The 112,121-nt window shown below is 65.0% G+C and carries 108 protein-coding genes, 1 tRNA gene and 2 pseudogenes (1 of these 111 running past the window's edge); 53 read left to right on the plus strand and 58 right to left on the minus strand.

Features of this window, described 5'->3' with window-relative positions; genetic code table 11:
* Positions 1-132: pseudogene (locus tag I6F24_RS21760) on the minus strand (invasion associated locus B family protein); the annotation flags it as partial.
* A gap of 258 nt (positions 133-390) precedes the next feature.
* On the opposite strand from I6F24_RS21760, the gene I6F24_RS21765 reads away from it, so the two are divergent.
* The 3 genes from I6F24_RS21765 to I6F24_RS21775 all read left to right on the plus strand — a co-directional run bounded on the left by I6F24_RS21765 (position 391) and on the right by I6F24_RS21775 (position 5,065).
* On the plus strand, positions 391-2,247 hold the full coding sequence (locus I6F24_RS21765) for an extracellular solute-binding protein (protein ID WP_036028119.1): 1,857 nt from the start codon (positions 391-393) through the stop codon (positions 2,245-2,247).
* Between the two features lie 4 nt (positions 2,248-2,251).
* Complete coding sequence (locus I6F24_RS21770) at positions 2,252-3,754, plus strand: class I adenylate-forming enzyme family protein (protein WP_074447962.1); 1,503 nt, start codon at positions 2,252-2,254, stop codon at positions 3,752-3,754.
* 87 nt (positions 3,755-3,841) lie between these two features.
* Positions 3,842-5,065, plus strand: coding sequence for a hypothetical protein (locus tag I6F24_RS21775; RefSeq protein WP_036028112.1), 1,224 nt, complete (start codon positions 3,842-3,844; stop codon positions 5,063-5,065).
* A gap of 132 nt (positions 5,066-5,197) precedes the next feature.
* On the opposite strand, the gene mfd is transcribed toward I6F24_RS21775, so the two are convergent.
* The gene (gene mfd, locus I6F24_RS21780) at positions 5,198-8,716 is read right to left on the minus strand and encodes a transcription-repair coupling factor (protein ID WP_036028113.1); all 3,519 of its coding nucleotides are present in this window, start codon (positions 8,714-8,716) and stop codon (positions 5,198-5,200) included.
* On the minus strand, positions 8,713-9,003 hold the full coding sequence (locus I6F24_RS21785; RefSeq protein ID WP_036028114.1) for a succinate dehydrogenase assembly factor 2: 291 nt from the start codon (positions 9,001-9,003) through the stop codon (positions 8,713-8,715). Before I6F24_RS21785 ends, mfd begins: the two co-directional genes overlap by 4 nt.
* A 253-nt stretch (positions 9,004-9,256) precedes the next feature.
* Here I6F24_RS21785 and recG point away from each other — a divergent pair, with 253 nt between their 5' ends.
* A complete protein-coding gene (gene recG, locus I6F24_RS21790; RefSeq protein ID WP_036028115.1) occupies positions 9,257-11,365 on the plus strand; it encodes an ATP-dependent DNA helicase RecG in 2,109 nt (702 codons plus the stop codon).
* A gap of 160 nt (positions 11,366-11,525) precedes the next feature.
* Here recG and I6F24_RS21795 read toward each other — a convergent pair whose 3' ends face one another.
* The 3 genes from I6F24_RS21795 to glmS form a co-directional block, all read right to left on the minus strand.
* A complete protein-coding gene (locus I6F24_RS21795) occupies positions 11,526-12,383 on the minus strand; it encodes an NAD(P)-dependent oxidoreductase (RefSeq protein WP_036028116.1) in 858 nt (285 codons plus the stop codon).
* 103 nt (positions 12,384-12,486) lie between these two features.
* Complete coding sequence (locus I6F24_RS21800; RefSeq protein ID WP_036012517.1) at positions 12,487-13,257, minus strand: DUF502 domain-containing protein; 771 nt, start codon at positions 13,255-13,257, stop codon at positions 12,487-12,489.
* A gap of 83 nt (positions 13,258-13,340) precedes the next feature.
* Entirely contained in the window at positions 13,341-15,167 is a 1,827-nt protein-coding gene (glmS, locus tag I6F24_RS21805) for a glutamine--fructose-6-phosphate transaminase (isomerizing) (RefSeq protein ID WP_074447963.1), read from the minus strand.
* Between the two features lie 221 nt (positions 15,168-15,388).
* On the opposite strand from glmS, the gene I6F24_RS21810 reads away from it, so the two are divergent.
* Positions 15,389-15,607, plus strand: coding sequence for a hypothetical protein (locus I6F24_RS21810; protein ID WP_036012532.1), 219 nt, complete (start codon positions 15,389-15,391; stop codon positions 15,605-15,607).
* 6 nt (positions 15,608-15,613) lie between these two features.
* On the opposite strand, the gene glmU is transcribed toward I6F24_RS21810, so the two are convergent.
* The gene (gene glmU / locus I6F24_RS21815) at positions 15,614-16,969 is read right to left on the minus strand and encodes a bifunctional UDP-N-acetylglucosamine diphosphorylase/glucosamine-1-phosphate N-acetyltransferase GlmU (RefSeq protein ID WP_036028122.1); all 1,356 of its coding nucleotides are present in this window, start codon (positions 16,967-16,969) and stop codon (positions 15,614-15,616) included.
* Positions 16,970-17,143: 174 nt separating this feature from the next.
* Between glmU and I6F24_RS21820 the strand changes: the two genes are divergently transcribed.
* The 3 genes from I6F24_RS21820 to I6F24_RS21830 all read left to right on the plus strand — a co-directional run bounded on the left by I6F24_RS21820 (position 17,144) and on the right by I6F24_RS21830 (position 19,368).
* Positions 17,144-18,523 (plus strand): hypothetical protein, encoded by a 1,380-nt coding sequence (locus I6F24_RS21820; RefSeq protein ID WP_036028123.1) that lies wholly within the window; start codon positions 17,144-17,146, stop codon positions 18,521-18,523.
* Between the two features lie 131 nt (positions 18,524-18,654).
* A complete protein-coding gene (locus I6F24_RS21825; protein WP_036012541.1) occupies positions 18,655-19,095 on the plus strand; it encodes an MgtC/SapB family protein in 441 nt (146 codons plus the stop codon).
* Positions 19,096-19,212: 117 nt separating this feature from the next.
* A complete protein-coding gene (locus I6F24_RS21830; protein ID WP_157786023.1) occupies positions 19,213-19,368 on the plus strand; it encodes a hypothetical protein in 156 nt (51 codons plus the stop codon).
* Between the two features lie 33 nt (positions 19,369-19,401).
* On the opposite strand, the gene I6F24_RS21835 is transcribed toward I6F24_RS21830, so the two are convergent.
* Positions 19,402-19,548, minus strand: coding sequence for a hypothetical protein (locus I6F24_RS21835; protein ID WP_156447140.1), 147 nt, complete (start codon positions 19,546-19,548; stop codon positions 19,402-19,404).
* Positions 19,549-19,689: 141 nt separating this feature from the next.
* Here I6F24_RS21835 and I6F24_RS21840 point away from each other — a divergent pair, with 141 nt between their 5' ends.
* Positions 19,690-20,070, plus strand: a complete 381-nt coding sequence (locus tag I6F24_RS21840; RefSeq protein ID WP_036012544.1) for a hypothetical protein — start codon at positions 19,690-19,692, stop codon at positions 20,068-20,070.
* Here I6F24_RS21840 and I6F24_RS21845 read toward each other — a convergent pair.
* A complete protein-coding gene (locus I6F24_RS21845; RefSeq protein WP_036028124.1) occupies positions 20,030-21,589 on the minus strand; it encodes a beta-1,6-glucan synthase in 1,560 nt (519 codons plus the stop codon). The two genes, I6F24_RS21840 and I6F24_RS21845, sit on opposite strands and share 41 nt — an antisense overlap.
* Positions 21,590-21,916: 327 nt before the next feature.
* Here I6F24_RS21845 and I6F24_RS21850 point away from each other — a divergent pair, with 327 nt between their 5' ends.
* From I6F24_RS21850 to I6F24_RS21885, 8 genes and pseudogenes are all read left to right on the plus strand, one after another.
* Positions 21,917-22,504 (plus strand): hypothetical protein, encoded by a 588-nt coding sequence (locus I6F24_RS21850; RefSeq protein WP_036012549.1) that lies wholly within the window; start codon positions 21,917-21,919, stop codon positions 22,502-22,504.
* A 231-nt stretch (positions 22,505-22,735) separates the two neighbouring features.
* A complete protein-coding gene (locus I6F24_RS21855; RefSeq protein ID WP_036028126.1) occupies positions 22,736-25,399 on the plus strand; it encodes a glycosyltransferase in 2,664 nt (887 codons plus the stop codon).
* Positions 25,400-25,714: 315 nt separating this feature from the next.
* Positions 25,715-25,790 (plus strand) — tRNA-Lys (locus tag I6F24_RS21860).
* Positions 25,791-26,980: 1,190 nt separating this feature from the next.
* Complete coding sequence (locus tag I6F24_RS21865; protein ID WP_036012559.1) at positions 26,981-27,328, plus strand: response regulator; 348 nt, start codon at positions 26,981-26,983, stop codon at positions 27,326-27,328.
* 116 nt (positions 27,329-27,444) lie between these two features.
* On the plus strand, positions 27,445-27,636 hold the full coding sequence (locus I6F24_RS21870) for a hypothetical protein (protein WP_225156487.1): 192 nt from the start codon (positions 27,445-27,447) through the stop codon (positions 27,634-27,636).
* A 1,451-nt stretch (positions 27,637-29,087) separates the two neighbouring features.
* Positions 29,088-29,281, plus strand: a pseudogene (locus I6F24_RS21875) (hypothetical protein).
* Positions 29,282-29,488: 207 nt separating this feature from the next.
* Entirely contained in the window at positions 29,489-29,647 is a 159-nt protein-coding gene (locus I6F24_RS21880) for a hypothetical protein (RefSeq protein ID WP_164936882.1), read from the plus strand.
* Between the two features lie 324 nt (positions 29,648-29,971).
* On the plus strand, positions 29,972-30,142 hold the full coding sequence (locus I6F24_RS21885) for a hypothetical protein (protein ID WP_167361663.1): 171 nt from the start codon (positions 29,972-29,974) through the stop codon (positions 30,140-30,142).
* A gap of 13 nt (positions 30,143-30,155) precedes the next feature.
* Here the strand turns inward: I6F24_RS21885 and I6F24_RS21890 are convergent, their stop codons facing one another.
* A complete protein-coding gene (locus I6F24_RS21890; protein WP_036012564.1) occupies positions 30,156-30,827 on the minus strand; it encodes a hypothetical protein in 672 nt (223 codons plus the stop codon).
* A gap of 1,272 nt (positions 30,828-32,099) precedes the next feature.
* On the minus strand, positions 32,100-35,198 hold the full coding sequence (locus I6F24_RS21895; RefSeq protein WP_036028132.1) for a DEAD/DEAH box helicase: 3,099 nt from the start codon (positions 35,196-35,198) through the stop codon (positions 32,100-32,102).
* A 500-nt stretch (positions 35,199-35,698) separates the two neighbouring features.
* On the opposite strand from I6F24_RS21895, the gene I6F24_RS21900 reads away from it, so the two are divergent.
* Entirely contained in the window at positions 35,699-35,983 is a 285-nt protein-coding gene (locus tag I6F24_RS21900; protein WP_036028134.1) for a hypothetical protein, read from the plus strand.
* A gap of 4 nt (positions 35,984-35,987) precedes the next feature.
* On the opposite strand, the gene I6F24_RS21905 is transcribed toward I6F24_RS21900, so the two are convergent.
* A complete protein-coding gene (locus tag I6F24_RS21905) occupies positions 35,988-36,380 on the minus strand; it encodes an NUDIX hydrolase (RefSeq protein ID WP_157286040.1) in 393 nt (130 codons plus the stop codon).
* 134 nt (positions 36,381-36,514) lie between these two features.
* Positions 36,515-37,600, minus strand: a complete 1,086-nt coding sequence (locus I6F24_RS21910; protein WP_036012571.1) for an AI-2E family transporter — start codon at positions 37,598-37,600, stop codon at positions 36,515-36,517.
* A gap of 221 nt (positions 37,601-37,821) precedes the next feature.
* Between I6F24_RS21910 and I6F24_RS21915 the strand changes: the two genes are divergently transcribed.
* Both I6F24_RS21915 and I6F24_RS21920 read left to right on the plus strand, forming a co-directional pair.
* Positions 37,822-38,049: a hypothetical protein gene (locus tag I6F24_RS21915; RefSeq protein ID WP_036012574.1), complete on the plus strand. Its 228-nt coding sequence runs from the start codon at positions 37,822-37,824 to the stop codon at positions 38,047-38,049.
* A 102-nt stretch (positions 38,050-38,151) separates the two neighbouring features.
* The gene (locus I6F24_RS21920) at positions 38,152-38,454 is read left to right on the plus strand and encodes a hypothetical protein (RefSeq protein ID WP_027575377.1); all 303 of its coding nucleotides are present in this window, start codon (positions 38,152-38,154) and stop codon (positions 38,452-38,454) included.
* A 597-nt stretch (positions 38,455-39,051) separates the two neighbouring features.
* Here I6F24_RS21920 and I6F24_RS21925 read toward each other — a convergent pair.
* Positions 39,052-39,267, minus strand: a complete 216-nt coding sequence (locus I6F24_RS21925; RefSeq protein ID WP_036012594.1) for a hypothetical protein — start codon at positions 39,265-39,267, stop codon at positions 39,052-39,054.
* A 653-nt stretch (positions 39,268-39,920) separates the two neighbouring features.
* Between I6F24_RS21925 and I6F24_RS21930 the strand changes: the two genes are divergently transcribed.
* From I6F24_RS21930 to I6F24_RS21940, 3 genes are all read left to right on the plus strand, one after another.
* On the plus strand, positions 39,921-40,508 hold the full coding sequence (locus tag I6F24_RS21930) for a formyltransferase family protein (RefSeq protein WP_036012580.1): 588 nt from the start codon (positions 39,921-39,923) through the stop codon (positions 40,506-40,508).
* 240 nt (positions 40,509-40,748) lie between these two features.
* Positions 40,749-41,099 carry a hypothetical protein gene (locus I6F24_RS21935; protein ID WP_036012597.1) on the plus strand — a complete coding sequence of 117 codons (351 nt, stop codon included), beginning with the start codon at positions 40,749-40,751 and terminating at the stop codon, positions 41,097-41,099.
* Positions 41,044-41,589: a hypothetical protein gene (locus I6F24_RS21940; protein ID WP_074447965.1), complete on the plus strand. Its 546-nt coding sequence runs from the start codon at positions 41,044-41,046 to the stop codon at positions 41,587-41,589. Before I6F24_RS21935 ends, I6F24_RS21940 begins: the two co-directional genes overlap by 56 nt.
* Before the next feature lie 51 nt (positions 41,590-41,640).
* On the opposite strand, the gene I6F24_RS21945 is transcribed toward I6F24_RS21940, so the two are convergent.
* Positions 41,641-42,039: a RidA family protein gene (locus I6F24_RS21945; protein WP_036028139.1), complete on the minus strand. Its 399-nt coding sequence runs from the start codon at positions 42,037-42,039 to the stop codon at positions 41,641-41,643.
* 152 nt (positions 42,040-42,191) lie between these two features.
* Between I6F24_RS21945 and I6F24_RS21950 the strand changes: the two genes are divergently transcribed.
* Together I6F24_RS21950 and I6F24_RS21955 are read left to right on the plus strand one after the other, a co-directional pair.
* Complete coding sequence (locus I6F24_RS21950) at positions 42,192-43,067, plus strand: DMT family transporter (protein WP_225151691.1); 876 nt, start codon at positions 42,192-42,194, stop codon at positions 43,065-43,067.
* Between the two features lie 201 nt (positions 43,068-43,268).
* A complete protein-coding gene (locus tag I6F24_RS21955) occupies positions 43,269-44,702 on the plus strand; it encodes a caspase family protein (RefSeq protein ID WP_074447966.1) in 1,434 nt (477 codons plus the stop codon).
* A 191-nt stretch (positions 44,703-44,893) separates the two neighbouring features.
* Here the strand turns inward: I6F24_RS21955 and I6F24_RS21960 are convergent, their stop codons facing one another.
* Both I6F24_RS21960 and cysK read right to left on the minus strand, forming a co-directional pair.
* Entirely contained in the window at positions 44,894-45,133 is a 240-nt protein-coding gene (locus tag I6F24_RS21960) for a BrnA antitoxin family protein (RefSeq protein WP_036012607.1), read from the minus strand.
* 3 nt (positions 45,134-45,136) lie between these two features.
* Complete coding sequence (cysK, locus tag I6F24_RS21965) at positions 45,137-46,114, minus strand: cysteine synthase A (protein WP_036028142.1); 978 nt, start codon at positions 46,112-46,114, stop codon at positions 45,137-45,139.
* A 222-nt stretch (positions 46,115-46,336) separates the two neighbouring features.
* Here cysK and I6F24_RS21970 point away from each other — a divergent pair, with 222 nt between their 5' ends.
* A complete protein-coding gene (locus I6F24_RS21970) occupies positions 46,337-46,555 on the plus strand; it encodes a hypothetical protein (protein WP_036028144.1) in 219 nt (72 codons plus the stop codon).
* A gap of 15 nt (positions 46,556-46,570) precedes the next feature.
* On the opposite strand, the gene tgt is transcribed toward I6F24_RS21970, so the two are convergent.
* Positions 46,571-47,716: a tRNA guanosine(34) transglycosylase Tgt gene (gene tgt, locus I6F24_RS21975; protein WP_036028145.1), complete on the minus strand. Its 1,146-nt coding sequence runs from the start codon at positions 47,714-47,716 to the stop codon at positions 46,571-46,573.
* A 191-nt stretch (positions 47,717-47,907) separates the two neighbouring features.
* Here tgt and I6F24_RS21980 point away from each other — a divergent pair, with 191 nt between their 5' ends.
* From I6F24_RS21980 to I6F24_RS21995, 4 genes are all read left to right on the plus strand, one after another.
* Complete coding sequence (locus tag I6F24_RS21980; RefSeq protein WP_050996042.1) at positions 47,908-49,116, plus strand: patatin-like phospholipase family protein; 1,209 nt, start codon at positions 47,908-47,910, stop codon at positions 49,114-49,116.
* Positions 49,117-49,249: 133 nt separating this feature from the next.
* On the plus strand, positions 49,250-49,996 hold the full coding sequence (locus I6F24_RS21985) for a TetR/AcrR family transcriptional regulator (RefSeq protein WP_036012628.1): 747 nt from the start codon (positions 49,250-49,252) through the stop codon (positions 49,994-49,996).
* A gap of 253 nt (positions 49,997-50,249) precedes the next feature.
* On the plus strand, positions 50,250-50,852 hold the full coding sequence (locus tag I6F24_RS21990; RefSeq protein ID WP_036012631.1) for a PepSY domain-containing protein: 603 nt from the start codon (positions 50,250-50,252) through the stop codon (positions 50,850-50,852).
* 258 nt (positions 50,853-51,110) lie between these two features.
* Positions 51,111-52,136 (plus strand): aspartate-semialdehyde dehydrogenase, encoded by a 1,026-nt coding sequence (locus I6F24_RS21995; protein WP_036028147.1) that lies wholly within the window; start codon positions 51,111-51,113, stop codon positions 52,134-52,136.
* A gap of 121 nt (positions 52,137-52,257) precedes the next feature.
* On the opposite strand, the gene queA is transcribed toward I6F24_RS21995, so the two are convergent.
* The 5 genes from queA to coaD form a co-directional block, all read right to left on the minus strand.
* Positions 52,258-53,331, minus strand: a complete 1,074-nt coding sequence (queA, locus tag I6F24_RS22000; protein ID WP_074447967.1) for a tRNA preQ1(34) S-adenosylmethionine ribosyltransferase-isomerase QueA — start codon at positions 53,329-53,331, stop codon at positions 52,258-52,260.
* Positions 53,332-53,475: 144 nt separating this feature from the next.
* On the minus strand, positions 53,476-53,940 hold the full coding sequence (locus I6F24_RS22005) for a peptidylprolyl isomerase (RefSeq protein ID WP_018642141.1): 465 nt from the start codon (positions 53,938-53,940) through the stop codon (positions 53,476-53,478).
* Positions 53,937-54,362, minus strand: coding sequence for a hypothetical protein (locus I6F24_RS22010; RefSeq protein WP_036028153.1), 426 nt, complete (start codon positions 54,360-54,362; stop codon positions 53,937-53,939). The genes I6F24_RS22005 and I6F24_RS22010 overlap by 4 nt, the downstream gene beginning before the upstream one ends.
* Positions 54,363-54,370: 8 nt before the next feature.
* Positions 54,371-54,934: a peptidylprolyl isomerase gene (locus tag I6F24_RS22015; protein WP_036028154.1), complete on the minus strand. Its 564-nt coding sequence runs from the start codon at positions 54,932-54,934 to the stop codon at positions 54,371-54,373.
* Positions 54,935-54,973: 39 nt separating this feature from the next.
* Positions 54,974-55,468, minus strand: a complete 495-nt coding sequence (gene coaD / locus I6F24_RS22020) for a pantetheine-phosphate adenylyltransferase (RefSeq protein WP_036028155.1) — start codon at positions 55,466-55,468, stop codon at positions 54,974-54,976.
* 268 nt (positions 55,469-55,736) lie between these two features.
* Between coaD and I6F24_RS22025 the strand changes: the two genes are divergently transcribed.
* Positions 55,737-55,994 carry a hypothetical protein gene (locus I6F24_RS22025; protein ID WP_036012649.1) on the plus strand — a complete coding sequence of 86 codons (258 nt, stop codon included), beginning with the start codon at positions 55,737-55,739 and terminating at the stop codon, positions 55,992-55,994.
* Positions 55,995-56,174: 180 nt separating this feature from the next.
* Here the strand turns inward: I6F24_RS22025 and gyrA are convergent, their stop codons facing one another.
* Complete coding sequence (gene gyrA / locus I6F24_RS22030) at positions 56,175-58,907, minus strand: DNA gyrase subunit A (RefSeq protein ID WP_225151694.1); 2,733 nt, start codon at positions 58,905-58,907, stop codon at positions 56,175-56,177.
* 169 nt (positions 58,908-59,076) lie between these two features.
* A complete protein-coding gene (locus I6F24_RS22035) occupies positions 59,077-59,475 on the minus strand; it encodes a DUF2306 domain-containing protein (protein ID WP_036028159.1) in 399 nt (132 codons plus the stop codon).
* 229 nt (positions 59,476-59,704) lie between these two features.
* Here I6F24_RS22035 and I6F24_RS22040 point away from each other — a divergent pair, with 229 nt between their 5' ends.
* Positions 59,705-60,034: a low molecular weight protein tyrosine phosphatase family protein gene (locus I6F24_RS22040; protein WP_036012656.1), complete on the plus strand. Its 330-nt coding sequence runs from the start codon at positions 59,705-59,707 to the stop codon at positions 60,032-60,034.
* A 17-nt stretch (positions 60,035-60,051) separates the two neighbouring features.
* On the opposite strand, the gene I6F24_RS22045 is transcribed toward I6F24_RS22040, so the two are convergent.
* Positions 60,052-60,546, minus strand: coding sequence for a single-stranded DNA-binding protein (locus I6F24_RS22045; protein ID WP_025036423.1), 495 nt, complete (start codon positions 60,544-60,546; stop codon positions 60,052-60,054).
* A 438-nt stretch (positions 60,547-60,984) separates the two neighbouring features.
* On the opposite strand from I6F24_RS22045, the gene I6F24_RS22050 reads away from it, so the two are divergent.
* The 5 genes from I6F24_RS22050 to I6F24_RS22070 all read left to right on the plus strand — a co-directional run bounded on the left by I6F24_RS22050 (position 60,985) and on the right by I6F24_RS22070 (position 67,596).
* A complete protein-coding gene (locus tag I6F24_RS22050) occupies positions 60,985-61,767 on the plus strand; it encodes an outer membrane beta-barrel protein (protein ID WP_036028162.1) in 783 nt (260 codons plus the stop codon).
* A 239-nt stretch (positions 61,768-62,006) separates the two neighbouring features.
* Positions 62,007-62,705, plus strand: a complete 699-nt coding sequence (locus I6F24_RS22055; protein ID WP_157286061.1) for an outer membrane protein — start codon at positions 62,007-62,009, stop codon at positions 62,703-62,705.
* A 224-nt stretch (positions 62,706-62,929) separates the two neighbouring features.
* Positions 62,930-63,685, plus strand: coding sequence for an outer membrane beta-barrel protein (locus tag I6F24_RS22060; protein WP_036028173.1), 756 nt, complete (start codon positions 62,930-62,932; stop codon positions 63,683-63,685).
* Between the two features lie 277 nt (positions 63,686-63,962).
* Entirely contained in the window at positions 63,963-66,944 is a 2,982-nt protein-coding gene (gene uvrA / locus I6F24_RS22065) for an excinuclease ABC subunit UvrA (RefSeq protein WP_057029260.1), read from the plus strand.
* 82 nt (positions 66,945-67,026) lie between these two features.
* Positions 67,027-67,596: a DinB family protein gene (locus I6F24_RS22070; RefSeq protein WP_225125297.1), complete on the plus strand. Its 570-nt coding sequence runs from the start codon at positions 67,027-67,029 to the stop codon at positions 67,594-67,596.
* Position 67,597: 1 nt separating this feature from the next.
* On the opposite strand, the gene I6F24_RS22075 is transcribed toward I6F24_RS22070, so the two are convergent.
* Positions 67,598-68,134 (minus strand): RNA 2'-phosphotransferase, encoded by a 537-nt coding sequence (locus I6F24_RS22075; protein ID WP_036028168.1) that lies wholly within the window; start codon positions 68,132-68,134, stop codon positions 67,598-67,600.
* Positions 68,135-68,692: 558 nt separating this feature from the next.
* Between I6F24_RS22075 and I6F24_RS22080 the strand changes: the two genes are divergently transcribed.
* Entirely contained in the window at positions 68,693-69,340 is a 648-nt protein-coding gene (locus I6F24_RS22080) for an HAD-IA family hydrolase (RefSeq protein WP_036012680.1), read from the plus strand.
* Between the two features lie 53 nt (positions 69,341-69,393).
* Here the strand turns inward: I6F24_RS22080 and I6F24_RS22085 are convergent, their stop codons facing one another.
* The gene (locus tag I6F24_RS22085; RefSeq protein WP_036028176.1) at positions 69,394-70,038 is read right to left on the minus strand and encodes a TetR/AcrR family transcriptional regulator; all 645 of its coding nucleotides are present in this window, start codon (positions 70,036-70,038) and stop codon (positions 69,394-69,396) included.
* 105 nt (positions 70,039-70,143) lie between these two features.
* On the opposite strand from I6F24_RS22085, the gene I6F24_RS22090 reads away from it, so the two are divergent.
* Both I6F24_RS22090 and I6F24_RS22095 read left to right on the plus strand, forming a co-directional pair.
* Positions 70,144-71,250 (plus strand): acetylhydrolase, encoded by a 1,107-nt coding sequence (locus I6F24_RS22090; RefSeq protein WP_225151696.1) that lies wholly within the window; start codon positions 70,144-70,146, stop codon positions 71,248-71,250.
* Positions 71,247-72,095, plus strand: coding sequence for a DUF3313 domain-containing protein (locus I6F24_RS22095; protein WP_036028170.1), 849 nt, complete (start codon positions 71,247-71,249; stop codon positions 72,093-72,095). Before I6F24_RS22090 ends, I6F24_RS22095 begins: the two co-directional genes overlap by 4 nt.
* Positions 72,096-72,158: 63 nt before the next feature.
* Here the strand turns inward: I6F24_RS22095 and I6F24_RS22100 are convergent, their stop codons facing one another.
* The 6 genes from I6F24_RS22100 to I6F24_RS22125 all read right to left on the minus strand — a co-directional run bounded on the left by I6F24_RS22100 (position 72,159) and on the right by I6F24_RS22125 (position 78,520).
* On the minus strand, positions 72,159-73,112 hold the full coding sequence (locus tag I6F24_RS22100; protein ID WP_109143677.1) for a cytochrome D1 domain-containing protein: 954 nt from the start codon (positions 73,110-73,112) through the stop codon (positions 72,159-72,161).
* Positions 73,113-73,114: 2 nt separating this feature from the next.
* Positions 73,115-73,678, minus strand: coding sequence for an SRPBCC family protein (locus tag I6F24_RS22105; RefSeq protein ID WP_225151698.1), 564 nt, complete (start codon positions 73,676-73,678; stop codon positions 73,115-73,117).
* A gap of 906 nt (positions 73,679-74,584) precedes the next feature.
* Entirely contained in the window at positions 74,585-75,352 is a 768-nt protein-coding gene (locus I6F24_RS22110; RefSeq protein WP_225125292.1) for an AAA family ATPase, read from the minus strand.
* Positions 75,353-75,448: 96 nt separating this feature from the next.
* Positions 75,449-76,309 (minus strand): DUF296 domain-containing protein, encoded by an 861-nt coding sequence (locus I6F24_RS22115; protein ID WP_225151700.1) that lies wholly within the window; start codon positions 76,307-76,309, stop codon positions 75,449-75,451.
* 9 nt (positions 76,310-76,318) lie between these two features.
* Entirely contained in the window at positions 76,319-77,920 is a 1,602-nt protein-coding gene (locus I6F24_RS22120; RefSeq protein WP_225151701.1) for an acyl-CoA synthetase, read from the minus strand.
* Positions 77,921-78,025: 105 nt separating this feature from the next.
* Positions 78,026-78,520 carry a hypothetical protein gene (locus I6F24_RS22125; protein ID WP_036012718.1) on the minus strand — a complete coding sequence of 165 codons (495 nt, stop codon included), beginning with the start codon at positions 78,518-78,520 and terminating at the stop codon, positions 78,026-78,028.
* 94 nt (positions 78,521-78,614) lie between these two features.
* On the opposite strand from I6F24_RS22125, the gene I6F24_RS22130 reads away from it, so the two are divergent.
* Both I6F24_RS22130 and I6F24_RS22135 read left to right on the plus strand, forming a co-directional pair.
* Entirely contained in the window at positions 78,615-78,974 is a 360-nt protein-coding gene (locus I6F24_RS22130; protein ID WP_036012720.1) for a hypothetical protein, read from the plus strand.
* 83 nt (positions 78,975-79,057) lie between these two features.
* Positions 79,058-79,333, plus strand: coding sequence for a GNAT family N-acetyltransferase (locus I6F24_RS22135; RefSeq protein WP_036028195.1), 276 nt, complete (start codon positions 79,058-79,060; stop codon positions 79,331-79,333).
* Positions 79,334-79,381: 48 nt separating this feature from the next.
* Here the strand turns inward: I6F24_RS22135 and I6F24_RS22140 are convergent, their stop codons facing one another.
* Positions 79,382-79,777, minus strand: coding sequence for an SPW repeat protein (locus I6F24_RS22140; protein ID WP_057029358.1), 396 nt, complete (start codon positions 79,775-79,777; stop codon positions 79,382-79,384).
* Positions 79,778-80,098: 321 nt separating this feature from the next.
* Here I6F24_RS22140 and I6F24_RS22145 point away from each other — a divergent pair, with 321 nt between their 5' ends.
* Positions 80,099-80,374: a GNAT family N-acetyltransferase gene (locus I6F24_RS22145; RefSeq protein ID WP_036044205.1), complete on the plus strand. Its 276-nt coding sequence runs from the start codon at positions 80,099-80,101 to the stop codon at positions 80,372-80,374.
* Between the two features lie 54 nt (positions 80,375-80,428).
* Here the strand turns inward: I6F24_RS22145 and I6F24_RS22150 are convergent, their stop codons facing one another.
* Entirely contained in the window at positions 80,429-80,827 is a 399-nt protein-coding gene (locus tag I6F24_RS22150; protein ID WP_036028199.1) for a DUF3597 domain-containing protein, read from the minus strand.
* A 339-nt stretch (positions 80,828-81,166) separates the two neighbouring features.
* Between I6F24_RS22150 and I6F24_RS22155 the strand changes: the two genes are divergently transcribed.
* The 6 genes from I6F24_RS22155 to I6F24_RS22180 all read left to right on the plus strand — a co-directional run bounded on the left by I6F24_RS22155 (position 81,167) and on the right by I6F24_RS22180 (position 86,955).
* Positions 81,167-82,075, plus strand: coding sequence for a DUF2189 domain-containing protein (locus I6F24_RS22155; protein ID WP_225112474.1), 909 nt, complete (start codon positions 81,167-81,169; stop codon positions 82,073-82,075).
* Between the two features lie 119 nt (positions 82,076-82,194).
* Positions 82,195-83,019: a lytic murein transglycosylase gene (locus I6F24_RS22160; protein WP_036012731.1), complete on the plus strand. Its 825-nt coding sequence runs from the start codon at positions 82,195-82,197 to the stop codon at positions 83,017-83,019.
* A gap of 479 nt (positions 83,020-83,498) precedes the next feature.
* On the plus strand, positions 83,499-83,651 hold the full coding sequence (locus I6F24_RS22165; protein ID WP_007590701.1) for a DUF1127 domain-containing protein: 153 nt from the start codon (positions 83,499-83,501) through the stop codon (positions 83,649-83,651).
* A gap of 127 nt (positions 83,652-83,778) precedes the next feature.
* Positions 83,779-85,206 (plus strand): methylenetetrahydrofolate--tRNA-(uracil(54)-C(5))-methyltransferase (FADH(2)-oxidizing) TrmFO, encoded by a 1,428-nt coding sequence (gene trmFO, locus I6F24_RS22170; protein ID WP_225151703.1) that lies wholly within the window; start codon positions 83,779-83,781, stop codon positions 85,204-85,206.
* 7 nt (positions 85,207-85,213) lie between these two features.
* Positions 85,214-86,308: a serine/threonine protein kinase gene (locus I6F24_RS22175; protein WP_225151705.1), complete on the plus strand. Its 1,095-nt coding sequence runs from the start codon at positions 85,214-85,216 to the stop codon at positions 86,306-86,308.
* A 95-nt stretch (positions 86,309-86,403) separates the two neighbouring features.
* Positions 86,404-86,955, plus strand: coding sequence for a CAP domain-containing protein (locus I6F24_RS22180; RefSeq protein WP_036028219.1), 552 nt, complete (start codon positions 86,404-86,406; stop codon positions 86,953-86,955).
* Positions 86,956-86,967: 12 nt separating this feature from the next.
* Here the strand turns inward: I6F24_RS22180 and I6F24_RS22185 are convergent, their stop codons facing one another.
* Positions 86,968-87,441 (minus strand): VOC family protein, encoded by a 474-nt coding sequence (locus I6F24_RS22185; RefSeq protein WP_225112477.1) that lies wholly within the window; start codon positions 87,439-87,441, stop codon positions 86,968-86,970.
* Positions 87,442-87,589: 148 nt separating this feature from the next.
* Here I6F24_RS22185 and I6F24_RS22190 point away from each other — a divergent pair, with 148 nt between their 5' ends.
* Entirely contained in the window at positions 87,590-88,768 is a 1,179-nt protein-coding gene (locus tag I6F24_RS22190) for an aminotransferase class V-fold PLP-dependent enzyme (protein ID WP_225112478.1), read from the plus strand.
* Between the two features lie 7 nt (positions 88,769-88,775).
* Here I6F24_RS22190 and I6F24_RS22195 read toward each other — a convergent pair whose 3' ends face one another.
* Genes I6F24_RS22195 through yajC form a run of 6 tightly spaced genes read right to left on the minus strand, consistent with a single transcriptional unit; the run spans position 88,776 to position 94,411 of the window.
* The gene (locus tag I6F24_RS22195) at positions 88,776-90,017 is read right to left on the minus strand and encodes a threonine ammonia-lyase (RefSeq protein ID WP_036028215.1); all 1,242 of its coding nucleotides are present in this window, start codon (positions 90,015-90,017) and stop codon (positions 88,776-88,778) included.
* 45 nt (positions 90,018-90,062) lie between these two features.
* A complete protein-coding gene (locus tag I6F24_RS22200) occupies positions 90,063-90,920 on the minus strand; it encodes a phytoene/squalene synthase family protein (protein ID WP_225125281.1) in 858 nt (285 codons plus the stop codon).
* Entirely contained in the window at positions 90,917-91,300 is a 384-nt protein-coding gene (locus I6F24_RS22205) for an Mth938-like domain-containing protein (RefSeq protein WP_225151707.1), read from the minus strand. Before I6F24_RS22205 ends, I6F24_RS22200 begins: the two co-directional genes overlap by 4 nt.
* 60 nt (positions 91,301-91,360) lie before the next feature.
* Complete coding sequence (gene secF, locus I6F24_RS22210) at positions 91,361-92,380, minus strand: protein translocase subunit SecF (RefSeq protein WP_036012746.1); 1,020 nt, start codon at positions 92,378-92,380, stop codon at positions 91,361-91,363.
* 10 nt (positions 92,381-92,390) lie between these two features.
* Entirely contained in the window at positions 92,391-93,995 is a 1,605-nt protein-coding gene (secD, locus tag I6F24_RS22215; protein ID WP_036012748.1) for a protein translocase subunit SecD, read from the minus strand.
* A gap of 47 nt (positions 93,996-94,042) precedes the next feature.
* Positions 94,043-94,411, minus strand: coding sequence for a preprotein translocase subunit YajC (gene yajC / locus I6F24_RS22220; RefSeq protein WP_036012751.1), 369 nt, complete (start codon positions 94,409-94,411; stop codon positions 94,043-94,045).
* A 182-nt stretch (positions 94,412-94,593) separates the two neighbouring features.
* Between yajC and I6F24_RS22225 the strand changes: the two genes are divergently transcribed.
* Positions 94,594-95,574: an ATP-binding protein gene (locus I6F24_RS22225; RefSeq protein ID WP_036028226.1), complete on the plus strand. Its 981-nt coding sequence runs from the start codon at positions 94,594-94,596 to the stop codon at positions 95,572-95,574.
* Between the two features lie 176 nt (positions 95,575-95,750).
* On the opposite strand, the gene I6F24_RS22230 is transcribed toward I6F24_RS22225, so the two are convergent.
* Together I6F24_RS22230 and I6F24_RS22235 are read right to left on the minus strand one after the other, a co-directional pair.
* On the minus strand, positions 95,751-97,136 hold the full coding sequence (locus tag I6F24_RS22230; protein WP_036028228.1) for a LysM peptidoglycan-binding domain-containing M23 family metallopeptidase: 1,386 nt from the start codon (positions 97,134-97,136) through the stop codon (positions 95,751-95,753).
* A 108-nt stretch (positions 97,137-97,244) separates the two neighbouring features.
* Entirely contained in the window at positions 97,245-97,895 is a 651-nt protein-coding gene (locus I6F24_RS22235) for a protein-L-isoaspartate(D-aspartate) O-methyltransferase (protein ID WP_085969151.1), read from the minus strand.
* 229 nt (positions 97,896-98,124) lie between these two features.
* On the opposite strand from I6F24_RS22235, the gene I6F24_RS22240 reads away from it, so the two are divergent.
* Positions 98,125-98,496, plus strand: a complete 372-nt coding sequence (locus I6F24_RS22240) for a response regulator (protein ID WP_036012769.1) — start codon at positions 98,125-98,127, stop codon at positions 98,494-98,496.
* Between the two features lie 3 nt (positions 98,497-98,499).
* Here I6F24_RS22240 and surE read toward each other — a convergent pair whose 3' ends face one another.
* From surE to I6F24_RS22300, 12 genes are all read right to left on the minus strand, one after another.
* The gene (surE, locus tag I6F24_RS22245) at positions 98,500-99,267 is read right to left on the minus strand and encodes a 5'/3'-nucleotidase SurE (RefSeq protein WP_036012754.1); all 768 of its coding nucleotides are present in this window, start codon (positions 99,265-99,267) and stop codon (positions 98,500-98,502) included.
* 108 nt (positions 99,268-99,375) lie between these two features.
* On the minus strand, positions 99,376-99,738 hold the full coding sequence (locus I6F24_RS22250; RefSeq protein ID WP_036028229.1) for a hypothetical protein: 363 nt from the start codon (positions 99,736-99,738) through the stop codon (positions 99,376-99,378).
* Positions 99,739-99,857: 119 nt separating this feature from the next.
* Positions 99,858-101,189: a serine--tRNA ligase gene (gene serS, locus I6F24_RS22255; protein ID WP_036028231.1), complete on the minus strand. Its 1,332-nt coding sequence runs from the start codon at positions 101,187-101,189 to the stop codon at positions 99,858-99,860.
* A 218-nt stretch (positions 101,190-101,407) separates the two neighbouring features.
* Complete coding sequence (tatC, locus tag I6F24_RS22260) at positions 101,408-102,220, minus strand: twin-arginine translocase subunit TatC (protein ID WP_036012758.1); 813 nt, start codon at positions 102,218-102,220, stop codon at positions 101,408-101,410.
* Positions 102,217-102,711: a Sec-independent protein translocase protein TatB gene (gene tatB, locus I6F24_RS22265; protein ID WP_036028235.1), complete on the minus strand. Its 495-nt coding sequence runs from the start codon at positions 102,709-102,711 to the stop codon at positions 102,217-102,219. Before tatB ends, tatC begins: the two co-directional genes overlap by 4 nt.
* Positions 102,712-102,801: 90 nt before the next feature.
* Positions 102,802-103,035 (minus strand): twin-arginine translocase TatA/TatE family subunit, encoded by a 234-nt coding sequence (locus I6F24_RS22270; protein WP_036012762.1) that lies wholly within the window; start codon positions 103,033-103,035, stop codon positions 102,802-102,804.
* A gap of 165 nt (positions 103,036-103,200) precedes the next feature.
* On the minus strand, positions 103,201-103,956 hold the full coding sequence (gene scpB, locus I6F24_RS22275; RefSeq protein ID WP_036028237.1) for an SMC-Scp complex subunit ScpB: 756 nt from the start codon (positions 103,954-103,956) through the stop codon (positions 103,201-103,203).
* Between the two features lie 21 nt (positions 103,957-103,977).
* The gene (locus I6F24_RS22280) at positions 103,978-104,817 is read right to left on the minus strand and encodes a ScpA family protein (RefSeq protein ID WP_036012765.1); all 840 of its coding nucleotides are present in this window, start codon (positions 104,815-104,817) and stop codon (positions 103,978-103,980) included.
* Positions 104,814-105,842: a beta-N-acetylhexosaminidase gene (gene nagZ / locus I6F24_RS22285; RefSeq protein WP_036028239.1), complete on the minus strand. Its 1,029-nt coding sequence runs from the start codon at positions 105,840-105,842 to the stop codon at positions 104,814-104,816. Before nagZ ends, I6F24_RS22280 begins: the two co-directional genes overlap by 4 nt.
* Positions 105,843-105,888: 46 nt before the next feature.
* Positions 105,889-107,439 carry an SPOR domain-containing protein gene (locus I6F24_RS22290; RefSeq protein ID WP_074448025.1) on the minus strand — a complete coding sequence of 517 codons (1,551 nt, stop codon included), beginning with the start codon at positions 107,437-107,439 and terminating at the stop codon, positions 105,889-105,891.
* A gap of 140 nt (positions 107,440-107,579) precedes the next feature.
* Positions 107,580-109,370, minus strand: a complete 1,791-nt coding sequence (gene argS, locus I6F24_RS22295) for an arginine--tRNA ligase (protein ID WP_036028247.1) — start codon at positions 109,368-109,370, stop codon at positions 107,580-107,582.
* A 9-nt stretch (positions 109,371-109,379) separates the two neighbouring features.
* Positions 109,380-110,588 carry a deoxyguanosinetriphosphate triphosphohydrolase gene (locus tag I6F24_RS22300; protein ID WP_036028249.1) on the minus strand — a complete coding sequence of 403 codons (1,209 nt, stop codon included), beginning with the start codon at positions 110,586-110,588 and terminating at the stop codon, positions 109,380-109,382.
* 110 nt (positions 110,589-110,698) lie between these two features.
* Between I6F24_RS22300 and erpA the strand changes: the two genes are divergently transcribed.
* Positions 110,699-111,028, plus strand: coding sequence for an iron-sulfur cluster insertion protein ErpA (gene erpA / locus I6F24_RS22305; RefSeq protein ID WP_024342679.1), 330 nt, complete (start codon positions 110,699-110,701; stop codon positions 111,026-111,028).
* A 5-nt stretch (positions 111,029-111,033) separates the two neighbouring features.
* Here the strand turns inward: erpA and I6F24_RS22310 are convergent, their stop codons facing one another.
* Positions 111,034-112,121 carry the end of an ATP-binding protein gene (locus tag I6F24_RS22310; RefSeq protein WP_036028252.1) on the minus strand. The gene runs 1,222 nt beyond the window's last position, so only the last 1,088 of its 2,310 coding nucleotides appear in the window; its start codon lies beyond the right edge, outside the window — the gene reads right to left on this strand; it ends in the stop codon at positions 111,034-111,036.

Genomic DNA, 112,121 nt, shown 5'->3' on the forward strand with positions numbered 1-112,121 from the left:
GACCCCTGCGCCGGGGGCCGGCGCAGGGGTCTGGGCCTCGGCGGCAAACGGAACGGCCAACGCCGTCGCCGTCAACAGGGCGAGAAGTCGCCCGCGCGGCCGGACGGACGCGGCCAAGTAACGGAAATTCATTGCGGAAAACCCTTTCTGAACGGGAAGTGCCCGAACCGCTCCGAAGCGCCGAACCTGGCCGCCTTGGGCGCGGCTCTCTCCCCGTCAATTGAGGCGGATAAGTGACGGGCTCGACGCTCTTGCGCGATTGGGTGCCTTCTTAACGTGGCCGACGAAAAGATCAATGCCGACAAGCGTCTTTGGCCGGTCTGGCGCGAAAGCCCCATCAAATTCCCTGTGATAAGATTCGCCCGACGGTCCTCGAATCACCTTGTGCCGATGTTCATGTTCCAGCGCCTCTTCGAGGGCCCCGGCCTCCGCCCCTATACGCTTGCCCTTGCACTTGCCCTTGCGCTTGCCGGGATGCTGTCGGCAGGCACCGCCGCGGCCGAGGAGGCCCACGCGATCGCCATGCACGGCAAGCCGGCGATGCCCGCCGACTTCAGCCACATGCCCTACGCCGACCCCGATGCCCCCAAGGGCGGCCGTCTGACCTGGGGCATTCTCGGCACCTTCGACAGCCTCAATCCCTTCATCGTGAGGGGATTGGCGGTGCAGCCGGTCCGCAACTACGTGGTCGAGAGCCTGCTGGCGCGCGGGCAGGACGAGCCGTTCACGCTTTACGGCCTGCTCGCCAGGACCGTAGAAACCAATGACGAGCGAAGCTTCGTCACCTTCCGTCTCGATCCTCGCGCCCGCTTCTCCGACGGCAAGCCGGTCACGGCCGAGGACGTGCTGTTCTCCTGGCAGCTGCTACGCGACCGCGGCCGCCCCAATCACCGGCAATACTACGCCAAGGTCGCCAAGGCCGAAGCGCCCGACCCCCTCACCGTCCGATTCGACCTGACAGGCGCCAACGACCGCGAGCTGCCGCTGATTCTCGGCCTGATGCCGATCCTGCCGAAGCACGCCATCGACGTCGCGACCTTCGAGGAAACGACGCTGACCGCGCCGATTGGCTCGGGCCCCTATCGCGTCACCGCGGTGAAGCCCGGCGCCAGCGTGACGCTTGCGCGCAATCCCGATTATTGGGGCCGCGACCTCGCCATCAATCGCGGGCTCTACAATTTCGACGAGATCCGGCTCGACTATTTTCGCGAGGCCAACGGGCAGTTCGAGGCGTTCAAGCGCGGCCTCTACGATTTCCGCGTCGAGCACGAGCCGCTGCGCTGGCACGACGGCTATGACTTTCCGGCAGCCAAAAGCGGCGAGGTGATCCGCGACACCGTCAAGCCCGGCCTGCCGCAGCCGTCCGAATTCCTGGTGTTCAACACCCGCCGTCCTGTCTTCGCCGACATCCGTGTGCGGCAGGCCCTGACGCTGCTGCTCGATTTCGAGCTGGTGAACCGCAGCTATTTCTTCGGGCTCTATTCGCGCGTGGCCGGCTATTTCGCCGGCTCGGAACTGTCGGCCCATGGCAGGCCTGCGGATGCGCGCGAGCGCGAGCTGCTCAAACCGTTCGCCACACGGATGCCGCCCGACATCCTGGACGGCAGCTACCGCCTGCCGGTCACTGACGGATCAGGCCGCGACCGCACCACGCTGCGCGCCGCGCTGAAGCTGCTGTCGCAGGCCGGCTACGATCTCGACGGCACCGTGCTGCGCAATCGCGCGACCAAGAGCCCCTTCACCTTCGAGATCATGGTCACGACGCGCGACCAGGAGCGCATCGCGCTCGCCTTCCAGCGCGACCTCAGGCGCGCCGGCATCGAGGCCAGCGTGCGCTCGGTCGATCCCGTGCAATTCGACCAGCGCCGGCTCGCCTACGAGTTCGACATGATCCAGAACCGCTGGGACCAGTCGCTGTCGCCCGGCAACGAGCAGTATTTCTATTGGGGCAGCGCGGCCGCGGACAATCCGGGCACCCGCAACTACATGGGCGCCAGGGATCCCGCCGTCGATGCCATGATCGCCGCCCTGCTCGAGGCCCGTGAACATACGGATTTCGTTTCGGCAGTGCGCGCGCTCGACCGCGCTCTGATCGCGGGCTTCTACACAATCCCGCTGTTTAACGTATCGGAGCAATGGATCGCGCGCTGGAATCGGATAGAACGGCCCAAGACCACCTCGCTCTCGGGCTATTTGCCGGAGACCTGGTGGTCGAAGGGGCAGCCGCAAGCTCATCAAGCGAAGTGACGCCGTGAACCAGCCAGCAATATCGCCGACGCTCGACACATTGTTTCAGCGCACGCTGATGCGGCAGCCGCACGCGACCGCCCTGCTCGATCCGCTCAACAAGGCACGCATCACCGGGCACCAGCCGCGGCGGATGAGCTATACCGAGGCCGATACCGCCATCGAGGCGCTGTCGGCGCATTTCGTCGAATCCGGCCTGCCCGCCAATTCCGTGATCGCGATCCAGTTGCCCAACACGGTCGAGTTCGTGCTGACCGTGCTCGCCGCCCATCGCGCCGGCCTCGTCGTCGCCGTGCTGCCGCTGCTCTGGCGCCATGCGGAACTGACCGCAGCGCTCAACCGCACCGCCGCGCGCGCCATCGTTACCATGAGCACGGTCGACGGCGTCAGCTATGCTGATCTCGCCATGCACGCCGCGGCCGAGGCGTTCTCGATCCGGCACGTCTACGGCTTCGGAAGCGACCTGCCCGAAGGCATGGCTTCGCTCGACGACGTCCTGGCACGCCCGCCCGGCACCACGCGCGCCGTGATCCAGGACGGCCGCAAGGCGGCCATGATCTCCTTCGACGTCACGGCGGAGGGCTTCCGTCCGGTGCCGCGGCCGCATTTCAGCCTGATCGCGGGCGGCCTTGCGATGTCGCTCGAAGCCGACATCAAGCAGGGCGCGACCGTGATGGCGGCGTTCACGCCGATGTCGTTCGCAGGGCTCGCCTCCTCGCTCGCGGTGTGGCTGCTCTCGGGCGGCACGATGGCGCTGCATCATCCGTTCGAGAACGATGTGCTGGAGCAGCAGATCAACGAGCACGAATGCGAGGTGCTGATCGCGCCGGCGCAGCTCGCGCTGCGGCTCGGCGATGCCGACCTCGCGGCGCGGATGCCCACTTTGCGCAACGTCATCGGCCTGTGGCGCGCGCCCGAGCAGGTCGCGGCAAGCGATGCCTGGATCGCGCCGCATGCGCCGCTGACCGACGTCTACCTGTTCGGCGAGGCCGGATTGTTCGGCGCCCGCCGCGGCGAGGACGGCATGCCGGTGCCGGTGATGCCGGGGCCGCACGGCGCTCCGCGCGAGCAGTCCGGCTCCTCCATCGCCGGCGAGATCCTGCTGACGCCGAAGGGCACGCTTGGCCTGCGCGGCGCGATGGTGCCGATCGCGGCCTACGCCCCGCCGCAGCCGGTCGGCGAGACGCTGACGGCGCAGCCGCCGCGTGACTATGTCGACACCGGCTATGCCGCGCGGCTCGATCGCCCGAGCGGCGCGATCTGCATCACCGCGCCGCCCTCCGGCATCATGGCCGTCGGCGGCTATCGCTTCCTCTCAAACGACCTGCAGGAATGGGCGCGCCGGCTCGGCCAGGGCGCGCTGCTCACGGCGCTGCCCGACCGCCTCTCCGGCCACCGGCTCGCCGGGCGCGCCCAGGACAATGCCCGCGCCCGCGAGGCGCTCAGCGAGCTCGGGCTTAACCCCCTGATGGTCGAGGCTTTTCGCGACCGCTCTGGGCCGGTCTAGGCGCGGTTTCAGCGCCTGCGTTGACGCAGCATTAAGGCGGCCAACCTAGATTGCGGCGGCAAATTGTTGCGCGATCAGAGTTTTTACATGTCCCAGGCGGGCCCGATCCTGTTTGTGTCCGATGCCGAACGCCCCGCCTTCGTGGCGGCGCTGGACGAGGACCGGCTCTTTCCCGTTGTCGACACCGACTGGACCAGCGCGCCGCGCGCGGTCGAAGAGGTGCAGCCGGCCGCGGTTCTCGCTGCGGTCCATGCCGGGCACGAGCCGCATGTGACGCGGCTTGCTCAGAAGATCGCCGCTCAATCGCCTTACCTGCCCTTCGTGGCCCTGGATGCGGCGGGCACGCTGCCGCACAACGCCCTGCCCTTCTCCTCGCGCGGCGGCAATCCCGACCGGCTGATCGCGCGGCTCCGGGCGGCGCTGCGCGTGCGGACATTGCACGCAACGGTTCTGCGCCGGCTGCCCGAAGTGAAAGTCGCGCTGCCGCAGGGCGATCCCGCACGCGATGCCACCGTGCTCCTGATCGGCCGCGGCGCGGCTTACCCTGCGCTCTCCGTCGCGTTCGGCGAACGCGTCGGCGTGGTCGGTGCGCTCTCGATCGAGGCTGCCGCGAAACACCTCAACACCCGCGATCTCGACGGCGTCGTGCTCGCCGAAGGTTTTACCGCGCGCGTGACCGATGCGTTTCTGACCGTGCTCGCCGAAGACACCCGCTTCCGCAGCCTGCCCGTGGTTGTCACCGCCCACCAGCTCACCCAGAGCTACGACCTGCCCAATCTCGAGCTGATCACCGGCGAGCCGCCGAGGATCGCGGCCAACGCGCTACCCTTGATCCGCCAGCACGCCATGGAAGCGCAGCTGAGCCGCACGCTACGCTCGATCGATGCCGGCGGCTGGCTCGATCCGCGCAGCGGCCTGCTCACGGTGGAAGCCTTCGCCCGCGATTTCGCCAAGGCGGTCGAGCAGACGCTCGCCCGCGGCGGCGGCCTCTCGGTCGCGCGCTTCGCCTTCGATCCCAACAATCCCCGCGCCCAGCTCGACGCCGCCCGCATCCTCAGCCGCCTGATGCGGCAGATGGACTTTGGTGCCGCGCAGAAGGACGGCTCGGTCATTGTCGTGTTCGCCGAGACCGACTTCCGCACCGCGCACATGATCGCGCGTCGTCTCTCGGCAGTGATGCGGCACACGTCCAACGGCAAGCACGAGATGCGCAGCGATCCCGTGGTCAGCGTGGACTCGCTGTCGCCGTCGGATACGGCAAGGTCCTTGCTGGCGCGGCTGTCGGCGGACGCGTCAAGGGCGGCGTCTTAGCTTTCTCGCGGGCTGTCGCAATAACCACCGTCATTGCGAGCGCAGCGAAGCAATCCAGAATCCCTCCGCGGAAAGACTCTGGATTGCTTCGTCGCAAGGGCTCCTCGCAATGACGCGGTGAGGCCGGTGCCTCTACGCCGCCTTCTTGCTCTCGGCGAGCTGCGCCAGCTGCCGCATGATCTCCGTGGTGCCGGCAAGACGCTCTTCCGGGGTCTCCCAGTCCTGCAGGAACACAACCTTCATGTCGGGCCGCACCTTGGCGGCCTGGCCGTAGCTGCGGATGAAGCTCACGAGGCGCTCGGGATGGGCGAAGGAATTGTCGCGGAAGACGATGACGGCGCCCTTCGGGCCGGCGTCGATCTTCTCGACATTGGCCCGGCGGCAGAACGCCTTGATCGCGGCGACCTTGAACAGATAGCGCACCTCGTCCGGCAGCACGCCGAAGCGGTCGCGCATCTCGGCGCCGAAATTCTCGATCTCCTCCTCGGTGTCGAGATCGGCCAGGCGCCGGTACAGCGACAGCCGCACCGAGAGGTCGCTGACATAGTCCTCCGGAATCAGCACGGGCATGCCGATGGTGATCTGGGGCGACCAGCGATCGGCGGCGGGCTCGGAGACGCCGGCCTTGAGGTTGACGATCGCCTCCTCCAGCATCGACTGATAGAGCTCGAAGCCGACCTCCTTGATGTGGCCGGACTGCTCCTCGCCGAGCAAATTGCCGGCGCCGCGGATGTCGAGGTCGTGCGAGGCGAGCTGGAAGCCGGCGCCCAGCGTCTCCAGCGACTGCAGCACGGTGAGCCGGCGCTCGGCCTGCGCCGTGATCTTCTGCTGCGCCGGCAGCGTGAACAGCGCATAGGCCCGCAGCTTGGAGCGGCCGACGCGGCCGCGCAGCTGGTAGAGCTGGGCAAGGCCGAACATATCGGCGCGATGCACGATCAACGTGTTGGCGTTGGGGATGTCGAGGCCGGACTCGACTATGGTGGTCGACAACAGAACGTCGAACTTGCCGTCGTAGAACGCGGTCATGATGTCCTCGATCACGGCCGGCGGCATCTGGCCATGCGCGACCGCGACCTTCATCTCGGGCACGTTCTTGTCGAGGAAGTCCTTGACCTCGGCGAGATCGTCGATGCGCGGCACCACGTAGAACGCCTGGCCGCCACGATAGCGCTCGCGCAGGAGCGCTTCGCGGATCATCAGGGGATCGTGCGGGGCGACGAAGGTTCGCACCGCGAGACGGTCGACCGGGGGCGATGCGATGATCGAGAGCTCGCGGACGCCGGTCAGTGCCAATTGGAGCGTGCGCGGGATCGGGGTCGCCGACAGCGTCAGCACGTGCACCTCGGCGCGCAGCGCCTTCAACCGCTCCTTGTGGCTGACGCCGAAATGCTGCTCCTCGTCGACGATGAGCAGGCCAAGGTCGCGGAATTTGATCGCCTTGCCGAGCAACGCGTGGGTGCCGACGACGATGTCGACCGAGCCGTCGGCGATACCCTTCTTGACCTCGTTGAGCTGCTTGGTCGGGATCAGGCGCGAGGCCTGCGCGACGTTGACCGGGAAGCCTTTGAAGCGCTCGCTGAAGGTCCGGTAGTGCTGACGCGCCAGCAGCGTGGTCGGCACCACGACCGCGACCTGCTTGCCGTCGAGCGCCACGGCGAAGGCGGCGCGCAGCGCCACCTCGGTCTTGCCGAAGCCGACGTCGCCGCAGATCAGGCGATCCATCGGGCGGCCCTTTTCGAGATCCTTCAGCGTGGACTCGATCGCGCCCAGCTGGTCCTCGGTCTCGTCATAGGGGAAGCGTGCGCAGAACTCGTCGTAGACGCCCTGCTGCACCGGCAGCTTCGGCGCTTCGTGCAGCATGCGTTCGGCCGCGATCTTGATCAGCTCGCCCGCGATCTCGCGGATGCGGTTCTTCAGTTTTGCTTTTCGGGTCTGCCAGCCCGAGCCACCGAGCCGATCGAGCTCGACCGTGGTTTGATCAGAGCCGTAACGCGATAAGAGCTCGATGTTCTCGACCGGCAGGAACAGCTTGGTCTCGGCGGCATAATGCAGCTCGAGGCAGTCATGCGGCGCGCCGGCGACGTCCAGCGTCTGCAGGCCGATGAACCGGCCGATGCCGTGATCGACGTGGACGACGATGTCGCCGGCGGTGAGGCTCGTCACCTCCGAGATGAAATTGTCGAGCTTGCGACTGGCCTTGCGCGGCCGCACCAGGCGATCGCCAAGGATGTCCTGCTCGCTGATGACGGCGATCTCGTCGGTCTCGAAGCCGCTCTCGAGGCCGAGCACGGCGAGCATGGTCTCGTTGCGCGGCGTCGCCTGCACCGTCCGCCACGAATTGACGCTGGTGGTGTGGGCGAGCTTGTGGTCGCGCAGCATCGAGGTCATGCGGTCGCGCGAGCCCTCCGTCCACAGCGCGATCACGACCTTCTTGCGCTGCGCCTGCAGCGCCATGACGTGGCTGACCACGGACTCGAACACGTTGACATTGCTGTCGTTGCGCTCCGGCGCGAAATCGCGGCCCTTGCGCGCACCTGCATCGACTACGCCGGTGCCGTCGGTCGGCACCGAGAACGGCGTCAGCCGCGCCAGCGGGATCGCGCCGAGGCGCTTGGTCCATTCCTCCTCGGTCAGGTACAGCCGGTCGGGCGGCAGCGGCTTGTAGATCGCGCCGCCGCTGGGATGCTCCATCGCATCGCGCCGGGCCTCGTAATAGTCAAGGATCTGCTTGAAGCGCTCGCGCACGGCGTCCTCGGCCTGCGGCTCGATCGCGATCGCAGCGCCTTGCAGATAATCGAACAGCGTGTCCATCCGGTCCTGGAACAGCGGCAGCCAGTGCTCCATGCCGGGATGGCGGCGGCCTTCGCTGACCGCCTCGTACAGCGCATCGTCGCGCTCGGGCGCGCCGAACTCGGCGACATAGCCCATGCGGAAACGGCGGATGGTGTCGGTGACGAGCTGGAACTCGGAGACCGGTACGAGGTCGAGCGAGCGCATGTCGAGCAGCGTGCGCTGGGTCTCCGCGTCGAAGGAGCGGATCGATTCCAGGCTGTCCCCAAAGAAGTCGAACCGCACTGGCTGCTCGAGGCCGGCCGGAAACAGATCCAAAATGCCGCCGCGCACGGCATATTCGCCGGGCTCGCGCACGGTGGAGGAACGGTTGTAGCCGTTGTGCTCGAGCCAGGCGACAACGGTGTCCATCGGCACGACATTGCCCGGCGCGACCGACAGCGCCTGCGCCGCGACCAGCTCGCGCGCGGGCACGCGCTGCACCACCGCGTTCACCGTGGTCAGCACGATCAGCGGCTTGTCGCTGCCGGTGAGCGAGGCCAGCCGCGCCAGCGTGGTCAGGCGCTGGGCGAGCACGCCGCCATGCGGCGAGACGCGGTCATAGGGTTGGCAGTCCCAGGCCGGGAAGGTCAGCACCGGCAGATCGGGCGCGAAGAACCGCAAGCCGCGTTCGAGCGACTGCATGCGCCCGCCGTCGCGGCAGACCACGGCGAGGCTGACCGCCGGCTTCTTCGGCCGCGCCGCGATGGCACGGGCGAGATCGGAGACGACGAGGCCTTCGGCACCTTCCGCGACATTGGCGAGCGTCAGCGCGCGGCCGGGCGCGAGCAGCTCGGCCGGAGATTTCATTCCCTGCTTCATGCGTTGCCGTCCGCGATCGGGAACGCCTTGATGCGGGCAAACAGCGCGCCGGTGACGTCGGCCGGCAGCACCTTGTCACCGGTGATGGCGGCATAGAGATCGGGATCGTTGACCTCGAGCAAGGTCTCGAGCTGGCTCAGCTCGTCGTCGGACAGATTGCCGATCTCGGCATCCGCGAAGCGGCCGAGGATCAGGTCCATCTCGCGCGTGCCGCGGTGCCAGCAGCGGAACAGAAGCCGCTTGCGGCGGTCATCCAGCCCGCTGCTCGATCGTGTCGTTCCCGTCATGTCTCAAATCCAGTCAAACGCAGAAAGCCCGGACGTGCCGGGCGGGGGTGATATAGCCACTTGGACCCCCGGTGTCAGCCCTTTGTTGCGGGAGGTCGTCCCTCCAATCCGTCATGGCCGGGCATAGCCGTCTGAAGGACGGCGTCGCTTCCGCTCGCCTATGTCCCGGCCATCCACGTCGCGCGGAAAAAAAGCCGTGGATGCCCGGCATAAAGCCGGGCATGACGGCGAGGAACGATCTTAGATTCCCCGAATGCGCCCCAGCCTGCTCAATCCACTGTTTGCTCCCGTGACCAGCCTGTCCGGCGTCGGTCCGAAGCAGGACAAGCTGTTGCAGTACCTGCTCAGCCGCAGCGAGACGCCGCGGCTAGTCGATCTGCTCTTGCATCTGCCGAGCCAGGTGATCGACCGCCGGGCCCGGCCGAAGATCCGCGACGCGGCCGTTGGAACCATGGTGACGCTGGAGGTCACCGTCGATCGTCACCGCCCGCCGCCGCCGCGCAATTCGCGCGCGCCGTATCTGGTCTACGCCAGCGACGATACCGGCGACGTGGTGCTGACCTTCTTCCGCGCCAAGCCGGGCTTTGTCGAGAAGCTCTTGCCGGTCGGCGAGAAGCGCTTCGTCTCCGGCACGCTGCAAATGTACGACGGCATCCCGCAGATCGTGCATCCCGATCGCGTGCTCGACGAGGAGGCGATCTCGAAGCTGTCAGGGATCGACCCGGTCTATCCGCTGACGGAAGGGCTCGCGCTCGGCTCGCTCCGCCGCGCGATCGCGCAGGCGCTGCAAAAGCTTCCCGCGCTGCCGGAATGGATCAGCCCGGAGGTGCTGCGCCGATGTGACTTCCCGCCGATCGCGGAGGCGCTCAATCGCGTGCACCAGCCGGTCGAGCTGACCGACATCTTGCCCGACCGGCCGTTCTGGTCGCGCCTCGCCTTCGACGAGCTCTTGGCCGGCCAGCTCGCGCTCGCCCTGATCCGCGCGCAGCTGCGCCGTCCTGCGGGCGTGCGCAATGCCGGCGACGGGCATCTGCGCAACAAGATCATCGATGCCCTTCCTTACGCGCTCACACCGTCACAGCGCAACGCTGCGGCGGCGATTGCCGAAGACCTCAAGCAGCCGCTGCGCATGCTGCGCCTGCTGCAAGGTGACGTCGGCTCCGGCAAGACCGTGGTGGCGCTGCTCGCGGCCGCCGCGGTCGCCGAGGTCGGCAAGCAGGCCGCGTTGATGGCCCCGACCGAGATCCTGGCGCGCCAGCACATCAAGACCATCGCTCCGCTCGCCGAGCGCGCGGGATTGCGGGTCGCGATCCTCACCGGCCGCGAGAAGGGCAAGGAGCGGCGCGAGATCATCACTGAGCTCGCCGAGGGCGGGATCGACCTGCTCGTCGGCACCCATGCGCTGATCCAGGACGATGTCGTGTTCAGGGATCTCGCGCTCGCCATCGTCGACGAGCAGCACCGTTTCGGCGTGCGCGAGCGCCTCGCGCTGACGTCCAAGGGCGAGGCTGTCGACGTGCTGGTGCTGAGCGCAACGCCGATCCCGCGCACGCTGGTGCTGACCTATTTCGGCGATATGGACATCTCCGAGCTGCGCGAAAAGCCGGCCGGCCGCCAGCCCATCGATACCCGCGCCGTGCCGATGAGCCGCATCGGCGAGGTCATGGAAGGCGTCGGCCGTGCGCTCGAAGCCGGCAAGCTGGTCTACTGGATCTGCCCGCTGGTCGAGGAGTCCGAGGCTGAGGGCACCGAGCATCTCACCAACGCCACCAAGCGTTTCGAGACCCTGCAAAAGCGCTTCGGCGATCGCGTCGGCCTCGTCCACGGCCAGATGAAGGGCACCGAGAAGGACCGCGTCATGGCCCAGTTCGCCGCGCACGACATCGGCCTGCTGGTCGCGACCACCGTGGTCGAGGTCGGCGTCGACGTTCCGGCCGCCACCATCATGGTGATCGAGAACGCCGAGCGTTTCGGTCTTGCCCAGCTCCACCAGCTCCGCGGCCGCATCGGGCGCGGCTCCGAAGCATCGACCTGCATCCTGCTCTATGGCGAGCCGCTCGGCGAGATGTCGAAGGCGCGGCTGAAAGTGATCCGCGAGACCACCGACGGCTTCCGCATCGCCGAGGAAGACCTGAAGCTGCGCGGCGAAGGCGACGTGCTGGGCGTGCGCCAGAGCGGCCTGCCCGGCTACCGCATCGCGCGCCCGGAGGTGCATGGCCAGTTGATCGCCCAGGCAAGAGACGAGGCGCTGCGAATCCTCAAGGAGGATCCGAAGCTGAAGGGCGAACGCGGCGAAGCGCTGCGGTGCCTGCTGTATCTCTATGAGCGCGACGAGGCGATTCCGCTGATCGGAGCGGGCTAACTTTGAGGCAGTGCCGCAAGATTCGTGACAGACGCAAAGGCACCGGAACCTCCACGTCATTGCGAGCGCAGCGAAGCAATCCAGAATCTTCCCGCGGAGGCAGCCTGGATTGCTTCGCTGCGCTCGCAATGACGTGTTGAGAGAGCGAGAATGCGCGCGATCAGGCCTTCTTCCGCGCGATGCTCGCCGCGAAGGTCTTCATCAATCCCGCATCCACAGCCTCCCCCTTCGCATCCTCCGCCAGATGCTCGAACCACCGCGCAAAGCCCTCGTAGATCTGGCTGGCCGGATGATCGGGCCCGAGGAATCCTGAAATCTCCCGCATCTCGGCGACCCAGCGATAGGCCTTCGGGATCATGTCGGGCAGCGCGACTTCGAGCCGCGCCAAGATGGCGGGCTGGCTCAGCGCGAGCTCGTCGCGCAGTGCATCGGCCGCGCCCGCCTTCGTGGCTGCGATCACCATCGCCGATCCGATGCCGGCGAGGCCCTTGACGACGCCGGCATAGGACATTTTCAACGCCGAGGCCGCGCCGACCGGGCCTTCGACGATCCGCACGTCGAGGCCGAGATCCCCAAGCACGGCAACGTCCTTGGCGTGCTCGCCCGACATGTAGAAGGCCGGGCTCTTGCCACCTGGCTGCGGCGGAAAGCCGATGATGCCGGCATCGACGAACGGCGCCTGCACCGAGCCGATGATCTCCTCGATTCTTTGCACGGTATCGACATTGACGGCGTTGCAATCGACCACGACCGGCTTCTTCTCGCGCCTGACGATCAGCGCGGCCAGCCGTTCGGCCAGCGCGACGGCCTCGCCCGGCGGCACGATCGAGAGGATGATGTCGGCGTCCGCGATCGCATCGTCGTCGGCGCCGACCATGCCGGCGTCCGCCGCGCGTTTCAGCGTCGCCCCGCTCCGCCCCTTGAGCGACGTCAGCACGCGCGCACCGTTCTCGCTGAGGCGGCGGGCCACGGCGCTGCCCATGGCGCCGGGGGCGAGGATCGCAATGGTTTTGGACATCGTGCACTCCAGGTCGAATTCCGAGCGGCAGGTTCGGTCGACCTGAGCCTAGCAGAGGACGAATGCGCCCGCGTGAACGCGACCATCCCGCAACGGAATGGCCCTACTCCGCCTTCGCAGGCTCGGGCCGGAGCGTGGAGGCATTGGCGATACGCGCGGCATTCGCCATGCCCGCAAGCGCGGCCGCCTTCTTCGGATCGGGCGACGAGCCCGGCTGCACCACGCCGGCCGACATGATCAGCGTCGCGGCGTCCTCGGCGGTGAGATCGACCTCGATGATCTTGCTCTTGGGGACATAGAAGAAAAAGCCGGTTGTCGGGTTCGGCGAGCACGGCAGGAACACCGACACGTGCTCCTCCTGCCCCGGCAGGCTGCGCGAGATGTCCTCGTTCGGCGACTGCGAGATCAGCACGATCGACCACATGCCCGGCGAAGGAAACTCGACCAGGCCCACTTTCCGGAAGCTCGAGCCCTTGCCCGAGAACAGCGTCTCGAACACCTGCTTCAGGCCGCGATAGATCGCGCGCACCGCCGGGATCCGGCCGAGAAAGGTCTCGCCGACATCGACCAGCGTGCGGCCGATCAGATTGGCCGCGAGGAAGCCGACCAGCGTCAGCGTGAAGAATGCGACAATCAGTCCCCAGCCGGGAATGACGTAGGGAAGATAGGTTTCCGGCCGGTAGGCCAGCGGCACGAACGGCCGCACCACGCCGTCGACCCAGGTAACGAACCACCAGACCAGATAGAGGGTGATCGCAATCGGCCCCGTCACCACGAGGCCGGTCAGGAAATAATTGCGGAAACGGCCCATCAGGCCGGTATGCGGTTCCGGAACGGGATCAAGAGGCGCAGGCGCGTCGTCGCGGGGGGTCATTCGGGTTCCAGGTCGGTCGCTACCACAAGCTAGGGTCTTCTAGCAGGTTTTGGAAGAGAGCGGCCGATCGATATCCAGATTGCCTATTCCACGGTCACCGATTTTGCGAGGTTGCGCGGCTGGTCGACGTCGGTCCCCATCACGACGGCCGTGTGATAGGCGAGCAGCTGCACCGGGACGGCATAGACCATCGGCGTGAAGGCTGCTGCCATATCGGGCATGACGATGGTGATGAGGGACTCGACCGTCGCCTCCGCCGCGCCCTTGGCATCGGTCATGAGGATGATGTTGCCGCCGCGCGCGGCGACCTCCTGCATGTTGGAGACGGTCTTCTCGAACACGCGGTCGTGGGGTGCGATGACGACGACCGGCATGGTCTCGTCGATCAGCGCGATGGGGCCGTGCTTGAGCTCGCCGGCGGCATAGCCCTCGGCGTGGATGTAGGAGATCTCCTTCAGCTTGAGCGCACCTTCGAGCGCCAGCGGGAAGCTGGTGCCGCGGCCAAGATACAGCACGTCGCGCGACTTGGCGATCCGGTGCGCTAGCTTCTCGATCTGGAGCTCGCTCGTGAGCGCATCGGCCATCAGGCGCGGAACCTCGACGAGCCCGTGGACCAGCTTGGTCTCGTCCTCGTCCGACAATTCGCCGCGCGCCTTGCCGGCCGCGATCGCAAGGTTTGCCAGCACCATGAGCTGACAGGTGAACGCCTTGGTCGAGGCGACGCCGATCTCGGGTCCCGCCAGCGTCTGCAGCACCGTCTCGCTCTCGCGCGCGATCGTCGAGGTCGGCACGTTGACGACCGCGATCGTGTGCACGCCCTCGGCCTTGGCATAGCGCAGCGCCGCCAGCGTGTCGGCGGTCTCGCCCGACTGCGAGATGAAGATGGCGAGGTCGCCCTTGCGCAAGGGCGCCTCGCGGTAGCGGAATTCGGAGGCGACGTCGACCTCGACCGGCAGGCGCGCAAAGCGCTCGAACCAGTATTTGGCAACGAACCCGGCATAGCTCGCTGTGCCGCAGGCGGTGATGTTGATGCGCTGGATGTTCTTGAAATGGAACGGCAGCGCGACCGGCAGCGCGACGCGCTCGGTTGCCATGTCGACGTAGCGCGCCAGCGTGTGGCCGACCACCTCCGGCTGCTCGTGGATCTCCTTGGCCATGAAGTGACGGTAATTGGCCTTGTCGACCAGCGAGGTCGAGGCGGCGTGCCTGATCTTGTCGCGCTGGACGGCATGGCCGTCCTTGTCGAAGATCGCGGCGCTCTTGCGGGTCAGCACCACCCAGTCGCCGTCCTCGAGATAGCTGATCGTGTCGGTGAACGGGCCGAGCGCGATGGCGTCCGAGCCGAGATACATCTCGCCGTCGCCGTAGCCGATCGCCAGCGGCGGGCCGTTGCGGGCGCCGATCATGAGGTCGTTGTCGCCAGCGAAGATGAAGCCGAGCGCGAAGGCGCCGCGCAGGCGCGCCAGCGTCAGCTTCACCGCTTCCACGGGCTTATTGCCGCGCGTGAGCAAATCGTCGACAAGATGCAGCACGATCTCGGTGTCGGTCTCGGTGTGGAACACCGTGCCCTTCTTTTCGAGCTCCTCGCGCAGCTCGCGGAAATTCTCGATGATGCCGTTGTGGACCACGGCGACGCGCTCGGTCGCGTGCGGGTGGGCGTTGTTGACGGTCGGCTTGCCGTGGGTGGCCCAGCGCGTGTGACCGATCCCGGTGGTGCCCTTGAGCGGCTCGGCCTCCAGCCGCTTCTCCAGATTCTTCAGCTTGCCCTCGGCGCGGCGGCGCTCCAGGTGCTTGCCTTCGAGCGTGGCCACGCCCGCGGAATCGTAGCCGCGATATTCGAGGCGTTTGAGCGAATCCACCAATTGCTCTGCAACCGGCTCGCGCCCGAGAATGCCGACAATCCCGCACATGCGGATCACTATCCCCCAAATCGTCGAAAAAATCGCCTAAACGACGCGCCCGGTTTTTAGCGAAAATAGCAGGGAACCAGATACTCAATAATTATTGCTGATTGAGACAGCACGGGCCCGCGACCGCTGCGTCGTCTGCGTCGAATTGGCCGGCTTAAACCGCGCACGTTAACCGATTGTCAATACATTTGGCCAACGATTCCGGTCAGGAGAACCAGGCCATGAAAGGCTCATCCGACCGCAAGGGTCTGTCGTCGATGTATCTGCGCGCCAGCGAGACCACGGGCACGCACCTTGCGCATTGGCCGCCGCCGCTGCGCGGCAAAGAGAACAAGCCCCTCTTCATCAAGCATCCCGAAGGCGAGCCGGTGAAGCGCGCCAAGCCGCGCGGCTGGCGCCTGACCCGCGCGATCTTCTCCGAATTCGCCGACGAAGAATAGCGCCGCTCACGTCTCCGGCTTCTTGCCGCCGGTCTTCATCTCGCGATAGCGCGCCGCGCCGCCATCCCGGATCGTCTGCGGGCTCCGCTCCAGCGCCATCGCGTCGTCGGGGACGTCCTTCGTGATCACCGAGCCCGAGCCGATATAGGCACCATTGCCGATCGTCACCGGGGCGACCAGCGAGGAGTTGGTGCCGACGAAGGCGCCCTGCCCGATCACTGTCTTGTGCTTCTTGAAGCCATCGTAGTTGCAGGTGATGGTGCCGGCGCCGATGTTGGAATTGGCGCCGACGGTGGCATCGCCGATATAGGAGAGATGGTTGACCTTGACGCCGGCCTCCAGCGTCGCCGCCTTGGTCTCCACAAAATTGCCGATGCGCGCGCCGTCGCCGAGCGAGGTGCCGGGCCGCAGCCGCGCATAGGGTCCGATCGAGACCTTCCTGCCGAGCGTAGTCTCGACGATATGCGAGAACGAATGGATCACCGCGCCGTCCCCAATCGACACGCCGGGGCCGATCACCACGAACGGCTCGATCGTCACGTCCTTGCCGAACACGGTGTCAGCGGACAGATACACCGTCTCCGGCGCGATCAGCGTGACGCCGGCCTCCATCGCCGCCTTGCGCAAACGCGCCTGCATTACGGCTTCGGCCTCGGCGAGCTGCGCCTTGGTGTTGATGCCGCGCACCTCGTCCTCGCTGGTTTCGATCACCACCGACTCCCATCCCTGCCTGCGGACGATTTCGACCGCATCCGTCAGATAATATTCGCCCTTGGAATTGGCATTGCCGATCTGCCCGAGAATGTCGAGCGCACGGCGACCGTCGATCGCCATCACGCCGGCATTGCACAGATCGATCTTGCGCTCGTCCGCGCTGGCATCGGCCTGCTCGCGGATCGCAACCAGGCGGTCGCCCTCGACGATGAAGCGGCCGTAGCCGGTCGGGTCGGCGGCGCGAAAGCCGAGCGCGGCAATGGCTGCGCCGCGGGCGAGCGGCGCGCGCAGCCGCGCAAAGGTCTCGGCCGAGATCAGCGGCGTGTCGCCGAACGCGATGAGGAGATCGTCGGCGCCGCTCGCGATCGCCTCGCGCGCCGCCAGTACCGCATGCGCGGTGCCGAGCCGCTCGGCCTGCACGAAGGTCAGCGCGTCGGGACGGATGCGCTTGGCTTCGTCGGCGACCGCCTGATGATCGGGGCCGATCACCACCGCGAGCGAGGTGCCGGTTCCCTTGGGTGCGGCGGCGAGCACGTGCGCGAGCAGACTCCGGTGCGCGACCGGATGCAGCACCTTCGGCAGGCTCGATCGCATGCGCGTGCCTTCGCCGGCGGCGAGCACGATCGTGAGGCTGGAACGGGCGGTCATCGAAATCCTGACAGCTATGGCCGAATCAAATTGGCGCGGACGGGCGGCAACGCCCTCGGAAGCTATCGCCTTGCTACCCCCGCAAACGCCCGGAATTCAAGTGCGGCGCGCTTTTCCTGTTAATGTTCCCTGATTGATTCGGGGAAGCCGGACGGGGCTGGGCGCTTAACATTCATGGCAAAGGAATCCGACCCACTGGCGGACGCTTTCTCCACTAAGGAGACCGGCGGGCTGTTCTCCGGACTTTTGGCCGAGGAAAGTGCCTTCGACCGGCGCATGATGTGGCGGCTGGGCTCGTGGGGCGTGGCGGCCGTCGGCGCCGTCGTCATTGCCCTGATGGCCAACCAGGCCCAGCTCGGCTGGCGGCGCGACCAGGTTGCGTCCGCCGATCTCGTGCGCCAGGCCGACCGGCTGCAGCTGCTGACCAAGGAGAGCCAGAACGAAGCGCGCCGGCTCGCCGCCGCGATCGAGACGCTGAACAGCGACCGCGACCGGCTGTATTCGCGCGTCACCGTGCTGGAGCAAGGGCTCGATTCCGTCACCGGCGCCATAGCGAAGCAAGCGGCCGCGCCGCCGCCGGGCGCGAAGCCGCAGGACGCAGCACCCGCGGCTCCCAATGTCGCGCCGGTTGCTTCGACGCCGACGGCGACGAGCGAGAAGCCGCGCAGCGAAGCCGCCAAGGATGCTCAGAAGGATTCGCCAAAGGATGCTCAGAAGGAAACGTTGAAGGAGCCGCCGAGCCCGCCGCCGCAGACCGCGGCCGCCGCCTCGCTCGTGCAACAGAATCCGGCCATGACTTCGGCGCTGCCGACCATTCCGCTGGTGCCCGCCAAGTCGCTCATGGCGCCACCTGATCCGGCCGCATCGAAACTGATTCAACCTGAGACAGCCGAGCAGAAGGCCGAGCCGGCGCCCGCCGCAGCCGAAATCGTGGCGACAGCAACCAAGCCGCCAGAGCCAGCCGAGAGCGAATCCCCTGCCATCGCCGTTCAGCAGACGCGCTTTGCGATCGATCTCGGCGGCGCCAACTCGATCGACGGCCTGCGCGCGCTCTGGCGCGGCGTGACCAAGTCCAACCCGGAGATCGCAGCGCTGCGGCCGATCATCATGATCAAGGAAGGCAACACCGGCCTCGGCATGCAGCTCCGCCTGGGCGCCGGCCCCCTGGTCAATGCCGCCGCCGCCGCAAAATTCTGCGCGGGTCTCGCCGAGAGCAATCGTCACTGCGAGACCACCGTGTTCGATGGCCAGCGCCTGTCGATGCGTGGCGGTCCGGACAAGGTACAAGACAAGGCGCAAGAGAAGACTCAGGACAGAGTCCCGGACAAGGGTTCGGAGACGAGCCAGGACGCTGGCCCTCCAGCTGAAACGGCCCCTGTGTCGAGCGCGAAGCCCGAAAAGCCGCAACGCCGCCGCAGCTACTCCTCAAAACGCACCAAGCGCGACGAGCCCGCCCCCGCTCCCGCCGCGCAGCCGGCGCCAGCACCGGCGAAACCGGAGGCGGCAGCGTCGTCCGCGGGATCGACGCTGTCGTCGTTCTTCAGGCGACAATGACGCCTCGGTCCCGGCGCACGCAGCCAGCATGCGACCAACGGACGCTTGGACCTCGGCCGCGCTTGGCAGCAAGTTCGCAGGTCCATGTCCGACGTGCGCGAAGCGTCGCCCCTCCAGAAACGCGGGTCTTGATGAACGAACTGGATGATGTGCTGAGGCTACTCGTCGCGGCGGCTACGGGCCTCGTGATCGGCATCGACCGCGACATGAACGACAAGCCGGTGGGCATGCGCACCCTGGCGCTGGTGGCCTTGGGCTCTGCGCTGATCTCGATTTCCGTGATCGAGTTTCAGAATTTGCGCGACCACCCGGATGCGGTCTCGAGGGTGGTCCAAGGCATTGTTACCGGCGTGCTGAGCGGCGTCGGCTTCATCGGTGCGGGCGTCATCCTGCACGACGTCAAGGCCAAGACGGTTCATGGCCTCACTACGGCGGCGACTGTCTGGATCGCTGCCGGTCTTGGCATCGCCTGCGCGCTGGGCGCCTGGCTGCTGGTGGGCGCTGCCATCGCAGTCACGTTATTCGTGCTGTTCGCGCTCAGCTGGCTCGAACGTCGCCTGGGGTTGAAGTAAGTCTGGTAGTCGCACATGGCCGGTGAGCGGCTTCATGCCTCCGCCCAAGTACCAAATGATACGAACGAGACCAACCTGACACGGCACACTCCGCACCGGACTTGATTCGGAGCGGAGATGACGGACGCGAACTTTCTGCGTGAGCAACTCGCGTTGATCCGCGAACTGGCCGAGCTGGCCGATCCCCACATCAGGAAGCGACTGCTCGCCTTGGCGGAAAAATACGAGCGCCGGCTGGCGGAGCAGAGCCGGAACACGCAAGGTCGCAGCTGATCGTCCTTGATCGCCCTTGGCGCAGGCGATGACCTATTCCATGCGCGCCTTCTCCTTCAGATCGCGGATGCGCATCTCCGCCTCGTCCTTGGACTGGACGATGTCCGACCAATCCTCGACCCGCGCCTCCTTGCTCAGCCTCTTGAGCTCGCTCAGCTGCTCCTGCGTCGGCTTGTCCATGCCTCACTCCTAGGCGGTGTTGGCAACACAATGTTGAGAACCAGCGGGAGGCTCGCGTGTTCCTGGAGAGTGCCCGGGCGGATCAACAGAAACCTCGCCTGCCCTGTTGCCTGGCCGCGCCTTCCCGACCATATTGCCGCCATGACAAAGAAGCCCTTCCGCCTCACGCCCTACCAGGTGCAGTTCCTGCTCGTGGTCGGATTCGTCACCGTCGGCTGCGCGCTCTACGTGCGCTATCTCGCGATCGAGTTTTCGCAGGTCGCGCTCGCCTGCGACGCCGGGCTTCAGACCCTGGTCTGCAAGTCGCGCTCGGTCTCGACCGTGCTGTTCAAGAATTCGGTGTTCGGCATCGTGGCGCTGGTGGTTGCGACGCTGAACCTGATGCGGCCGTCGATCGTGCTGCTGACCGTCGGCCTCATCGCCGCCGGCCTCGGCATCGTGCTCTACAATGTCGTGCTGTCGGGCCTTGCGATCGGCCTGCTTATCCTTGGCTTTGCTCGGCCCGCGCCCGCCACAGCGTGAGCGCGAACAACAGATAGATCGCGCAGGTCCACAGCGACTGCCAATTGTCGCGACCTTCGTTGAACAGCACGTACACGGCGGACAGCGCCAGCACCCCCGCGAACACCGCTTCGGCGATCGGACGCTGGCCGATCTGCGGCCGGTTCAGCATCAGAAGCGCAAACGGCACCACAGCCATCGTCAGCGCGGCGTAAGGAAAATCCTTGTAGCGCGGATCGAACACGAAGCCGAGCGCGGTCGCGGAAGCGATCACCGCGGTCACCGCCAGCGTCAGGCCGAGCACCGCCGTGAGCTTCGACCATTTCCGGCCCTCGCGCGGGCCGAGCAGGTCGAGGAAGGTCGGCAGGCTGCGGCCGATCACCATCGCCTGCGCGCAGAAGATCGGCGACAGGATGCCGGCCAGCAGCAACGCGCCCCAGAGCAGCCAGCCGCCGATCCCGTAGCTCTCGTAGTACATCTTGTCGGCGCCGATCCCGAGCAGGATTCCGGCGGTCGTCGCCGAGATGCCGACGCCGAGCCAGGCCGGGAAACGCGGTGTCCACGGCCGGCGGCGCAGCGTGATCAGCGCGACAGCGAACACCAGGACGGAAAGCCCCATGCCGGCGCCCATGTACCATTTCCAGTACGGGAAATTGCTGATCGGCTGTCCCGGCGGATATTTCAGGCTCCTGCGCACCGAGTCGTAGAGGCCCCAATAGCCGCCGACGGTGCCTTCCAGCCTGCGCTTCCAGGGCTGGTCGTAGGACTCGATGAGATTGACGCGGAACTTCTGCGCCTTCGCAAGGCCGAGGATTTCCGAGACGACGCGCGCCTGATTGGTGCGCGAGGGCAGTGCGCCGTCGCGCATGCGGCCCGCGCTCGGCCAGCCGGTTTCGCCGATCAGGATCTCCTTGCCGGGAAACGCCACCGCCATGCGCTCGCGGATCTGTTCGACATGGGCGGCAGCGAACTTCGCCCTGATCGGGAAATCCTCCCAATAGGGCAGGATATGAATCGTGACGAAGTCGACGGCGTCATACACCTCGCGGTTCTTCAGCCAATATTCCCACACATCGGCATAGGTCACGGGCACGCCGACCTGGGTCTTAACCAGGCGGATGAGAGCGACGAGGTCCGCCGTCGTCATCTCACCGCGCAGCAGCACCTCGTTGCCGACGATGACGGAGGTGATGACGTCAGGGAATTGCTTGATGAGGCGAATGGCGAGCCCGGCCTGCTCGTAGTTCTTGGTGCGGTTGCTCGAGAGCCAGATGCCCTGCAGCACCTTCATCCCGCCGACCTTGGCGGCGACCGCCGGCACCTGGTCGAGCCCGTTCTCCAGCGAATAGGTGCGGACGCAGTCGGTGATCTCCTTGAGCTGGCGCAGGTCCTGTTCGATCTGGTCGGCATCGATATGGGTCCATGCGTCCAGCGGCGACTGCTCGCCGCGGAACGGCGCGTAGGAGACGCATTGAACCTTGTCGGCGGGATCGATCGGGGCGCGCGCGAGCGTGATCGGCGTGGCAAGCCACCACCACACGGCAGCGATCGCACCCAGTGAGACGAGCAGAAGCGCCAGTGGCGTACGAAGAGAAATCGGTTCCGTCCTCCGCGAAGGGCCGTCGATTACCTTCTCGCACGCCGTCTGCCAAGGGGGCACGTCCGGTGGATCCCTTGCGCCCCCAAGGAATTTACCTGCGCCGGTTCACCGTGATCTAGGATCGTGACTTTGCTGGACAAAATTCGAAATACAGGTCATGGACTCCGAAAGACTTTTCCGCCGCATTGGAGACCCATTTGGACGCCATCAGCTAGCGCGTCCGCGGGGCTCCTGACGCGGACGGCCAGCGCATACATTGGGGAATTCATGCGGCAACGGGTGTTCGAGTCACGAAATGCGGTCCTGCGGCAGTTCGCCGCCACCTTGGCCGTCTCCTGCCTGCTCGTTCTGACCGGTGCTGGCGGCGCTTCCGCCCAGAGCGGTCCGCCGGGCCCCGAACAGGGCAAGGCGGCCGCCCAGCCCGCCGACGCCGCCAAGGACGCCGCCCAGAATCAGCGCCGCACCGACGAGTTCGCAGAAGCCGCCCAGGTCATCAACGGCCCGGCCGGCAATCCCGAATGCGTCTGGCTCGGCCGGCGCGTGGTGCGGCTGATGTGGCGGGACGACCTCGATACCGCATTCCGTCATCTCGACCTCTACGACCGCTTCGGCTGTCCCGGCGGCCACATCCAGGCCGCGTTCCGCTGCCTGACCCGTTTCGGCGGCCAGATCGACCCCAAGGTGGCCGAAACTCTGGATAGCCGCGTGCACGCGTGCTGGATCAACCCGGCCGCCCAGCCGCAGCAGGCGGCGGCCGCGGCCGCCCAGCCGGCAGCGCCGGCCGCCAATGCGCAGCCGCAGCCGGCCGCGAGCCCCTCGCCTGCGGCAAGCCCGTCCCCCACGCCGGCGAAATAGCCCAAGCCAAAATAGCTCCGGTCGTTTCAGCTGCCGTTCAGGAACGACCGGCCATAGAGACGGTTGGCACTGCCGCGCGTCGTTCGAAAAGGCCATGCCCTCATAAGGACATGAGGCCATGACAGTTGTGAAACCGCGCGGCAGAGATATGCTCCCTTTGCCGCGGACTTGGTCGGATCTCGGGGTCGGATCCGCTTCCCTGCCACCTCAGCCCCTATTGGTTTAGCCGCGATGCGCGTTGTCGCCGCCGTTCTGTTGCTCGTGTCTGCGCTCCACGCAGGCAGTTGGGGAGTCCTGCGCGACAGGGAACCTGCGCCGGACTTCAAGGGCCTGGTGCCGAGCCTGTCCTATACGCCGTTCGAACCGGGCCATGTCGTCGACCTCAAGGTCGACCCTGACAAGATTCGCGCGGACTTGAAGAAGCTGTCGACCCTCACGCGAGCTATACGGTCCTACACCGCGACGGAAGGCAGCGAGCTGGTGCCGCCGATCGCGGCCGAGTTCGGCCTCAAGGTCACGGTCGGCGCGTGGATCGACAAGGACGAGGATCGCAACGAGCGGGAGATCAAGGCCGCCATCGAGCTCGCCCGCAAGAACAGCAACGTGATCGGCATCGTGGTCGGCAACGAGGTGATCTACCGCGGCGAGATGAAGGTCGAGGACCTCATCAGCAAGATCAAGAAGGTCAAGAGCGCGGTCCGTGTTCCCGTGACGACGGGCGAGATCTGGAACATCTGGCGCGATTTTCCGGACCTCGCCTCCAGCGTCGACTTCATCGCCGCGCACGTGCTGCCCTATTGGGAAAACTTCCGTTCGGATCAGGCCGTCGACCAGGCCGTGGACCGCTACGACCTCCTGCGCAATCAGTTCCCGGGCAAGCGCATCGTGATCGCCGAGTTCGGCTGGCCGAGCGCAGGCTATAATTTGCGCAACGCAGATCCAGGTCCGTTCCAGCAGGCGCTGACCTTGCGCAACTTCGTCACCCGCGCCGAAGCGCTCGGCATGGACTACAACATCGTCGAAGCCCTCGATCGGCCCTGGAAATTCTTCGAAGGCGGCGTCGGTCCGTATTGGGGCGTCCTCAATGCCAGCGGCGAGCCGAAATTCGCCTGGACCGGCCCGGTCGAGAACCCCGATTATTGGAAGCTGATGGGCATCGCGCTGCTGGTCGGCGTGCTGCTGTCGTTACCGATCCTGCGGATCGAGAAGGCGACCGCGAAGCAAGCCTTCCTGCTGTCGGCGACCGCCAACGGCGTCGGCGCCTGGGCCGCGACCGTGTTCGCCTATTGGAACGGCCACTACTTCCTGTTCGGCTCGGCTTTCGCGCTGACGCTCGGCATGATCCTCCTTGTTCCGCTGGTCCTCATCGCGATGGCGCGCATCGACGAGATCGCCGCGGTTGCCTTCGGCCGGCCGCCGCAGCGCCTGATCGCCAAGAACAAGCCGGTCGAGAACGTGCCCGAGGATTACTGCCCCAAGGTCTCGATCCATATCCCCGCTTATTTCGAGCCCGTCGAGATGCTGAAGCAGACGCTGGATGCGCTGTCGCGGCTGAACTACCCGAACTACGAATGCGTGGTCATCATCAACAACACGCCGGATCCCGCCTTCTGGCAGCCGATCCAGGACCATTGCCGCGCGCTCGGTGAACGCTTCAAGTTCATCAACGCCGAGAAGGTGCAGGGCTTCAAGGCCGGCGCGCTGCGGATCGCGATGGACCGCACCGCGGCGGATGCCGAGATCATCGGCATTCTCGATGCTGACTATGTCGTCGAGCCCGATTGGCTGAAGGACCTCGTGCCTGCTTTTGCCGACCCGCGCGTCGGCCTCGTGCAGGCGCCGCAGGAGCACCGCGACGGCGATCTGTCGATCATGCACTACATCATGAACGGCGAATATGCCGGCTTCTTCGACATCGGCATGGTCCAGCGCAACGAGGCCAACGCCATCATCGTGCACGGCACGATGTGCCTGATCCGCCGCGCCGCGATGGACATGGCCGGCGGCTGGTCGAGCGACACGATCTGCGAGGACTCAGATCTCGGCCTTGCCATCCAAGAGCTCGGCTGGACCACCCACTACACCAACACCCGCTACGGCGCAGGCCTACTGCCGGACACCTATGAAGCCTTCAAGAAGCAGCGGCACCGCTGGGCCTATGGCGGCCTGCAGATCGTGAAGAAGCATTGGCGCCGCTTCCTGCCCGGCGCGAGCCGGCTGACGCCCGACCAGAAGCGCGAATATGGCCTCGGCTGGCTGAACTGGCTGGGCGCCGAAAGCCTCGGCGTGGTCGTGGCGCTGCTCAACCTCATCTGGGTGCCGATCGTCGCCTTCGCCGACATCGCCATTCCCGACAAGATCCTGACGCTGCCGATTATCGGCGCGTTCATCGTCTCGCTGGTGCACTTCCTGTCGATGTACCGCGCCCGCGTCGCCATCAAGCCCGGCCAGATGCTGGGCGCCATGATCGCGGCGATGAGCGTGCAATGGACGGTGTCGCGCGCGGTGGCGCAGGGCCTGATCACCGAGCACATCGCCTTCGCCCGCACCTCCAAAGGCGGCCTGTCCCGCATGTCGATCGAGTTCCAGGCGTTCTGGGAAGCCGTGATCGGCACCCTGCTCCTGGTCGGCGCCGGCGTGCTGATCGCCACCAACAGCTACAAGCAGATCACCGAGATCTACATCTTCGCCGGCGTTTTGGTGCTGCAGAGCCTGCCGTTCCTCGCCGCGGTCGCCATCGCCATCCTCGAGCTCAGCCGCATCAACTCGTTCCAGTTCTGGCGCGACAGCGCGATCCGCACCGCCGAGCTGATCGGCTTGCGCCCGGTCGCGCTGCCCCACCCGACCGGCACGCCGCAGCCGGTGCCGAGCGAGGTCCGGCGGGAGACGAACTGATCCTGCTCCACGCCGGTCTTCGGCCTCGTGCCTGGAATCACGCGGTCTCCGGCGTGGATGACCGGCCGCCAATCGAGGTGAGAATTTTGGCCTAAGCGACGGATAGCCCAGGCAAATCCCCGATCCTGCCGCGATCTTCGGCAACCACCCGCACTATTGACCTCCGCAGCCACTCCCCCTACACAGCGCGGGCCGAAGGCATGATCCGGAAACAGCCGGTTTTCCCCGCGACGCGATCTCTAGGCGAAGCGGCAAGACATGCCTCTCGAATGTCCGAACACGATGGCGATCTCTTCGAGCCATCAGCGGCCATGGGAGCGCGTAGCTCAGCCGGTAGAGCACGTGACTTTTAATCACGGGGTCCTGGGTTCGAGCCCCAGCGCGCTCACCAAGCTAATCAAGCACCTAGAGCCAAAATTCAGCCCTTCGAGTTGAGGGGATTTTTGGGGCCTGCACACAGTGTGCACACTCGCCGGGTGCAGCCATGACCGCCATCGATATTGTCGGCTGGGTTCTCTTGGCAGTGGTTATGGTGCTAACCCTAGGCTTTGCGAAGAAGCCGCCAACGTGAGCCGTGCCATTCACAGCGGGTTCATACGTGCTGAGGCACGCTGCGCCCCATGGAGATTCTCAGATGATCGTTTCCGTGCTCGCCGCAGCATTACTTATGGGCCCGCCCGTGCCGGGGCTGGTTCAGCCACCCATCCAGCAGGTCCAGTATGGTGTGCCAAGACACCCGCCTCCATGCGGCCACGGTTGGGATCTGAGCGCCCGAGACGGCATGTGTTATCCGAACGGAGCCCTCCCTCCTCAAGAACAGGCTGCGCGGCAGTACTATCATCGCGGCGGCGGAGGTTACGGTGGAGGCTACGGTAGACATCCCGTCCGATGCGGCCACGGCGCCGACGTCGATATTCGAGACGGTCGGTGCTACCCCAACGGCACGGTGCCGCCACAGTTTCAGCAGGGCCGGCAGGGATATTACGGTTATGGCGACTATTATCACCGCCCAAGGCGCCATTACTATTAAGCTATCAAAGGCCCGCCAGCGCGAACCGGCGGGCTCCTGTCACAAGCCTGTGGCATGTCCGTTGCACAGTCGAAGCCAACTGGGATTTCAGCGCTCAGTTTGAGAATGACACGCTGCCGGGACATGTATTTCGAGCCCGGCAGCGTTCGATTTCGAGACTCGTGAGACAACCGCTATGGCATGAGCAGAATCAAGCGCACGGGCACATTTCCGGAGGCTGCTGCTTCGCCTCCTCCGGATCATCGTCCTCAGCGTCGCTGTCGTCCTGCTCCATGTCGGTGAAATAGTCGCCTCGCATGCTCTTGGTTCATTGCCCGATCCAGGCTCCCGGCCCTGGGTTCGAGCCCCAGCGCGCTCACCAATAAAATCAAGTCGCAAAAATCGAAATGCCGTCCGGCTCAGCAGGTGGGCAGGAACAAAGGTCACCCGTTCCAGCTTGAGTCTCGCTGGCTCGTCGGCCGAGTTGGCGGAGGCGGCGCCGACCAGCCGGCACTATGTTTTCTGCGCATGGGTCCTCATGTCGTGGACGAAGAGCGCGACTGGAGGGAGACTTGCGGGTTCTTGTAGCCGAAGACGAAGACCTGATCCGGGACGTGGTGGTCGACATCCTGGAGACTCACGGGCACGAGGTGATGGAAGCTGATAGCGGCGAGCGCGCGCTCGAGCTCTGTGCCGAAGCCACACCCGATCTCTTGTTCACCGACATCAGGTTGGCGGGCTCGCTGACGGGCTGGGATGTCGCCATCCAGTGCAGGCAATCCAATCCGCGCATGCCTGTGATCTACGCCACCGGCTACACGCACGCCGCTCCGCGTCCGGTGTCCGGCAGCATCATGCTCCAGAAGCCGTTCGGGCTTGAACGCCTCTTGGAAGCGATGCAGTCGCTCGCGGGCGATTAGCTGCAGCCAGCCGCGGTCAATGCTCCGCAGACTGACAATTGTCAGTCGTTCGACTCCACACAGGAACGAAGGGCCTTCCGCACGCTTTGGCAGGAATGCCAAATGTCTCGCCCGGGATGGTCAGGCCGCTGCGGCTCGCTCTGCTGTATGGGCACCTGATCGCGCGGGGCGCGCAGCTGTATCATCCGGGCGGCTCGCAGCCGGTGTGCAGCCTGTCATTGGCCAAGCAAATGGTCGAGGCGGGTTTGCTCTGCGCAAATGGCGAGAGCTTCGAGCTGACGCAGGAAGGCCGGAGCTTCGCCGGTTGATGCGCACCGCATCATTGGCTTCCCCATGAACTCAACAACCGCTGGCGCGTGACCACGGTCGTGAAGTCAAGCGAGGCGTTCCAAGCAGCCCGCCCGCCGGATCTGACAATCTACGGTGACAGTGCACTCAACTGTGAACGAAAACTCGGCCAGTTGCCACTTTTTCCCGAAACGATTCACATATGCGAATGAAGCTACAAAGAAGAATGCCCCTTCCTGAGAGGTGCTGGGCAAATCGGGAGCATGCTTCATTGACTGACGAGGTTCCGTCGCAAAGCCGATTTTTCATTCGCATGGGCGGCAAGGGTTGGATGGTCTACGATCGAGAACGCAGGGGCCCAGCACTGATCGGGACCGATATGGCGGCCAATCTGACCAAGGAGCGAGCTGAACAATTGCTACTTCTGCTGATGCCCTCACGCGCGGAGAGGTCGCGTGCGGCGAACGATGGTGGTCCGCCAGCGTGAACCGGTAGGCCCCAATGGTTGCGGCCTCCTTTCTCGGGCGCCGCATTCGAACGTGTTCACCGGCCGCCGTTCGCGTTGCCGTCGGGGCTGGTTCTGGCCTAGACCTCGAAAATTTAATGCTGGACGGTATCTTTTGAGACACCCAGCTCGAATGTTTGAGCAGACGATATCACCCGGCGTGCCACGCTGAGTGGTGCGTCGGGCGGCCTCGGTGTGTCCGCAGCCAGCCCCGGGACGCCCGGGGCCGTTCCTTTGGATTCACGTTTGTTGATGCAGGAACGTCCCTCCAGGACGAACATGTCGTTACCGGGGCTGGCAAGTTTCATCTCGGATCTATCGTAACCCGGTAGGGCCGCTGTTCCAGAGCGGCGGCCCTTGTTCTGAAGCGTGAACCGGGGGCCGCGCCTAGCGCCTCTTTGGCCGATCGGTTTCTGCTGATCGCGATTTAGGGTTGCCACCCTTGCGAATTGTCGGGGGCGGCTTGCCCGCGTGACTATGCCTCTCTTGCATTTGCTCGGCTGCGACTACGCGCGAGCGCAGATCTTCCAATGCGGAAAGCCCAGAAGCAAGCTCATCGAAACGCTGCTTCAGAACAGCGGTGTGATCGAAAGTGCCCATGTACCCCCTCCGTCAACGAGCCGACCGAAAAGTGGGAAAATCATGCAATCGAGGAATGCAGAGGCATGGAGTCAGTTCCTTTGAAGAGTGCTGCGCCGTTGTCGCAGTTCGTGCGATGCGACTCGGCTCCTCCATCCGCGAACGCTCAGAGGCAGGCGCCACGGCCACGATCGCAAATCGCGCCTAGCGCCAATGACGGCCCCGACCGTGGGGGGCTTTTGGGGTGTGAGGCCGGGGCCGCTGGAGGTGCTTGGACCTTTGGGGAAGGCCAAAGCCACCGAAGACTAGGAAAAATCGGCAATCGCTTCTGCTCGCTTTCGCACATTGCTTGTACGTTTTGTTTGCGCAGAACGAAGCCAATTGCCAATGAAGGACTATCTGGCGCAGATCGAGAAACTTGCAAAGATGCGGCCGAACGCGCCCTGATCCGCGACTTGGCTACCGATCCAGCCAAGCGCGAAGTGTTCGACAGGCTCGCAAGCCACCTCACGGTCCTTGCTGACCAAGTGGAAATGGCGATGGTTGAGCGGAAGGCCGGGACCGACCCGTTTCGGCCTTAGAAGCACGCCGCGGATCCGGTGCCCGATCCGCGCAGACATGGCCCAGTGATTTTGTGGCTCCAGGCTTCGAAGCAGCAGTGGTGGTCGATATGCTGAGCGGAGCTGCGGAGATGCTGATGCACCGCCAATCCAGATCAGCATGGGAACGTTTCGATCGGCATTGAGTCCTACAGGCGCAATCCATCCCGTTTCCTCGTGGATCGAACGATGGAAAAAGCACTCGCCTATGCCATCTCGGCGGCCCTTGTGGGCTTCGGTCTTTTGATCTTTTTCGCCGGTCTGTCTTCCAGCTCGCCCGCCTTATGGACGATCGTCGCGCTGGTCCCGATCACGATCGGGATCGTGAGCGCCTTTGGTCCTGTGTGACTTGATGTGGAAACCAGGGCTTTAGGTCAGCCCGTCTGTATTTTTCGAATCGGCAGCCCGTGTTCGCTCTCTCGGAGCTTCCAACCGCTGGTGACCCGCGTGAGCCATTTCGTCTCGATGCTTCTGCTTGCGACGGCCCTGGTCCTGACGTTGTGCTTCGGAGTGGCGGCCTGGCGCCTCTCGGCAGACAAAGAGGCCGACATCACCGCCACGATTTCCCATCAGGAATACGGTTGGAGGCCAAGGCCCAGCAACTGAAACTTTGACAAACCCGCTGACATCGCGCCGGAAACGTGTAGGATTCCCCAAAACCGGAGGAACGGCATGTTTGAAATCAACGGTTTCGACACGGCGGGCGTCGTCAATCTCAAGCGGTCCTCACTCGCCGCGGCCCTCAAAAAGGCCAGGGAGCTGGTCGAGGACGGATGCTGGGACGTTCAGGTCGTTGATCCCACAGGCCGGGTCTATACCTCGTTCGAGGAGGAAGCGGCCTAGCCAGAACGCGTCCTCAGCTCTCCGGCGCCGCCACCGCAGCCGGCGCGGTCAGCGGAGCCCCTCCGATCGACACCGGCCCTAGAGGCCCCAGGGGCTTGGGCTCACGCACCAGCCGCTTGCGCATCGCGGCAGATAGTCCGTAGCGCGCATTCGCTCTGCGAACGGACGATGTCACGTCCGACATCATCACATTCTGCAGCGAGTCGACCTTGGCGATCAGCGTGGACAGCTGCGAGGAGATCTTCTTCACGTCGACCCGCTCGTCCGTGATGCTCTGCCGCAGCGACAGCAGCAAGAGTGAATCCTGCTGCAGCAAGGCTGCATTCTGCTGCAGCGTCTGGTTGTTCTCATGCAGCGAAGCGGTGTGCTGCTGCTGGGCCGACTGGATCTCCTTCAGGGCGGTGACGACCGGATCCGGTTTCGGTGCCGGTGCCTCCTGCCGCGGCAGCAGTTCGGCGAGGCTGGCAACATTCAATGACGGCATGCCGGAGGGCGACGTATAGATGGCCGCCGCGCCGTTGATGGCGAGGGCACACACCGCCAGCGGCAGGATCGTCTTGCGGCGGGGCGTGATTGGCGGCGTTTCAGCTTCCGGGCCTGCGGGTTCCTGCGCGCCTGCAGCGTCTGCAAGGGCGACGGCGTCGAGCTCTTCGGCGAAGCTTGGCGTTTCGAAGGACGTGGTCATTTGCACTGACCCCCATGGAGCGAGCAACAGGAAGCCGCCCCCTGGAACGCCCTCGCGACGATCCGCTTACGCAGCACCCATACACAACTGCCTAAAATTGTCGGCTTTCTGGATTAATTCCGCGTTAGCGGCGCGGCCGGCGGACGGGCCGGCGCCCCCGGCCGATTACGGATCCGGCGCAAGCTCCTCGCCGCGCATCCGGCAACAGCCATGCCAGCAACGGATTTTCCGAAGTTGGCATAATGCCACTGTTTTGCCGACAAATCAACGGCCAAGTCACGGCGCCTCCGGCACGGACTCGGCACGATAGGCCTGATCCGGGTCGTGGACCACGCTTGCTTGGGCCACCTCGGCCGCGATGGACGCGCCGAATGCAGAACGCCTTATCGCACAAGCACATAGCTACTGTGCATGGGGTTGTTTTCGCACTTTCCGATTTACCCCTCGTCCAGCAGCTCGAACAGCTCGTGCGTCCGCTCAAACCGCGAGCGCCACATGTGCTTTGGTAGAGCGCGATGCACCGAGTCGACCTGTTCCCCCGTCGCTCGCAGATTACAAACCTGGTCCTATCGGGCTCGTAACGCGTTTGGGCGACACAGTCGTTCGTCGCTCGACCCGGGCCTTGGCATCCAGCACCTTGTCTCCAGCTCGTGCGGCTCGCGGCCGACTGATCTGGTCCGAAAGGCTCGAGCCTCTCCCTGACAGACTATTTGAACCAACACTGGCGTTTCCTTGAGCCTGTGTTGCCGGTCGGAATCTGCTTTGGGAGAACGCCGAACCAGCGGCCTTTTGATCTTCATTGCTCGTGCCGCTGCCAATTGCGCCGATCGGCAGGCCATTTTGAGCGCGACCAGCCCCGGCATTTCTCGCGGCCTGAGCTGCCGCCCGCGACCTCGCAGGCGTGGCGGGCTGGACGTTCGAATTGGTCGCTTCGCTGTTGGTGCCCAGATCTCCGCCGGGCGCGATGTCCTTCGTCCCCATCCCTGGGGGTGCTGAGGGACCTGCATTGCCCGCACTCGTCCCCATTCCAGAAGGCGCCGAGCCGCCAGCGCTACCCTGCCCCGTTCCCATGCCCGCTCCGGCGGAGCCGGCATTTGCGCCGCCCGCTTGCACCAGGGCCAACAGACATGAGCCTGCGACAATCGTGGCAATCACTGGACGAATGGCATGTGACATCGGACGATCTCCTTCGCCACGCCCAAATTAACTATAATGGTGGAGCAGGGTTTCCGCTACGAATTCGCAGTTGCGCGCTGACGAACGCGCAAGCCCCTACCCCTCGTCCAGCAGCTCGAACAGCTCCTCCACCCGCTCGAACGGCGCATCGCGCATCGGGCTGTGATAGACGACGCGGTCGCCGTCGCGTTGCAGTGACTTGCCTCGCGACTTGCGCAGGCGTCCGGGCAGGAACGTCGCGGCCGCAGCTTCAGGCCCGACGTCGAGGCGGATGATGCCGCGTCGCTTGCATTCGATCCTGAGCTTGGCCGCGGCGAAGAAGTCGCGCGCGAGCTTTGGCAAGGGTCCGAAGCGGCGGGAGGTTTCCTCCTCGAGGTCGTCGAGATCGTCCTCGTCGTTGCATCGTGCGGCGCGGGCATAGAGCTCGAGCCGCACCGGCTCGGACTGCACATAGCTCTCGGGCAGCATGTCCCCGACCGGCAGGTTGAGGTCGGGCACCCACAGCTGCTCGTCGCTCTTCTCCGAGGCCATCTTCAGCAGGTGGCTGTAGAGCACGGGCCCGAACACCTGGACGTGGCCGGATTGCTGCTCCGAGAACAAATCGCCCGCGCCTCGCAGATCCAGGTCGCGCTCGCTGATGGCAAAGCCCGCGCCCGGCCGGCTGAACTCCTCGAGCACGGCGAGGCGCTTCTCGGATTGTCCGGACTCCGTCTCGGTCAAGAGATGCGCGAAGGCGCGGATGCCGCCGCGGCCGACGCGTCCGCGCAGCTGGTGCAGCTGGGCGAGGCCGAACTTTTCCGGCCAGCACACCACGATGGTGTTGGCGCGTGGAATGTCGAGGCCGCTCTCGACGATGTTGGTCGCGAGCAGGACGTCGGCATGGCCTTCGACGAAGCTCATCATGCGGTCGTCGATCTCGTCGGCCGCCAACCTGCCGTGCAGGCAGACGATGCGCAGGTCCGGCGCCACGGCCCGCACCCGCGCCAGCATGGGATCGAGATCCTGGATGCGCGGGCAGATCAGGAAGCTTTGGCCGTGGCGGCGCTGCTCGCGCAGCAGCGCCGAGGCGATCGCCGCATCCGATAGCGGCGCGATCCGGGTCGCGACCGGAAGCCGGTGCACCGGGGGCGAGGCGATCACGCTGAGATCGCGGAAGCCGGCGAGACCGGCGGCCAGCGTACGCGGGATCGGCGTCGCGCTCATCATCAGCACATGGACGTTCTTGGCGAGCCCTGCGAGCTTTGCCTTTTCCGCCGCGCCAAAATGCTGCTCCTCGTCGACGATGACGAGGCCGAGATCGTCGAACCTGACGTCCTTGCCGGTGAGCGCCTGCGTGCCGATCACAACCTTGATCCGGCCGCTGCGCAGGCCCTCCCTGGTCTCCCGCAGCGCCGCGCCCGAAGTGGCGCGCGAGAGGTTGCCGACCTCGATGCCGAACGGGGCAAATCGCTTCTGGAACGTCGCGACGTGCTGGCGGGCCAGCACCGTCGTCGGCACCGCGACCGCCACCTGCTTGCCTGACAGCACCACCGCGGCCGCCGCGCGCAGCGCGACCTCGGTCTTGCCGAAGCCGACATCGCCGCAGATCACCCGATCCATCGGATGGCCGGATGCGAGATCATCCAGCACGTCCCGGATCGCCTGGGCCTGGTCGATCGTCGTGAAGTAAGGAAAACGCGCGACGAACTTCTCGTAGGCCGATCCCGGCGGCACCAGCTTTTCGCCGCGCCGCCGCCGGCGCTGGCTGATGTGCTTGGCGAGCGCCTTGCCGGCGATCTGGATCTCGCGCTCGGCCTCGCTGCGGCGCGCCCACCACGTGCTGCCGTCCGCCTTATCGAGCGAAAGCCTGCCGAGCTCGGCGGCGTAAGGCCACATCAAGGCGAGATCGGGCGGCGGCACCAGCACCGCATTGTCGCCGGCGAACTTCAGGCGGATCATCTCGCGCATCGCGCCCCCGCCGGTGTTGACGGTCTGCAGGCCGTCGAGCACGGCAAGGCCGCGCTGGAGATGAACGACCACCGTGCCCTGCTCCGGCGCATCGGCATGGTCGAAGGCCGCGCTCCAGGCGCGCGCCATCGGCTGCGGATGATGCGCGCGGCTGCCGAGCACGTCGGACGCCGTCACCACGACCAGAGGCTTCTTCGCCGGCACGACGAAACCGGCATCGAGATCGGCGAGCAGCGCCATCTCACCGCCCCGCCCGCGGGCCGCCTCCTCCCAGTCTTCGCAGCGCTCCGCCTTGACGCCGCTCATCCGCTCCATCACGCGCAGATCGTCCTCGTGCGCGGCAACGAGGATCAGCCGCGACCCGGCCCGGCGCGTCTCCTCGACGAAGCCACGCAACGCCTTCCGGGAGGATGTCAGCTTCGAAAATTCCGGGATGGCCTGGAACGGTGCCGTCCGCGGCAGCACCTTGATGCCCTTGGAGAGCCGCTTCCAATCGCTGCGCCCGAGATATTCGCGCTCCCGCTCGCTGCGGGGCGCGGCCTCCTCGATCGTATCGAGCCATCCGTCGGCATGCGACGGCACGCCGGCATCGGCGATCCATCTGGCGCCCACGCAATAATCGAACAGGCTGGCGCGCTTACCGCCTTTGCCGGCAAGGCCGAGCCGCTCCGACATGGGATCGACGAGCAGCTCCCTGGTCTCGAAGATGATCCTGTGCTCATGCGGGTCGAAGGCCACGATCCGTTTGATCGTGTGCTGCGAATGCTCGATCCGGAACGGCCCCAGCGCGCCCGCCGGGAATATCTCGAAGGTCTGGCCGTGGAACAGCGCCCCGCCCGGATAATCCGGCTCATCGTCAAGATCGTAACCGAGGGATTGCAGGCGGGACTCCAGCTCCTGCTCGGAGAACGTGCCGCCCACCTTCAAGCTCAGGCTCAGGCGCGACAGGCTGGCCGGCGGCGGCATCCGCTCCATCACCGCTTCAGCCGTCGATACCAGAAACACCGGCTTCTTGGACTTCGCAAGGCGCCTCAGCACGGAGGCTCTGCGCCCCGCGAGCTCGTGCGAGGGCTCCAGTTGATCGAACGGCAAGGTATTCAAGCGCGGAAACACCAGCACCTCGCAGGCGGGGTCGAGCGCGTGAATGACGCTGCCGAGCCGCTCCGCCCTGTTCTCGCTCTCGGCGAGAAACACGATGCCGCTGCGTCCGGACTGCTTCCATTGTCCAAGCAGATGAAGGGCCATCATGCCGAGAGGCGACGAAGACGAGATCGTGGCGCGCTGCGATCCTTTGCTCTTCTTCGGCGGCTTCTTGGCCACCCTTGCCTTCGTGGAAAGCCTCACTTGGACCCGTTTCTGCTTTTGAACCGCCGCAAACTGAATGCGAGCCGCCTTGCCCCTCGAATCGGCAGCTCGGCGCCATGCATATGGGATTTGCCCTGCGAACGCACCCCTCCTCGGTAACGTTCGAGGCGGCGGCGCGATCCCTTTCGATCTGCTCTTGGCTGTGAGAATGGAGGCACGAAAAAGCCCCAGCGCTTGGAGCAACGCTGGGGCGTTTCGTTCGAAATGAATCGGTTAAGCAATGACGTCTTCATAGCAGCGGTTTCGCCGCGCGCTTGTGAACTGGTTCACACGCCTAGTTGGCTCGGCGATGTCTGGCGGCATCGGGCCAGGCCGGCATTCAAGCTTTCTTCAGACATTTCGGATCAGCTGACGATCCATTTCAAAGTGATTGTCATCCGCGCATGAGTTCGGTCCAGGTTCAGTGCACGCGGTGCAAGAACGTGTTTCGCGATCGCGCCGGCCGGTTGCAGGACGGCTATTCCAGGCAATGTCCGAGCTGCGAAGTCGTGCTGTTCTTCGCCGAGGACTCGCAGCATCCCTTCATCAAGCGGGCGATGCGCAGTGCGCGCCAGGCCCGCAAGGAGATGCGGGAGCTCCAGGCCGCGAAGCTCGCCGCACCCGAGCCGGAGGTGGCGCAATCGAGGAGGTTTGCTGGCAGGACGCGATCGGCGGCGCGGGAGGACTAGCGGCTCAGCTTCGCCGCCGCTTGCGCGGAAACAGGCGGTCGCGGATGTAGCGCGAGGTCGCCGTCAGGCGGATGCCGCGGGGCTTGTGCCAGGCGGCGCGGTCGATCTCCTTCTTGTCGCCGATCGCCAGCCTGCCCTTGGCGGACTTGGCGATGAAGATCGCGTCGCTCATCTTGCGGCCGGAGCGCTTGTTCCTCGCCTTCACTTCCTTCCAGAGGCTGATCCTGCCGAGCTTCAGCTTGGGCAATTCCTCCTTGATCTCCCGCCGCAGGCAGTCCTTCTCCGACTCGCGCGCACGCTTGCGGCCGCCCGGAAACATCCACAGGCCGTCCGACCGGCGTCTGACCAACAATACCTTGCCGCGCCTGGCGGCAACCAGCTTGGAAGACTTTGCCATTGCTGCCGTTGTCGAAAACAGAATCGACCCAATGGTAACTTGTCTAGTCAAACAGACAAGTTAGCGACGCGCCTTGATCACAAGCCACGAGCTAACCGGCATGGGCGGCTGACACCGCGCTGGCGGGCGCGAGATCACCCCTTCCCCGTCTCCGCCCGGTCCTCGGTCCTGATCCAGGCCATCATCATTTCCCAGGCCACCGACAGGATGATCGGTCCGATGAACAGTCCGACGATGCCGTGGGCCAGCGTACCGCCGATCACGCCGACGAAGATCACGATGGTCGGGGTGGTCAGGCCACGGCCCATGACCAGCGGCTTCAGCATGGTGTCGATGAAGCCGACCAGGACGAAGAACACGGTGAGCAGCAGCGCGGTGGTGACGTCCTTAGCGGTCCAGATCCAGATGATCACTGGCAGCAGCACCAGGAAAGCACCGATCTGCACGATCGAGAGCAGCAGCACGATGAAGGCAAGAAGGCCCGCGCTCGGCACCGAGGCGAGCTTGAAGCCGATTCCGGCGAGCAGCGCCTGGACGATCGCCACGCCAATGACGCCCTGCGCCACGGCGCGGATGGTCGCACCGGCGAGCGAGAGGAAATGCTCGCTTTGCTCCGGCACGATGCGAAACAGGAAGTTGCGGCCGGCCGCGACCAGGCGCGGCCCATGCGGAAACAGGAAGCCGGCCACGAACACGGAGACGAGAAACTGGAGCGTGCCAAGGCCGGCGTCGCCCGCGAGCGAGAGCAGCGGGCCGGCCAGCGGCTGAAGATACGGCGCCACCTCGCGCACCGCCGTCCGAACGTTGTTGTAGGCCTGATCCCAGAGCTCGTAGAGCCAGGGGCCGACCAGCGGCCAGGACTTAAGCTGCTCCGGAGCCGATTGGAGCACGAGGTCGCCGGTGCCGAGCTGGTGCGCCAGCTCACGCACGCCGTCCACCGCGCTGATGCCGAGCCAGGTCGCCGGGCCGATGACGATACCCAGCGTGATCAGGGTCAGGATTATTGCTGCGGTTTTGGGCCGGCCGCCCAGGATCTTGGCGACCCAGCTGAATGCCGGATAGAACGCGACCGCCAGCACGCCGCTCCAGGCCAGGATTGGCACGAATGGGCGGATGATCAGGAAGGTCCAGATGATCAGCAGGGCGAGCAGGCCGAGGCGGATCACGAGCTGGATGACGTCCTCGCCCGTCAGCAACTGACGGAGGCTTTTCACGGGCACAGCTTTCCTTGCGGCATGAACGCAACTTCCGCGCTTGCGGGCTCAGCCGTTATTGCCAGCAACGTATCTGGCGTCAAGACGACCGGCTGCCGGATACCACATCGCCCGCCCCCAACCCGGCTTGGCTAACGCGGGTTAACCGGATTTCCCCGCGCCGGTTTACGCCCCTGCAAATGCTGGTGACTACCTTTCTTCGTAGTCACCGAAACGCATTCTGGGTCATGGCCAACAGCATCTGGACGATCGAAGAATTCACCTGCACCGGTTGCGGCATGAACTACACCGCGACCAGAGAGGAGCACAGCGAGGCTCACAGCGGCAACTTCAAATGCGGCATCTGCAGCGGCATCGTGCATGCCTGGTCCGGCAAGCACCACTTCTTCGGCTGGCAGGCCGTGAAGACGAGGCCACCGGTGTTCGGGCGGCGCTGGGCCGGCGTCGAATGGTAAGCCGCCTGCGGTGACGCCGGATCCGCCGAATTGCGCCGGCGCCGTTTGCACTCCGTTCACCGATCGCGGCTAGATCAGGACGGATCCTCCGCTTCGAACGCCATGGCCGACCTCAACGCCGTCCTGACCAGGCTCAACGACCGTCTGCTTCGCCTCGAGGGCGAGCTGTTCGTGCTGCGCTCGCTGGCGCGCGCGACATTGACCGCGGGCGACGACCATGCCGCGCGCATGCGCAAGCTGGTCGAGGCCGCAAAAGTCGCGCTCGACGACGAGGCCAAGCGCCCTCTCGACAAGCCGACCCGAAAATATGTCGATGCCGCAACCGCACTGGTAGAGGAGCTGCTGGTCGAACCCACCCCGGCGCGGCCGCTGTTCACGGTGATCGACGGCGGCCGACGCGACTGAGCGCCCGCCTCAGCACGGCGATGACTACCGCCCATACATGCCCGGCGCACGTGCCCCGTGCGGGTAGCACTGTCCCTGCGAGTAATTGTAATCATAGCCGTCCGGACAGAGCCCGCCGCGTCGTCCGTAATATTGAGGGCGACCGTAAGCGCCGGGCGCGTGCGCACGATTCGGGTAGCACTCGCCTGTCGAGTAATTATAGTCGTAACCGTGCGGGCACAGGCCACCACGGCGCCCATAGCCCGAGCCGTGGCCCCCGGTGTAGACACCCGGCGCGTGACGGTCGTTGGGATAGCAGCGGCCGTTCGAGTGGTTGTAATCGTAGCCGTGTGGACATTGCCCGCCCGGACCGCCCCTGAACTGAACCTGCTCCACCATGGGCGCTGTCGGCGCCGCAGGCCCGGTTGCAAACGCAAGCAGGCCGGCCAGCGCAAGTTCGATCATGACGATTCCTTCAAAACACGGGGACAAGCCTATCAGGATTCGCGTCCCACGAAACGACATGGCAATTGACGCATGGCTGGCCTGAACCCCGCATGAACCGGGCTCGGACTGCGACAATGCGTCAACGCCAGGCATCGCGCACGATGCCGACGTCTAGATCGTGGACTTATCCGACTTGAGCCGGCTGAGCCCCGCCTCAATGATCGCGATCTCCTCGTCGATCTGACCGATCGGCAAACTGAAATCATAGCCGGACCGGCTCTTCAGATCGACCGCGAGCCGCTGCCTGTGCATCATCAGCTCGTCGAGTCCACGGCGGTTCTTCAGACGCACATAGGCGTCGACGATCTGCTCGATCGCGTTCGGCATGAGATCTGTCCCGGCGAAAAGGCCCGGCGGCGCGCCCACGCCAGCGGACGATTTCGGTGTCGCGGTACGCAATACAAATCCGCGACGGATTCGTCGATACGCCAAGCTGGTTGAGATCGTGTTACCGTTCGATGATTTCGTCAGTCGTGGGCATGAAAGGCCGCCCGCGGCCAAAAGCCGGGGTCGAAAACGGATGCGGGTTTGAAATGCACCAGCCCCGGTTGGCGCACCCTTATCAGCCAATCCGAGTCAGCCAATCCGAGGCATCTCTGTTAAGAAACGAAACACAGGAACCCGCTACAGGCTCTCGTCCACGACGCAGGGCCCCAGGCAACGGTAGGCGTCCGAGATCGGCGCCACCTGATGGCGCAACGCCGGTCGGGACCGCCGGGTAAGGCCCGCCAGCTTGGGCCGAAGTGGCCGCCAGCAGTGTCGCGACAGCGAAAAACCCGACGCTGCGCATTGCCTTCGCTCCCAAGCCGATGTCATGCCCGCTTGGAAGGCGCCGGACGGCTCGACGGCGCAATCCCGGCGTTCGCGCAAGCGGCGCCCGGCGCATTGTTGATAACCCACGCAAACGCTGCGCGGGTGGTGACAGGGCATGCGGACGTGTTATCGGGGGATGACGCAGTTGCGAGACGGATCGGACACCCATGCGAATTACCCTCGTCGGCTCCCGCCATTTTGGCGTGACCACCCTGAACATGCTCCGGGAGCACAGCGTCTCGGTCGTCCGGGTCGTGGTGGCGGACGCCGACGACCGCCTCGCCGCGGCGGCCAAGGCGGCGGGCATCGAGGTGCAGGTGCAAGCCAATCCCAAGCTGGTGGTGGCCTCCGAGATCGCCCCGGACACCGATCTGATCATCACCGCGCACAGCCATGCCAGGATCGGCAAGGATGCGCTCGCCGCCGCCAGGCTCGGCGGGATCGGCTATCATCCCTCGCTGCTGCCGCGCCACCGCGGCAAGGCCGCGGTGGAATGGACCATCAAGGAAGGCGACCCCATCGCTGGCGGCACGATCTACCATCTCGCCGACCGCATGGATGCCGGCGCGATCGCCGCCCAGGACTGGTGCTTCGTCAAGAAGGGCGAGACCGCACGAGAGCTTTGGGAGCGCGCGCTGGCGCCGCTCGGGCTCAAGCTGCTGGCCGACGTGATCGATTACGCCAAGGTCCACAAGGCGCTACCCGCCAAAGTCCAGGACGAGCAGTTCGCGACCTCCGCGCCGAGCCTCTCCTGAGCCAAGATCCTCTGAGCCAGCCCTCTGAGCCGAAGTCTCCTGGAGCAAGCTCTTTCCGAGTCGTCCTGACGTTTACCCTTAACGTGCGGCGCCCTTGATTCTGCTTCGGAAATTGGAGCCAAAAGCGCAAATAAACCATTGTTCCCAAAGGAACAATTTTCGCTTTGGCATCGCAACAAATTTCCGTCACATTTCGTCCGAATAAGCGTCAACAACTCAGACACATTCAAGGACGAATTCATGCGTTTTGGTCGCATTGCGGTGTTCTGTGCCGCCCCAGTTCTCGCTGGCACCCTCGCCGCCCCCGCCTTCGCCCAGAATCCCTATGACGGCAATTGGCAAGTCACCATCGTGACCAAGAGCGGTTCGTGCGAGCCGACCGCAAGCTCGATGCTGACGGTTGCCGGCGGCAAGATCACCGCGCCCGGCGCTAACGTTTCCGGCACCATCGGCAGCGGGGGACTTGTGAAAGTTTCGATCAATGGTGCATATGCCAACGGTCAACTCAGCGGCAACGCCGGATCGGGGAAGTGGAATGGAGCATCTGCAGGCATACCGTGCAGCGGGCGGTGGGAAGCATCGCGCCAATAAACCAATTGAGGCTCGCGCCCGGAACCGGCGGCTGCTGATCGCGGCCGCCGTTTTGTTTGGGGCTGGGATCGCCGCGACCGAAAGCAGTGCCCAGTCCGGCCCGTTCGCCCCGCTGGCGGGCAGCTGGAGCGGTAGTGGCACGGTCACGCTGGATGACGGCTCGACCGAGCGGATCCGCTGCCGGGCCAAATACGCTCCGATCGGACCGACCATGGAGATGTCGCTGACCTGCGCCAGCGATGCCTACAAATTCAACCTCGGCGCCAACGTGAAGGCCGAAGGCGGCGCCATTGCAGGCAGTTGGTCCGAGACCAGCCGCAACATCTCCGGTTCGCTCCAGGGCCGCGGCAGTGGCGGAAGCTACGAGCTGGTGGCCTCCACCGCGGGCTTCAACGCCAACATCTCTCTCAAGACGTCCGGCAACAAGCAGAACGTCACGATGCGCGCGGACAGTCAGTTCCGCGGCGCGCACATCTCGATGTCGAAATAAGACGCTAGCTCACGCGACAATCGATCCGGCGCCCGCGCCGGATCGATTTTTTTATGGGCCGGGCACGAACGCCGTGACCTCGATCTCGACCTTGGCACGCTCGTCCACGAGGCCTCCGATATAGAGCAGCGTCGAGGGCGGAAAATTGCGGCCGAGCGTTTCCTTCCAGGCCGCGCCAATGCCGGCACCTGCCGCTTCGTACTCGGCGCGGCTGGTCAGGTACCAGGTCAGGCGGACGATGTGCTCGGCGCCGGCACCGGCCTCGCCCAGCAGCTTGACGATCCGCTTCAGCGCCGTCGCGACCTGGGCTGCCATGTCGGGATCGTAACTGCCGGCCTCGTCGCCCCCGGTTTGGCCGGCGAGTACCACCCACCGGCCCGGCCCCTCGGTCGCGACGCCGTGGGAAAAGCCGCGCGGTTTTTTCCACTCGGCCGGCTGCAAGATGCGCATGGGCAATGTCTCCCGATCTTTGTCGTTGTTCGCTGATGCCTTAGCATGCCGCCCGGCATCGCTGCATCCGCAGATTTGGCCGTTGCAAACGGCGGCAATGTCGCCGATACCGGCCGCCCCTCCTTGGTCCATCCCTTTCGTATCCGCCGCAGATGAGTACCACACCGTCGAAAATGATGGCTGCACTGTGGATGACCGGCTGGCTGTCGCTGATGCTGATCATGGCAGTCGCCGGGCGCGAGACCACGCGCGAGCTGAATGTTTTTCAGATGATGGAAATGAGGTCGCTGGCCGGCTTCGTCTTGCTCTCACCGATCATCTACCGCGCCGGCGGCTGGAAGGTGCTCAAGACATCGCGGTTGCCGCAGCATGTCGGCCGCAATTTGGTGCACTATGTTGCCCAACTCGGCTGGTTCTTCGCACTGACACTGATCCCGATCGGCCAGGTGGTCGCAATCGAGTTCACCATGCCGATCTGGACGGCCGTCCTCGCGGCGAGCTTCCTGTCCGAGCGGATGACGCCATGGAAGATCGCCGCCATCGTGCTCGGCCTCGTCGGCGTTATCGTCATTGTCCGCCCCTCGACCGGGGAGATCAATCCGGGGCAGCTCATCGCGCTTGGCGCCGCCATGGGATTTGGCGTCGCGATGGCGCTGGTCAAATCGCTGACCCGCACCGAGAGTGCGCTCTCGATCCTGTTCTGGATGCTGGTGGTGCAGTCGGTTGCGGGCTTCATTCCGACGCTGTTGGTCTGGACGTGGCCGTCGCTCTATGTCTGGGGCTGGGTCGGCGTGATCGCCGTCTGCGGCACGTTCTCACATTATTGCCTGGCCAGTGCGATGCGCTACGCTGACGCGACGGTCGTGGTTCCGATGGACTTCCTGCGGGTTCCACTGACTGCAACTGCCGGTTGGCTGTTGTATTCCGAGCGGCTCGACGCCTGGACCGTGCTCGGCGCCGCGCTGATCCTGTTCGGCAATTTACTCAATTTGAAGCCCGCTTCGTCGGTTCCCGCCCGGGCCAGGTGAACCTCGCGCCGTCTCGCGCGACAAAACCAAGTGGCCGTGTGATTTGGATCACGTTGGAGCAACACTCCATCGTGCACATTCGGCCACACAGCAGCGGGTTGAACGCAACGGACTGCCGTTTTGGTGGCGCGAAGTCGGGCACTTCGTGTAGGTTCGTGGCCGATTTGTTGCTGCCTGCAATTCGATTCTGGGGATTTCAGAATGCGCTATCTCACCCTCCTCGCTTCGCTGATGTGCATGGCGCTGTCGATCAGTGCCGCCAAGGCTGACCGCCGCGTCGCCTTCGTCGTCGGCAACGGCTCCTACAAGAACGTCGCGCAATTGCCGAACCCGCCGATCGACGCCAAGGCGATGGCGGCCACGCTGCGCAATGTCGGCTTCGAGGTGATCGAAGGCTCCAATCTCAGCCGCGACCAGATGACCGAGAAGCTGCTTGATTTCGGCCGCAAGGCGCAAGGCTCCGATATCGCGCTGTTCTATTATGCCGGCCACGGCATCGCCGTCAGCGGCACCAATTACCTGCTGCCCGTCGATGCCGACATCAAGTCGGAGATGGACGTCAAGCTGGGCGCCGCCATCAACATCGACCTGACGCTCGAGCAGACCATGGGCGATGCCAAGGTCAAGCTCGTCTTCCTCGACGCCTGCCGGGACAATCCGTTCGCCGCGAAGATCAAGTCGAATTCGGCGACCCGCAGCGTCAACGTCCAGAGCGGCCTCGCCGAGATGAAGTCCGGCGAAGGCACGCTGATCGCGTTCGCCACCGGCCCGGGCCAGACCGCACTCGACGGCCAGGAAGGCAACAACAGCCCGTTCACGCGGGCGTTGATTGACAACATCACCAAGCCCGGCGTCGAGATCCAGCAGGCCATGACGTCGGTGCGCGCTCAGGTCAATGAAGAGACCCGCAAGGGCCAGCTGCCCTGGGGCCACACCAACCTGACCGGCTCCGTCTATCTCAATCAGGCGCCGACCATCCAGGTCGCCGCTGCGGCCCCGACCGCGACCGGCATTGTGCCGGCGGCGACCGGAAGCTCGGACGGTGTCGAGCTCGAATACTGGCGCTCGGTTAAGGAGTCCAACAAGGCCGAGGAGCTCAATGCCTACCTCACCGCTTACCCGAACGGCCAGTTCAAGGCGCTGGCGCTGGCGCGGCTAGCGGCGATCAAGAGCGGCCCCTCGACCGCGACCCGCACGCTCAATGCCGGCGTCGATCCCGCCACCTTCACGGATGAGGCTACCCAAGTGACCGAGGACCAAATCGGTCTCGACAAGAACAAGCGTCGCGACGTGCAGCGGCGACTCACGGCGCTCGGCTTCGACACCAACCAGACCGGCGTCTTCAACGACGAAACGCGGTCCGTGCTCAAGCGCTGGCAGACTGCGCGCGGCTATCCCTCGTCGGGTTATCTCAACAAGAACCAGCACAAGGCCCTGCTCTCGGAAATCGTGGCTGCCCCGGCAACGGCGAGCGACGGCAGCCAGAAGCCGGCTCGGCGCGCCGCCACCGCCCCGGCTCAGAGCAGCGCGCCGGCACCGGCTCCCCAGCCACGCAGCAATCCCGGCGATGCTGCCGGTGCGGCCTTCGTCGGTGGCGTCGTCGGCGGCATGATGGGCGGCATGTTCCGCCGCTGAGAGCGAGACGGATCCCAGACGACAGAAGCCCGGCTCGCGCCGGGCTTTTTCGTTTGTGATCCTCATGGTGAGGAGGCGCGAAGCGCCGTCTCGAACCATGAAGGCGCGCCTCGACCAGCGGGGCCTTCATCCTTCGAGACGCTTGCTTCGCAAGCTCCTCAGGATGAGGAGCTACAGCCCATCCGCGAAGTCTACTTCCCTGCCACCTTGCGCAGCGCCTCGTTGATGCGATCCTGCCAGCCGGGACCGCCCTCCTGGAAGAACTCCAGCACGTCCTGGTCGATGCGCAGCGTGACCTGCTCCTTGATGCCGGGCACGGCGTTTTGCTTGGGCGGCGCCGTGGCGACCTTGGCCGTCACCTTCTTGAACGCCGCCTCGGCCTCGGTCCTGGCATCGCCCAGCGTGCGCGGCCGTCTCGGTTGATCCGCCATGTCCTAGATTCCCTCAAACAGAGCCGTCGAAAGATACCGCTCGGAGAAGGACGGCACGATCGCCAGGATGGTCTTTCCGGAAGCTTCCGGCCGCTTGCCGATCTCGAGTGCGGCGGCGATCGCGGCGCCCGAGGAGATGCCGCCCGGAATGCCCTCATGCCGCGCCAGCGCGCGCGAGGTCTCGATCGCGGTGGTCGAGTTGATCTTCACGATCTCATCGATCACGGAGCGGTCGAGGATGTCAGGGACGAAGCCGGCACCAATGCCTTGGATCTTGTGCGGAGTATGCTGTCCCCCCGAGAGCACCGGGCTCTCCTCCGGCTCGACCGCGACCACACGCAAGCCCGGCTTGCGCGGCTTGAGTACCTGGCCGACGCCGGTGATCGTGCCGCCGGTGCCGACGCCGGCCACGAAGAAGTCGATGCTGCCGCCGGTGTCGTTCCAGATCTCCTCCGCGGTGGTGCGGCGGTGCACCTCCGGATTGGCGAGGTTCTTGAACTGCTGCGGCATCACTGAATTCGGCGTCGTCTTCAAGAGCTCCTCGGCGGCCGCGATGGCGCCCTTCATGCCCTGCGCCGCCGGCGTCAGCACCAGCTCCGCGCCGAGAAAGGCCAGCATCTTGCGTCGCTCGATCGACATCGATTCCGGCATCACCAGCTTGAGCCGGTAGCCGCGGGAGGCCGCGACGAAGGCGAGCGCAATGCCGGTATTGCCGGAGGTCGGCTCGATCAGCACGGTGTCCGGCTTGACGATGCCCGCCTTCTCCATCGCGATGATCATGGCCGCGCCGATGCGGTCCTTCACGCTCGCGGCAGGATTGAAATATTCAAGTTTTGCCAAAATGGTCGCGTTCACGTCGTGCATGCCGGCCAGCCGGCGCAAGCGCACGATGGGCGTGTTGCCGAAGGCATCGACGATCGAGTCATAGATCCGGCCACGGCCGGGTTGGTGCGCTGCACCCGTGTTGGACGATACGTCCATGATGAACTCCCTGTGGCGACGATCTGCACGTCTGTCGCGGCCCTGCGCAGTTACGGACAGCTTGCGGCGACACGCAAGCGGCTATGCAGCACATGTTAAATACGCTGCATCGCAAAATCGCGTGAGCTTTAATTAGCAGAAAACCAACGCATTTGTGTTGCGACCTCGTCAACTGATTCTGCTTATGTTAGACTTAGGTCTCAAAGCAGGGAGGTCACCACGATGTCAGCGGTTGCTGAAGTGATGTCGACCGTAGCGCTAAGGCGTGATCCGCGTTGCAGCGAGTTGCCGACCTGTCCCGTCTGCGCCGACTCCATGGTCGCCGCTGAAGCATCTGCCTACGTCTCGGACCACATCATCAGCTACCTCTGGACTTGCGACAATTGCGGCTACGGCTTCGTGACCAAGCATGCCGTGAAGCGGCGGCTCGTGTGCAACTGAGTTTGGACTGTTGAGCTAGCGCGGGGCGATATCGCCCCTCGCCCAGTCCGCGCGCGTACGCTGATAGAACTCCTCGAAATTTCCTTGCGCGATCGCGTCCCTGATGCCCTGCATCAGGGACTGGTAGTACGCGACATTGATCTCGGACAGCAGCATCGCGCCCAGCGTCTCGCCGGCCTTGACGAGATGATGCAGATAGGCGCGCGCGCAGTTCCGCGTCGACGGCCATGAGCTCTCTTCATCGAGCGGGCGTGGATCGTCGGCATGGCGCGCGTTGCGCAAATTGACCTGGCCGTAGCGCGTGAAGGCGACGCCGTGCCGGCCGTTGCGGGTCGGCATCACGCAGTCGAACATGTCGATGCCGCGCTTCACCGCTTCGAGGATGTCGTCGGGCGTGCCGACGCCCATCAGATAGCGTGGCCGCTGCTTCGGCAGCAGCGGCGCGGTCTCGTCGATCATCGCCAGCATGACCGCCTGCGGTTCGCCGACGGCGAGCCCGCCGATCGCATAGCCATGGAAGCCGATCCCGACCAGGCCTTGCGCGCTCGCATGGCGCAGCTCGGGCACGTCGCCGCCCTGCACGATGCCGAACAGCATGTAGCCATCCGGGGCGCTCGCGAAGGCGCGCTTGCTTCTCTCCGCCCAGCGCAGCGACAATTGCATCGCGCGCTCGATGTCGGCGCGCTCGGCAGGCAACCGTACGCATTCATCCATTTGCATGGCGATGTCGGAGCCGAGCAAACGCTGCACCTCGATCGACCGCTCCGGCGACAGCTCGACCTTGGCGCCGTCGATGTGCGAGCGGAACGTGACGGCGTGCTCGCTGACCTTGCGCAAATCCGCCAGCGACATCACCTGGAAGCCGCCGGAATCGGTCAACATCGGTCCGTTCCAGCCTGTGAACGTCTGCAGGCCGCCGAGCGCCGCGATCCGCTCGGCGCTTGGACGCAGCATCAGATGGTAGGTGTTGCCGAGCACGATGTCGGCGCCGGCATCGCGCACCTCGCGCCAGTGCATGCCCTTCATGGCACCGGCGGTGCCGACCGGCATGAAGGCAGGGGTCCGCACCACGCCATGCGGGGTGGTCAGGCGCCCGGTGCGCGCGGCCCCGTCGGTGGCGAGCAACTCAAAGTGATTGGGAAGGTCATTGTCGGGATTCATGGTGGTGCTTATTGCGTGTCGGAGCAGGCTGATCAACCCGCCGACCGCGCTCGCGCCGGTTTGTGCATCAGACTGGGACACCGACCCACACAAGGATAGTGTGCCCGCGCCCTTGTCAAACGAAACGATACAGTGTAGTTTTGTGCGCAGGGCTGGACGAGATGCCGCGGCGAACTTGCCGGCGGCGGTAGATGCGTGATCGCCAGCCACCGACAATGCCGTACCCTTCGTGTTCGACCGACGCATCCGTCTCCTCGCGTGACCGGATCAGGCAGACTGGCGTCGGCCTGATCGGATCGGTGGTCCTGATCTGCAGCCTAGCGCTCGGCGCCTGCACCGCCCTGCCCCGCACGCCCTACACGGCCGCTGAAGCCAGCGCCTCGCGCGTGCTGGATATCGACGGCCTCCGGCGCTACGCCGACGAGCCGGTCACCAAGTTCAGCTTCGATAAAGACAACAGCACTGCGACGAGAACCTATCTGGCGCTGTCCGGCGGCGGCGCTGACGGCGCCTATGGCGTCGGCGTGCTCAACGGCTGGACCGCGGCCCGAACCCGCCCCACCTTCTCGGTCGTCTCGGGAGTCAGCACCGGCGGCCTGATCGCGCCGTTCGCGTTTCTCGGACCGCAATATGACGACACGCTGAAGGAGGTCTACACCAGCGGCATCGCGGAGAGCCTCCTGAACGATCCCAGCATCATGCGCGTGCTGTTCGGATCCGGCCTGTTCGGCAACACGCGGCTGCGCGAGCTCGTTGCACGCTATGTCGGGCCCGAGATCATGGCACAGGTCGCGCGCGAGCACGCCAAGGGCCGCAGGCTGCTCGTGGTGACGACCGACCTCGACACGCAGCGCACCGCGATCTGGGACATGGGCAAGATTGCCGCGGTCGGAACGCCCGAGGCGCTCAAGCTGTTTCGCGACGTGATGGCGGCCTCCGCCAGCATTCCACTGGTGTTTCCGCCCATCATGATCGATGCCGAAGGCGGGGGCCGCAAGTTTCAGGAGATGCATGTCGACGGCGGCGTGACCGCGCCGGTGCTGACCTTGCCCGAAGCTCTGCTGTTCCAGAGTGGCCGTCTGCCCGGCAATGCGAAGGTGGACATCTACATCCTCGTCAACAAGAAGATCGAACGCAACTTCGAGCTCGTCTCCAACGGCACCATCGACGTCGCCTCGCGCAGCCTGTCGGCGATCACCCAATCGCAGACGCGCTCGATCATCTTCTCGACCTACGATTTCGCCAAGCGTAACCGGCTGGGCTTCCATCTCTCCTACATCGCGCGCGACTATCCCGCGCCGCCGTCGGAAGGGTTCGATACCGGCTATATGCGGGCGCTCTACCAGTACGGATACGAGAAGGCTGCATCCGGCCAGGCCTGGACCTCGACGCTGCCGTGATCCCTCGTGACGGAACGAGGCAATACCGAAACCGTTGACGATATGGCCAATTCGGCCAGATTCGCGATGACGCCTCCGCTCCTGCGCGATATAGAGCGAATGACCGATATCACGACCGCAGGAATCATTGGGCATGGGATTGACTGCGACCAGGACAAGACCGGCAGCGCCACGGCGCGAGGTGCCGAAATCGCGTGGTGGCCGGCCGACGAAGACCGCTGCGATCGAGCGCGATCTGCGGCTGATCGAGGTCGCCACCCGCCTGTTCCTTGATCGCGGCTTCGATGCGACCTCGCTCGATGCGGTCGCGGAAGCTGCGCGGGTCAGCAAGCCCACCGTCTATTCCCGCTATGGCGACAAGCGCGGCCTGTTCGCGGCCGTGCTGAGGCGCGAGATCGAGCGCTGGCTTGCGCCGCTGTCGGCGGCGGCGGAGACGCAGCTCTCCAGCGCCTCGAACATCCCGGTCGAGCAGCGGCTGGTCGAGATCGGACGCGAGATGCTGACCTTCACCTGCGGCCCGGATGCCGTCGCCTTCAGCCGCATGATGACGGCGCAGGCCATCAACTTCCCCGACGTCGCCAAGCTCGGCAAGGAGGAAGGCTGGCTCAAGGCCGTCGCCACCACGGCTCGCTTCTTCGACCATCTGGTGGCGCAAGGCGCGCTCGATGTCGATGACACCACCATCGCAGCCGAGGTGTTCCTCGACGTCGTCGTCGGTCACACCCACCGCATGGCGACGTTCGGAACGGCGCTGGAGCTGAAGGCTGCCGAGAAGCGCATGCGCGCGGCGATCAAGCTGTTCCTGGCCGGCGCGCTGGGACCTGCCGACCGCGTCCAGGACACCTCGAAACTCGCGCCACGGCGCCGCTCCTCCCGCTGACAATTCCGTGAGCTTGCGTGCTTTCCCCAGGGGGCGACAATGCGGCGTCATTGACCGAAATAAAACGATACGGTATGGTTTCATTACAGTCGGTTCGGGCCGCTTTTTTCACTAGCCCCAAAGAGGTCCGGACCCGCTTCGATCGCCGCGGCGGGTACAGCCTGCCGCGGCGCTCCGCGGCCGGCCGATGCCCAAGGCCGGCCGCGAATTCTTTACGATCATCCGGCACACTCGCTGGCCGAGGGTTTCGAGCATGACGACTGCCCAACGATGGACCTCGCACCTGCTTGCGATCGCATTGCCCGCGCTGCTCATCGCCGCACCGGCACAGGCCATCGTGACCGCGAGCACGCCGACCGCGCTTCACAGCGACACAGATGGTGATGCCGAAGCGGACCGCCAGGCAGTCAGCCGCGAAATAGAGCGGTTCCGCAGCTCCTCGATCACGATCAGCCAGGCCATGGCGATTGCCGAAGCCCGCCATGCCGGCGCCACCACCGCCGATGTGAGCTTCGATGGCGGCTCGGGCGTGCCGGTCTACCGGGTGAAGACACTGCACAACGACCGGATCTGGCGCCACACCATCAATGCTTCGACCGGCGAACTGGTCGGCGGGGAAGCGGCCCTACCCCTCACCGAGCTCGACCGCGAGGACCGCAGCAACCTCGCAGCGCTGGGTGCGATCAGGCACCGCCTCTCCGATGCCGTACGCGTCGCCGAGCGCGCCGCCGCAGGCAAGGCCATCAGCGGCGGGCTGGTCCGCGAGCGCGGCCGGCTGAACTTCTCGATCGTCGTCGTCAGCGGCGACGACCTCAAGGAGGTCACCCTGGAGCCGCCTGGCGCCAAGGGGAAATAGCGGGTGCCAAATAGCGGCAGGCTGCCCCCGGCATCGACCGGGCCGAAAAGCCATTGACGGCCGCAAGACTCTCCCGCATAAGTCGCCGACATGTTCACGACCACCAAACGCACGACCAAAACCACCACGGCCGAAGGGGCCCGGGGAGGCGTGCGCGCGTAGGTCGTCGACTTAAACGCATCAGCTCTACGGCAAGCCCCGCCCTCGATGGTCCGGGGCTTTTTTGTTGTCTAAATTCTCAATGCAACGGAGGACAAAGTGAGTAACGATCCCGTCGTCGCGATTGTCGGCGTCACCGGTGCGGTGGGCGCCGAATTCATCGCCACCATGGACAAGCGCGGCTTTCGCGTCGGCAAGCTCAAGGCACTGGCGAGCGCCCGCTCGGCCGGCAAGACGGTGTCGTTCCGCGGGCAGAGCGTGGCCATCGAGGAGTTGACCGAGCGCTCCTTCGACGGCGTCGACATCGCGCTGTTCTCCGCCGGCGGCAGCATCTCCAGGAAGTATGCACCGATCGCGGTGAAGGCCGGCGCCGTCGTGGTCGACAATTCCTCGGCCTTCCGCATGGACGCAAACGTGCCGCTGGTGATCCCCGAGATCAACGCGAGCCGCATCCGCGACCACAAGGGCATCATTGCGAACCCGAACTGCGCCGCGATCACCGCGCTGGTGCCGCTGTGGCCGATCCACCAGAAGAACCGCATCAAGCGCGTGATCATCTCGACCTATCAGGCGGCCAGCGGCGCCGGCGCCGCCGCGATGGAGGAGCTCGTCGAATCCACCCGCGCGAACCTCAACGGGCAGGTCTATACGCCGAAGGTGATGCCACACCCCTACGCCTTCAACCTGTTCAACCACAACACCGCCATCGACCCCGAGACCGGCTACAACGACGAAGAGACCAAGGTCATCAAGGAGACCCGCAAGATCTTCGAGGACGACAGCATCGCCGTCGGCGTCACCTGCGTGCGCGTGCCGGTGCTGCGCGCCCATTGCGAAGCCATCACCTTCGAATGCGAGAAGCCGATCAGCGAGGACCAGGTCCGTGCCATCATGGCGCGCGCGCCCGGCGTCAAGGTGGTCGACGACCGCGCCAAGAACTACTTCCCGATGCCGATCGACGCCTCGGGCCAGGACGACGTTCTGGTCGGCCGCATCCGCAAGGATCTCAGCGACCCCTCAGGCCATTCGATCTCGATGTTCGTGGCAGCCGATCAGCTGCTCAAGGGCGCGGCGCTGAACGCCGTGCAGATCGCCGAGCTGTTGCCGCAGAAGGTGATGGCGTAACGGGAGGTGCGTAGGGTGGGTTAGCCTAGCGGATGCGCGAAGCGCGGCCGCTGGGCGTAACCCACCTCTTTCATATCCGCGGAAACAGAAGCGGTGGATTACGCCTGACGGCTAATCCACCCTACGGGACCGCTCGAAACAGCAAACACGCATCGCCATACGAATAGAACCGGTATCCGCTCGCGATCGCGTGCGCATAGGCCTGCTTCATCGTCGCGAGCCCGGAGAAGGCCGACACCAGCATGAACAGCGTCGACTTCGGCAAATGGAAATTCGTCATCAGAATATCGACTGCGCGGAAGCGATAGCCGGGCGTGATGAAGATCGACGTCTCGGCGGCGAATGGCTGGATTGTGCCGTCCTCGCGCGCTGCGCTTTCGAGCAGCCGCAATGACGTTGTGCCGACGGCAACGATACGGCCGCCGGTCTTCCGCGCGGCGTTGAGCCGCTCCGCCGTTGCGGCCGAGATCGTGCCCCACTCGGCGTGCATCTTGTGGGCTTCGGTGTCGTCGACCTTCACCGGCAGGAACGTCCCTGCCCCGACATGCAGCGTCACGCGGTTGAGGCCGACGCCGCGGTCGCGCAGCGCCTGCTCCAGCGCGGGCGTGAAATGCAGCCCCGCGGTCGGCGCTGCAACTGCGCCTTCATTCGCCGCGAACATGGTCTGGTAGTCAGCGAGGTCCTGATCGTCTGGCGTGCGCTTGGAGGCGATATAGGGCGGCAGCGGCGGGCTGCCGAGATCGGCGATGGCCTGGTCCAGCGCCGGGCCGTGGAACGAGAACGCCAGCGTCACCTCGCCCTCGGTGCCCTTGGCCTCGACCTCGGCGTCGAGATAGCCGAGCAGGCAGACCTTGCCGTCGTTGCCGAAGCGGATGCGGTCGCCGGGGGCGAGCTTCTTGGCCGGCTTCACCAGCGCCTGCCAGCGCGAGCCGTCGAGGCGCTTGATCAGCGTCGCCTCGATCTTCGGCTCGGTCTCGCGGCCGATGCGGCGACCCTTCAATTGCGCCGCAATCACCTTGGTGTCGTTGACGACGAGTTGGTCGCCCGGCCTCAGCCATTGCGGCAGGTCGGAAATGATCTGATCGCGCAGCGCGCCATTCTCGACGACCAGCATCCTCGCGGAATCGCGCGGGCTCGCCGGGCGCAGCGCGATGCGCTCGGGCGGCAGATCGAAATCGAAGAGATCGGTGCGCATGAGCAGGCTTGGCGCGACACAGCCAGACCCTCATGGTGAGGAGGCGCTTAGCGCCGTCTCGAACCATGAAGGCCGGGTTGCAGCAGTGGGGCCTTCATCCTTCGAGACGCGCGTTCCGCGCTCCTCAGGATGAGGATCGAGTGACTATTCCTTGTCCGCGGCCATCCGCGCCTTGACGATCTTGTCGGGGTTCTGCACCGGCTCGCCGCGCTTGATCTTGTCGACGTTCTCCATGCCCTCGGTGACCTTGCCCCACACCGTGTACTGGTTGTCGAGGAAGCGGGCGTCGTCGAAGCAGATGAAGAACTGGCTGTCGCCGGAATCGGGATTGGCGGCGCGGGCCATCGAGGCGGTGCCGCGCACATGCGGCTCCTTGTTGAACTCGGCCTTCAGCTTCTTGCCGGAGCCGCCGGTGCCGGTGCCGTGCGGGCAGCCGGTCTGCGCCATGAAGCCCTCGATCACGCGGTGAAACACGATGCCGTCGTAGAAGCCCTCACGGACCAGCTCCTTGATACGCGCGACATGGCCGGGCGCGAGGTCGGGGCGCATCTCGATGGTGACGGGGCCCTGCGTGGTCTCGAGGATCAGGGTGTTTTCGGTGACGCTCATGCTCGTCTCTCTTGCGTTGGGGGTGAAGTCTTGTCGGGTGACGTCTTGCGGCTGCGGAACTGGATCGCGAATGGACGTCCCGCGGCGGCGCCGGCCATTGCATCGGTAAATGGCACCGGCGTGCAGCGTTGCAACGCCTCCATCACCGCGATCCGGTATTGCAGCCGGTCGTTGTCAGAGGCCTCCGCGGATTCATAGGTAATCCTCGGATGGCCCAGAATGTTTCCGGCCCGGTTAAAGCTCACCAGGACGGTGATGTCGAGTGGGCGGGCCCTCGCCGGCGACGGCGGTCTCCAGCAGGTGCGCAGGTGCCGGAAGATGTCCTGGATCGTGTCGACCTGGGCGGCCTCCACGGCCGCACGGGAGGTGGCGAGCAACAGCACCGCGGCAACCAGCAGGAGCCTGCCACCGCGGCGCGCCATGGCCGCGCCTATTTGATGTCTGAGGCGACCTGCACCTTCACCATCTTGTCGGGATCGGTGACGGAGCCGCCGGGCGAGCCGGGGGGCGCCTTCTTCAGCTTGTCGACGACGTCCATGCCCTGCACCACCTCGCCGATCACGGTGTACTGGCCGTCGAGGCTGCCGCCGTCGGCGAACATGATGAAGAACTGCGAGTTGGCGCTGTCGACGCTGTCGCCGCGCCGGGCCATGCCGACGATGCCGCGGGCAAAATGCACCTTGGAGAATTCCTGCTTCAGGTTCGGGTATTTCGAGCCGCCGGTGCCGTTGAATTTCTCGCCGTCGCCGGTCTGCGCCATGAATCCGTCCATGACGCGGTGGAACGGCACGTTGTTGTAGAATCCCTCACGTGCGAGCTGCTTGATGCGCTCGGCATGCTGCGGCGCGATGTCGGTCCTGAGCTTGATGACGATGCGGCCCTTGGTGCTGTCGATGACGATGGCGTTGGCCTTGTCGAGATTTGCCGGCAATTGCTGCGCCACCGCCGGCGCCGCGAACAGAAGCGCGGCAAGAACTGCGAGAATTCGGATCATGACAACTCCGGATCAGAGAGAAGAGGAAGCGCGCCGTTTTCAGGCGAATTTGGCCTTGAGCTGTGCCGCGACCTGCGGCGGGACGAAGGCCGAGACGTCCCCGCCCATGCCGGCGATCTGGCGCACCAAAGTGGCGGTGATCGGGCGGACCATGGGAGAGGCCGGCAGGAAGACCGTATGCACCTCCGGCGCCATGGCCTCGTTCATGCCTGCGAGCTGCATCTCGTAATCGAGGTCGGTGCCGTCGCGCAGGCCCCGGATCATGATGGTCGCGCCGTGCTTGCGCGCCGCGGTCACCGACAGATCGTCGAACGTCGTCGCCTCCAGCACGCAGCCGGCCTGCGCCGCGATCGGACCGCAGACGTCCTCGAGCATCTTGAGGCGCTCCTCGGTCGAGAACAGCGGCTTCTTGCCGGGATGCACCCCGATCGCGACCACGAGCCTGTCGCACAAGGAAACGCTGTGCCGGACCACGTCCAGATGGCCGTTGGTGATGGGGTCGAAGGAACCTGGGTAGAAGGCGATGCGCGGCATGGCCCCGTCCTACCGCGCCCCGCCCGGGCCGGCAAGCCGGGCAGGTTTCCTAGCCCGTTTCCGGTCCAGCCCCTCCGAAAATGTCCCGTTGGGCGTCAGCGGCAGCCGGTTTGTTTCGTCCTCGGGCGGCCACGAAACAAAACGGAGCGCGAACGAAACCATTTCCCACATCGGCGAAGACGTCCGGAAACTGGCCATGGTTACTAATCCGGCCAACGAATGACGGGCCGCGTACTGGGCGTAGGCGGCCGCATCACAGGGGACTGTCATGATCAAGACCATTTCAGCGATCGCTCTGTCTGCGTGTGTTGCCGCGGCCCTCACCCTCCTGCCCGGCTTTGCCCCGAAGGTCGAAGCCAGCGTGCCGCAGCCGCTGGCCAAGAGCGACCGGCTCGACATCCGCAGCATCGGCCGTGACTGCTCGCAGCAGGCCTGGCCGAACTTCGAAGCGTCCTGCCTGCGTAGCGCCGGCACCAAGGCCAACGTCCGCGAGGCCCGCCTCGTGACCGCCAACCGCACGCCGTAATCGGATCTGTTCAGGTTCGCGTCGGGCGGGTCCCTCAAGACCCCAGGAATTTTTGTGACGTCTCGTCGCAGACTACGCGACGCTCGCGCCCGTCGGAATGGCCCGACGGGCGCGATCTCGTTCAGGAGGCACTATCGGCTGCGAGGAACGGCGGGTGGATGAGTCCCGATTCGCCAGCCTCTATTCCCCGTTCGCTCCATTCCCGTTCTCGGCCTCTTCCGTGATGTGCTCGACTGACACCACGTGCTCGTCCTCGGCGGTGTCGAACACGATCACGCCTTGCGTCGAGCGGCCGGCGATGCGGATGCCTTCGACCGGGCAGCGGATCAGCTGGCCCTTGTCGGTGACCAGCATGATTTGATCCGCCTCCTCCACGGGGAACGAGGCGACGAGATTGCCGTTGCGGTTGTTGACGCTCATGGCGACGATGCCTTTGCCGCCGCGGCCGGTGGTGCGGTACTCGTAGGACGAGGTCCGCTTGCCGTAGCCGTTGACGGAGACGGTCAGCACGACCTGCTCCTGCGCCGACATCTCGACATAGCGCTCCTGCGGGAGCTGGAAGCTGCCCGAGGTCTCCTCGGCCTCGGCATCGGCCGGCGCCTCGTCTGCGGCGGCTTCGCCCGCGACCGCGCGGCGCATCTTCAAATAGGCCGAGCGCTCGTCCGAGGTGGTGTCGACGTGGCGCAGGATCGCCAGCGAAATCACCTTGTCGCCTTCGCCGAGCGCAATACCGCGCACGCCCATCGAGGTGCGCCCGGTGAATACGCGCACATCGGTGACGGGGAAGCGGATGCACTGGCCGCCGGCAGCGGTCAGCAGCACGTCGTCGCGCTCGGTGCAGATCTGCACGTCGACGATCGCCTCGTTGTCGTCGAGCTTCATGGCGATGATGCCGGAGCGGCGGACGTCGACGAAGTCGGACAGCTTGTTGCGCCGGACGTTGCCGCCCGTGGTCGCGAACATCACGTCGAGCTGGCCCCAGGTCGATTCATCCTCCGGCAGCGGCATGATGGTGGTGATGCGCTCGCCCTGCTCCAGCGGCAGGATGTTGATCATGGCCTTGCCGCGCGCGTTCGGCGCGGCCATCGGCAGCCGCCAGACCTTTTCCTTGTAGACCTGGCCGCGCGAGGAGAAGAACAGCACCGGAGTATGGGTCGAGGCGACGAAGAGCCGGCTGACGAAATCCTCGTCGCGGGTCTGCATGCCGGAGCGGCCCTTGCCGCCACGGCGCTGCGCCCGGTAGGCCGACAGCGGCACGCGCTTGACGTAGCCGGCGTGCGAGACCGTGACGACCATGTCCTCGCGCTGGATCAGGTCCTCGTCCTCGACCTCGCCCTCCTGCTCCATGATCACGGTGCGGCGGGGCGTGGCGAACTCGGTCTTCACCTCGGCAAGCTCGGTCTTGATGATGTCCAGGATGCGCGCGCGTGAGCGCAGGATCGCGAGATAGTCGCCGATCTCCCCGGCGAGCTTCGACAGCTCGCCGCCAATCTCGTCGCGGCCGAGCGCGGTGAGACGTGCGAGACGCAATTCGAGGATCGCCCTCGCCTGCTCCAGCGAGAGGCGGATCGTGCCGTCCTCGTTGATCCGGTGACGCGGGTCATCGATCAGCGTGATGATGTCCTCGACGTCGCGCGCGGGCCAATCGCGCGTCATTAGGGTGTCACGGGCCGCCGCCGGTGTCGGCGAGGTGCGGATCACCTTGATGATCTCGTCGATGTTGGCGACCGCGATGGCGAGGCCGACCTGCTCATGGGCGCGCTCACGCGCCTTGCGCAGCTTGTACTTGGTGCGCCGGGTAACGACCTGCTCGCGGAAGCCGACGAAGATCGTCAACATATCCTTCAAGTTCATCGTCTGCGGACGCCCGGAATCGAGCGCAACCGCGTTGACGCCGAAGCTCGTCTGCAGCGGGGTGAACTTGTAGAGCTGGTTCAGTACCACGTCGGGCACGGCGTCGCGCTTGAGCTCGACGACGACGCGATAGCCCTCGCGGTCGGACTCGTCGCGCAGGTCGGAGATGCCCTCGATCTTCTTTTCCTTGTAGAGCTCGGCGATGCGCTCGACCATCGTCGCCTTGTTCACCTGATACGGAATCTCGGTGATGACGATCGCCTCTCGATCCTTGCGAATGGTCTCGAACGTGACCTTGCCGCGCATCACGATGGAGCCACGGCCGAGATGGTAGGCGCTGCGGATGCCCTGGCGTCCAAGGATGATGCCGCCAGTCGGGAAATCCGGGCCGGGAATGATGTTGATGAGCTCGTCGATGGTCAGCGAGGGATTGTCGATCAGCGCAATACAGGCGTCGATCACCTCGCCGAGATTGTGCGGCGGGATGTTGGTCGCCATGCCGACGGCAATGCCGCCCGCGCCGTTGACCAGCAGGTTCGGGAACCGCGCCGGCAGGACCACCGGCTCCTTCTCGGAACCGTCGTAATTGTCCTGGAAGTCGACGGTGTCGCTGTCGATGTCCTCGAGCAGCTTCAGCGCGATCTTGGTCAGGCGGGACTCGGTGTAGCGCATGGCCGCCGCCGGGTCGCCGTCGACCGAGCCGAAATTGCCCTGCCCGTCCACCAGCAACTCGCGCATCGAGAAGTCCTGCGCCATGCGCACCAGCGCGTCGTAGATCGCCTGGTCGCCATGAGGGTGGTATTTACCCATGACGTCACCGACGATACCGGCGGACTTCTTGTGCTTCTTGTCGGGCGTGAAGCCCTGCTCGTTCATCGAGAACAGGATGCGCCGATGCACCGGCTTCAGGCCGTCGCGCGCATCGGGCAGCGCGCGCGACACGATCACGCTCATGGCGTAATCGAGGTAGGACTTCTTCATCTCGTCGAGGATGGAGACGGGGCGAATGTCCGAGGGTTGCGCCGGCTGGTCGCCGGGCTTGTTATCGTCGTCAGCCAAGGGGAAATCCGGTGAGGTTTTATCTGGGAATCATATAGCGCATCACACCCCTGATAACCACCCTTGCCGAGCTTTGGGGAAGCGCTTTTTCCCACTGTTTTTCCAGAGACTTACGCCCTTCGCGCCACGGCCGCGGACGGGGCCGGAACGGACTGGGCGGAACCGGCTCTCACGCCCCGAAAGTCACCCGGTGCATGATGCGCCCAGGCACCAGCGTGAACAGTCCCGCCACCACCAGGGCGCCGAAGAAGATCAAGATCATCATCCGCCGGTGGTCGGCGACGCGATGGGTGCGCGCACGCCATACCGCCAGCGGCAGCACCGCCAGGGTGAAGATCGACAAGAAATGGATCGGGCTGAACGGCCCGACCAGACGGATCTCGTGGATCCAGAACGACGAGGCGGCCACGAACACCATCAGGACCACCCAGATCCAGCCGATAGTCCGGTGCGGCAGCGTGCCCTTGGGGGCGGAGAACTGGAAGAGGCCAAGCACAAGGGCGGCCATTGCGGCAAAGGCATGCAGCGGGACCACCGGCGCGGCCTCAAGCAGCGGCGCAAGGCTCATGCAGGGCTTCCTCGTGTCCGGCGGAGACTGATGTGAGTATGATTAACATAAAAGTTAATATCATTCACATCACATCTCGCCGAAGACTTGAGGCGCACATAAGCTTAGGCCGGAAAAGCCGTCGACCAAAGAACTGTATTTATGTAGCAGGAACTCTCGGAAGCCCGCCCGAAAAGCACCGACCAATCATCCCGCCGATACCTGACCGATCGTCTCCGAGAGCGGCAAAGTGACCAACGTCCTTTTCGTCTGCAGCGCCAATCGCCTCCGCAGCCCTACCGCCGAGCAGGTGTTTTCGACCTGGCCCGGGATCGAGACCGACTCGGCCGGCATTTCGAACGGCGCGGACGTCTTGCTGTCCGCCGAGCAGATTGAATGGGCCGACGTCATCTTCGTCATGGAAAAGACCCACCGGACCAAGCTGAATCGGAAATTCCGCTCCAGCTTGTACAACAAACGGGTCATCTGTCTCGACATTCCGGACGACTATGAATTCATGGATCCTGTCCTGGTGCGGATCCTTGAAAACCGAGTTGGCCGTTATCTGCGCCGAGACTAGCCGCCTCTTCCGAAGTTCTAGAACGGGATATCGTCGTCCATGTCGCTGTTGCGGCCGCCGCCGGCGGCAACGGGACGGCGCGGCGCGCTGCTGACGGGTCCGGAGGAGCCGAAGTCGCCGCCCGGCTCGTCGCCGAAGCTGCCACCTCCGCCGCCGCCACCGCGGCCGTCCAGCATCGTCAGCGTTGAGTTGAAGCCCTGCAGCACGACCTCGGTCGAGTATTTCTCGACGCCGCTCTGGTCGGTGTACTTGCGGGTCTGGAGCGCGCCTTCGATGTAAACCTTTGCGCCCTTCTTCAGATACTGTTCGACGATCTTGCAAAGCGGCTCAGAGAAGATCACGACGCGATGCCACTCCGTCTTCTCCTTGCGCTCGCCGGTGTTCTTGTCGCGCCAGGTCTCCGAGGTCGCGATGCTCAAATTCGCGATCGGCCGCCCGTCCTGGGTGCGGCGGATTTCGGGATCCTTGCCGAGATTTCCAACCAGAATGACCTTGTTGACGCTTCCCGCCATCGCCGCTCTCCACTCCGAATGCCACTGAATTTCAAAAGGGCGAATCCGCTGCCCGCGTTCCTCTGCGCCCGCTAGGGCGACCCTATACGCTTGCGGGCACCGATCAGCCTGCCACCCCCAAGGTTATCCCCACATATAGCATCGCGCGCACGTTTGTTCCAGATTTGTTCTTCATCATGGGCGGGCAGACATTTTCCCGCGTGCCGCGAAAAACGTCAGCCCCGAATGGAACCTTTTCGAGTTCCCTTGAATAGGAAAAAACTCTTAACATTCATCAAGTTGGAACCCATTCAATCAATCCGCAAGTGTGGCATTCCGGAGACGGACTCTGCCCTTTCCTTAGGCTACCTTTGCCTTGGAATTGATTCATATGGGTGTCGCGTCTGATCAGCCGCTTCGGGGACTTTCATGAAGCGGACGAAACTTGGGGAGACTGCAATGAATAAGATTCTTTTCGGCGTAATCAGTGCAATGGCATTGGGGCTGTCGGCTCCGGCAAGCGCGGCGGATATGGCTGCGCGTCCCTACACCAAGGCTCCGGCCCCGGCGGTCGCCGCGGTTTACGACTGGAGCGGCTTCTACATCGGCGTCAACGGCGGCGGCGGCACGAGCCGCAAGTGCTGGGACTTCGTGACCCCGGTCACGGGCGTTCTGGTGGCTGAAGGCTGTCACGATGCGACCGGCGGCACGGTCGGTGGTCAGATCGGCTACCGCTGGCAGTCGGCCAATTGGGTGTTCGGCCTCGAGGGCCAGGGCAACTGGGCTGACTTCTCGGGGGACAACGTCAGCCTCCTCTTCCCTGGAAGCGCTTTGGTCACCGGTGATCGTAACCGCTCTCACATCGATGCTTTTGGCCTGATCACGGGCCAGGTCGGTTACGCCTGGAACAACGTGCTGCTCTATGTGAAGGGCGGCGCCGCCGTAGTCGGGGACAAGTACGACGTCTATGCCGCGCCTGGCACGCCTGGCGCCGGCACGCTGCTGGCGTCGGCTCGCGAGACCCGCTGGGGCGGCACCGTTGGCGCCGGCCTGGAATTCGGATTTGCTCCGAACTGGACGCTCGGCGTCGAGTACAACCACATCTTCCTCGGCGACCGTACGATCGCCTTCACGACGCCTGCGGGCGTTGCCTTCGGGAGCGATCGCATCAGTCAGGACGTCGACATGGGTCTAGTCCGCCTGAATTATCGCTTCGGCGGCCCGTTGGTCGCGAGGTACTGATATCCCTCTCATTTCGCGAGCAAATGGAAGGGCCGGCCCTGCGCCGGCCCTTCTTTTTTTCGGCACATGCCTGGACGTAAATAAGTCAGTAACCATCACCTTTTGGACTGTTGTGGCTTTTCGGAGACACAACTTGCGGCTTTGGTGGTGTAAAGACGGCGTCAGTTGGGCCGTTTGAGTCCGCTGCCCTTCCGCCACGGAAGGCAACAACAGAAACTGGGACTGGGATTAAGTTGAAAATGAAGAAGGTTTTGTTGGCTTCGGCCTGTTTGTTCGCTCTCGCGGCCCCCGCTTCGGCTGCTGATCTGGCAGCCCGCCCCTACACCAAGGCGCCTGCGCCTGTTGCCTCGGTCTACAACTGGACCGGCTTTTACCTGGGTATCGTCGGTGGCGGCGCCTGGGAAAACAGCTCCGATGATCCGCGCATGCAGGGCGGTTTCGTCGGCGGCACCGTTGGCTACAACTGGCAGACCTCCAACGTCGTGTTCGGCATCGAAGCTGATGGCGCGTGGGCTGACGTAAACGCCTCGGCGACCGGTCTTGTTGATTTTGGTGGCGCCCTCGTTCCCACGACGGTCAGTTCGCGTATCGACGCGCTCGGCACCGTGCGTGGTCGCATCGGCTGGCTCGCTTCCCCGAGCGTCCTGCTGTACGCCACGGGTGGTTACGCCTGGATCAACAACAAGATCAGCGTCAGCGCGCCCCCTGTTCTGAGCCTCTCGGAGAGCCAGTTCCATTCGGGCTGGACGGTCGGCGCGGGCGTCGAGGCGATGTTTGCTCCGAACTGGTCGGTCAAGGGCGAGTACCTCTATCGCAGCCTGGGCGGCGAGACCTACTTCTCGGGCGTCTTCCCGGTCAACACCGGCACTCTCGACCTCCACACCGTGCAGGTCGGCGTGAACTACCACTTCGGCGGCCCGGTCGTCGCCAAGTACTGAGCTTCGTCTCTGACGCATCATCGTCACGAAAGGCCGGCCTCGCGCCGGCCTTTTTGTTTGTTGCGGCCGCCCGTTCGCTCGCGCTTTTCGAAGGGGTGTGGCCGCTGGGTGACACAACCTTTGGCTTCAATGGTGTAAAAGCAATGACGTTGCTTGAGTCATAAGGTCCGCTGCTCTTCCGCTCTCCGGAAGACCGGAATGAGAAATGGAAGTGGGGAATGGATATGAAGAAGCTTTTGCTGGCTTCGGCCAGCTTGTTCGCACTCAGCGCGTTGGCACCGGCCTCGGCGGCCGATTTGGCAGCCCGCCCCTACACCAAGGCTCCGGTGGCACCGATCGCGGTGTACAACTGGAGCGGTTTCTACCTCGGCGCCAACGCCGGCGGTGGCTGGAGCCGCAACTGTTGGGATCTCACCAGTGTCGGCCCCTTCGTGGTCGCTCCGGCGGTGGCCGAAGGTTGTCACAATGCGACCGGCGCACTCGTCGGCGGCCAGATCGGTTATCGCTGGCAGTCCGCCAACTGGGTATTCGGTCTCGAAGCCCAGGGGGACTGGGCTGACCTGAAGGGTTCGAACATCAGCTCGCCTGCCGCGCTCGCGCCGCTGGTGAACGAGACCAGGATCGACGCCATTGGCCTCTTCACTGGCCAGGTCGGTTATGCCTGGAACAACGTGCTTTGGTACGTGAAGGGCGGCGCTGCCGTCACTCACAACAAGTACACTGGCAGTTTTGGCGGCGTTACGCTCGACACCGCGAACGAAACGCGCTGGGGCGGTACCGTCGGCACCGGCATAGAATTCGGCTTCGCCCCGAACTGGTCGGTCGCTGTCGAATACAACCACCTGTTCATGGGCAGGCACAACGAGACCTTCACCTTCCTCGGCGTGACCACTCGCACCGACAGCATCAAGCAGGACGTGGACATGGCTACCGTTCGACTCAACTACACCTTCGGTGGCCCGGTGGTCGCGAAGTACTGAACTTCCCTGCCGAGGTCACATCGTCACGAAAGGCCGGCCTCGCGCCGGCCTTTTTGTTTTGGCTGGGTGCTCCGCGAGCGGTTCCGCGCGTTCCTGCTGCCAGATCCCGCCAGCACGCCAACAATCCGTTGACGATTCGCAAGTCCCACTGGAAATCCGCCGCCGTTCTTCCTACGTTCGCTGCCATACCCATCGGCGCCGATCCCGGTTCCGGGCGCAGCGCGCCTTTTTTGTTGGCGCGATCGCGCACCTTTGGGCTTCCTTGAGGGCAACTCGGATGGATGAAGTGATCAAGGCGAAGCGCCAACAACAGAACGCGGGCTCCAGCCTGCGCGCAATTACGATCCGCGGCGCGCGCGAGCACAACCTCAAGAATATCGACGTCGAGATTCCCCGCGACAAGCTGGTGGTGTTCACCGGGCTATCCGGCTCCGGCAAATCCTCGCTCGCCTTCGACACCATCTATGCCGAGGGCCAGCGCCGCTACGTCGAATCGCTGTCGGCCTATGCCCGCCAGTTCCTGGAGATGATGCAGAAGCCCGACGTCGACCAGATCGACGGCCTGTCGCCGGCGATCTCGATCGAGCAGAAGACGACGTCGAAGAACCCGCGCTCCACCGTCGGCACCGTCACCGAGATCTACGACTACATGCGCCTGCTCTGGGCCCGCGTCGGCGTGCCCTATTCGCCGGCCACGGGCCTGCCGATCGAGAGCCAGACCGTCTCGCAGATGGTCGACCGCGTGCTGGCGCTGCCCGAGGGCACCCGCCTCTATCTGCTCGCCCCCGTCGTGCGAGGCCGCAAGGGCGAGTACAGGAAGGAGCTCGCCGAATGGCTCAAGAAGGGCTTTCAGCGCGTCAAGATCGACGGCACCTTCCATGAGCTGGCGGAAGCCCCTAGCCTCGACAAGAAATTCCCGCACGACATCGACGTGGTGGTCGATCGCATCGTGGTGCGTGCCGATATCGGCCAGCGCCTCGCCGAGAGCTTTGAGACCGCGCTGAAGCTCGCCGAAGGCCTTGCCGTCGTCGAGTTCGCCGATGCGCCCGCGGCGGCTGCGCCTGCGGAGGAAAAGAAGAAGACCGCGAAAATCCACGACAAGAGCGGGCCCGAGCGCATCCTGTTCTCGGAAAAGTTCGCCTGCCCGGTCTCCGGCTTCACCATCCCCGAGATCGAGCCGCGCCTGTTCTCCTTCAACAATCCCTACGGCGCCTGCCCCGCCTGCGGCGGCCTCGGCGTCGAGCAGCATGTCGACGAAGACCTCGTCATCCCTGAGAAGGATCTGACGCTGCGCAAGGGCGCGATCGCGCCCTGGGCCAAGTCGTCGTCGCCCTATTACGTGCAGACGCTGACCGCGCTCGGCAAGCACTACAAGTTCACGCTCGACACCAAGTGGAAGGATCTGCCGAAGAAGACGCAAAACGCGATTCTCTACGGCTCGGGCGAGGACGAGATCAAGTTCTCCTACGAGGACGGGGTGCGCTCCTACGACACCAAGAAGCCGTTCGAAGGCGTCATCACCAACATCAACCGCCGCTACCGCGAGACCGAGAGCGAGTGGGCCCGCGAGGAGCTGGCGAAATATTTCCACGACGTCCCCTGCGAGGGCTGCAAGGGCTTTCGGCTCAAGCCCGAGGCGCTCTGCGTCAAGGTCGGCGGCAAGCATATCGGCGAAATCTCGGAGCTGTCCGTGAAGGGCGCCGGCGCATGGTTCGAGACCGTGCCGGAGGCGCTGAACGCGCAGCAGAACGAGATCGCGGGCCGCATCCTGAAGGAGATCCGCGAGCGCCTCACCTTCCTGCTCGACGTCGGCCTCAATTATCTGACGCTGTCCCGCTCCTCCGGCACGCTGTCCGGCGGCGAGAGCCAGCGCATCCGCCTCGCCTCGCAGATCGGCTCGGGGCTCACAGGCGTGCTCTACGTGCTGGACGAGCCTTCGATCGGCCTGCACCAGCGCGACAACGCCCGCCTGCTCGATACGCTGAAGCGGCTGCGCGACCTCGGCAACACCGTGGTCGTGGTCGAGCATGATGAGGACGCCATCCGCCTTGCGGACTACGTGCTCGACATCGGCCCAGGCGCCGGCATGCATGGCGGCAACATCGTCGCCGAAGGCACGCCCGCCGAGATCATGCGCAACCCGAAATCGCTGACCGGCAAATACCTGACCGGCGAGCTCGAGGTCGAGGTGCCGGAGCGGCGTCCGCCGAACCATCGCCGCACCATCAAGGTGGTGAACGCGCGCGGCAATAACCTCAAGAACGTCACGGCGGAAATTCCGCTCGGCCTGTTCACCTGCGTCACCGGCGTCTCCGGCGGCGGCAAGTCGACGCTGCTGATCGATACCCTCTACCGCGCCATCGCCCGCAAGCTGAACAATGCCAGCGAGGGCGCCGCCCCGCACGACCGCATCGAGGGCCTCGAGCACATCGACAAGATCATCGACATCGACCAGTCGCCGATCGGCCGCACGCCGCGCTCGAATCCGGCGACCTATACCGGCGCGTTCACGCCGATCCGCGAATGGTTCGCCGGCCTGCCGGAAGCGAAAGCACGTGGCTACGAGCCCGGCCGCTTCTCCTTCAACGTCAAGGGCGGCCGCTGCGAGGCCTGCCAGGGCGACGGCGTCATCAAGATCGAGATGCACTTCCTGCCCGACGTCTACGTCACCTGCGACGTCTGCAAGGGCAAGCGCTACAACCGCGAGACGCTGGAGGTGCTGTTCAAGGGCAAGAGCATCGCCGACGTGCTCGACATGACTGTCGAGGAAGCTGCCGAGTTCTTCAAGGCGGTGCCGCGCGTGCGCGAGACTTTTCAGACATTGCACCGCGTCGGCCTCGACTACATCCATGTCGGCCAGCAAGCGACGACGCTCTCGGGCGGCGAAGCCCAGCGCGTCAAGCTGGCAAAAGAATTGTCAAAGCGCGCCACCGGCCGCACGCTCTACATCCTGGACGAGCCCACCACCGGCCTGCACTTCCACGACGTCAAGAAGCTGCTGGAGGTGCTGCACGAGCTGGTCGCGCAGGGCAACACGGTCGTCGTCATCGAGCACAATCTCGAAGTCATCAAGACCGCCGACTGGGTCATCGATCTCGGCCCCGAAGGCGGCGACGGCGGCGGCGAGATCGTGGCGTGGGGACCTCCGGAAGACATTGCGAAGGCGCCGCGAAGCTATACGGGCAAATTTTTGGCTCCCGTGCTGGAGAAGGCGCGGAAGCCGAAGCGGAGGCGTGCGGCGAGCGAGGCGGCGGAGTAGATTGCGCTGCATCGAAGCCACAGGGCTGTAGGGCGGATTAGCGGAGCGTAATCAGCCACTATTCGATCGGGAAAGAACCGACATGTCCGCTGGACTCGTACAAACCTACCGCGCCTTCGCCCACAACAACGCTTGGGCGAACCATCGCCTGCTCGCCGCCTGCGCTGCGCTATCCCAATCTGAATTCGAAGCCCCCCGCACCGGCTTCTTTCCAAGCCTGCAGCGTACGCTGAACCACATCTACATCATCGACTTCTTCTACATCGATGCGCTTGAAGGGGGCTGGCTCGGACCGGCAGCCTGGAAGAACGAGGTGCCGTACCCCTCGTTAGCCGAGCTCAAAGCTGCCCAGGCCGCAATGGACAACCGCCTGATTGCGATCTGCGATGCGCTGACAACTGAACGGCTCGACGCCTTCGTCCGGATCAACCGCGATACGAGCGTTCAAACCGAGCGCTGCGACCGGCTGCTCATGCATCTCTTCCAGCATCAAGTTCATCATCGCGGACAGGCGCATGCCATGCTGTGCGAAACGGATGTCGCGCCCCCGCAGCTCGACGAGTTCTTCGCGGAAGGCGAAGCGCCGCTGCGAGCCGCCGAATTCGCCGAACTCGGCTGGACCGAGGAGACCGTTTGGAAATCCAGGACGTAAGCTACGCCAGGAACTCCGGCGGCACATGGTCGGTCAGCCACACACCGTTCTCTGCGCGAAAAAACTTGAATCCCTTGGCATGCATGCTGCCGGCATCGACCTTGAAGATGTGCGGCTTGCCGTGGCGCTGACCGACACGCTGCGCAGTTGCCTCATCGGAGGACAGATGCACCTGCTGGCGCGCCTGCGGCTTCAGGCCCTCGGACAGGATCGCCTCGACAAACCGTGTCGCCGTGCCATGATACAGGATCGACGGCGGCTCCTGCGGCGCCAAGCCAAGTTCAACCGAGACGGAATGTCCTTGCGCGGCGCGAATGCGATCAGTTCCAGGGGATAGCGAGAAACGCTTCTTGTCGCTCTCTGCGACGACGCGCAGCAGATCATCGCGGCCAAACTTTGTGCCGGCGGCATTTGCCTTGGCGATCAGGTCGTCGATGCTGGCCCACCCGTGCGAATCCAGCACCAACCCGATCGTTTCCGGCTGGTGGCGCAGGACCAGGCTCAGAAATTTGCTGAGCTGGGTGTCATTGATCGGCATGGTTACCCTTCCAGTCCCGCATCACTACACTCAAGTGGTTGGCAAGGCCAGATGATCGATCTGGAGGGAGCAATGAGCCAGTCGAACCTATACGCTATTTCGGAACGCGATCCTCGCCGAGCAACAGGTGACTTGCGTCTACGAGGGTTGCCGTCGCGAGCTCTGTCCGCATATCATCGGCACCGACAAGTCCGGTGACGAAGCCGTGCTGGCCTGGCAGTTTGCAGGCGAAAGCAGCAGGCGCTGCCGCAATGGCGCTGCCTGAAGCTGGCCAATGTCAGTGGTGCCCGGGCGCGGGATGGCCGCTGGCATGAAGGCGGCTCGCATAAGAGCACCCAGACCTGCGTGGCGAAGATCGATCTCGACATCAATGTCGATGTTCGTAAGTTGCGGTGAGAGAGCTACAGGGGTCGAGATCGGAATCGAACCCCGTCGATCACGACGTAACGGCCGATCGCAGGGTTGATTTCGATCCGCTCGTGTCGCATGGCTGTCCTCGAACTCCACGAATATTAGCACGCGACCTCACGCTTGTCAGCGAGCTCAAAATCCGGCCTCATGCCCTATTCCCTCGCCATATTCGATCTCGACGGTACCCTCGCCGACAGCTTCCCGTGGTTCCTGCGCACCATCAACGACGTCGCGGACCGCTTCGGCTTTCGCCGCGTAAAGGACGAGGATGTCGAGGAGCTGCGCCACGCCTCGTCGCGCGAGATCCTCGCCAAGCTCGAAGTGCCCATGTGGAAGCTGCCGGCGATCGCGCGGCATGCGCGGCGTCTGAAGGCGGAGGCGGCTTCCGAGATTTCGCTGTTCGCAGACGTCGAGACGATGCTGCGAACGCTGGCCGAGAACGGCGTGCAGCTGGCGCTGGTGACGTCCGACAGCGAGGCCAATGCGCGCGAGAAGCTCGGGGACGCCGCAGCGCTGTTCTCGCATTTCGACTGCGCAGCGTCGCTGTTCGGCAAGGCCGCGAAATTCCGCCGGGTCATCCGCCGCGCCGGCGTCGCGCCTAGCAGGGTGATCTCGATCGGCGACGAGGTCCGCGACATCGACGCGGCGCGGGCGGTCGGGATCGCCTGCGGCGCGGTGTGCTGGGGCTATGCGGCACCGGCGGCGCTAACGGCGCTTCGGCCCGACCATGTGTTCGAGCACATCCGTGACATCGCGCCGGCGCTGATCGGCGTCACAGCTCCGATGCGGGCTTAACACCACCGCGCGGCCGTATTGCTTTTCCATCGAGAGCCCGGGCCGGCCCTCACTCACTCGCCGGATCGACCGGCAGCCTTGCGCGAGGCTCCCGCTCCGATCTCCCGGTTCAGGCACGCAAAAGCCTCTTTCACGTAGACGGCCAAGGGCCGCTTGCCCTGGTCGCGATTCCAACTGTCCATCGCAAGCCGCAAGGCTCCGACCGACATCATGGCGACCACGCGCAGCGCAGCCTGCCGATGCGGCTGCGGCCACATCTGGGACAGCGCCGCGAACACGGCAGCTTCCTTCTCGACGTATTTCGCCTGCTGCCGGATGCGAAGCGACTCGTTCGCGGACATCAGGCGCTCGATCACTTTTGTTTGCTTGTAATCGACCGGGAAGCGGGCTGTCAGCTCCAGCAGGCCGTTCCTTGCGGCATCGAGCGGCGACTGCTTGGTCGTTTGCTCGAGCACGGCGGCACGCAAGGTCTCGCTGAAACCACCATCCTGCCACGCCAGGAGGATCTCTTCCTTGGACTTGAAGTAGTAGAAGAACGTCCGCCGCGAGATCCCCGCCGCCTCCGCGATCGCGTCGAGCGTGGTGGCATCATAGCCCCTGGTCAGAAACAGTTTAAGGCCCTGCTCGGCGATACGATGCAGCGTTTCGCGCCGCTTCCGCTCGCGCAGGCCTTCCTCCTTCCGGGATGAACTTTTCATGACCTGTTTTGCCATGAAATCGACCAGTTTGCAAAATTACACTAAGTGCAATACGTCGATTACACTCGGTGCGACTTCATACAAGGTGCCTTCATGGTGAACGGGTTGAGCGACACTTCCTCTCGGCATGTGCGATCCGCGCACGCGAATGGCGCGGACGCTGCGAGCGGAGCGACAAGCCTGACCCGACGGCGGTTCGGTGCCGCGCTGCTGGCGATCGCCGTCACGGCCACGCTCGCCGCGCCTCCAGCCCGGGCGCAGTCCGCGCCCCCCGCGGTCGTCGACTTCGACTGGGTCGATCCGGCGCGTTCGCGGCCCGTTCCGGCGCGCCTGCACTGGCCGGCGGATGTTGCGCCGGGATCGCGCGTGCCGCTCATCGTGTTCTCCCATGGGCTCGGCGGCTCTCGCCGGGGCTACAGCTATCTGGGGCGATATTGGTCGGCCCGCGGCGTCGCCAGCCTGCATGTTCAGCATGCCGGCAGCGATTCCTCGCTCTGGGCGGGCAATCCCCTCGCCGTCGTGGACCGCCTGCAGCGTGCCGCTCACGAGAGCGAGGCGCTGGCGCGAGCCCTGGATCTGCGCTTTGCCCTGGATCGCATGCTGTCGAGTCCCCATGGTGCCCACGTAGACCGCCGGCGCATCATGGCGGCGGGGCATTCCTATGGGGCGAACACGGCGCTTGTTGCGGTTGGCGCCCGCGTGATGCGCGACGGCAAGTGGGTCGAGGCGCGCGACCCGCGCTTTGCCGCCGCCATTGTCATTTCGGCCCCTCCATTCTATGGCGAACCCGATCTTGCCTCGGTGTTGAGCAGGATCACCGTTCCAACCCTGCACGTGACGGCGACGAAGGACGTCATCCAGATCCCCGGATATTACTCACCCGCTGCCGACCGGCTGGAGGTCTTCAACGCCATTGCCACACCGCGCAAGCTGCTTGCCGTGTTCGAAGGCGGCTCGCACAGCATCTTCACCGATCGTTCGTTCACCGGTGGTCCGGCGCTCAACCCGAAGGTGAAGCTCGCGACGGCCGAGCTCACCCTGGCCTTTCTCGACCTGGTTTTCGATGGCAACGGTGCCACGCTGGCGCGCTGGAACGTGACCTGGCAGCCCATGCTCGCCTCGGCGCCGGGCGCCGCACCTTCTCCCCTGCCCGTCGCGCAGTCCCGGCGCGTGGCCCAGGGAGTGGCGACCGGTCTCGTTCCCTCGCCATGAGGTGGCTCGCAGTTGCGGTCTTGAGCTCGATGGCCGCCGGTTGCGCGGCGGCTCCGCTGGAACGAGCGGGGTCGCTGGCCTCCTACGACGATCTCACGCCGTCCGATGGTCTCTTGACCAAGTCGCAGCTCCGGATCAGCAAGGCTGATGTTCTCGCCGCGAAGACCGCTCGCATCGAGCCGACCGCGTTCACGGCGACCGCAGCCAGCCAGCCGTTCACGCCGCAGCAGCGCAGGCTGATCAAGAACGCAATCAACAGAGCGATGTGTCTTGCGCTCAGCGAGCGCTTCCGGATCGTAGCTCCCACGGAGGCTGCGGACTTGAATGTTCGCGCCGTCATCACACAGATTGCGCCGACCGATGCGGCGGCAGCCGGCGTCTCCAAGGTCGCGAGCGTCGTGCCGTCCATCGTCGCTCCCGGCGTGCCCATTCCGGTGCCGCGCCTTCCGATCGGACTGGGAAGCCTGTCCGTCGAGGCCGAGGCCCGTGACCGCAGCGGCAACCAACAGGCGGCCATGATCTGGGCGCGCGGAGCGAACTCCTTCACCAGCGCTCCGCGTGTATCGAGCGATGGCGACGCCTATGACCTGGCCGAGGCTTTCGGAAGCGATTTCGGGAGGTTTCTCGTTGCCGCGGAGAGCCCGTTCGGGAAGGTCCCCACGCCGCCTTCCGTCGACAGATTGAGCGCCTCTCTCGGTGGTGCGCCCAAGGAAGCGATCTGCGAAACATTCGGCCGGGCGCCAGGATTGGCAGGCCTGGCCGGAGAAAGAATCGGGCTGCCGCCGGACTGGACCGACCGAGGCGCGCCGGAGAACACGATCTTGGAAGCGCAGAACGTCAATTGAGCTCTGGCGGAATGGCCGCTTGAATTCGGCCGGCCGGAGCAAGCGGCCTCGGGTTGTGACGAACTACTCCGTCCTGCGCAGGAACGCCCCGAACGCCCTTGGGCCGTCGCCGGTCTTGATCTCGCCGATCACCTTGAGCTCGGCCGCATCGATGATGCTTAGCGTGTTGCTTTCCCAGCAGGCGACAATGACGCGCTTGCCGTCGGCAGTCGCCGCAATGCCTTCGGGATAGTCGCCGACATGGATGCGCTTGACCGGCTTGAGGCTCGCCAGGTCGAACACGCTGACGGTGCCGCCATATTGGTCGGTGACGAAGCCTCGGCCTAGCGTCAGCGCCACCGCATATGGGCGCATGCCGACCGGCACGCGGCCGATCTCGCGGCCTTCCGCGATATCGATCACGGAGACATCGTCGGAGCCGACATTGGCGGTGTAGGCGCGCTTGCCCTCGGCATCGATGGTGACGCCGAACGGGCGGGTGCCGACCTTGATCACGGCCTTGCGTTGGCGCGTTGCCGTTTCCACCACCGAGACGCTGTCGTCGTCGCGGTCCGCCGAGAGCAGCAGCTTGCCGTCGGGCGTCACCGCAAGACCCGACGGCGAGGCGCCGACCGCGATGCTGGCGACAACGCTGCGCGAGGCCGTATCGATCACCCGCACCGCGGCCGCGTACCAATCGGCGACATAGACCGTCTTGCCATCGGGCGCCACGGCAATGCCGAGCGGCCCGCCGCCGACCTCGACGCGGCCGGCGACCTGCCGCGTGGCAGCGTCGACCACCGTCACCGCCTTGGCATCCGGGCTCGTGACATAGGCAAAGCGCCCGTCGGCGCTGACGGCGACGCCGGCCGGCTTGCCGCCGATTGGGATGGTCGCAACGCCGCGCGCGCCAGCGAGATCCACCACCATCAGATCTTCGCTGAGCTGGTTGGTGACGAACGCCTCGTCGGCGCGCGCGCTTCCAAAGCCGGCGTAACAAAGGCTGGCGGCGAGCGCCGCCAGAACCAGCGCTCGCACGATCAGCTGCCGCTCTCGATCTTCTTCTTGAGCGCCTCGAGCCCGGCTTTGTACAGCCCGCTCACGGCCTTGATCGCGGCCTCGTCGCTCAGCTCCAGCGGCGGGTCGTTGTTGGGATAGCCGCGATAGAACGCGCCGGCCCATTCCAGCTTGGCCTTGCCATCAGGCGCGGGCGAGACCGTCAGGGTCGAGGAATAATTGGTCACAGGCAGCACCTTCACGTCGACCTTGGTGATCCGGTACGAATAGCTCTGCATGTCGGGCTCGTATTTGTAGAGCTCCTCCTCGACCGTCCCGCCGCCCGTCAGGGTCAGCTTGCGCGTGGCGCCGATCTCGTTGCCCTTCTCGCCTTCGGTCTTGGTGACCGGCTGAAGCCAGCTCATGTCCTGGAAATTGCCGATCACCGCCCACACCTTGGCGGGGGCCGCGTTGATCTCGATGAATTCCCTCACCTTCTGCCGCGTCGGCCCATGGGCCCAGACCGGCTCGAAGGCGGTCATCAGAGCCATCCCCGCCACCGCCAGCGCCGCCACCCCGGCGATCGCCGGTCCGCTTCTCATCCTCATCTCGTTTCCTCGTTTCTCAATCTGCGCGACTTGGAACGCGCGCTGAGGTCATGCTAGCGCATTTTTGGGCCATGGGGAGACCCGTTCGTGGCACGGCGGTGGCAAAGCCAATGCACACCATTGATTGGGTTGGCGGACGGGTAAAACACCAGACCGGGGTCAACCTAGCCAAGCCGAAATAATTCGCTTTACGCGAATTCGGAATTATCGCATGTTGCGGCCACCCCAACCCGGGCCGAGGGGCGCATCGCGATCGTCACGAACGCGGGATGGGAGGTGGTGGACGCAGGCAGCGTCGCGCGCAAGCGGTTTGCAGGGCGGATCACTCCGTGAGCAGGCGAGGCGCGCACACGACGGGCGCAGTCTGCGTACGGCAAAATCGTGTGGTCCTGGCGCCCGGGGTCTGTGCGCCAAGGCTTGCGGTGACGTTGCGGCCCGACCGGGCCCGCACCGTCAGTCATCCGCAAGGCGACGGGGGCAATAGTGCATCGCTCCCCGGGGAGAGCACGACATAAGCCGTCAACCCACTGCGCAGGGAAGGCCGGATGTTTGGCTTCACCTGTATGCCGCTGTGCAGCTTTTTCAAGCACACGCTTCGCACAGTGGACCGTGGGTGCCCGGCCGGCACCCGGCCTTCCCTGCGCCCTCGGCACTTTCGAGGGTGACGAATGCAGCAAAGCTCGGGCGGAATCCGCCGCGAGGATGCGAAACCGTGCCAGCGAATTGATAACGGTCTCGTGCCACAGACGCTGCGCAGCACCATAAGCGCGTTCACGCGCGTCTTCGACGCTATGGTGATGCGCTGCAGAACCGGAGCCCATGCATCCGCGATGCTGCGGCTTTCTGAGTCCCGGCTCTGCGCTCGCAATGACGACAGAGAGAGCTACTGTTAGGGGATCCCCTCACCTACTCCCCCAGCGTCGCCTCCACGAACCCGCGCGGATCGACACAAAACTCGCGCATCAGCCGGTAATGGTCGGTCTGCTCCACCGTGACAGGCTCCAGGCCATATTTGCCGAGCCGCAGCAGCCGCGCGTTGGGATAGGCCATGAGCATCGGCGAATGCGTTGCCATGATGACCTGGCAGATGCGGGAGTCTTCCATGCGCCGCAGCAGCTTGAGGAATTCGATCTGGCGCGCCGGCGACAACGCCGATTCCGGCTCGTCGAAGATGAAGATGCCCTGGCGCTGGCAACGCTCCTCGAAGAAACGCAGGAAGCCTTCGCCATGGGAGTGCGACAGGAAATCGGGGCCGACCTGGCCGGCATCCCGCGCAGCCTTGTCCAGATATCGCGCGACCGAGAAAAAGCTCTCCGCACGAAAGAACCAGCCGTTGGTGATCTTCGGCAGCCAGCTTGCGCGCAGCGCCTTGGAGAGTTGGCCGCCCATCTCCTCGCGCGCTTCGGAATGATCGACCGGCCTGTAGCCCTTGCCGCCTCCGGCATCGTCATATCCGGCGAGCGCTGCGATGCCTTCGAGGATGGTCGACTTCCCGGTGCCGTTCTCTCCAACGATGATCGTGATGGGGCTGTCGAAGCTAAGCTCGAAATCATCAGGGAAGATGGGCAAGCAAAACGGATAGGCTTCGCGGTCGCGAACCTGCGACGGGTCGAGCCATACCCGCTTCAGATACGGCGCTGGAAGGTTGATCGTTCGATTGCCTCTTCGTGCCATGACGTCCTGCCGCTACTCGTATCCGCAACGGAACATGACAGGAACATCCGGATTGCAAAAGCGCTATCTTGCACCTGCCACGTCACGGCTCACGAGCTAATCCCCTTCCTCCAGCACCAGCTCCATCGTCATCAGCACCGGATTGTCGCCACGGATCAGACGCCCCTCCGCAACGCCGCCGGTATAGTCGATCAGGGCGACATCGAGCGCAGCTTCCAGCGCGCCGGAGGCGCCGGGCGCGATTGTCCCTGCCGTGATTGCCAGCTCCGTCGCAAACGGCTCGGTCACGCCGCCATGGCTGAAGCGCGCGCCGATGGTCGATCCGACGCCGCCATGGATATTCGCGCGGGCGATGCCGTTCGTGCGGCAGAACGCTTCGAGTGCGCCGGCAAAATCCTGGTTCGGGCGCAGGCGGAGCGCGAAGGCGCGGCTCGTCGTGCGCACGCCGGTGCTTGCAGCCGCGACCGGTCCGAACAGCTTGAAGTTGGTCTCCGCATCAGGCTCGGCCGTGAACACCGCACCGTTCAGACCGAAGGCCTCGACCTCGAACGGCTCGGCGACGACGGTCTCGTCCGGCATCATGTGGCCGCCGCTCGTCTTGCCGTCAGCCTCCGTCCACAGTCCGTGGCAATGAAAGAACGGCGCACCGTCGCGCGTGCCGAGCGTCATGCTGCCGAGCCTCAAACGCGTCACGCCGGCGGGCCGGAACGTATCGCTGTAGAACGCCGCATTCTCACCGGTCTTCGACAGTGCCGGCATGACATAGGCGAACGGCCCGAGCGCGCCGCGGCGGAAGTTCAGCACGCCGCCGGCAAAGCCCTCCGACGCAAAGCCGCGCCGCGCGGCCTCCAGCAGCGGCAGACCGGCCTGAAGTGTGAACGAGAAAGCGCGTCCCCTCGCCTCCACCCATTGAATGCGTTCGGGAAGCGGCGCGCCCGGCTGCTTGATGCTCCGCATCTGGTGCGCTCAGCTCGCCTTGTCGAGGTCGAGCAGCCCGCGCGCCTCGAGCTCGTCGCGCACCATGCGCTTCGGCACCTTGCCGTAGCCCGATTTCGGCAGCGCGTCCCAGAAGAAGAAGCGCTTCGGCATCTTGTAGCGCGGCACTTTCGGCGACAAGAACGCCGCCATCTCCGCTTCGGTCACCGCCTTCGCGCCTTCTCGGACGACGCAGACGGCGACGCCGACCTCGCCCCAGGTCGCGTCGGGCACGCCGAGCACGGCGACCTCGCCGATCCCGGGATGGGTCAGGATCTTCTCCTCGATCTCGCGCGGATAGATATTGGAGCCGCCGGAGATGTACATGTCCGACGCACGTCCTGTGATGTACACAAAACCCTCCTCGTCCATGTGGCCGAGGTCGCCGGTGCGGAACCAGCCATTGCGGAACGCCTTCGCATTGGCTTCGGGGTTGTTGTAATAGCCGGCGAACACGGCAGGCCCGATCACGCAGATCTCACCGCTCTGGTTAGCCTTGAGCTCGCGGCCCTCATCGTCCTGAATCGACACCTGCATGCCGGTGCGCTCGAAGCCGCAGGTGCCGATCCTGGCGTGCGGGCCGTCCTCCGGGTCGTGCAGCGCCGCCGGCAGCACGGTGATGTTGCCGGTGACCTCACCGAGGCCAAAATACTGCACGATCACCTTGCCGAGCTTCTTCAACGCCGCCTTCTGGTCCTCGCGATACATCGGCGCGCCCGCATAGATGACGTAGCGCAGCGAGGAATGGTCGTATTTGCCGGCGGCGGGATGCTCGACCATCATCTTCAGGATGGTCGGCACGGTGAAGAGATTGCTGACGCGATGCGCCTCGATCAGGCGGAACGCCTCGTTGATGTCGAATTTCTCGGTCGGCAGCAGCACGGTGCGCGCGCCGCGCGCGGTCTGCATCAATTGGTGCACGCCGGCGCCGTGCGACAACGGTGCCACCACCAGCGAGGCATCCTGCTCGGTCGTGCCGGGCGTCAGATCGGCGAGATGATTGGTAACGACGAATCCCATCTGGCCGTGGGTGAGCACGGCCGCCTTGGAGCGTCCAGTGGTGCCGGAGGTGAAGAAGAACCAGCAGGGATCGTCATGCTCGACCGCGACATTCTCCACAACGGCGCCTGCATGCGAGGCGATCGCATCGGCCACCGAGCGCTCGCCGAACGCGGCCTTGCCGTCGACGCTCCAGGTGAACTCCAGCGCACCGTCCTTCACCGCCGCGGCGTGCTCGGGGAAATCGACATGGCACAGAAACGCCTTGGCGCCGGAGGCCTGCGCAAGATAGCTGACCTCATCCGGCATCAGGCGGAAATTGGTGGGCACCCAGACCGCGCCGAGGCGAAACGCGGCGAACATCGAGACAAACATCTCATCGCCATTCTTGGCATGGACAAGGATGCGGTCGCCCTTGGCAATGCCCCGCGCGGCGAGCGCCGCAGCCAGGGCGGAGACCTGCGCATCGATCTCGCGCCAGGTCCAGGACTTGTCCCCCCAAACGAAGCCGGGACGCGCGCCATGCCGCCGCGCATTCTGGGTGAGCATATAGGCGAGATTCATGACGCGGCGGGACATGCGCAGGGGCTGCATCGGGCTTCCTCTTCGACGACGGGCGGCACGCAAGCCGTCCGTTCATTGCAGCCCATTTATCGCCATCGCCAGCGGCCCTGCAAGGCCGGCTGCCGCGGACTTGGCCTACTGCTTGAACGCAAAAGGCGTCGCCGTGATGGCCTTGGTCTTCCAGCAGGCTTGCGGACCAAAGCCGCCGCAGAAACTGCCATGCAGATCGAAGCGGATGGTGCGCGCGGCTCCGCGCTTCACTGGCGGGGCCATGATCTTATAGCGGAGCACGTAGCCGTCGAACACCTCGCGCACGCTGCCATCCGGCAGCGTCACCAGGATCTTCATGACGCAACCGCCGGTTCCGCAATAGGTCGTCTCGCGATCGCCGCATTTGGTGTCCTGGAAATCGACGATGTAGTCCTCGCGGCCATCGCCGGTCAGGTCGATCCTGCGCACCGTATCATGCGCGAAGGTCACCTCGCCGCCTTGCTGGCTCTCGCATTCCTCGTTGGCGTAGCGCACAGCCTTCTGCACGCCGGGCGGATAATCGGCCGGATTGAACGGCTTTGCGTCGTCGGCACGCGCGCCGGTCACGAGCAAGCTGAGCAGGAGGATCAGATATCGCATTGGTGTTGGTCGCAACCACAAACGATATCGTTCAGGAAATCTTAAACATGATCGACGCAACCTCGCTCAGTTCTCGCGTACAGAGTGCCGTATCATGGTCAAAGCGCCTGCCCTCCTTCTGTTGTCACTGGCGCTCGCCGGATGTGCCGCGACTCCGCAAGCGCATCTGGCATCCGATCTCGCCGTCAAGCCTGCGCGTTATGCCTGGGATGGCGCCGGCGAGGATCCCAACCGGCCCCGCGCCGCCTCGCAGCCGACACGAACCTCCAGCCGCTCCGAGCGCAACAGGTTGCAAGCCGACGCTCAGCCCCATTCGAAGGAACGGTGGCAGGCGCAGGATGGCATCGAGGCCGAACAGGACGCCAGGGTCAACCGCTCCCTGGTCATCTGCCAGGGCTGCCTCCGCCCGCAGCCGCAGGCCGAAGATTCCAGGCTCGCCAAAGCGACCGATTGAACGGAACAGCTTCGGATTGGAAACCCCGGCCGGACCGTGCGTTACGATCTCGTGCGCGAGGCCGGCAGCTGCAAGGCAATGATATGAGCGACGTCATCAACAACAAGGCCCATCACCGCTATGAGCTCGACGTGGAGGGTCATCTTGCGACCGAGCACTACCGGCTCGACGGCGGTGTCATCACCTTCGAGCACACCGACGTGCCGAAGGAGCTTGGCGGCAAGGGCATTGGCTCGAAGCTGGTGCAAGGCGCGCTCGACCAGGTCCGCGCCGACGGATTGAAGCTGATCCCGCAATGCCCGTTCGTGAAGGCGTGGATCGACAAGCACCCGGACTATGCGGATCTCGTGACACGGTGAGTGCCCAGGCCCGCCGCTCGTGGCCGGCGGGCCTGCCGTACTTACGGTCTATTGTCCGTGCTTGAGCAAGTCCTGGTCATTCATATCCCAGTCCTGCCATAGCTGGAGAATGCCGAGCAGCACCACCACCGCACCGAGGGTCGTGTGATAGATGCGGAGAAATCCCTCACCGGAATAGCCGATCACGTATGGCGAGGCGATGAGCCACAGTCCGGCCAGGATCGTCATCACCTCCTGCCAGCGCTGCAAGGCGACATATTCGAGCTGGCTGATGCCAAATACGACGAGACCGATTGCGACCGTGTTCAGGATGGCCGTCTGGTGACCGGAGATCGCCTGATCCTGGATCGGGAACCACGGCGAGGCCACGATCACCGCACCCAGCAGCATCCCACACCAGTCTTCCCATGTTCGATGAGTATTCAAGAAACCAGAGTCCGACATCGTACCCTCCTGCAAAAGAGGCATACGTCTGCGGCTGGCGATCATGACACTCCGAATATCTGGCGACCCTGCCGGCCGCATTCGGGCGTATGTCCTTTCTAGGACGTGGGAACCGAACTCCGGCTTGCAAGAGCGGTATCGGGAATTATTTGCGGAGCCGCGGGACCATGCTCGCCGGGCGCCATGGCCATACCGCAGTGCGGTCAGGGCGGCGCGCATTTGCAGATATCTCATCTGCGCCAATCTCCCCTGGTCCCACCTTGGCAAGGGCCGTGTCAGCCTCCTAGATCAGGAGGCACCTGCAGTTCGGAGGGACCCCGCATGGCGGCTTCGGTACGCGACAACAAGGACAGGAGCCGCTTCGAGCTCGATGTCGGCGACGACATCGCCTTCGCCAATTACCGGCTGACGCCGTCGGCCGTAATCATCACCCACACCGAGACGCCGCGCGCGTTGCGCGGGCGCGGCATCGGCTCCGAGCTGGTCAAGGGCGCGCTCGACCTGATCCGGCGCGACGGCAAGAAGGTGATCGCCGGCTGCGGCTTCGTCGTCGACTATCTCGATCGGCATCCGGAGGATGCGGATCTGGTCGCCTGAATGCAAAAGGGCCCGCGGCGATCGCGGGCCCCTGAGGCACTACCCCAGATCCGGTCAGTGCTTGATCTCCGGCGGCAGCTTGCCGCCATTAGCGGCGAGCTTGGACATCACCTGCTTGTGCAGCCAGACGTTCATGCTCGCCGAGTCGTTCATGTCGCCGCTGTAGCCCAGCTCCTTGGCGAGATCCTTGCGCGCAGCGAGGCTGGAATCGATGTCGAGCGCCTTCATGAGGTCGACGATGGAGGTACGCCATTCCAGCTTCTCGCCCTTGTGCGCGGCGGCCGCCTTGTCGACGATCGCCGCCACGTCGACCGCAGCCATGGGTGCGGCGGCCGGCGCCGAAGGACTTGCCGACCCTGCGGGGGCGCCCGGCGAAGCGGCGCCACCGGCCGGCGCAGCGGAGGCCGGCTGGCCGCCGAAGATCGCGCTGATGATTTTCCCGAAAATGCTCATGTCTGCTCCCCGAAAAGGAATCCGTTGGAAGGGCCTTGCGTGGCACTTATAGACGAAGTTGGTGCGCCGCGCCCGCGAAGTTGCGCGAACGGACAGCAGCATCAGCTTATCTGCGGCGAAATGACGACAGAATGACGCCGCATTGATTGCGTCGCGGCATCGAAATTTCACCCAAGCGTGAGGGACAGGACTCGGACTTGGGAGTATGCTTGCCGTTCAGCTCGCGATGCCATCCGGAATTCGCGTCTGGTCGGGATCGTGGGATTTCAAGAGAATGGGCGGCCGCTTGCGCCGTTTGCCGGCGCCGGATGCAGCCGCTTGGCAAGGGAGCTAGCGACCATGGCCACACTCTACCAGGGCAATGTCCCCACGATGGCCCAGCCCACGGATGAGGCTGGACCGGTGATCCGAACCATACAATTGTCCGATCTGCACGACGCGCTCAGGCGCGGCTGGGAGGATTTCAAGGCCGTTCCGAGCCACGCCATCATCCTCTGCGTGATCTACCCGGTGCTCGGCCTCGTGCTCGCCCGTGTGGTGATGGGCTATTCGGTGCTGCCGCTGCTGTTTCCGCTCGCCGCGGGCTTCGCGCTGATCGGGCCCTTCGCTGCGCTCGGGCTCTACGAGCTTTCCAGCCGGCGCGAGCGCTATGAACCGGCCAGCGCCTGGGATGCCATGGAGGTGCTGCGATCGCCGTCGTTCGGCGCGATGCTCGGCCTCGGTACGTTGCTGCTCGCCCTGTTCGTCACCTGGGTGGCGACCGCGCAGGCGATCTATATCGCGGCGTTCGGCTACGAGGGCGTCACCGGATTCTCGGACTTCATGATGCGCGTGCTGACGACGCAGCAAGGCTGGTGGCTGATCGTGGTTGGCTGCGGCACCGGATTCCTGTTCGCGCTCGCCGCGCTCTGTCTCAGTGCCGTGTCGTTCCCCTTGATGCTGGACCGCCATGCCGGTGCGTTCGAGGCGATGAGCACCTCGTTGCGCGTGGTCGCGAAAAACCCGGTGCCGATGGCGGCCTGGGGCCTGATCGTGGCGGTGCTGCTCGCGCTTGGCACGATCCCGGCCTTCCTCGGCCTCGCCGTTGTGGTCCCGCTGCTCGGGCACGCCACGTGGCACCTTTACCGCAAGGTGATCGCGTCCGATCCGGGCGCACGTCCGGTCCCCCCTCCGCCGCATCGGGCGCGCAAGCCGGCCGCCGACTTCCCGGCCAACCTTTTCCCGTGGCGGAATCGGACTGACGTCTGACAATCTCGTGACGTGCGGCCCTGGCCGGTTCGGACAGGGCCGCGCGCCTTGCTTTGGCCGCGGTTACAGCCGAGATTATGCTGCCGGTCAGGTCAATTCACGGAAATCCATTTCATCTGATGACTCCGACGATTTCTCGTCTTGCTCTCGCAGCCTTGGCCGTCTCCGCGTCCCTTCTCTCAGTCCAGCCAGCGCCCGCCGCGGTTGCCTGCGACTCGGGCAATTTCGACGCTTGGCTGGCTGATTTCAAAACCGACGCTGCGGCGAAGGGCATCTCGCAGCAGACCATCACTGCCGGGCTTGCCGGCGTCACACTGGATCAGAGCGTGCTCAACCGCGACCGCTCGCAAAAGGTCTTCACCCAGAGCTTCGAGGAGTTCTCCGGCCGCATGGTGCCGCCACGCTTGGAGCGCGGCTCCAACAGGATGAAGCAATACGGCTCGGTGCTGTCGCGCATCGAGCAGGCTTACGGCGTGCCGGGCGAAGTCCTGGTCGCGATCTGGGGCCTGGAGACCGATTTCGGCGTCAACACCGGCAAGTTTGCAACGATCCGCTCGCTTGCAACGCTCGCTTACGATTGCCGTCGCTCCGAGCAGTTTCGCGCCGAGCTGTTGGATGCGTTGCGCATCGTCCAGCGCGGCGATCTTGCGCCTGCCGACATGAAAGGCGCCTGGGCCGGCGAGCTCGGCCAGACCCAGTTCATGCCGTCATCCTGGATGAAATATGCCATCGACTTCGACGGCAACGGCAAGCGCGATCTTCTGCATAACGTGCCCGACGTGCTCGCCTCCACGGCCAATTATCTGGTCGGCTATGGCTGGCAGAAGGGCAAGGACTGGCAGCCGGGCAGCCCGAACTTTGAGGTGCTCAAGCAGTGGAACAAGAGCGAGGTCTACTCCAAGACCGTGGCCTATTTTGCCGCACAGCTCGCACGCGCCCCTTAGATCTCAGCCCAGCCGAAGCGCGCCGAATCGCCGCTGCCGAACCCCGGCAAGCGGGCCTAGCCTGTAGCGGCGCCAGCGCATCGCTCATGGGCGCATTTTCGGTATTCAATGGATCTTAAAGTGAATCCATATTCATATAATGGCGTCGCGTCCTATGCGAATCAGGCAGGCATGACTTGAGTCTATAAGCTGCTGGGTTGAACTTGCTGGCCGCTTATAGGCAACCTATTTCCGCGATGACCCATATCAATCTGTGACATAAACCCGTTATTTTACGAGTACTTATCGCCGACACCGGACGACCTTGGCCAAGCTCTGGGCGGGAGGGCCTTCCGGTTAATCATCCGTTACGTACGCCATGCGCACAGCGCTTAGCTGCATCGCAACATCGGAACTTTCGCACTGCACCACTCTCACCTATATTCATTTCAACGATGAGGCCTCAAGCAAAGGCTGAATCGAACTACAGGAGACTACCAATGCTGCTCTCGCTCATCCGCATGATCCAGGCCTTCCGGGACTATCAGCGCAATGTTGCCGAGCTGTCCCAGCTCAGCGATCGCGAATTGGCCGATATCGGCCTCGATCGCTCGGACATCCCGCGCGTTGCCGCCGGTCAGTATCAGGGCTGATATCCTTCAGCCCTTCACTAGAACGGACCGATAGCGCCCGCCTCGTGCGGGCGTTGTCGCATCTGGTGGCAGAAAACTCGATCTCGGCGATTCCACTCTCCGCCGAAAAGCGCTACCTGTCCGCCCCATGACAGGACCCCAATCCAACCTCGTCCACGTGATCGGTGCCGGCCTCGCCGGTTCGGAAGCTGCCTGGCAGATTGCGAAGTCCGGCGTGCCCGTGGTGCTGCACGAGATGCGGCCGACCCGCATGACCGACGCGCACCGCACCGACGGACTTGCCGAGCTCGTCTGCTCCAACTCGTTCCGCTCGGATGACGCCGCCAACAACGCCGTCGGCCTGCTGCATGCGGAGATGCGCCGCCTCGGCTCGCTGATCATGCGCGCGGCCGACGCCAACCAGGTGCCCGCCGGCGGCGCACTCGCGGTCGATCGCGACGGCTTCTCGGCGGCCGTCACCAAGGCGCTGAACGATCATCCCCTGATCGAGATCGCGCGCGGCGAGATCGCGGGCCTTCCGCCGGCCGCGTGGAGCAACGTCATCGTCGCCACCGGCCCTCTCACCTCCGCGCCGCTGGCCGACGCCATCCGCGAACTGACCGACGAGAACGCCCTCGCCTTCTTCGACGCCATCGCGCCGATCGTGCACCGCGAGTCCATCGACATGTCGGTGGCCTGGTTCCAATCGCGCTACGACAAGGTTGGCCCCGGCGGCAACGGTGCCGACTACATAAACTGCCCCATGACCAAGGAGCAGTATGAGGGCTTCGTCGCCGCGCTGATCGCCGGCGAGAAGACCGAGTTCAAGGAATGGGAGACCAACACGCCCTATTTCGACGGCTGCCTGCCGATCGAGGTGATGGCTGAACGTGGCCCCGAGACGCTGCGCCATGGTCCCATGAAGCCGGTCGGCCTCACCAACCCGCACGATCCCACCACGAAACCGTACGCGATCGTGCAACTGCGCCAGGACAACAAGCTCGGCACGCTCTACAACATCGTCGGCTTCCAGACCAAGCTGAAGTATGGCGAGCAGCAGCGCATCTTCCGCACCATTCCGGGGTTGGAGAACGCCGAATTCGCCCGCCTCGGCGGCCTGCATCGCAACACCTTCCTGAACTCGCCGAAGCTGCTCGATGGCCAGCTGCGGCTGCGCGCACAGACGCGGCTGCGCTTCGCCGGCCAGATGACGGGCTGCGAAGGCTATGTGGAGTCCGCCAGCGTCGGCTTGATCGCGGGTCTCTATGCAGCCGCGGAAGCGCGCGGCGAGACGCTTGTCAGCCCGCCGGCTACGACCGCACTGGGATCGCTGCTCGGTCACATCACCGGCGGCCATATCGAGACCATCGAGCCGGGCACGCGCTCGTTCCAGCCGATGAACATCAATTTCGGCCTGTTCCCGCCTCTCGCGAGCTTGCCAACGAAGAAGCCCGACGGCACGAGGCTGCGCGGCAACGAGAAGACGGTGGCCAAGAAGCAGGCGCTGAGCGCACGGGCGCTCGCCGATCTCGATCGCTGGATCGCCGATCACCTGCGCATTGCCGCCGCCGCGTGAGTTTGCAATGAGCTTGCCCAAAGACGACGCCGCAGAGCTGTCGGCGCGCTGGACCGAAGGCGTGCTGCTCAAGCGCGACGTGTTCTCGACCGTCGAGCGCGGCCGTTTCCGCAGCGAAAGCGGCGAGATCGACGCGGTGCTGCGCCGGCTCGACGAGGTGCCATGGTGGTCGTTCCTGCTGGCACGCCACCTGTTCGCCCGCGAGAAGCGGGCCCTGGTACGCGCCAAAGGCCTCGACGTCGGCCCCGAGTTGCTGTGGGCCGGGCGCCGCGCCCTGGTGCGCGGCTTCGTCGACGGCGTCGCGCTGCATCTGGCAAAGCCCCATGGCGATCTCGCCTATTTCCGCTCCGCCAAGGCCGCACTGCGCCGGCTGCGCCGCGCCGGCATCTGCCACAACGATCTTGCCAAGGAGCAGAACTGGCTGGTCGGTCGCGACGGCCGCGCCTATGTGACCGACTTCCAGCTCGCCGCGTGCTTTGAGCGCCGCGGCCGGCTCTATCGCATCCTCGCCTATGAGGACCTCCGGCATCTGCTCAAGCACAAGCGCTCCTACGCGCCCGAGGCGCTGACGCCGCGAGAGCGAAAGATCCTGGCGAGGAAGTCGTTCGCCGCGAGCCTATGGCTCGCCACCGGCAAGAAGGTCTATCGCGCCATCACCCGCGGCCTGTTCAACTTCACCGATCGCGAGGGCGGCGGCCGTCGGCTCGTCAACGACGCGCCGGTGCTGGCCGAGCTGATCCGCCGGAATCCCGCCGTGCGCGACGCCGCCATCGTCGCCTTTGCCGACCGTCGCTCCGGTGTCGGGCTTTACGCCTTCGTCGAAGCCGATCAGGCCGCGCTCGAGCGCCAGCTCCGCAGCGAGCTTGCCGCCTCCAAGGGACCGAAGCCGCCCGAGCACATCCAGGTCGTGCACGCCCTGCCACGCAACGCCAGCGGCAAGCCACGCATCGAGGTCCTGCAACTGGTCGCCATGAACCAGCTCGACCTGATCGAGCCGATGATGAAGAACGAGCAGGATCGCGCCTTCCTCAAGGATATCCTGGAGCAGCGCAAGAACCTGCGCGACCGCTTCAATTTCGAGGCGAAGCTCCCGACGAGCTAGCGCGGAATCTGCGCCTTGAAGCCTCCACAATGGCGATCGAGAAGCGCTTGGATCAGGAAGGGTTGGCAGAGATCATGGGCGCTCGGGGGACGATGATGCATCGTATGGTTGGCGGAACGATCGCCGGCCTTGTGCTGCTGGCAGGGGCGCCTGCGCTGGCCGACTCACCGGCGGAGCTGATCTCCAGCTTCCGTCTCAAGCATGGTGAGGCCCGCGTCGTGCGCGACGCCACCCTCGATCGCATCGCCATGGATCAGGCCCGCGCGATGGCGGCGAAGGACGACCTCAGCCACGACACACTCGGCCCATTCAATCGCCGCGTCGCACCGGCCGGCGCGGGCCGCGCCGCAGAGAACATCGCCTACGGCTACGACAGTTTCGACAAGACGCTGGGCCAGTGGATCGACTCCTCCGGGCACCGCAAGAACCTGTTGCTGCACAATGCCTCCCGCGTCGGCATTGCCAGCGCCAAGAATGCGAGTGGCAAGCGCACCTATTGGGCCATGGTCATCGCCGGCGACTACGAGAAGGGCAAAGGCAAGAAAAAGGACAAGGAGCCCGTCGTCGCGGTGAAGCGCGAGGTACCGCCCGCGAGCAAGCCGAAGTCCGGCAACTGTCACGTCAAGCTGCTCGGCCTCTGCATCTGAGGCGCGACCGTCTCAGCCGCGGCGCGCGGCTTCGATCGCGGCGACGTCGATCTTCGTCATCCCCATCATCGCATCGAAGGCGCGCTTGGCCTCCGTGCCACCGGCGGCCAGCGCCTCGGTCAGCACCCGCGGCGTGATCTGCCAGGAGACTCCCCATCTGTCCTTGCACCAGCCGCACGCACTCTCCTGCCCGCCATTGCCGACGATGACGTTCCAGTAGCGATCGGTCTCCGCCTGATCGTCGGTGGCGATCTGGAACGAGAAGGCCTCGTTGTGCTTGAAGACGGGTCCGCCATTGAGACCGAGACAGGCAACGCCGGCTACCGTGAACTCGACGGTCAGGACATCGCCTGCCTTGCCGGACGGATAGTCGCTGGGCGCGCGATGGACCGCACTCACCGCGCTGTCGGGAAACGTCTCGGCATAGAAGCGGGCCGCCGCTTCAGCATCCTTGTCGTACCAGAGGCAGATCGTGTTCTTTGCCATTGGGTATTCCCTGTGATTCCGTGCCAGATTGCGCTTCCGATCAGCATAGGCATCCCGATCTGCATGCTCCAGCTGGAACAGTCGTTTGCCCGAGCTTGCTCGCGTGCGTCATTGTGTCTACGAGGAACCTGAAGATGGAGGCTCTGACGTGATCGACATCAACCAGATTCGTGCCGACACGCCTGCTGCCTCCCGGCTCGCGTATCTCCACAATGCCGGTGCGGCTCTCATGCCCGCGCCCGTCGTCGCGGCGATGAAGGGACATATCGATCTCGAGAGCGAGATCGGCGGCTATGCCGCAGCCGATCGCGCGTCAGATCGGCTCGAAGCCGTTTACGGCTCAGTGGCCCGGCTCCTGAACGCATCGCCGGATGAAATCGCCCTGGTGGAGAACGCGACGGTTGCCTGGCAGATGGCGTTCTATTCGCTTTCATTTCGAGAGGGCGACCGGATCCTGACGGCCGAAGCGGAGTACGCCGCCAACTATGTTGCGTTTCTTCAGGCCGCCAAACGCACAGGCGCGGTCATCGATGTGGTGCCGAGCGATGCGACGGGCGAGTTCGACGTCGGCGCACTCGAACGTATGATCGACGAACGCGTGAAGCTGATCGCCATCACCTGGGTTCCGACCAATGGCGGGCTGACCAATCCCGCAGCGGCCATCGGCAGAATTGCGCGAGCACACGGCATCCCCTATCTGCTCGATGCCTGCCAGGCGGTCGGCCAGATGGAGGTCGACGTCGAGGCCATCGGCTGCGACATGCTGTCGGCCACGGGACGCAAATTCCTGCGGGGACCGCGTGGTACCGGCTTTCTCTATGTGCGCGGGGCGCTCCTGCAGCAGCTCGAGCCACCGATGATCGACCATTTTGCAGCGCCCTGGGTCTCGCGCGATGAATATCGGCTCCGCGACGATGCCCGCCGCTTCGAGACATGGGAGAATAATTACGCCGCCCGGCTAGGGCTCGGCGCTGCCGTCGATTATGCGCTCGACATCGGCATGGATGCCATCGAGGAGCGCTGCCGGCTGCTCGCGGGCCGCCTTCGCAGCGGCCTCGCTTCCATTCGCGGCATCACTATTCACGACCTTGGCCGCAAGCCTGGCGCCATCGTCAGCTTCACTTTGGATGGATATGAAGCGGAGGCCATTGTCAGCAGCGCCGCGGCGGCGGGCATCACAATCGGCGCTTCAGACCCGTCGAGTACCCGCATCGATGCCCAGAACCGCGAGCTGCCGCCGCTCGTCCGAGCTTCCCCCCACTACTACAACACCCAAGCCGAGATCGACCGGCTGATCGACCACGTCGCGGATTTGGCGTCACGTTAGCGCGTGCTCAGGTGCAGCGCGCGCTCAGTCCGGATGCGCTGAGCCTGGCCATCACCTCGTTGAGATGGGCGGCATCGCGGGTCTCGATGACAAGCTGCAGCAGCGTCGCCTTGGCCGGCAGGTCGGAGAAGGTCCGCTGGTGTGAGACCTCGATGATATTCGCACCCGCTTCGGCCAGCAGTGCCGCTACCGCGGCGAGCTGCCCCGGCCTGTCGGGGATATCGAGCGACAATTGCGTCAGCCGCCCCTCGCGCGCGAGCTCGCGGGTGAGCACGGAGGCGATCAGCCGCGTGTCGATATTGCCTCCGCTCAGCACGAGGCCGACCTTCTCGCCGGCAAAGCGGGACGGATCGGACATCAGCGCGGCGAGGCCGGCGGCGCCGGCGCCCTCGACGACGGTCTTCTCGATCGAGATCAGGGTCGCGACTGCGCGCTCAAGCTCGGCTTCGTTGACGAGCGCAATATCGTCGACGAGGCGCCGAACGATTTCGGTGGTGATCTTGCCCGGTGATTTCACCGCGATGCCCTCGGCGAGCGTATCGCCGCGCGCCGGCAGATTGCCGTCGTGAATGGCGTTGTACATCGAGGGATAGAGCCAGGCCTCGACGCCCAGTATCCTGAGCGACGGCTTGATCGACTTCGCGGCAATGGCAATCCCGCTGATCAAACCGCCGCCGCCGATCGGGACGACCAGCGTGTCGAGCTCCGGGACCGCCTTCAGCATTTCCAGCCCGATCGTGCCCTGCCCGGCGATGACGAGCGGATCGTCGTAAGGATGGACGAAGACCATGCCGTGCGCTTCACCGTGGCTGCGCGCAAAGGCGGCCGCCTCCTCCAGCGTCGCGCCCGTGACCACCACCTCGGCGCCGTGATGCCGGGTGTTCTCGATCTTCACCATGGGCGTGCCGATCGGCATCACGATGGTGGCGGGAATGCCGAGCCGCTTGGCGTGGTAGGCAACGCCTTGCGCGTGGTTGCCCGCGGACATCGCGATCACGCCCCGCGCGCGCTCCTCCGCCGTCAGCGCGGTAAGCCGGTTGAGCGCGCCGCGCTCCTTGAACGAGGAGGTGAACTGCAGGTTCTCGAATTTGAGCCAGATGTCGCAGCCGCAGATGCTGCTCAGCGTCCGGCTGTGGCTACAGGGCGTCTCGACAACGGCGCCTTGGAGGGTCTTGGCGGCGGCGCGAATGTCTTCAGGGGCGACCGGAAGGCCGCTGAGATCGAACGAGCTTTGGGACATGTCAGCCATAGGACAGCATAGAGCATTTGGGCGGGCCAGGCGATAAGCCGGCGTCTATTTGGTAAATTCACGCGATCGCGAGGCGCGCCACAGCGTCCAGAGCGTGCGCAACCGCGAGGTCGGCTGCAACCTAAACGGATTGCGTCCCGGGCGCGACAGGCGCTCGAGATCGGCCTGCGCCTGGCGCAGCGGCAGAAACGCCGGCCGCAACGGCGGCGCCAGCTGCGCCAGCAGCGATGAAGCCGCGGTCATATGCTGCCGGGCTTCACCCGCCAGTTGCTCAAGCACCGCATGGAGATTGGGTGTTTCCTTGCCGGCGAAGACATCCTCCATGCTGCAATCGTGCTGCTCCAGCACCTGCTGCGGCACGAACAATTGCCGGTGCGCGGCATCGCGCGGCAGATTGGCGATGACCTGCACGATACCCTGCGCCAGCCCGGCATGGCGGGCGACATGCTCGGCCGCCTCCGAAGGCGGTCCCAAGACCTGCGCTGCCAGGGCGAACAGCGCCGATGAGGTCGCCGCGAGGTAACCTTCCAGCGCGGCCATCGTCGGCATCGGGTCGTTGTAGAGATCGAACTGATGCTCCTCGGCAAGCAGCGACAGCGGCTCGACCGGCAGGTCGAAATCGCGGATCGCGCGAAGCAGCTCGGCCGCCACCGGATTGCCCTCGGCGCTGCCATGGACGTGGCCCGACAGCATGTCGGTCCACCATTGCAGGCGGATCTCGCCGGGCAGGGGCTGGCTCACCTGGTCGCGGACGCGAACGATCTCGACGTTGAAGGCATAGATCGCCAGTAACGCGCGGCGCTCGGCGGCCGGCGCGAACAGGGTCGCGGCGTAGCGGGGAAAGTCGTGGCTGCGCACGAGATCGGCGCAGAACGCGGCGGAGTCGGATGGCGGGTTGCTCATGGCACGGCGATCAGCGCGGCGGCAACCCGCCGCCGTTCGCCGATCATGATGTTGTAGGTACGCACGGCCGGGCCGGTCTGCATCGTGTCCAGCACCACCCTCACCGCCTTGAGCGCCTGACGCAGCTCCGGCGGCGGGAGCCACAGCCCCGTTCCAGTGCCGACCAGGAGCGTGTCGATGCTGTTGGCCGCCGTGAACACCCGATCCAGCGAGTAGCGGTCGATCTTCGCGGGGTCGGTCACGTCCCAAGCCCAGATCGCGTCGGGCAGACAGAGCAGCGAGCCCCGATGCGACATGCCGGCAAAGGCGAAGCCGCCCTCGCCATAGGCATCGATCGGCGCCGAGCGCGGAAAATGCGGAGCGTTGGGATCGCCGGCCATGAGCTTCGTCCGAATGGGCTTACTGCCCTCGCAAACGCCTGCAAGGGCATGAGGTTCGGATCATGCCTTGCTTTTCTTCGCCGGCGTCGCCGTATCGGGCGCGTCTTCGCGGTGCTCGCCGACGCCGAGATAGATCAGGATCGGTGCTGCAATGAAGATCGAGGTGTAGGTGCCGACCAGCACCACGCCGAACATCATCACCGCGGTGAAGCTGTGGATGGCATGGCCGCCGAACAAGAGCAGCGCGAGCAGCGCGAGCGTCACCGTGACGTGGGTGATGATCGAGCGCGACAGCGTCGAGTTGATGGATTCATTGAGCAGCTGCGGCATCGGCATCTTCTTGTAGCGACGCAGCATTTCCCGGATGCGGTCGTAGATGACGACGGTATCGTTGAGCGAATAGCCGAGAATGGTCAGCAACGCCGCGATGCTGGTCAGGTCGAAATCGACCTGGCTGATCGACATGAAGCCGATCGTCAGCACGATGTCGTGCACGTTGGCGATCATGGCGCCCAGCGCGAACTGCCATTCGAACCGGAACCAGAGATAAATCAGGATCCCAACGATCGCGAGCATCAGGCCAAGCATGCCGTAGGCCAGGAGCTCGCCCGCGACGCGCGGACCCAGCACCTCGGTGCGCTGAATGTCGACACTGTCGCCAAGCGCGCCACGAAGCTTCTGCAGGGCTGCCTGCTGGGCCGCGTCGCCACCCGGCTGCTCCGCAACGCGGATCAGGACGTTCTCCGGACCGCCGAACTGCTGCAGCTGGACCTCGCCGAGGCCCAGGCCGTCGAGCGAGGTACGCATTGCCGCGATGTCGGCGGTGCCGGACTTCGCCTTCACCTCCAGCAGCGTGCCGCCCTTGAAGTCGATACCGAGGTTCAGGCCATGGGTGAAGAACAGCACGATCGCGACGATCGACAGCGCCGCCGAGATCGGAAAGCTGATGCGACGGAAGCGCGTGAAGTCGAAATGCGTATCGTCGGGGACGATGCGCAGCGACGGCAGCAGGCCGAGGGCCGAGACCACGGTGAGGATGGCAATGAGGACGCCGAGCCCGATGAGAACGGTGTGAGTCACGATCAGGCTCCTAGATCGGCACGCTCTGCGGCCGCTTCCACCGCACCCACCAGGCGACGATCAGCCGGGTCAGGGTGAAGGCGGTGAACACCGTGGTGATGATGCCGATGCCGAGCGTCACGGCAAAGCCGCGCACCGGACCGGTGCCGATGTAGAACAGCACCGCGGCAGCAATGAAGGTGGTGATGTTGGAATCGAGGATGGTGGCGAGCGCCCGCTTGAATCCGGCGTCGATCGCCGAGATCGCATTGCGGCCGCCGCGCAATTCCTCGCGGATGCGTTCGTAGATCAGCACGTTGGAGTCGACCGCGATGCCGACGGTGAGCACGATGCCGGCGATGCCGGGCAGCGTCAGCGTGGCGTTGAGCAGCGACAATAAGCCGAAGATCATGGCGACGTTGATGGCCACCGCGATGTTGGCGAACACGCCGAACAGCCGGTAGGTCAGCAGCATGAAGATGATGACGAGGATCGAGCCGACATAGGCCGCGAGCTGGCCCTTCTCGATCGAGTCCTGGCCGAGTCCTGGACCCACGGTGCGCTCCTCGACCACCGTGAGCGGTGCCGGCAATGCGCCGGCGCGCAGGAGAATCGCGAGATCGTTGGCCGATTGCACCGTGAAATTGCCGGAGATCTGGCCCTGGCCGCCGGTGATGGGCTCACGGATGACGGGCGCCGAGATCACCTTGTTGTCCAGCACGATCGCGAACGGCAGTCCCACGTTCTCCTGCGTGGCCTGCGAGAATTTGCGCGCGCCCGAGGTGTTGAACTTGAAGCTGACGACCGGCTCACCCGTGCGCTGGTCGAAGGTCGCCTGCGCATCGGTCAGGTCGCCGCCGGCGACCAGCACCTGCTTCTTGACCACATAGGGCGTCGGCGGAGGCGAGGCGCTCATCAGCAGTTCGGATTCCGGCGGCACCCTGCCCGCTTGCGCCTGATCCGGCGGCACGGAGGTGTCGACCATGCGGAATTCCATCTTCGCGGTCCTGCCCAGCAGTTCCTTCAGGCGGGTCGGGTCCTGAAGACCGGGGACCTGCACCAGGATGCGGTCGTTGCCCTGGCGCTGGATGACGGGCTCGACGGTGCCGAGCTCGTTGACGCGGCGTTCGACGATCTGGATCGACTGCTCGATGGTCTTGCGCAGGCGATCGAGCACCGCAGCCTGCGGGACGCTCAGGCGGATCACCCCGCCGCCGGCATCAGTCACCTCGAGGTCGCGCTGACCGCTGGATCCCATCAGGCCGCCCAGCGGCTGGGACAGCTCGCGCAACTTGGCAAGCGCCGGCTGCGCATCGGTCTCCTTGGTGATGCGAACCTCGACGGCATCGTTGCGCACGGTGACGCCGCCGGTGAATCCGATCTTGGCGTCGCGCAGGGTCCGGCGAACGTCGTCGCGGACCTGGTCGAGCCGCTCCTTCTTCACATAGGCAGCGTCGACCTCGAGCAGCAGATAGGAGCCGCCCTGGAGGTCGAGGCCGAGCACGATGCGGCGCTGCGCCCAGGCGGGCCAGCTCTTGACTTGCGCCTCGGGGAAGAAGTTGGGGACCGCGCAGAGGCACACGATCAGCGCCGTCAGGATAATCCCCAGCGCCTTCCACCGCGTGAAATACAACATCGACTGGACCTGTCAGATCAGGAGACTTGAGACTCGCGGTGAAGCTCTCACTTCGCCGCGGTGTCGTCCTTGGCGCTCTCTTTTGCGCTTTCCTTGGCCGGCTCGCCCTTGGCGCGCACGCCCGAGATCATCTGGCGCATCTGCCGCACGCGCACGCCGTCGGAAATCTCGAACTCGATCTGGTCGTCGTCGACCACCTTGGTTACCTTGCCGACGAGGCCTCCCGAGGTCACGATGGTGTCGCCGCGGCGGATATTCTTCACGAGCTCGGCGTGGTCGCGGACCTTCTTCTGCTGCGGGCGCAGAATCAGGAAGTACATGATCACGAAGATCAGGGCGAACGGCAGCAGCGACATCAACATGCTGTTGGTGTCGCCAGCGGCCGCGGCCTGGGCATACGCAGGGGTAATCAGCATTCGGACGATCCTCGTGAAAACGGGGGAAAGCCGGTCAGGCCCTCAAAGGCGACCGGTTCGGTCAAATTCGCGCGGACTATAGCGGCCATTGCCCCAATTGCAACGCTGCCAGACTGCCCTTTTGGGCCACCTTGCGGCGGCCCGTCAGGCCCGATAAGGCTGCGTTCTCAGGAACTTCGGACATGCCCAAAAACCATAGCAAAAGCCCGGCCGGCAAAGGCCCCCGCACCCCTGCCAACAAGCCCACCCGCCTCGCGGCAAAACGCCCCACGGCGGCGGTCACCAAGGCAGGCCCGGACCTCCCGCAGGAGCGCATCGTCCGCGCCCTGGAGACCATTGCGGCGCACCTCTCCGCGCAGGGCAAGCCGGCGGTCGAGGCCGAGTCGTTCAAGCGGGCGGACGCCTATGTCTGGCATCCCGACGGACGCCTCTCGGCGGTGCCGCGCGTGAGCCGCGTCGAGCTGTTCCTGCTCAAGGGCGTCGACCGGATGCGCGACATCCTGATGGAGAACACCGAGCGTTTCGCCAACGGCCTGCCCGCCAACAACGCCCTGCTCTGGGGCGCACGCGGCATGGGCAAGTCGTCGCTGGTGAAGGCGGCGCATGCCAGCATCAACGCGGAGCGCAAACCGGCCGACAAGCTCAAGCTGATCGAGATCCACCGTGAGGACATTGAGAGCCTGCCGGCCCTGATGGAGCAGCTGCGGGCCTCCTCCTTCCGTTTCATCGTGTTCTGCGACGACCTCTCCTTCGACGGCAATGATGCCTCCTACAAGTCGCTCAAGGCGGTCCTCGAAGGCGGCATCGAGGGCCGGCCCGAGAACGTCATCCTCTACGCCACCTCCAACCGGCGCCATCTGCTGGCGCGCGAGATGATCGAGAACGAGCGCTCGACCGCGATCAATCCGGGCGAAGCGGTGGAGGAGAAGGTCTCGCTGTCGGATCGCTTCGGCCTCTGGCTCGGCTTCCACCGCTGCAGCCAGGACGAATATCTCGCCATGGTGCGCGGCTATTGCAGCCATTTCGGGATCAGGGTCGACGACGAGACGCTCGAGCGCGAGGCGCTGGAATGGTCGACGACGCGCGGCTCGCGCTCGGGCCGCGTCGCCTGGCAGTTCGTGCAGGAGCTGGCGGGACGGCTGGGTGTGAAGCTGACGGCGTAGTAGCGCGAGCTGTTACCCCGAATTCAACTGTCATCGCCCGCCTTGTGCGCACTTGCGCACTGGAGCGGGCGATGCAGTATTCCAGAGACGGTTGTTGTCAATCGAGAGGCCGCGGCGTACTGGGTCACCCGGTCGAGCCGGGCGACGACACCGTTCGTGCGGAGGCTACGTAAGTCTCACGCCCCGTTGAGGAATTGAAGCGGGTCAACCGGGCTCGATCCCTTGCGGATCTCGAAGTGGAGCTGCGGCGACGCCACCTCCCCGGATTGACCCGACTTGGCAATGACCTGGCCGCGCTTGATGGTATCGCCGCGCTTCACCAACAGCTCACTCGCATGGGCATATGCGGTGACGTATCCGTTGGAGTGCCGAACCAGAACCAGATTGCCGTAACCCTTCAGCTCGTTGCCGGAATAGGCGACGACGCCATCTTCGGCCGCCTTGACCGGCGTCCCCTCGGGCACCGCCAGATTGATGCCGTCATTGGACTTGCCATTGGTCTTGGCACCGTAGCTCGTGACCACCTTGCCGCGGACGGGCCAGCGGAAGGTCGGCAGCGCGCCGGTGGCCTCCGCAGCCTTCGCCGGCGTCTCGGCAGCCTTCTCTTCCACATTGCTCGTGGCCTGGGCGAGCCGCGCGCTCTGCACGGGCGCGGCGGCAGTGGCCATCTTGGTCGCGGGTGCCGGAGCTGCCGCAACAGGCTGGAGCGTTCCGGCCACCGGTGCAGCCGCGACCGGAGCCGCAGCAACCGGCGCCGCGACGGCGGCGGTCTTGGCGCCGGGCACGGTCAGCTTGGTGCCGAGCTTCAGCTTTGCCGACGGATCGATGCCGTTGGCACGGGCGAGCTCTGCCGCCGAGATGCGGTTCTTGCGCGCGATGCTGGCGAGCGTGTCGCCGCGGTTGACGAAGTGCGTGCTCGGCGGTGCCGCGACGGCAGCAACCGGCTTCGCCGCAGGCGCTGCGGCGACTGGAGCTGTCGCTGGCGCCGGCGCCGCTGCCGTTGCCGGCGACGGAATGATCAGTTGCTGGCCGGGCGAGAGCGCCCGCGGACCCTTGTAGCCGTTGGCGGCAAGGATCGCCTGCGGCGTGACGCGATAGCGCTTGGCGAGCACGTCGAGCGTGTCGCTGGTGCCGACGATGATCTTGGTCCCGCCGGCCGGCTGGGCTGCCGCGACCGACCGCGGCGGGACAGTGGCCGTGGTCTCCAGATGCGGTTGCGCCGGAGGCGCATATGAGCTGACGCCGCGTCCGCCGCCGGACACCCCGCCCCCGGAGGCAACGGGATAGGACTGCGGGGCAGATACCGCGGGCGGAGGCAAAGCCTGCGACTGGTAATAACCGGGCTGCGTCTGCGGCCGCGCATATTGCGGCAACTCACGCTGCGGCGGCGGCGGCTGCTGCACCGAACCGGTCTGCTCGGAGGCGAAAGGATTGGAGAAGTTGGTCTGGGACAGCCGCGACGACATGTCGGCGCTGCACCCTGCAAAGCTGAAGGAGATCAGCGCCAGCACCGCGACCTGCGGCACGCGGCGCGAGTAAAGCAACTCGGCGACAGCGGACATGGTTACTCACTCGTACGCAACAGAACTGGTGTTTTAAGTAAACACGCGGCGAGTAAATAACGGCTTAACCCTCACAATAAGATGTTGGCGGCACTGCCGATCCGGATTCTACAGCTCCCGCGCCACCCCGGGCAGTGCCGGCACGAAGCGGACCTCGACGAGTTCCTTGCGCTCGATTCCGGTTTCGCTGCGGGCCAGCCGGGTCAGCGTCTGCACGCCCTGATGCGGGCCGACCGGGGCAATCAGGATGCCCCCGACCTCAAGCCGCTCGACCAGGTTCTCCGGTATCTGCTCCATCGCCGCGGTGACGATGATGCGATCGAACGGGCCGATGTTGGGAGGCAGATTGAGACCGTCACCGAGCATCACCTCGACATTGTGACAATCGAGCTTCTCAAGCCGGGCGCGTGCCGTGTCGGCGAGCTTACGATAGCGCTCGACGGTCAGGACCTGGCCGGCGAGCCGCGATAGCACGGCGGCCTGGTAGCCGGAGCCGGTGCCGATTTCGAGCACCCGGTGCTGCTTCTGGAGCTGGAGCTGCTCGGTCATGTAGGCGACGACGAAGGGCTGGCTGATGGTCTGCCCGCAGGCGATCGGCAGCGCGCTGTCACGATAGGCGCCCTCGCGATCGGCCTCGTCGACGAAAAGCTCGCGCGGCACCTCTTCCATGGTCCGCAGCACGGCCTGATCGCTGATGCCCCGACGCCTCAGCGTGAGCTGAAACATCATCTTTTCCGGCGGGTGCTGGTGGGACGTCATTGCTGCTATCGCTCGTCTCGTCTGGCGGATCGCCGTACTGCACCGCAAGAACCCGAGACGAGAATCTTGTTCCGGCTCAGGAACTCATGATATCCTTTCGGCACAGCATTTGACCACAACAAGGCCTTCAAAGCGCTAAGCCATTTGCGAGGTTTGCGTTCGCCGAAACGCGCATTGCGTCGCCTATCGTTATCTGCGAACGTTTACGAGAATGGGCAAGGACTCAACCATGACTGCGACAGGGCTTTCGGGCCGCTCTGTTTTCCTCGTCGAGGACGAGGTCATGATCAGAATGATGGTCGCAGACATGCTGGAGGAGCTTGGCTACAAGGTTGCCGCCGAAGCGGGCGACATCAATGAGGCCATGCGGCTTGCGCAATCCACCGAGTTCGATCTCGCCATTCTCGACGTCAACGTCAACGGCAAGGTCATCTCGCCGGTCGCCGATGTCATCATGGCCAAGGGCTGCCCGTTCATCTTCGCCACCGGCTACGGCTCCTCCGGCCTGCCCGAGCAATATCGCGACCGGCCGGCGCTCCAGAAGCCGTTTCAGCTCGACGCGCTCGGCAAGACCATCGAGGCTGCGCTTCGCGGCGGCTAACCTTTATTTCAGGGTGAGGCCAAGCTGCTCCGAAAACGCCTCGTCGGTGCGGTCGAGCCTGAGCGGGGTGACCGAGACGTAGCGCTCGCGCAGCGCCGCGAGATCGGTGCCGTCGGCGGGCGTGTCGAGCATCGCGGTCCGCTCGAAGCCGATCCAGAAATAAGGATTACCGCGGCCGTCCCGGCGCTCGTCGATCCTGAGGAAGCCGAGATTGCGCTTGCCTTGCCGCGTGACGCGGATGCCAAGCACATCCTCCGGCGCGCAGGATGGGAAGTTGATGTTGATGACGGTGTCCTTCGGAACGCCGGCGGCGATCACCTTGCGCAGGATATCGGGCCCGAATTTGCGGGCCGTGTCCCACGGCGGCCGTTCGCGGGTCTCGACGCTGAACTCCTGCGACAATGCGAATGACGGCAACCCCAGGATGGTGCCTTCCAATGCGCCGGCAATGGTGCCGGAATAGACCACGTCCTCGGCGACGTTGCGGCCCTTATTGACGCCGGACAGCACGAGATCGGGCAGCTTGGCTCCCAGGATATGGCGCGCTCCCATGATGACGCAGTCGGTCGGCGTGCCGCGCACGGCGAAGTGCCGTGGGCCGACCTCGCGCAGACGCAAGGGATCGTTCAGCGACAGCGAGTGCGACACGCCGGACTGGTCGAGCTCGGGCGCCACCACCCAGACATCATCGGTCAAAGCGCGCGCAATCTCCTCCACGACCTTGAGGCCGGGAGCGTGGATGCCGTCGTCATTGGTGCAGAGAATGCGCATGCGGAAGGTTCGATTCCTGAAAGCGGGTCTGAGCCGTCTTATCCGGCCAGCGCCGATCAGGCAAACCGGACGATTGCGGTCCGGCGGCTGGTTCCCTGGCTGGTCCCGCTAGCGGCGAACGCGCCATTGCGGCAGGAAGCGCGCAAGCCGGCCTTCTGCACGCAGTTGCATCGCCGGCACGACCGGGTTCACGACGGAAGCCTCGATGACGCCGAGCGCCTTCAGCTGCGCGACGAACGGATCGGACGTCGGCTCCTGCGGAAAGCGTTCGCGTGCCACGCTCAGCGCCTTGTCGAAATCCGCGGCATTGACCCCGGGCTTGGCCCGCCGGCTCTGCACGAGATCATCGTCCCAGAGCCGCGCGATCCCGATGTCGAGAACGCCGCGCAGGCGCTGATCGATGGCCTGGATCCCGGCCCCCGTCACCGCCCATTGTCTTCCGACCCAGAAGATGTCGCAGTGCAAGGCCATGAACGGAGGGTTCGCGTGGACGGGCCGGCAGGATAGCCGGCCGCCCGATCTTCGCAACGCGATTCTCGTCATGCCGCGTTTTCGGACGCGAACCGGTGCCCACTTCGCGGGAAAGCGCTTTAGTCGCGCGCGATCACCTTCAGCCCGCCCATATAGGGCTGGAGCACGTCCGGGACCGCGATCGAGCCGTCCTCCTGCTGATAGGTTTCCATCACGGCGATCAGCGCGCGGCCGACTGCGGTGCCGGAGCCGTTCAGCGTGTGCACGAAGCGCGGCTTGCCGTCGGGCCCGCGCGAGCGCGCATCCATGCGCCGTGCCTGGAAGTCGCCGCAGACCGAGCAGCTCGAGATCTCGCGGAACGCCCCGCCCTCGCCCTGCCCGGGCATCCAGACCTCGATGTCATAGGTTTTTTGCGCCGAGAAGCCCATATCTCCTGCGCAGAGCGTCATCACACGGTAATGCAGGTCGAGCTTCTGCAGCACCTGCTCGGCGCAGGACAGCATCCGCTCCAGCTCGTCCTTGCTCACTTCCGGCGTCGTGATCGAGACCAGTTCGACCTTGGTGAACTGGTGCTGGCGGATCATGCCGCGAGTGTCGCGCCCCGCCGCACCCGCCTCGGCGCGGAAGCATGGCGTCAGCGCGGTCAGCCGCATCGGCAATTGCTTCTCATCGAGGATGGATTCGCGGGCGAGATTGGTGAGCGACACTTCGGCGGTGGGGATCAGACCGAGGCGCTCGGTCTTCAGCCGCTCATGGTCCGGCGAGGCGAGCAGCTCGCCCTTGATCGCCCAGAACTGATCGTCCTCGAATTTCGGCAATTGCCCGGTGCCGAACATCACCTCGTTGCGCACCAGGAGCGGCGGATTGATCTCGGTGTAGCCGTGCTCGGTGGTGTGCAGATCGAGCATGAACTGGCCGATGGCACGCTCGAGCCGCGCCAGCCCCTTCTTCAGCACGACGAAACGCGCGCCGGAGAGTTTTGCCGCCGCTTCGAAATCCATGTAGCCGAGCGCGGTGCCGAGATCGTCATGCAGCTTCGGCGCAAAGCCATAGTTGCGCTTGTTGCCGAACACGTGATGCTGCACGTTGCCGTGCTCGTCGAGACCGTCGGGCACGTCCTCGAACGGAATGTTCGGGATCGCGGCCAGCTCTTTGGTCAGCTCATCGTCAGCGGCTTTTGCCGCCGCTTCGAGTTCGGGCATCGTGGTCTTGAGCTCGGCGACCTCGGCCATCAGCTTCGACGCACGCGGCTCGTCCTTGGCCTTCTTGGCATCGCCGATTTCCTTCGAAGCTGCATTGCGCCGCGCCTGCGCCTGCTCGGAGGCGAGGATCGCCGCACGCCGCTTCTCGTCGATCGCGAGCAGCGAGACCGACATCGGCTTCAAACCGCGCCGTGCGAGGCCGGCGTCGAAGGCTTGCGGATTGTCGCGGATCGCTTTGATGTCGTGCATGGCTGTGGTCCTGGATCAGCGCGTAAATAGTCAACGTTTATGCCGACAACTTACATTGGCGCGCTTTCCCCTAGCATTCTGTCATCGCCCGTGAAAGCGGGCGATCCAGTATTCCAGAGACGTCAGTGTTTCCCCGAGGGGCCGCGGCGTACTGGATTCCCCGCTCCAGTGCGCAATTGCGCACAAGGCGAGGAATGACACCGGTGGGCTTGGTCGCCCTACTCCGCCGGATTGGCCGGCGTCGACACGTCAGTGCCGGTGGCAGCCTGTGCGGCGGCCGCTTTCCTCTCCACCATCGCCACCGCGAGGATCGAGCCCTCGTAGAGCGCCATCAGCGGAAACGCGAGGGAGCACTGGCTGAGCACGTCGGGCGGCGTCAGCACGGCTGCGATCACGAAGGCCATGACGATGAAGTAGCGGCGCTTCTCGCGCAACATCGTCGAGCTGACGATGCCGATCCGCCCGAGCAGCGTCAGGATCACCGGCAGCTGGAAGGCGATGCCGAAGGCGAAGATCAGCGACATCATCAGCGACAGATATTCGCCGACCTTGGGCAGCAGCTGGATCTGCGCGGTCTCGTCGCCGCCGGTCTGCTGCATGCCGAGCGAGAAGCGCACCAGCATCGGCAGCACGACGAAATAGACCAGCGCCGCGCCGAGGACGAAGAAGAACGGCGTCGCGACCAGATACGGCAGGAACGCCTGCTTCTCGTGCTTGTAGAGCCCGGGCGCGACGAACTTGTAGATCTGCGTCGCCACGATCGGGAACGAGATGAAGCCGGCGCCGAACAGCGCGAGCTTGAGCTGGGTGATGAAATATTCGAGCAGCGCCGTGTAGATGAATTTCGAGTTCTCCGGCCCCGCAATCCACACGAACGGCCAGACAAGCACGTTGTAGATCTGCTTGGCGAAGAAGAAGCAGAAGATGAAGGCCAGGCCAAAGCCGAGCAGCGCCTTGATCAGCCGCGAGCGCAGCTCGATCAAATGGTCCATCAGCGGGGCTTTGCTGGCCTCGATATCGGCGTCGGTCATGACGCTTTGGCGTCCTTGATCGCTTCGGATGGCGCGGTGTCCTGCGCAACCTCTGCCTGTTCGACCTCACGGGTGATCGCGAGCGGCTCGTTCGCGGCCGCATGCGCTTCGGCTTCCATGAAGGTCGACGGCGTCGGGGTCTCCGGTGTCGTGGGCGTGACGGGCGGATCGATGGCAGTAGCGGCCGGCGTCTCGGCCGGCTTGTCCAGCGCATCGATGCGAAGCGCGTCGCTCACGTCCTTCTGGAGCGAGCTCATCGGATTGAAACCCGTGGCGGCTTCCTTGACCTCGTCGAAGCTTTTCTTGAGGTCGGCCATCTCGGCCTCACGCATCGCCTCCTGGAACTGGCCCTGGAATTCGGCCGCCATCTTGCGCGCCTTGCCCATCCACTGCCCGACCGTGCGCAGCACGCCCGGCAGCTCTTTCGGGCCGATGGCGATCAGGGCCACGACCCCGATGAGGACCAGTTCACTCCACCCGATGTCGAACATGAGGTCTTCCGTTCACGCGAAGCCGGAGCCGGCCCAATCCCTTGCGCGCAGGATCGGGCCGCTACCCGCGTCTCGCGTGCTTCTTCCGGCTCAGACGGCCTTGCTGCCGACGTCGGACCGTGTCGCGGTCGGCGCAGCATTGTGCTCGATCGACTTCGCCGGCTCGGGCTTCTCGGCAGCCTTGTCGTCGTCCTGCATGCCCTTCTTGAACGCCTTGATGCCCTGAGCCACGTCGCCCATCAGATCCGAAATCTTGCCGCGGCCGAACAGCAGCAGGACCACTGCGATCACCAAGATCCAGTGCCAAATGCTGAGTGAACCCATCCTGCAACCCTCCAAACGCGCATGGCCGGGGACCCGGCCGATCTCACCGAAACCTAGGCTTGGCAGACCTCAAAAACAAGGACCAAGGCAGCGCCAATTCGCTGTCGGCGCTACGCAATCTTGCTAGTGTTAACTGGTCGCAGGGGCCCGTATTTCGCCGGTACGTCAGTCCTCGGCGCCGCCTTCGCCGCCACCCTCATTGCCGCCTTCTGGCGGGCTCTCAGGCTCGACCGCAGGCGCAAGGGCGAGATCGAGGTCATCGCCCGGTTCCAGCGGATCCTCGTCCTCCCGCAGGGCCGGATCATCCGACGGCGTCGGCACGCTGAACCCGGTGGGCAGACGCGAATCCAACAGTCCCGTCCCCTTCAGCTCTTCCAGGCCCGGCAGGTCGCCGAGCTGTTCCAGGGTGAACTGCGACAGGAACTCCTCGGTGGTTCCGAAGGTTAAGGGCCGGCCCGGTGTCTTGCGCCGGCCGCGCGGCTTGATCCAGCCGGTCTCCAGCAGCACGTCGAGCGTGCCCTTCGACGTGACGACGCCGCGGATCTCCTCGATCTCGGCCCGCGTCACCGGCTGGTGATAGGCGATGATCGCGAGCACCTCGATTGCGGCCCGCGACAGGCGGCGGGTCTCGGTGCTCTCCCGCGTCATCAGCCAGGCCAGATCGCCCGCGGTGCGGAACGTCCATTTATTGGCGACGCGAACGAGATTGACGCCGCGCGAGGCATAATCGGCCTGCAACTGCTCGAGCGCAGCCTTGACGTCGACGCCCTCGGGCATGCGCTTGGCCAGCGTCGCGGTGTCCAGCGGTTCATTCGAGGCGAACAGCAGCGCCTCCAGCAGCCGCAACTCCTCGGGACGCGCCTGGGATTCGTTCTCCATCGGCTCGGCCTCTTCTACCCGCACTTCAGCCAGGCTTGCCATGGCAGATTCTCCTTCTTGCACTTAAGCGACCGGCGCATCAGGCGCAGGAGCTGCGTCCGGGACCGGTTTTGGGCGCCCCTTCCGGAAATAGATCGGCGCAAACGCTTCCTTCTGATTCAGCTCGAGCTGACCTTCGCGCACCAGTTCGAGCGCGGCGGCAAAGCTCGAGGCGAACACCGTCGCGCGCTGCGTCGGGTCGGCGACATGCCGGATCAGGAAGTCGTCGAGAACACCCCAATCGTCCTGCTCGGTGATGCTGCCGACCAGCCGCTCCAGCGTGGCGCGTGCTTCGGCGAGCGACCACACCGTGCGCTTGGCCAGATGCACGCTCGCCAGCACGCGCGACTGGCGTTGCGCGGCATAGGCGGTGAGCAAATCATAGAGCGTGGCCGTGTATTTCGGGTGCTTGATCTCGGCGATGTGCTCGGGCTCGCCACGCGCGAAGATGTCGCGCTGCAATTGTGGCCTGTTCATCAGCCGGTTGGCGGCTTCGCGAATGGCTTCCAGGCGGCGCAGCCGGTTGGCGAGCGCCGTCGCCATCTGCTCGGCGCTCGGGCCTTCCGCGCTCGGCGGCTCCGGCAGCAGCAGGCGCGACTTCAGGAAGGCAAGCCATGCGGCCATCACCAGATAGTCCGCGGCGAGCTCCAGCCGGATCTTTCGCGCGGCTTCGATGAAATGGAGGTACTGGTCGGCGAGCGCGAGAATCGAAATCTTGGCGAGATCGACCTTCTGCTGCCGCGCCAGCGCAAGCAACAAATCGAGCGGGCCCTCATAGCCCTCGACGTCCACCACCAACGCCGGCTCACCCTCGGCGAGCTCTGCGGGCCGCCCGGTTTCGAACGATAGGATTTCTGCAGTCATGCCGATGCCGTGTTTGCCCGTGCGATCAATGCATCCAGTTCGGCGCGTGCGGCCACGCGGTCGAACGGCTGCGGCGGCTTGCGTGCGGCGAGCGCGGCGTTCGCCCGCTCCAGCGCCCCACCGGCCAGTTCAGGTGTCTCGCCGGCGACGTCGCGCATCTCCTCGATGTTGCCGTTGCAATGCAGGGCCACGTCGCAGCCGGCCGCGAAGATCGCGCGAGTCCGCTCGGCGATATTTCCCGACAGCGCGTTCATTGACACGTCATCACTCATTAACAAACCCTGGAACCCGATTGCGCCGCGAATCACGTCAGCAATCATTGTCGCAGATGTCGTCGCCGGATGGGCGGGGTCGAAGGCGCTAAACACAACATGTGCAGTCATCGCCATCGGCAGATCAGCCAGCGGTTTGAATGCGGCGAAATCGGTCCGCTCCAGCTCGTCCCGGGGCGTGTCGACGGTCGGCAGCTTGAAATGGGTGTCGGCGGTGGCGCGGCCATGCCCGGGAATATGCTTGAGCACCGGCAGCACGCCGCCCTGCTCCAGGCCCTCGGTGACTGCACGGGCGATCGCCGCGACCTTGCCCGGCTCCGTGCCGTAGGCCCGGTTACCAATGACCGCATCGGCGCCCGGCACCGGCACGTCGGCCAGCGGCAGGCAATCCACGGTGATGCCGAGATCGGCGAGATCGGCTGCGATCAGGCGGGCACTGAGGCGCGCCGCAGTGAGCCCGAGGGCCGAATCAGTGTCGTACAAATTCGCGAATACGGCCCCCGGCGGATAAACCGGCCAGTGTGGCGGCCCCAGCCGCTGCACCCGTCCCCCCTCCTGGTCGATCAGGACCGGCGCGTCGGGGGCCTTCGCGACCGAACGCAATTCTGCAACCAACGCAGCAACTTGTGCTGGTGTTGCGACATTACGCTTGAACAGGATGAAGCCCCATGGGCGTTCGGCACGGATAAACTCCCGCTCGGCGGCGGTCAGTTCCGTTCCGGATACGCCGGTAATGAAGGCCCGCGTGCTCATAACGGCCGATTAACTCTGCCCCGCGAGGGGGTCAAGGAAACGACCGTTAATTCCTCTGGACGAAGCAGGCAGACAGGCCTGCGGACTTCAGATTGTTGCAGGCTTGCGTCGCTTCCTCGGCCGAACCATAGGGGCCGGCGAAGGCGCGGTAGACGACTCCCTTGCCCTTGTCGGTGAGGTCGACACGCTTGATGACGGGCGAACGGGAGCCGAGCACGCTGCCGTATTTGCTCTGAAGCACCCGGTAGGATGCGGCGGCGCTATCCTCGCTCTGCTGCGAGGAGACTTGCACGATGTAGCCGCCACCGCTGCTGGTGGGCGCGATCTGCGTCGGGTTGGTCGCAGCTATCCGCTGCGGCGGCTCGGCCGACGGGGACGATTGCGGCGCCAGCGACATCGGCTGGTTGGCGCTGGCATTGGCCGAGGTCGGCGGATTGCGCGGCGCGGCGGGCGCAACCGGCGCGGCAACGGGCTTCGGCGCCGCGGGCGCCGGCTTGGCGGCGGCCGATTGCGGCACGGCGCTATCGGTCTGATCGCCCTTCACCGCAACGGTCCTGATCGCGCGCGGCGAATTGTTCGGCAGCGTGCCGTTGCTCGGGCTCGGACCCGCGCTCGGCGGCGGCACGGTGGATGGTGACACGCTCGCCACCGAGGGCGGATTCGCATTCTGGTTCAGCGGCGGGAACACCACGCGCGGCCCGCCCGCCTTGGCGTTGACGTCGACGGGCGCCTCCTCGCGCGGCACGATCTTTTCAGTGCCGTCACCGCTGACCATGCGATCCGGCACCTTGGCCGCGGAGTCCGTCGGCGCCGGCACGATCTTGGTCGGGGTGTTGTCGGCCTTGATGATCGGCGGCTCGCCGCTGCGAGGCGAGCCGATATAGGTCTTGTAGGCGAATGCAGCACCGGTGCCGAGCACGGCAAGCGCCAGGATCGCCGCGACCGTCATCATGCCGCCGCGCTGCTTCTTCGGCTCCTCGACCTCGTCCTCCGGATAGTCGCTCTGGTCGGCGTAAGGGTCGTCGGGATAGGCCGGCTCGCGCTGATAGTCCTGCTCGCCTGTCTCCAGCCGACCATAGAGCGCATCGTCGTAGCGCGACGGATCGGGCTGCGCATACGGCTCCTGATAGGATTGCTCCTGGTAGGCCTGACCATGCTGCTGATAGGCCTGCTCCTGATGAGCCTGATCTTGATGAGCCTGATCTTGATAGGTGTCCTGATAGGCCTGGGGCTGATAAACGACAGGCTCGGGCGCGGCAGACTTGGCGGCGTAGCGATGCAGCGGGTGGACCGGGCTTACGGTGACCGGATAGTCAGGCTCCGGCGCGGGTGCCGGCTGCGGTTGCACGTTGGCACGCCGCATCCATGAGGGCGGCGACGGTGCCTGCTCCGCGTAGTCCTGCTGATCATCGAGCTGGCGGTAATCGTGGTCCTGATAGCTCTGGACCGGCGGACGCGACTGCGCTGCAAACGGATCGGTCTGCCCGATCAGACGGGCGAGCTCGGCCAACGGATCGCTATCCGCCTTCCCATGCTGGTCGCCGCCGCGACCATAGTCATCGGAAGGAAACGGTCTGTCCTGATATCGTTCGGCCATCGTGATGATGCGTCCCTTCGGGAAAGCCGCGCGCCCCTCGACCAAGGCACGGCTTTCAACCCACAAGGCTTTCAACCAAGTCTAAGCGATCCGGCTTCTGCCGGTTACCCCCGAATTCCCCTTAAGTAGTTCGCCCCAAACTACCGCATCTCGTCCGGGGCATGGACGCCGAGGATGGCGAGGCCCGATGCCAGGACCGAGACGACGCCCTGGACCATTGCCAATCGCGCCTTTGTAAGATCTGCATCATTATTGATAATGAAGCGTAAATAGGGCAAATCGCGCCCTTTCGTCCAAAGTGCATGAAATTCGCTGGCTAAATCATAGAGATAAAAGGCAATTCGGTGCGGCTCATGGGCCGCGGCGGCAGCTTCCAGCATGCGCGGATAAATTGCGAGGCGCTTAAGAAGATCGAGCTCGACGGGGTCCGACAGCCGTTCCACCGCCGACTCAGCGAGCCATGCGATCCGCGCGCCGGCATCCTCCGGGAGTTCCGGGAACACCTCGGCGCGAGCATTGCGGAAGATCGAGTGACCGCGAGCATGGCCGTACTGGACGTAGAACACCGGGTTGTCGCGCGACTGTTCCATGACCTTGGCGAGGTCGAAATCGAGCACCGCGTCGTTCTTCCGGTACAGCATCATGAAGCGGACGGCGTCCTGGCCGACTTCATCCACCACTTCACGTAAGGTGACGAAGTCCCCGCTCCGCTTGGACATCTTCACCGGCTCGCCGTTACGCAAGAGCTTCACCAGCTGGACGATTTTGACGTCGAGCGATCCCTTGCCCGAGGTCGTCGCTTTCACCGCCGCCTGCATGCGCTTGATGTAGCCGCCATGATCCGCGCCCCAGACGTCGATCATCTCGGCAAAGCCGCGGTCGAACTTATTCTTGTGGTAGGCGATGTCGGAGGCGAAGTAGGTGTAGGAACCATCCGACTTGATCAGCGGACGATCGACGTCGTCGCCGTAGGCGGTCGCCCTGAATAGCAGCTGCTCGCGGTCTTCCCAATCCTCGACCGGCGCGCCCTTCGGCGGCGGCAGGCGGCCTTCGTAAATGTCGCCCTTGGCCTTCAGGAAGTCGATGGTCTCCGCAACTTTGTTGTTGCCGGTCTCGATCAGGGAGCGCTCGGAGAAGAACACGTCGTGGCGGATGTTGAGGGCGGCGAGATCGTCCTTGATCTCGTCCATCATCATCGCGATGGCCTTGGCGCGCACGGTCGGCAGCCACTGGGCCTCGCTCATCGCGAGCAGCTTGTCGCCATGCTCCGTCGCCAGCGCCTGCCCGACCGGCTTGAGGTAGTCGCCGGGATAGAGCCCTTCCGGGATCGCGCCGATGTCCTCGCCGAGCGCCTCGCGATACCGCAGGAAGGCCGAGCGCGCGAGCACGTCGACCTGGGCGCCGGCGTCGTTGATGTAATATTCGCGCGTGACGTCGTGACCGGCGAACTGGAGCAGGCTGGCCAGCGCGTCGCCGAATACGGCGCCGCGGCAATGGCCGACATGCATCGGCCCGGTCGGATTGGCCGACACGTATTCGACATTGACCTTGGCGCCGCCCCGGATGCGGCCGTAATCGGCGCCTTCGCGCAGCACCGTACGCAGCGCCTCGGCCCAGGCGGCCGGCTTCAGCGTCAGATTGATGAAGCCGGGACCGGCGACATCGACCCTGGCGATGAGCGCGTCGGCACGCAGCCGTTCGGCAATCTGCTCGGCGAGATCGCGCGGCTTTGCCTTTGCCTCTTTCGCAAGCACCATGGCGGCGTTGGTCGCCATGTCGCCATGGGAGGCATCGCGCGGCGGCTCGACGACGACGCGGGAGAAATCGATGCCCTCGGGCCAGCTGGAATCCGCCGCAAGCGCGCGGCAGGCGCCGTGCACGCGTGCGAGCACGTCGGCGAACAGATGCAGCGATGAGGATGTCTGGGGCATGGCCGCCGCCTAACGCAAATCCGGGGTCGAGTCAAAGAGCCGCTGGTGCTCGGTCAGGGCGAAACGGTCGGTCATTCCGGCGATGAAATTGCCGATCCGACGGGCCCGGTCGCCCTCATCGTCCGCCTCCGACCCCAGCAGCCATTCCGGCGGCAGCTCGCTGGGGGATTTCAGGTATTTTGCGAACAGGTCAAACAGGATCTGCTCGGCCTCGCCCATCACCCGCATCACCCGCGCGTGGCGGTACATGTGCTGGTACAGGAAGCGTTTGATGGCGGCCTCTTCCTCGGCCACTTCGGCGGGGAACGCGACCAGCGCCCGGCTCTGCCGGCGGACATCCTGGGCCGATTGCGGCTTCACGGCCGCGAGGTTCTTCCCTGTCTCCGCAAACACCGCTCCGATCAGGTGCGAGATCAGCTCGCGCACCAGCTCAGCACCGCGCCGGACGTCTTCAAGATCGGGATAATGCGCCGCAGTCTCGGCGATGATCTCCGCCGTCAGCGGCATCACCTTGAGATCGTCGAGCTGGAACAGGCCGGCGCGCAGACCGTCATCGATGTCGTGGGCATCATAGGCGATGTCGTCGGCGATCGCGGCGACCTGCGCCTCCAGCGAGGCGAAGCTCCACAATTCGAGATCGTAGGTCTTGACGTAGTCGGCGATCCCGACGGGAACGCCATGCTCGCGGTAGCCCCCGACCGGGGCGCCGCTGCGGTCGGTCAGCGGACCGTTATGCTTGACGATGCCTTCCAGCGATTCCCAGGTCAGGTTGAGCCCGTCGAACTCGGGATAGCGGTGCTCGAGCGAAGCCACGACGCGCAGCGTCTGGGCATTGTGGTCGAAGCCCCCGAACGCCTTCAGACAGGCGTCCAGGGCCCGCTCGCCGGCATGCCCGAACGGCGGATGACCGAGATCGTGCGCGAGCGCCAGAGTTTCGGTGAGGTCCTCGTCGAGCCCGAGCTGGCGGGCCAGCGCGCGGGCGATCTGGGCCACCTCCAGCGAATGGGTCAGCCGGGTGCGGTAGTGGTCGCCCTCGTGGAACACGAACACCTGGGTCTTGTACTTGAGGCGGCGGAACGCGGTGGAATGGATCACCCGATCGCAATCGCGCCGGAACGGGCTGCGAGTCCGGCTCGGGGGCTCGGCGACCAGTCGGCCGCGGCTGCGATCGGGGTCGCAGGCATAGGGCGCGCGGGGGGCTGCCATTCCGACGGACACGGCGAATTTAGTCCCTACCCATTTGATTCTGCGTATGGTGGCACTTAACTATGTCGGGCGCGGGATACCAAATGAATTGGGTATGACGCCGGGACTATTGGAGACCAGCAATGACGACTGCCGTGACCATCAGCGACCGGGCCGCACGCCGGATTGGGGAGATCCTCAAGGGCGAAGGCTCGGGCGCGATGCTGCGCATTTCGGTCGAGGGCGGCGGCTGCTCCGGCTTCCAGTACAAGTTCGACATCGACCGCGCCCGCACCGACGACGATCTCGTGATCGAGCAGGACAATGCGGTGGTGCTGGTCGATTCCGCCTCCCAGCCGTTCCTGGCGGGGTCGCAGGTCGATTTCGTCGACGACCTGATCGGCGCCTCGTTCCGCGTCAACAATCCCAACGCCACCGCGTCCTGCGGCTGCGGGACGAGCTTCTCGGTCTAGCGCACCTACGCGCCCGTTATCTGCCTTTCCTCCTCCGTCCAAGCCACCTCGACCGGCATCAACGTCGGCTGGAGCGGTGCGTCCTCCGACATGACGTGACCGTCCAGCGCCCGCAGGAGCGCTCCGACCAGTGCCGGCTTGCGCAGCGGCTTGGCCAGGAAGTCCGACATGCCGGCTTCGCGGCAGATCTTGATGTCCTCGGGGAAGGCGTTGGCGGTCAGCGCGACAATCGGCAAGGCTTCGAAGCGCTCGCCTTGCGCGCGGATCGCGCGGGTGGCGGCGAGCCCGTCCATGTCGGGCATGCGCACGTCCATCAGCACGACGTCGTAATTGCCCTCGCAGGCTGCCGCGACGGCTTCGGTCCCGTCGGTGACGACACGCAGCTCGATGTCGAATGCCCCCAGCATCTTGCTCACGACCATGCGGTTGACCGCATCGTCCTCCGCGACCAGCACCTTCAGCGGCCGGTCGAGACCGGAGATCCGGGCCTGGAGCTCGTCGGCTTCGTCGCGGCCGCCAGCCTGATCGGACGCCTGCGCCTGGCTCCAGGGCAGGACCAGCGTGAAGCGGAAGGTCGAGCCCTCTCCCGGCGTCGAGATGACGCCGATCGTGCCGCCCATCTGCTCGATGATCCGCCTGCTGATGGCAAGGCCGAGGCCAGTGCCGCCGAAGCGGCGGCTGATCGAGGCATCAGCCTGGGCGAAGTCGCTGAACAGCAGGTCGAGCTTGTCGGGCGCGATACCGATGCCGCTGTCGGTCACCGTCCATTCGACGGTCGCCAGCAGGTCGCGCCGCGCCTGGCAGGTCGCCGATATCGTCACCTCGCCTTCGTCGGTGAACTTCACCGCGTTGGAGGCGAGATTGAGCAGCACCTGGCGGATGCGCGCGGCGTCGCCGCGGAGCGTCGGCGGCAGGTTCGGATCAAGCTCGACCTTGACCGTGAGCCCCTTGCTCTTGGCGCTGGCGCGCACCACGGTCGCAACCGTCTCGACCAGCGCCCGCGGCGCGAAGTCGATCGCCTCGAACTGGAAGCGGCCAGCTTCCAGCTTGGAGAGGTCGAGAATGTCGTTGAGGATGCGCTGGAGGTTGTCGC

The sequence above is a fragment of the Bradyrhizobium sp. BRP23 genome, assembly GCF_020194135.1.
Taxonomy (GTDB): Bacteria; Pseudomonadota; Alphaproteobacteria; order Rhizobiales; family Xanthobacteraceae; genus Bradyrhizobium; species Bradyrhizobium yuanmingense.

Bases quoted from the DNA above. Each gene is read 5' to 3' on its own strand.
- I6F24_RS21775 (WP_036028112.1), top strand. From the start codon at position 3,842: ATGTCCCAGGCGGGCCCGATCCTGTTTGTGTCCGATGCCGAACGCCCC.
- I6F24_RS22125 (WP_036012718.1), bottom strand. From the start codon at position 78,520: ATGCGATATCTGATCCTCCTGCTCAGCTTGCTCGTGACCGGCGCGCGT.
- I6F24_RS21800 (WP_036012517.1), bottom strand. From the start codon at position 13,257: ATGACCCCCCGCGACGACGCGCCTGCGCCTCTTGATCCCGTTCCGGAA.
- I6F24_RS21950 (WP_225151691.1), top strand. From the start codon at position 42,192: ATGAGTACCACACCGTCGAAAATGATGGCTGCACTGTGGATGACCGGC.
- I6F24_RS22015 (WP_036028154.1), bottom strand. From the start codon at position 54,934: ATGATCCGAATTCTCGCAGTTCTTGCCGCGCTTCTGTTCGCGGCGCCG.
- I6F24_RS22175 (WP_225151705.1), top strand. From the start codon at position 85,214: ATGAGCTTGCCCAAAGACGACGCCGCAGAGCTGTCGGCGCGCTGGACC.
- I6F24_RS22095 (WP_036028170.1), top strand. From the start codon at position 71,247: ATGAGGTGGCTCGCAGTTGCGGTCTTGAGCTCGATGGCCGCCGGTTGC.
- I6F24_RS21895 (WP_036028132.1), bottom strand. From the start codon at position 35,198: ATGATGGCCCTTCATCTGCTTGGACAATGGAAGCAGTCCGGACGCAGC.
- I6F24_RS22160 (WP_036012731.1), top strand. From the start codon at position 82,195: ATGACTCCGACGATTTCTCGTCTTGCTCTCGCAGCCTTGGCCGTCTCC.
- I6F24_RS22205 (WP_225151707.1), bottom strand. From the start codon at position 91,300: ATGGCCGGCGATCCCAACGCTCCGCATTTTCCGCGCTCGGCGCCGATC.
- I6F24_RS22145 (WP_036044205.1), top strand. From the start codon at position 80,099: ATGGCGGCTTCGGTACGCGACAACAAGGACAGGAGCCGCTTCGAGCTC.
- I6F24_RS21990 (WP_036012631.1), top strand. From the start codon at position 50,250: ATGACGACTGCCCAACGATGGACCTCGCACCTGCTTGCGATCGCATTG.
- I6F24_RS22055 (WP_157286061.1), top strand. From the start codon at position 62,007: ATGAAGAAGGTTTTGTTGGCTTCGGCCTGTTTGTTCGCTCTCGCGGCC.
- glmS (WP_074447963.1), bottom strand. From the start codon at position 15,167: ATGTGCGGGATTGTCGGCATTCTCGGGCGCGAGCCGGTTGCAGAGCAA.
- erpA (WP_024342679.1), top strand. From the start codon at position 110,699: ATGACGACTGCCGTGACCATCAGCGACCGGGCCGCACGCCGGATTGGG.
- I6F24_RS22105 (WP_225151698.1), bottom strand. From the start codon at position 73,678: ATGAGGATGAGAAGCGGACCGGCGATCGCCGGGGTGGCGGCGCTGGCG.
- I6F24_RS21905 (WP_157286040.1), bottom strand. From the start codon at position 36,380: ATGGCAAAGTCTTCCAAGCTGGTTGCCGCCAGGCGCGGCAAGGTATTG.
- I6F24_RS21820 (WP_036028123.1), top strand. From the start codon at position 17,144: ATGGCAAAGGAATCCGACCCACTGGCGGACGCTTTCTCCACTAAGGAG.
- I6F24_RS21980 (WP_050996042.1), top strand. From the start codon at position 47,908: ATGCGTGATCGCCAGCCACCGACAATGCCGTACCCTTCGTGTTCGACC.
- I6F24_RS22080 (WP_036012680.1), top strand. From the start codon at position 68,693: ATGCCCTATTCCCTCGCCATATTCGATCTCGACGGTACCCTCGCCGAC.
- I6F24_RS21850 (WP_036012549.1), top strand. From the start codon at position 21,917: ATGCGGCAACGGGTGTTCGAGTCACGAAATGCGGTCCTGCGGCAGTTC.
- argS (WP_036028247.1), bottom strand. From the start codon at position 109,370: ATGCCCCAGACATCCTCATCGCTGCATCTGTTCGCCGACGTGCTCGCA.
- I6F24_RS22010 (WP_036028153.1), bottom strand. From the start codon at position 54,362: ATGGCGCGCCGCGGTGGCAGGCTCCTGCTGGTTGCCGCGGTGCTGTTG.
- I6F24_RS22180 (WP_036028219.1), top strand. From the start codon at position 86,404: ATGCATCGTATGGTTGGCGGAACGATCGCCGGCCTTGTGCTGCTGGCA.
- I6F24_RS22165 (WP_007590701.1), top strand. From the start codon at position 83,499: ATGCTGCTCTCGCTCATCCGCATGATCCAGGCCTTCCGGGACTATCAG.
- I6F24_RS21880 (WP_164936882.1), top strand. From the start codon at position 29,489: ATGGAAAAAGCACTCGCCTATGCCATCTCGGCGGCCCTTGTGGGCTTC.
- I6F24_RS22235 (WP_085969151.1), bottom strand. From the start codon at position 97,895: ATGACGTCCCACCAGCACCCGCCGGAAAAGATGATGTTTCAGCTCACG.
- I6F24_RS21870 (WP_225156487.1), top strand. From the start codon at position 27,445: ATGGTCAGGCCGCTGCGGCTCGCTCTGCTGTATGGGCACCTGATCGCG.
- I6F24_RS22230 (WP_036028228.1), bottom strand. From the start codon at position 97,136: ATGTCCGCTGTCGCCGAGTTGCTTTACTCGCGCCGCGTGCCGCAGGTC.
- I6F24_RS22200 (WP_225125281.1), bottom strand. From the start codon at position 90,920: ATGAGCAACCCGCCATCCGACTCCGCCGCGTTCTGCGCCGATCTCGTG.
- nagZ (WP_036028239.1), bottom strand. From the start codon at position 105,842: ATGAGCACGCGGGCCTTCATTACCGGCGTATCCGGAACGGAACTGACC.
- I6F24_RS21925 (WP_036012594.1), bottom strand. From the start codon at position 39,267: ATGCCGAACGCGATCGAGCAGATCGTCGACGCCTATGTGCGTCTGAAG.
- I6F24_RS21830 (WP_157786023.1), top strand. From the start codon at position 19,213: ATGACGGACGCGAACTTTCTGCGTGAGCAACTCGCGTTGATCCGCGAA.
- I6F24_RS21765 (WP_036028119.1), top strand. From the start codon at position 391: ATGTTCATGTTCCAGCGCCTCTTCGAGGGCCCCGGCCTCCGCCCCTAT.
- I6F24_RS22195 (WP_036028215.1), bottom strand. From the start codon at position 90,017: ATGGCTGACATGTCCCAAAGCTCGTTCGATCTCAGCGGCCTTCCGGTC.
- I6F24_RS21915 (WP_036012574.1), top strand. From the start codon at position 37,822: ATGGCCAACAGCATCTGGACGATCGAAGAATTCACCTGCACCGGTTGC.
- I6F24_RS21885 (WP_167361663.1), top strand. From the start codon at position 29,972: ATGTTTGAAATCAACGGTTTCGACACGGCGGGCGTCGTCAATCTCAAG.
- I6F24_RS22025 (WP_036012649.1), top strand. From the start codon at position 55,737: ATGATCAAGACCATTTCAGCGATCGCTCTGTCTGCGTGTGTTGCCGCG.
- secD (WP_036012748.1), bottom strand. From the start codon at position 93,995: ATGTTGTATTTCACGCGGTGGAAGGCGCTGGGGATTATCCTGACGGCG.
- coaD (WP_036028155.1), bottom strand. From the start codon at position 55,468: ATGCCGCGCATCGCCTTCTACCCAGGTTCCTTCGACCCCATCACCAAC.
- I6F24_RS22005 (WP_018642141.1), bottom strand. From the start codon at position 53,940: ATGAGCGTCACCGAAAACACCCTGATCCTCGAGACCACGCAGGGCCCC.
- I6F24_RS22135 (WP_036028195.1), top strand. From the start codon at position 79,058: ATGAGCGACGTCATCAACAACAAGGCCCATCACCGCTATGAGCTCGAC.
- I6F24_RS21795 (WP_036028116.1), bottom strand. From the start codon at position 12,383: ATGTCCAAAACCATTGCGATCCTCGCCCCCGGCGCCATGGGCAGCGCC.
- I6F24_RS22060 (WP_036028173.1), top strand. From the start codon at position 62,930: ATGAAGAAGCTTTTGCTGGCTTCGGCCAGCTTGTTCGCACTCAGCGCG.
- I6F24_RS22045 (WP_025036423.1), bottom strand. From the start codon at position 60,546: ATGGCGGGAAGCGTCAACAAGGTCATTCTGGTTGGAAATCTCGGCAAG.
- I6F24_RS21840 (WP_036012544.1), top strand. From the start codon at position 19,690: ATGACAAAGAAGCCCTTCCGCCTCACGCCCTACCAGGTGCAGTTCCTG.
- I6F24_RS21935 (WP_036012597.1), top strand. From the start codon at position 40,749: ATGCGTTTTGGTCGCATTGCGGTGTTCTGTGCCGCCCCAGTTCTCGCT.
- I6F24_RS22150 (WP_036028199.1), bottom strand. From the start codon at position 80,827: ATGAGCATTTTCGGGAAAATCATCAGCGCGATCTTCGGCGGCCAGCCG.
- I6F24_RS22075 (WP_036028168.1), bottom strand. From the start codon at position 68,134: ATGCCGATCAATGACACCCAGCTCAGCAAATTTCTGAGCCTGGTCCTG.
- trmFO (WP_225151703.1), top strand. From the start codon at position 83,779: ATGACAGGACCCCAATCCAACCTCGTCCACGTGATCGGTGCCGGCCTC.
- I6F24_RS21835 (WP_156447140.1), bottom strand. From the start codon at position 19,548: ATGGACAAGCCGACGCAGGAGCAGCTGAGCGAGCTCAAGAGGCTGAGC.
- cysK (WP_036028142.1), bottom strand. From the start codon at position 46,114: ATGGACGTATCGTCCAACACGGGTGCAGCGCACCAACCCGGCCGTGGC.
- I6F24_RS21945 (WP_036028139.1), bottom strand. From the start codon at position 42,039: ATGCGCATCTTGCAGCCGGCCGAGTGGAAAAAACCGCGCGGCTTTTCC.
- I6F24_RS21960 (WP_036012607.1), bottom strand. From the start codon at position 45,133: ATGGCGGATCAACCGAGACGGCCGCGCACGCTGGGCGATGCCAGGACC.
- I6F24_RS21855 (WP_036028126.1), top strand. From the start codon at position 22,736: ATGCGCGTTGTCGCCGCCGTTCTGTTGCTCGTGTCTGCGCTCCACGCA.
- I6F24_RS21785 (WP_036028114.1), bottom strand. From the start codon at position 9,003: ATGACGGGAACGACACGATCGAGCAGCGGGCTGGATGACCGCCGCAAG.
- I6F24_RS21825 (WP_036012541.1), top strand. From the start codon at position 18,655: ATGAACGAACTGGATGATGTGCTGAGGCTACTCGTCGCGGCGGCTACG.
- I6F24_RS21900 (WP_036028134.1), top strand. From the start codon at position 35,699: ATGAGTTCGGTCCAGGTTCAGTGCACGCGGTGCAAGAACGTGTTTCGC.
- I6F24_RS21920 (WP_027575377.1), top strand. From the start codon at position 38,152: ATGGCCGACCTCAACGCCGTCCTGACCAGGCTCAACGACCGTCTGCTT.
- I6F24_RS22085 (WP_036028176.1), bottom strand. From the start codon at position 70,038: ATGAAAAGTTCATCCCGGAAGGAGGAAGGCCTGCGCGAGCGGAAGCGG.
- I6F24_RS22130 (WP_036012720.1), top strand. From the start codon at position 78,615: ATGGTCAAAGCGCCTGCCCTCCTTCTGTTGTCACTGGCGCTCGCCGGA.
- I6F24_RS21930 (WP_036012580.1), top strand. From the start codon at position 39,921: ATGCGAATTACCCTCGTCGGCTCCCGCCATTTTGGCGTGACCACCCTG.
- tatC (WP_036012758.1), bottom strand. From the start codon at position 102,220: ATGACCGACGCCGATATCGAGGCCAGCAAAGCCCCGCTGATGGACCAT.
- I6F24_RS22155 (WP_225112474.1), top strand. From the start codon at position 81,167: ATGGCCACACTCTACCAGGGCAATGTCCCCACGATGGCCCAGCCCACG.
- recG (WP_036028115.1), top strand. From the start codon at position 9,257: ATGCGCCCCAGCCTGCTCAATCCACTGTTTGCTCCCGTGACCAGCCTG.
- I6F24_RS22050 (WP_036028162.1), top strand. From the start codon at position 60,985: ATGAATAAGATTCTTTTCGGCGTAATCAGTGCAATGGCATTGGGGCTG.
- surE (WP_036012754.1), bottom strand. From the start codon at position 99,267: ATGCGCATTCTCTGCACCAATGACGACGGCATCCACGCTCCCGGCCTC.
- I6F24_RS21890 (WP_036012564.1), bottom strand. From the start codon at position 30,827: ATGACCACGTCCTTCGAAACGCCAAGCTTCGCCGAAGAGCTCGACGCC.
- I6F24_RS22185 (WP_225112477.1), bottom strand. From the start codon at position 87,441: ATGGCAAAGAACACGATCTGCCTCTGGTACGACAAGGATGCTGAAGCG.
- tgt (WP_036028145.1), bottom strand. From the start codon at position 47,716: ATGAATCCCGACAATGACCTTCCCAATCACTTTGAGTTGCTCGCCACC.
- I6F24_RS22250 (WP_036028229.1), bottom strand. From the start codon at position 99,738: ATGGCCTTGCACTGCGACATCTTCTGGGTCGGAAGACAATGGGCGGTG.
- tatB (WP_036028235.1), bottom strand. From the start codon at position 102,711: ATGTTCGACATCGGGTGGAGTGAACTGGTCCTCATCGGGGTCGTGGCC.
- I6F24_RS22140 (WP_057029358.1), bottom strand. From the start codon at position 79,777: ATGTCGGACTCTGGTTTCTTGAATACTCATCGAACATGGGAAGACTGG.
- I6F24_RS22110 (WP_225125292.1), bottom strand. From the start codon at position 75,352: ATGGCACGAAGAGGCAATCGAACGATCAACCTTCCAGCGCCGTATCTG.
- mfd (WP_036028113.1), bottom strand. From the start codon at position 8,716: ATGAAGCAGGGAATGAAATCTCCGGCCGAGCTGCTCGCGCCCGGCCGC.
- I6F24_RS22035 (WP_036028159.1), bottom strand. From the start codon at position 59,475: ATGAGCCTTGCGCCGCTGCTTGAGGCCGCGCCGGTGGTCCCGCTGCAT.
- I6F24_RS22120 (WP_225151701.1), bottom strand. From the start codon at position 77,920: ATGCAGCCCCTGCGCATGTCCCGCCGCGTCATGAATCTCGCCTATATG.
- glmU (WP_036028122.1), bottom strand. From the start codon at position 16,969: ATGACCGCCCGTTCCAGCCTCACGATCGTGCTCGCCGCCGGCGAAGGC.
- I6F24_RS21985 (WP_036012628.1), top strand. From the start codon at position 49,250: ATGGGATTGACTGCGACCAGGACAAGACCGGCAGCGCCACGGCGCGAG.
- I6F24_RS21940 (WP_074447965.1), top strand. From the start codon at position 41,044: ATGGAGCATCTGCAGGCATACCGTGCAGCGGGCGGTGGGAAGCATCGC.
- yajC (WP_036012751.1), bottom strand. From the start codon at position 94,411: ATGCTGATTACCCCTGCGTATGCCCAGGCCGCGGCCGCTGGCGACACC.
- I6F24_RS22115 (WP_225151700.1), bottom strand. From the start codon at position 76,309: ATGCGGAGCATCAAGCAGCCGGGCGCGCCGCTTCCCGAACGCATTCAA.
- I6F24_RS22240 (WP_036012769.1), top strand. From the start codon at position 98,125: ATGACTGCGACAGGGCTTTCGGGCCGCTCTGTTTTCCTCGTCGAGGAC.
- I6F24_RS22290 (WP_074448025.1), bottom strand. From the start codon at position 107,439: ATGGCCGAACGATATCAGGACAGACCGTTTCCTTCCGATGACTATGGT.
- I6F24_RS21970 (WP_036028144.1), top strand. From the start codon at position 46,337: ATGTCAGCGGTTGCTGAAGTGATGTCGACCGTAGCGCTAAGGCGTGAT.
- I6F24_RS22270 (WP_036012762.1), bottom strand. From the start codon at position 103,035: ATGGGTTCACTCAGCATTTGGCACTGGATCTTGGTGATCGCAGTGGTC.
- queA (WP_074447967.1), bottom strand. From the start codon at position 53,331: ATGCGCACCGATCTCTTCGATTTCGATCTGCCGCCCGAGCGCATCGCG.
- scpB (WP_036028237.1), bottom strand. From the start codon at position 103,956: ATGGCAAGCCTGGCTGAAGTGCGGGTAGAAGAGGCCGAGCCGATGGAG.
- serS (WP_036028231.1), bottom strand. From the start codon at position 101,189: ATGCACGACATCAAAGCGATCCGCGACAATCCGCAAGCCTTCGACGCC.
- I6F24_RS22225 (WP_036028226.1), top strand. From the start codon at position 94,594: ATGCCCAAAAACCATAGCAAAAGCCCGGCCGGCAAAGGCCCCCGCACC.
- I6F24_RS21955 (WP_074447966.1), top strand. From the start codon at position 43,269: ATGCGCTATCTCACCCTCCTCGCTTCGCTGATGTGCATGGCGCTGTCG.
- I6F24_RS22280 (WP_036012765.1), bottom strand. From the start codon at position 104,817: ATGACTGCAGAAATCCTATCGTTCGAAACCGGGCGGCCCGCAGAGCTC.
- I6F24_RS22070 (WP_225125297.1), top strand. From the start codon at position 67,027: ATGTCCGCTGGACTCGTACAAACCTACCGCGCCTTCGCCCACAACAAC.
- I6F24_RS21810 (WP_036012532.1), top strand. From the start codon at position 15,389: ATGAAAGGCTCATCCGACCGCAAGGGTCTGTCGTCGATGTATCTGCGC.
- uvrA (WP_057029260.1), top strand. From the start codon at position 63,963: ATGGATGAAGTGATCAAGGCGAAGCGCCAACAACAGAACGCGGGCTCC.